The organism is Nonomuraea guangzhouensis (genome assembly GCF_019396345.1).
Classification (GTDB): Bacteria; Actinomycetota; Actinomycetes; order Streptosporangiales; family Streptosporangiaceae; genus Nonomuraea; species Nonomuraea guangzhouensis.
Window position 1 is genome coordinate 114,585 of record NZ_JAHKRM010000011.1, and the last position, 113,585, is coordinate 228,169.

The 113,585-nt window shown below is 69.7% G+C and carries 109 protein-coding genes (2 of these 109 cut by a window edge); 53 read left to right on the forward strand and 56 right to left on the reverse strand.

Annotated features, from left to right (window positions below; translation table 11 throughout):
- The 6 genes from KME78_RS23715 to KME78_RS23740 form a co-directional block, all read left to right on the forward strand.
- Positions 1-326 carry the 3' portion of a (2Fe-2S)-binding protein gene (locus KME78_RS23715; RefSeq protein WP_219531342.1) on the forward strand. Its footprint begins 157 nt before the window's first position, so the window shows 326 of its 483 coding nt (coding positions 158-483); its start codon lies off the left edge, out of view; its stop codon occupies positions 324-326.
- Positions 323-2,638, forward strand: a complete 2,316-nt coding sequence (locus KME78_RS23720) for a xanthine dehydrogenase family protein molybdopterin-binding subunit (protein WP_219531343.1) — start codon at positions 323-325, stop codon at positions 2,636-2,638. Before KME78_RS23715 ends, KME78_RS23720 begins: the two co-directional genes overlap by 4 nt.
- The gene (locus KME78_RS23725; RefSeq protein ID WP_219531634.1) at positions 2,635-3,489 is read left to right on the forward strand and encodes an FAD binding domain-containing protein; all 855 of its coding nucleotides are present in this window, start codon (positions 2,635-2,637) and stop codon (positions 3,487-3,489) included. The genes KME78_RS23720 and KME78_RS23725 overlap by 4 nt, the downstream gene beginning before the upstream one ends.
- Before the next feature lie 91 nt (positions 3,490-3,580).
- Positions 3,581-4,276, forward strand: coding sequence for an SRPBCC family protein (locus KME78_RS23730; RefSeq protein WP_219531344.1), 696 nt, complete (start codon positions 3,581-3,583; stop codon positions 4,274-4,276).
- A gap of 85 nt (positions 4,277-4,361) precedes the next feature.
- The gene (locus KME78_RS23735) at positions 4,362-6,995 is read left to right on the forward strand and encodes a bifunctional glycosyltransferase/CDP-glycerol:glycerophosphate glycerophosphotransferase (RefSeq protein WP_219531345.1); all 2,634 of its coding nucleotides are present in this window, start codon (positions 4,362-4,364) and stop codon (positions 6,993-6,995) included.
- Positions 6,992-8,056: a glycosyltransferase gene (locus tag KME78_RS23740; protein ID WP_219531346.1), complete on the forward strand. Its 1,065-nt coding sequence runs from the start codon at positions 6,992-6,994 to the stop codon at positions 8,054-8,056. The genes KME78_RS23735 and KME78_RS23740 overlap by 4 nt, the downstream gene beginning before the upstream one ends.
- Position 8,057: 1 nt before the next feature.
- Here the strand turns inward: KME78_RS23740 and KME78_RS23745 are convergent, their stop codons facing one another.
- From KME78_RS23745 to KME78_RS23755, 3 genes are all read right to left on the reverse strand, one after another.
- Entirely contained in the window at positions 8,058-9,044 is a 987-nt protein-coding gene (locus KME78_RS23745; RefSeq protein WP_246651738.1) for a sulfotransferase family protein, read from the reverse strand.
- An 80-nt stretch (positions 9,045-9,124) separates the two neighbouring features.
- The gene (locus tag KME78_RS23750; protein WP_219531348.1) at positions 9,125-9,982 is read right to left on the reverse strand and encodes a CDP-alcohol phosphatidyltransferase family protein; all 858 of its coding nucleotides are present in this window, start codon (positions 9,980-9,982) and stop codon (positions 9,125-9,127) included.
- A gap of 49 nt (positions 9,983-10,031) precedes the next feature.
- Complete coding sequence (locus tag KME78_RS23755) at positions 10,032-11,480, reverse strand: glycosyltransferase family 2 protein (protein WP_219531349.1); 1,449 nt, start codon at positions 11,478-11,480, stop codon at positions 10,032-10,034.
- A 154-nt stretch (positions 11,481-11,634) separates the two neighbouring features.
- Between KME78_RS23755 and KME78_RS23760 the strand changes: the two genes are divergently transcribed.
- Together KME78_RS23760 and pseI are read left to right on the forward strand one after the other, a co-directional pair.
- Positions 11,635-12,138 (forward strand): GNAT family N-acetyltransferase, encoded by a 504-nt coding sequence (locus KME78_RS23760; RefSeq protein WP_219531350.1) that lies wholly within the window; start codon positions 11,635-11,637, stop codon positions 12,136-12,138.
- A complete protein-coding gene (gene pseI, locus KME78_RS23765; RefSeq protein WP_214633898.1) occupies positions 12,135-13,178 on the forward strand; it encodes a pseudaminic acid synthase in 1,044 nt (347 codons plus the stop codon). The genes KME78_RS23760 and pseI overlap by 4 nt, the downstream gene beginning before the upstream one ends.
- A gap of 27 nt (positions 13,179-13,205) precedes the next feature.
- Here pseI and KME78_RS23770 read toward each other — a convergent pair whose 3' ends face one another.
- Entirely contained in the window at positions 13,206-14,258 is a 1,053-nt protein-coding gene (locus tag KME78_RS23770) for a PseG/SpsG family protein (RefSeq protein ID WP_219531351.1), read from the reverse strand.
- Positions 14,255-14,983 carry a cytidylyltransferase domain-containing protein gene (locus KME78_RS23775; RefSeq protein WP_308127105.1) on the reverse strand — a complete coding sequence of 243 codons (729 nt, stop codon included), beginning with the start codon at positions 14,981-14,983 and terminating at the stop codon, positions 14,255-14,257. Before KME78_RS23775 ends, KME78_RS23770 begins: the two co-directional genes overlap by 4 nt.
- 89 nt (positions 14,984-15,072) lie before the next feature.
- Between KME78_RS23775 and pseB the strand changes: the two genes are divergently transcribed.
- Together pseB and KME78_RS23785 are read left to right on the forward strand one after the other, a co-directional pair.
- Entirely contained in the window at positions 15,073-16,056 is a 984-nt protein-coding gene (pseB, locus tag KME78_RS23780) for a UDP-N-acetylglucosamine 4,6-dehydratase (inverting) (RefSeq protein ID WP_308127106.1), read from the forward strand.
- Positions 16,056-17,180: a DegT/DnrJ/EryC1/StrS family aminotransferase gene (locus tag KME78_RS23785; protein WP_219531354.1), complete on the forward strand. Its 1,125-nt coding sequence runs from the start codon at positions 16,056-16,058 to the stop codon at positions 17,178-17,180. Before pseB ends, KME78_RS23785 begins: the two co-directional genes overlap by 1 nt.
- A gap of 28 nt (positions 17,181-17,208) precedes the next feature.
- On the opposite strand, the gene KME78_RS23790 is transcribed toward KME78_RS23785, so the two are convergent.
- Genes KME78_RS23790 through KME78_RS64540 form a run of 3 tightly spaced genes read right to left on the reverse strand, consistent with a single transcriptional unit; the run spans position 17,209 to position 21,345 of the window.
- Positions 17,209-19,095 (reverse strand): glycosyltransferase family 2 protein, encoded by a 1,887-nt coding sequence (locus KME78_RS23790; RefSeq protein ID WP_219531355.1) that lies wholly within the window; start codon positions 19,093-19,095, stop codon positions 17,209-17,211.
- Positions 19,096-19,123: 28 nt separating this feature from the next.
- Positions 19,124-20,929: a class I SAM-dependent methyltransferase gene (locus KME78_RS23795; RefSeq protein ID WP_219531356.1), complete on the reverse strand. Its 1,806-nt coding sequence runs from the start codon at positions 20,927-20,929 to the stop codon at positions 19,124-19,126.
- Positions 20,926-21,345, reverse strand: a complete 420-nt coding sequence (locus KME78_RS64540; RefSeq protein WP_246651740.1) for a hypothetical protein — start codon at positions 21,343-21,345, stop codon at positions 20,926-20,928. Before KME78_RS64540 ends, KME78_RS23795 begins: the two co-directional genes overlap by 4 nt.
- A gap of 578 nt (positions 21,346-21,923) precedes the next feature.
- Between KME78_RS64540 and KME78_RS23805 the strand changes: the two genes are divergently transcribed.
- From KME78_RS23805 to KME78_RS23855, 11 genes are all read left to right on the forward strand, one after another.
- Positions 21,924-22,169, forward strand: coding sequence for an acyl carrier protein (locus KME78_RS23805; RefSeq protein ID WP_219531357.1), 246 nt, complete (start codon positions 21,924-21,926; stop codon positions 22,167-22,169).
- Positions 22,150-22,902, forward strand: coding sequence for an SDR family NAD(P)-dependent oxidoreductase (locus KME78_RS23810; RefSeq protein ID WP_219531358.1), 753 nt, complete (start codon positions 22,150-22,152; stop codon positions 22,900-22,902). Before KME78_RS23805 ends, KME78_RS23810 begins: the two co-directional genes overlap by 20 nt.
- 354 nt (positions 22,903-23,256) lie before the next feature.
- A complete protein-coding gene (locus KME78_RS23815) occupies positions 23,257-24,516 on the forward strand; it encodes an AMP-binding protein (protein WP_308127107.1) in 1,260 nt (419 codons plus the stop codon).
- Positions 24,513-25,544 carry a LuxE/PaaK family acyltransferase gene (locus KME78_RS23820; protein ID WP_246651742.1) on the forward strand — a complete coding sequence of 344 codons (1,032 nt, stop codon included), beginning with the start codon at positions 24,513-24,515 and terminating at the stop codon, positions 25,542-25,544. The genes KME78_RS23815 and KME78_RS23820 overlap by 4 nt, the downstream gene beginning before the upstream one ends.
- 68 nt (positions 25,545-25,612) lie before the next feature.
- Positions 25,613-26,791 carry an acyl-CoA reductase gene (locus KME78_RS23825; protein WP_308127108.1) on the forward strand — a complete coding sequence of 393 codons (1,179 nt, stop codon included), beginning with the start codon at positions 25,613-25,615 and terminating at the stop codon, positions 26,789-26,791.
- Between the two features lie 55 nt (positions 26,792-26,846).
- Entirely contained in the window at positions 26,847-29,096 is a 2,250-nt protein-coding gene (locus KME78_RS23830; RefSeq protein WP_219531361.1) for a hypothetical protein, read from the forward strand.
- Positions 29,097-29,170: 74 nt separating this feature from the next.
- Positions 29,171-30,346 (forward strand): glycosyltransferase, encoded by a 1,176-nt coding sequence (locus KME78_RS23835; RefSeq protein ID WP_219531362.1) that lies wholly within the window; start codon positions 29,171-29,173, stop codon positions 30,344-30,346.
- Between the two features lie 5 nt (positions 30,347-30,351).
- Positions 30,352-31,047 (forward strand): class I SAM-dependent methyltransferase, encoded by a 696-nt coding sequence (locus KME78_RS23840; RefSeq protein ID WP_219531363.1) that lies wholly within the window; start codon positions 30,352-30,354, stop codon positions 31,045-31,047.
- 8 nt (positions 31,048-31,055) lie between these two features.
- Positions 31,056-31,718 carry a class I SAM-dependent methyltransferase gene (locus KME78_RS23845; protein WP_219531364.1) on the forward strand — a complete coding sequence of 221 codons (663 nt, stop codon included), beginning with the start codon at positions 31,056-31,058 and terminating at the stop codon, positions 31,716-31,718.
- A gap of 10 nt (positions 31,719-31,728) precedes the next feature.
- The gene (locus tag KME78_RS23850; RefSeq protein ID WP_219531365.1) at positions 31,729-32,421 is read left to right on the forward strand and encodes a polysaccharide deacetylase family protein; all 693 of its coding nucleotides are present in this window, start codon (positions 31,729-31,731) and stop codon (positions 32,419-32,421) included.
- Positions 32,422-32,440: 19 nt separating this feature from the next.
- A complete protein-coding gene (locus KME78_RS23855; protein WP_219531366.1) occupies positions 32,441-33,889 on the forward strand; it encodes a hypothetical protein in 1,449 nt (482 codons plus the stop codon).
- On the opposite strand, the gene KME78_RS23860 is transcribed toward KME78_RS23855, so the two are convergent.
- On the reverse strand, positions 33,886-34,236 hold the full coding sequence (locus tag KME78_RS23860) for a winged helix-turn-helix transcriptional regulator (protein ID WP_219531367.1): 351 nt from the start codon (positions 34,234-34,236) through the stop codon (positions 33,886-33,888). The genes KME78_RS23855 and KME78_RS23860 overlap by 4 nt on opposite strands.
- Positions 34,237-34,584: 348 nt before the next feature.
- Here KME78_RS23860 and KME78_RS23865 point away from each other — a divergent pair, with 348 nt between their 5' ends.
- Positions 34,585-35,763 (forward strand): Cmx/CmrA family chloramphenicol efflux MFS transporter, encoded by a 1,179-nt coding sequence (locus tag KME78_RS23865; protein ID WP_219531368.1) that lies wholly within the window; start codon positions 34,585-34,587, stop codon positions 35,761-35,763.
- Positions 35,764-35,775: 12 nt separating this feature from the next.
- Here KME78_RS23865 and KME78_RS23870 read toward each other — a convergent pair whose 3' ends face one another.
- Together KME78_RS23870 and KME78_RS23875 are read right to left on the reverse strand one after the other, a co-directional pair.
- A complete protein-coding gene (locus KME78_RS23870; RefSeq protein WP_219531369.1) occupies positions 35,776-37,086 on the reverse strand; it encodes an FtsX-like permease family protein in 1,311 nt (436 codons plus the stop codon).
- A complete protein-coding gene (locus tag KME78_RS23875; protein WP_219531370.1) occupies positions 37,083-37,808 on the reverse strand; it encodes an ABC transporter ATP-binding protein in 726 nt (241 codons plus the stop codon). Before KME78_RS23875 ends, KME78_RS23870 begins: the two co-directional genes overlap by 4 nt.
- A 136-nt stretch (positions 37,809-37,944) precedes the next feature.
- On the opposite strand from KME78_RS23875, the gene KME78_RS23880 reads away from it, so the two are divergent.
- Together KME78_RS23880 and KME78_RS23885 are read left to right on the forward strand one after the other, a co-directional pair.
- On the forward strand, positions 37,945-38,457 hold the full coding sequence (locus KME78_RS23880; RefSeq protein ID WP_308127109.1) for a hypothetical protein: 513 nt from the start codon (positions 37,945-37,947) through the stop codon (positions 38,455-38,457).
- Positions 38,458-38,781: 324 nt separating this feature from the next.
- Positions 38,782-40,095: a cytochrome P450 gene (locus tag KME78_RS23885; protein ID WP_219531371.1), complete on the forward strand. Its 1,314-nt coding sequence runs from the start codon at positions 38,782-38,784 to the stop codon at positions 40,093-40,095.
- Positions 40,096-40,155: 60 nt separating this feature from the next.
- Here the strand turns inward: KME78_RS23885 and KME78_RS23890 are convergent, their stop codons facing one another.
- Both KME78_RS23890 and KME78_RS23895 read right to left on the reverse strand, forming a co-directional pair.
- Positions 40,156-41,100 (reverse strand): hypothetical protein, encoded by a 945-nt coding sequence (locus tag KME78_RS23890; RefSeq protein WP_219531372.1) that lies wholly within the window; start codon positions 41,098-41,100, stop codon positions 40,156-40,158.
- A gap of 42 nt (positions 41,101-41,142) precedes the next feature.
- Positions 41,143-41,583, reverse strand: coding sequence for a hypothetical protein (locus KME78_RS23895; RefSeq protein ID WP_219531373.1), 441 nt, complete (start codon positions 41,581-41,583; stop codon positions 41,143-41,145).
- A 176-nt stretch (positions 41,584-41,759) separates the two neighbouring features.
- Here KME78_RS23895 and KME78_RS23900 point away from each other — a divergent pair, with 176 nt between their 5' ends.
- Both KME78_RS23900 and KME78_RS23905 read left to right on the forward strand, forming a co-directional pair.
- Positions 41,760-43,001, forward strand: a complete 1,242-nt coding sequence (locus tag KME78_RS23900) for a sensor histidine kinase (protein WP_219531374.1) — start codon at positions 41,760-41,762, stop codon at positions 42,999-43,001.
- Positions 42,986-43,633: a response regulator transcription factor gene (locus KME78_RS23905; RefSeq protein ID WP_219531375.1), complete on the forward strand. Its 648-nt coding sequence runs from the start codon at positions 42,986-42,988 to the stop codon at positions 43,631-43,633. Before KME78_RS23900 ends, KME78_RS23905 begins: the two co-directional genes overlap by 16 nt.
- A 23-nt stretch (positions 43,634-43,656) precedes the next feature.
- Here KME78_RS23905 and KME78_RS64545 read toward each other — a convergent pair whose 3' ends face one another.
- The 3 genes from KME78_RS64545 to KME78_RS23920 are packed head-to-tail and all read right to left on the reverse strand — an operon-like array spanning position 43,657 to position 46,664.
- Complete coding sequence (locus KME78_RS64545; RefSeq protein ID WP_246651747.1) at positions 43,657-45,114, reverse strand: ASCH domain-containing protein; 1,458 nt, start codon at positions 45,112-45,114, stop codon at positions 43,657-43,659.
- Between the two features lie 18 nt (positions 45,115-45,132).
- Entirely contained in the window at positions 45,133-45,705 is a 573-nt protein-coding gene (locus KME78_RS23915; RefSeq protein WP_219531376.1) for an AAA family ATPase, read from the reverse strand.
- Positions 45,702-46,664 carry a hypothetical protein gene (locus KME78_RS23920; RefSeq protein ID WP_219531377.1) on the reverse strand — a complete coding sequence of 321 codons (963 nt, stop codon included), beginning with the start codon at positions 46,662-46,664 and terminating at the stop codon, positions 45,702-45,704. Before KME78_RS23920 ends, KME78_RS23915 begins: the two co-directional genes overlap by 4 nt.
- 99 nt (positions 46,665-46,763) lie before the next feature.
- On the opposite strand from KME78_RS23920, the gene KME78_RS23925 reads away from it, so the two are divergent.
- Together KME78_RS23925 and KME78_RS23930 are read left to right on the forward strand one after the other, a co-directional pair.
- Entirely contained in the window at positions 46,764-46,913 is a 150-nt protein-coding gene (locus KME78_RS23925) for a hypothetical protein (protein WP_219531378.1), read from the forward strand.
- Between the two features lie 135 nt (positions 46,914-47,048).
- On the forward strand, positions 47,049-51,164 hold the full coding sequence (locus KME78_RS23930; protein ID WP_219531379.1) for a WD40 repeat domain-containing protein: 4,116 nt from the start codon (positions 47,049-47,051) through the stop codon (positions 51,162-51,164).
- Between the two features lie 4 nt (positions 51,165-51,168).
- On the opposite strand, the gene guaA is transcribed toward KME78_RS23930, so the two are convergent.
- Positions 51,169-52,716: a glutamine-hydrolyzing GMP synthase gene (gene guaA, locus KME78_RS23935; protein ID WP_219531380.1), complete on the reverse strand. Its 1,548-nt coding sequence runs from the start codon at positions 52,714-52,716 to the stop codon at positions 51,169-51,171.
- Positions 52,717-52,770: 54 nt separating this feature from the next.
- Positions 52,771-54,264, reverse strand: coding sequence for a DUF885 family protein (locus KME78_RS23940; RefSeq protein WP_219531381.1), 1,494 nt, complete (start codon positions 54,262-54,264; stop codon positions 52,771-52,773).
- A gap of 75 nt (positions 54,265-54,339) precedes the next feature.
- Between KME78_RS23940 and KME78_RS23945 the strand changes: the two genes are divergently transcribed.
- Complete coding sequence (locus KME78_RS23945; protein WP_246651754.1) at positions 54,340-55,080, forward strand: N-acetyltransferase; 741 nt, start codon at positions 54,340-54,342, stop codon at positions 55,078-55,080.
- Here the strand turns inward: KME78_RS23945 and KME78_RS23950 are convergent.
- Together KME78_RS23950 and KME78_RS23955 are read right to left on the reverse strand one after the other, a co-directional pair.
- Positions 55,077-55,835: an MBL fold metallo-hydrolase gene (locus KME78_RS23950; RefSeq protein WP_219531382.1), complete on the reverse strand. Its 759-nt coding sequence runs from the start codon at positions 55,833-55,835 to the stop codon at positions 55,077-55,079. The genes KME78_RS23945 and KME78_RS23950 overlap by 4 nt on opposite strands.
- A gap of 45 nt (positions 55,836-55,880) precedes the next feature.
- Positions 55,881-56,330 (reverse strand): MarR family winged helix-turn-helix transcriptional regulator, encoded by a 450-nt coding sequence (locus KME78_RS23955; RefSeq protein ID WP_219531383.1) that lies wholly within the window; start codon positions 56,328-56,330, stop codon positions 55,881-55,883.
- Between the two features lie 54 nt (positions 56,331-56,384).
- Here KME78_RS23955 and KME78_RS23960 point away from each other — a divergent pair, with 54 nt between their 5' ends.
- Positions 56,385-56,729, forward strand: coding sequence for a VOC family protein (locus KME78_RS23960; RefSeq protein ID WP_219531384.1), 345 nt, complete (start codon positions 56,385-56,387; stop codon positions 56,727-56,729).
- Complete coding sequence (locus KME78_RS23965; RefSeq protein WP_219531385.1) at positions 56,726-57,931, forward strand: MFS transporter; 1,206 nt, start codon at positions 56,726-56,728, stop codon at positions 57,929-57,931. The genes KME78_RS23960 and KME78_RS23965 overlap by 4 nt, the downstream gene beginning before the upstream one ends.
- Here the strand turns inward: KME78_RS23965 and KME78_RS23970 are convergent.
- Together KME78_RS23970 and KME78_RS23975 are read right to left on the reverse strand one after the other, a co-directional pair.
- Complete coding sequence (locus KME78_RS23970) at positions 57,909-58,490, reverse strand: TetR/AcrR family transcriptional regulator (RefSeq protein ID WP_219531386.1); 582 nt, start codon at positions 58,488-58,490, stop codon at positions 57,909-57,911. The genes KME78_RS23965 and KME78_RS23970 overlap by 23 nt on opposite strands.
- 15 nt (positions 58,491-58,505) lie before the next feature.
- Positions 58,506-60,011, reverse strand: a complete 1,506-nt coding sequence (locus KME78_RS23975) for a succinic semialdehyde dehydrogenase (RefSeq protein WP_219531387.1) — start codon at positions 60,009-60,011, stop codon at positions 58,506-58,508.
- 74 nt (positions 60,012-60,085) lie between these two features.
- On the opposite strand from KME78_RS23975, the gene KME78_RS23980 reads away from it, so the two are divergent.
- Entirely contained in the window at positions 60,086-62,326 is a 2,241-nt protein-coding gene (locus KME78_RS23980; protein ID WP_219531388.1) for a WD40 repeat domain-containing serine/threonine protein kinase, read from the forward strand.
- Positions 62,327-62,364: 38 nt separating this feature from the next.
- Entirely contained in the window at positions 62,365-64,317 is a 1,953-nt protein-coding gene (locus tag KME78_RS23985) for a beta-propeller domain-containing protein (protein WP_219531389.1), read from the forward strand.
- A 50-nt stretch (positions 64,318-64,367) separates the two neighbouring features.
- Here KME78_RS23985 and KME78_RS23990 read toward each other — a convergent pair whose 3' ends face one another.
- The 3 genes from KME78_RS23990 to KME78_RS24000 form a co-directional block, all read right to left on the reverse strand.
- A complete protein-coding gene (locus KME78_RS23990) occupies positions 64,368-64,865 on the reverse strand; it encodes a mycothiol transferase (RefSeq protein ID WP_219531390.1) in 498 nt (165 codons plus the stop codon).
- On the reverse strand, positions 64,862-66,592 hold the full coding sequence (locus tag KME78_RS23995) for a glycerol-3-phosphate dehydrogenase/oxidase (RefSeq protein WP_219531391.1): 1,731 nt from the start codon (positions 66,590-66,592) through the stop codon (positions 64,862-64,864). The genes KME78_RS23990 and KME78_RS23995 overlap by 4 nt, the downstream gene beginning before the upstream one ends.
- Before the next feature lie 123 nt (positions 66,593-66,715).
- The gene (locus KME78_RS24000; protein ID WP_219531392.1) at positions 66,716-67,486 is read right to left on the reverse strand and encodes a DeoR/GlpR family DNA-binding transcription regulator; all 771 of its coding nucleotides are present in this window, start codon (positions 67,484-67,486) and stop codon (positions 66,716-66,718) included.
- Between the two features lie 128 nt (positions 67,487-67,614).
- Here KME78_RS24000 and KME78_RS24005 point away from each other — a divergent pair, with 128 nt between their 5' ends.
- From KME78_RS24005 to KME78_RS24020, 4 genes are read left to right on the forward strand one after another with little or no spacing between them, the layout of a single operon-like run.
- A complete protein-coding gene (locus KME78_RS24005; protein ID WP_219531393.1) occupies positions 67,615-68,487 on the forward strand; it encodes an SIS domain-containing protein in 873 nt (290 codons plus the stop codon).
- On the forward strand, positions 68,484-69,617 hold the full coding sequence (gene nagA / locus KME78_RS24010) for an N-acetylglucosamine-6-phosphate deacetylase (RefSeq protein WP_219531394.1): 1,134 nt from the start codon (positions 68,484-68,486) through the stop codon (positions 69,615-69,617). Before KME78_RS24005 ends, nagA begins: the two co-directional genes overlap by 4 nt.
- Complete coding sequence (locus KME78_RS24015) at positions 69,617-70,534, forward strand: 1-phosphofructokinase family hexose kinase (RefSeq protein WP_219531396.1); 918 nt, start codon at positions 69,617-69,619, stop codon at positions 70,532-70,534. Before nagA ends, KME78_RS24015 begins: the two co-directional genes overlap by 1 nt.
- A 21-nt stretch (positions 70,535-70,555) precedes the next feature.
- Positions 70,556-71,380, forward strand: coding sequence for a class II fructose-bisphosphate aldolase (locus tag KME78_RS24020; protein ID WP_219531397.1), 825 nt, complete (start codon positions 70,556-70,558; stop codon positions 71,378-71,380).
- Here the strand turns inward: KME78_RS24020 and KME78_RS24025 are convergent.
- Positions 71,370-71,807 (reverse strand): GNAT family N-acetyltransferase, encoded by a 438-nt coding sequence (locus tag KME78_RS24025; protein WP_219531399.1) that lies wholly within the window; start codon positions 71,805-71,807, stop codon positions 71,370-71,372. The genes KME78_RS24020 and KME78_RS24025 overlap by 11 nt on opposite strands.
- A 90-nt stretch (positions 71,808-71,897) precedes the next feature.
- Between KME78_RS24025 and KME78_RS24030 the strand changes: the two genes are divergently transcribed.
- Positions 71,898-72,467 (forward strand): dihydrofolate reductase family protein, encoded by a 570-nt coding sequence (locus tag KME78_RS24030; protein WP_219531400.1) that lies wholly within the window; start codon positions 71,898-71,900, stop codon positions 72,465-72,467.
- Here KME78_RS24030 and KME78_RS24035 read toward each other — a convergent pair.
- The gene (locus KME78_RS24035) at positions 72,464-72,889 is read right to left on the reverse strand and encodes a nuclear transport factor 2 family protein (protein ID WP_219531401.1); all 426 of its coding nucleotides are present in this window, start codon (positions 72,887-72,889) and stop codon (positions 72,464-72,466) included. The two genes, KME78_RS24030 and KME78_RS24035, sit on opposite strands and share 4 nt — an antisense overlap.
- Before the next feature lie 96 nt (positions 72,890-72,985).
- Here KME78_RS24035 and KME78_RS24040 point away from each other — a divergent pair, with 96 nt between their 5' ends.
- Positions 72,986-73,717: a TetR/AcrR family transcriptional regulator gene (locus KME78_RS24040; protein WP_219531403.1), complete on the forward strand. Its 732-nt coding sequence runs from the start codon at positions 72,986-72,988 to the stop codon at positions 73,715-73,717.
- Between the two features lie 10 nt (positions 73,718-73,727).
- Here KME78_RS24040 and KME78_RS24045 read toward each other — a convergent pair whose 3' ends face one another.
- The 7 genes from KME78_RS24045 to KME78_RS24075 form a co-directional block, all read right to left on the reverse strand.
- Positions 73,728-74,408 (reverse strand): SDR family oxidoreductase, encoded by a 681-nt coding sequence (locus KME78_RS24045; protein WP_308127110.1) that lies wholly within the window; start codon positions 74,406-74,408, stop codon positions 73,728-73,730.
- Between the two features lie 60 nt (positions 74,409-74,468).
- Positions 74,469-74,846: a hypothetical protein gene (locus tag KME78_RS24050; protein ID WP_219531405.1), complete on the reverse strand. Its 378-nt coding sequence runs from the start codon at positions 74,844-74,846 to the stop codon at positions 74,469-74,471.
- Positions 74,843-75,283 carry an acyl-CoA thioesterase gene (locus KME78_RS24055; RefSeq protein WP_246651756.1) on the reverse strand — a complete coding sequence of 147 codons (441 nt, stop codon included), beginning with the start codon at positions 75,281-75,283 and terminating at the stop codon, positions 74,843-74,845. The genes KME78_RS24050 and KME78_RS24055 overlap by 4 nt, the downstream gene beginning before the upstream one ends.
- 3 nt (positions 75,284-75,286) lie before the next feature.
- Complete coding sequence (locus KME78_RS24060) at positions 75,287-75,913, reverse strand: TetR/AcrR family transcriptional regulator (RefSeq protein ID WP_219531406.1); 627 nt, start codon at positions 75,911-75,913, stop codon at positions 75,287-75,289.
- Between the two features lie 95 nt (positions 75,914-76,008).
- Positions 76,009-76,839 (reverse strand): class I SAM-dependent methyltransferase, encoded by an 831-nt coding sequence (locus KME78_RS24065; protein WP_219531407.1) that lies wholly within the window; start codon positions 76,837-76,839, stop codon positions 76,009-76,011.
- A gap of 193 nt (positions 76,840-77,032) precedes the next feature.
- Entirely contained in the window at positions 77,033-77,818 is a 786-nt protein-coding gene (locus KME78_RS24070; protein WP_219531409.1) for a hypothetical protein, read from the reverse strand.
- A gap of 23 nt (positions 77,819-77,841) precedes the next feature.
- Positions 77,842-78,363 (reverse strand): SigE family RNA polymerase sigma factor, encoded by a 522-nt coding sequence (locus KME78_RS24075; protein WP_308127111.1) that lies wholly within the window; start codon positions 78,361-78,363, stop codon positions 77,842-77,844.
- 120 nt (positions 78,364-78,483) lie between these two features.
- On the opposite strand from KME78_RS24075, the gene KME78_RS24080 reads away from it, so the two are divergent.
- Positions 78,484-79,461, forward strand: a complete 978-nt coding sequence (locus tag KME78_RS24080; protein ID WP_219531411.1) for a DUF2332 domain-containing protein — start codon at positions 78,484-78,486, stop codon at positions 79,459-79,461.
- A 111-nt stretch (positions 79,462-79,572) separates the two neighbouring features.
- Complete coding sequence (locus KME78_RS24085; protein WP_219531413.1) at positions 79,573-80,850, forward strand: S1 family peptidase; 1,278 nt, start codon at positions 79,573-79,575, stop codon at positions 80,848-80,850.
- 59 nt (positions 80,851-80,909) lie between these two features.
- On the opposite strand, the gene KME78_RS24090 is transcribed toward KME78_RS24085, so the two are convergent.
- Positions 80,910-82,346, reverse strand: coding sequence for a serine hydrolase (locus KME78_RS24090; protein ID WP_219531414.1), 1,437 nt, complete (start codon positions 82,344-82,346; stop codon positions 80,910-80,912).
- A 499-nt stretch (positions 82,347-82,845) separates the two neighbouring features.
- On the opposite strand from KME78_RS24090, the gene KME78_RS24095 reads away from it, so the two are divergent.
- Positions 82,846-83,070, forward strand: a complete 225-nt coding sequence (locus KME78_RS24095) for a hypothetical protein (RefSeq protein WP_219531416.1) — start codon at positions 82,846-82,848, stop codon at positions 83,068-83,070.
- A gap of 51 nt (positions 83,071-83,121) precedes the next feature.
- Here the strand turns inward: KME78_RS24095 and KME78_RS24100 are convergent, their stop codons facing one another.
- Positions 83,122-83,940, reverse strand: a complete 819-nt coding sequence (locus KME78_RS24100; protein ID WP_219531417.1) for a class I SAM-dependent methyltransferase — start codon at positions 83,938-83,940, stop codon at positions 83,122-83,124.
- A gap of 84 nt (positions 83,941-84,024) precedes the next feature.
- On the opposite strand from KME78_RS24100, the gene KME78_RS24105 reads away from it, so the two are divergent.
- The 3 genes from KME78_RS24105 (at position 84,025) to KME78_RS24115 (ending at position 85,976) form a co-directional block, all read left to right on the forward strand.
- Entirely contained in the window at positions 84,025-84,630 is a 606-nt protein-coding gene (locus KME78_RS24105) for a TetR/AcrR family transcriptional regulator (RefSeq protein ID WP_219531419.1), read from the forward strand.
- 108 nt (positions 84,631-84,738) lie between these two features.
- A complete protein-coding gene (locus tag KME78_RS24110; RefSeq protein ID WP_308127112.1) occupies positions 84,739-85,299 on the forward strand; it encodes an RNA polymerase sigma factor in 561 nt (186 codons plus the stop codon).
- Positions 85,296-85,976: a hypothetical protein gene (locus tag KME78_RS24115; RefSeq protein ID WP_219531420.1), complete on the forward strand. Its 681-nt coding sequence runs from the start codon at positions 85,296-85,298 to the stop codon at positions 85,974-85,976. The genes KME78_RS24110 and KME78_RS24115 overlap by 4 nt, the downstream gene beginning before the upstream one ends.
- A gap of 61 nt (positions 85,977-86,037) precedes the next feature.
- Here KME78_RS24115 and KME78_RS24120 read toward each other — a convergent pair whose 3' ends face one another.
- Positions 86,038-86,604, reverse strand: coding sequence for an LUD domain-containing protein (locus tag KME78_RS24120; protein WP_308127113.1), 567 nt, complete (start codon positions 86,602-86,604; stop codon positions 86,038-86,040).
- 209 nt (positions 86,605-86,813) lie between these two features.
- Between KME78_RS24120 and sigJ (KME78_RS24125) the strand changes: the two genes are divergently transcribed.
- The gene (gene sigJ, locus KME78_RS24125) at positions 86,814-87,743 is read left to right on the forward strand and encodes an RNA polymerase sigma factor SigJ (RefSeq protein ID WP_219531423.1); all 930 of its coding nucleotides are present in this window, start codon (positions 86,814-86,816) and stop codon (positions 87,741-87,743) included.
- A gap of 64 nt (positions 87,744-87,807) precedes the next feature.
- Here the strand turns inward: sigJ (KME78_RS24125) and KME78_RS24130 are convergent, their stop codons facing one another.
- Positions 87,808-88,365, reverse strand: a complete 558-nt coding sequence (locus KME78_RS24130; protein WP_219531424.1) for an AAA family ATPase — start codon at positions 88,363-88,365, stop codon at positions 87,808-87,810.
- Positions 88,366-88,791: 426 nt separating this feature from the next.
- Between KME78_RS24130 and KME78_RS24135 the strand changes: the two genes are divergently transcribed.
- Entirely contained in the window at positions 88,792-89,337 is a 546-nt protein-coding gene (locus KME78_RS24135; RefSeq protein ID WP_308127114.1) for an RNA polymerase sigma factor, read from the forward strand.
- The gene (locus tag KME78_RS24140; protein ID WP_219531427.1) at positions 89,334-90,260 is read left to right on the forward strand and encodes a hypothetical protein; all 927 of its coding nucleotides are present in this window, start codon (positions 89,334-89,336) and stop codon (positions 90,258-90,260) included. Before KME78_RS24135 ends, KME78_RS24140 begins: the two co-directional genes overlap by 4 nt.
- 488 nt (positions 90,261-90,748) lie before the next feature.
- Here KME78_RS24140 and KME78_RS24145 read toward each other — a convergent pair whose 3' ends face one another.
- Together KME78_RS24145 and guaB are read right to left on the reverse strand one after the other, a co-directional pair.
- Entirely contained in the window at positions 90,749-91,870 is a 1,122-nt protein-coding gene (locus KME78_RS24145) for a GuaB3 family IMP dehydrogenase-related protein (RefSeq protein ID WP_246651757.1), read from the reverse strand.
- 3 nt (positions 91,871-91,873) lie between these two features.
- Positions 91,874-93,355, reverse strand: coding sequence for an IMP dehydrogenase (guaB, locus tag KME78_RS24150; protein ID WP_219531429.1), 1,482 nt, complete (start codon positions 93,353-93,355; stop codon positions 91,874-91,876).
- Positions 93,356-93,768: 413 nt separating this feature from the next.
- On the opposite strand from guaB, the gene KME78_RS24155 reads away from it, so the two are divergent.
- Both KME78_RS24155 and KME78_RS24160 read left to right on the forward strand, forming a co-directional pair.
- Positions 93,769-94,803 carry a helix-turn-helix transcriptional regulator gene (locus KME78_RS24155; RefSeq protein WP_219531430.1) on the forward strand — a complete coding sequence of 345 codons (1,035 nt, stop codon included), beginning with the start codon at positions 93,769-93,771 and terminating at the stop codon, positions 94,801-94,803.
- Positions 94,804-94,842: 39 nt separating this feature from the next.
- Entirely contained in the window at positions 94,843-95,220 is a 378-nt protein-coding gene (locus KME78_RS24160) for a DUF5319 domain-containing protein (protein ID WP_214633227.1), read from the forward strand.
- Here the strand turns inward: KME78_RS24160 and KME78_RS24165 are convergent.
- The 4 genes from KME78_RS24165 to groES all read right to left on the reverse strand — a co-directional run bounded on the left by KME78_RS24165 (position 95,181) and on the right by groES (position 98,553).
- Positions 95,181-95,333, reverse strand: coding sequence for a hypothetical protein (locus tag KME78_RS24165; RefSeq protein ID WP_219531431.1), 153 nt, complete (start codon positions 95,331-95,333; stop codon positions 95,181-95,183). The genes KME78_RS24160 and KME78_RS24165 overlap by 40 nt on opposite strands.
- Positions 95,330-95,965: a sigma-70 family RNA polymerase sigma factor gene (locus KME78_RS24170; protein ID WP_246651813.1), complete on the reverse strand. Its 636-nt coding sequence runs from the start codon at positions 95,963-95,965 to the stop codon at positions 95,330-95,332. Before KME78_RS24170 ends, KME78_RS24165 begins: the two co-directional genes overlap by 4 nt.
- A 572-nt stretch (positions 95,966-96,537) precedes the next feature.
- On the reverse strand, positions 96,538-98,157 hold the full coding sequence (groL, locus tag KME78_RS24175) for a chaperonin GroEL (protein WP_219531433.1): 1,620 nt from the start codon (positions 98,155-98,157) through the stop codon (positions 96,538-96,540).
- Between the two features lie 84 nt (positions 98,158-98,241).
- Positions 98,242-98,553 (reverse strand): co-chaperone GroES, encoded by a 312-nt coding sequence (gene groES, locus KME78_RS24180; RefSeq protein WP_184958020.1) that lies wholly within the window; start codon positions 98,551-98,553, stop codon positions 98,242-98,244.
- Between the two features lie 592 nt (positions 98,554-99,145).
- Between groES and KME78_RS64550 the strand changes: the two genes are divergently transcribed.
- Both KME78_RS64550 and KME78_RS24195 read left to right on the forward strand, forming a co-directional pair.
- Entirely contained in the window at positions 99,146-100,855 is a 1,710-nt protein-coding gene (locus tag KME78_RS64550; protein ID WP_308127115.1) for a THUMP-like domain-containing protein, read from the forward strand.
- 178 nt (positions 100,856-101,033) lie between these two features.
- Positions 101,034-102,992 (forward strand): coiled-coil domain-containing protein, encoded by a 1,959-nt coding sequence (locus KME78_RS24195; RefSeq protein WP_219531434.1) that lies wholly within the window; start codon positions 101,034-101,036, stop codon positions 102,990-102,992.
- 153 nt (positions 102,993-103,145) lie between these two features.
- On the opposite strand, the gene sigJ (KME78_RS24200) is transcribed toward KME78_RS24195, so the two are convergent.
- Positions 103,146-104,069: an RNA polymerase sigma factor SigJ gene (sigJ, locus tag KME78_RS24200; RefSeq protein ID WP_219531435.1), complete on the reverse strand. Its 924-nt coding sequence runs from the start codon at positions 104,067-104,069 to the stop codon at positions 103,146-103,148.
- Positions 104,070-104,138: 69 nt separating this feature from the next.
- Between sigJ (KME78_RS24200) and KME78_RS24205 the strand changes: the two genes are divergently transcribed.
- Positions 104,139-105,047: an NAD-dependent epimerase/dehydratase family protein gene (locus tag KME78_RS24205; protein WP_219531436.1), complete on the forward strand. Its 909-nt coding sequence runs from the start codon at positions 104,139-104,141 to the stop codon at positions 105,045-105,047.
- On the opposite strand, the gene KME78_RS24210 is transcribed toward KME78_RS24205, so the two are convergent.
- The 11 genes from KME78_RS24210 to KME78_RS24260 form a co-directional block, all read right to left on the reverse strand.
- Positions 105,029-105,664, reverse strand: a complete 636-nt coding sequence (locus KME78_RS24210; protein ID WP_219531437.1) for a hypothetical protein — start codon at positions 105,662-105,664, stop codon at positions 105,029-105,031. The genes KME78_RS24205 and KME78_RS24210 overlap by 19 nt on opposite strands.
- A gap of 248 nt (positions 105,665-105,912) precedes the next feature.
- Positions 105,913-106,944, reverse strand: coding sequence for a tRNA (adenosine(37)-N6)-threonylcarbamoyltransferase complex transferase subunit TsaD (tsaD, locus tag KME78_RS24215; RefSeq protein ID WP_219531439.1), 1,032 nt, complete (start codon positions 106,942-106,944; stop codon positions 105,913-105,915).
- A complete protein-coding gene (rimI, locus tag KME78_RS24220) occupies positions 106,937-107,404 on the reverse strand; it encodes a ribosomal protein S18-alanine N-acetyltransferase (RefSeq protein ID WP_246651762.1) in 468 nt (155 codons plus the stop codon). Before rimI ends, tsaD begins: the two co-directional genes overlap by 8 nt.
- Positions 107,401-108,045 (reverse strand): tRNA (adenosine(37)-N6)-threonylcarbamoyltransferase complex dimerization subunit type 1 TsaB, encoded by a 645-nt coding sequence (gene tsaB / locus KME78_RS24225; RefSeq protein WP_219531441.1) that lies wholly within the window; start codon positions 108,043-108,045, stop codon positions 107,401-107,403. The genes rimI and tsaB overlap by 4 nt, the downstream gene beginning before the upstream one ends.
- 27 nt (positions 108,046-108,072) lie before the next feature.
- On the reverse strand, positions 108,073-109,002 hold the full coding sequence (locus KME78_RS24230; protein WP_219531443.1) for a phosphotransferase family protein: 930 nt from the start codon (positions 109,000-109,002) through the stop codon (positions 108,073-108,075).
- Positions 108,999-109,535, reverse strand: a complete 537-nt coding sequence (locus KME78_RS24235; RefSeq protein ID WP_219531445.1) for a class F sortase — start codon at positions 109,533-109,535, stop codon at positions 108,999-109,001. The genes KME78_RS24230 and KME78_RS24235 overlap by 4 nt, the downstream gene beginning before the upstream one ends.
- 3 nt (positions 109,536-109,538) lie before the next feature.
- Positions 109,539-110,231, reverse strand: coding sequence for a hypothetical protein (locus KME78_RS24240; protein WP_219531446.1), 693 nt, complete (start codon positions 110,229-110,231; stop codon positions 109,539-109,541).
- Between the two features lie 137 nt (positions 110,232-110,368).
- Complete coding sequence (gene tsaE / locus KME78_RS24245; protein WP_308127116.1) at positions 110,369-110,833, reverse strand: tRNA (adenosine(37)-N6)-threonylcarbamoyltransferase complex ATPase subunit type 1 TsaE; 465 nt, start codon at positions 110,831-110,833, stop codon at positions 110,369-110,371.
- Positions 110,833-111,882, reverse strand: a complete 1,050-nt coding sequence (locus KME78_RS24250) for an alpha/beta fold hydrolase (protein ID WP_219531448.1) — start codon at positions 111,880-111,882, stop codon at positions 110,833-110,835. Before KME78_RS24250 ends, tsaE begins: the two co-directional genes overlap by 1 nt.
- Positions 111,879-113,009 carry an alanine racemase gene (gene alr / locus KME78_RS24255; protein ID WP_219531662.1) on the reverse strand — a complete coding sequence of 377 codons (1,131 nt, stop codon included), beginning with the start codon at positions 113,007-113,009 and terminating at the stop codon, positions 111,879-111,881. Before alr ends, KME78_RS24250 begins: the two co-directional genes overlap by 4 nt.
- An 85-nt stretch (positions 113,010-113,094) precedes the next feature.
- A protein-coding gene (locus tag KME78_RS24260) for an NAD(P)H-hydrate dehydratase (RefSeq protein WP_219531449.1) crosses the window boundary here: on the reverse strand, positions 113,095-113,585 show its 3' end. It continues 970 nt past the right edge of the window; the window shows 491 of its 1,461 coding nt (coding positions 971-1,461); its start codon lies off the right edge, out of view; it ends in the stop codon at positions 113,095-113,097.

Sequence of the window (113,585 nt, forward strand, 5' to 3'; positions counted from 1 at the left end):
ACGGCAAGAGCGTCAAGAGCTGTTCGGTGCTCGCCGTGCAGGCTGACGGCTGCGACATCGTCACCATCGAGGGCCTGGGCGCCAACGGGTCGATGCACCCGATGCAGCAGGCCTTCCACGAGGAACACGCCCTGCAGTGCGGCTACTGCACGCCCGGCATGGTCATGGCCGCGATCGACCTGCTCAGGGAGAATCCGGACCCGTCGGAGGACGCCATCAGAGAGGGCCTGGAAGGCAACCTCTGCCGGTGCACCGGCTACTGCAACATCGTCCGCGCCGTACGGCGGGGCGCGCAGGAGATGACCCAGGCGGTGAAGACGCCATGACCGAGGTCGGGAAGGCGAGGAAGCGCAAGGAGGACGCGCGGCTCCTGACCGGGCGCACCCAGTGGACCGACAACCTGCGGCAGCCGGGGATGCTGCACGTCGTGTTCCTGCGCAGCCCGATGGCGCACGCGCGGATCACTGGCGTCGACGTCTCGGCGGCGCGGGGCCTGCCGGGTGTCGTGGCAGCGTTCAGCGGCCAGGACTTCGCCGCCGAACAGGGCAGCCTGCCGTGCGCCTGGCCGGTGAGCGAGGACATCGTGATCCCCGACCACCCGCCGATGGCCGTGTCGGAGGTGCGTTACGTGGGCGAGGCCGTCGCCTGCGTGGTCGCCACCGATCGCTACCTGGCCGCGGACGCGCTGGAGGCGATCGAGGTCGACTACGAGCCGCTGCCGGCCGTACTCGACATGAACGAGGCGCTCGCCCCGGACAGCCCCAAGGTGCACGAGGCGGGCAACCAGGCGTTCACCGTGAAGATCACCTCAGGTGACCTCGAGGCGGCCTTCAGGGACGCGCCGGTGGTCATCGACCGGACCTACATCCAGCAACGGCTGATCCCGAGCGCGATGGAGCCGCGGTCGGTGCTCGCGACCACCGACGGCGACTCCTTCACGCTCTGGTCGGCCACGCAGATCCCGCACGTGCTGCGCGTCATGCTGGCCGTGGTGACCGGCATCCCCGAGCACAAGATCCGGGTGATCGCGCCCGACGTCGGCGGCGGGTTCGGCTCCAAGCTGCAGGTCACCGCCGAAGAGGTGCTGTGCCTGCTGCTCACCAAGCGGCTGGGCAAGCCGGTCAAGTGGACGGAGTCCCGCTCCGAGGGCAACCTGACCGTGCACCACGGCCGCGACCAGATCCAGCACCTCAGGCTGGCGGCCGAGGCCGACGGGCGGATCCGCGGGCTCCAGGTGGAGCTGCTCGCCGACATGGGCGCCTACCTGATGCTGGTCACGCCGGGCGTGCCGCTGCTCGGCGCGTCGATGTTCAACGGCATCTACAAGATGGACGCCTACGAGTTCGGCTGCACGGGTGTCTTCACCACGAAGATGCCGACCGACGCCTACCGCGGCGCGGGCCGCCCCGAGGCGACGTACGGCATCGAGCGGATGATGGACGAGCTGGCCGCCGAGCTTCGCGTGGACCCGCTGGAGGTACGGCGGCGCAACTGGATCAAGCACGAGGAGTTCCCGTACACCACCATCTCCGGGCTGACCTACGACTCGGGCAACTACGAGGCGGCGACGGACAAGGCGATGGCGCTGTTCGGCTACGACAAGCTGCGCGCCGAACAGGCCGACCGGCGTGACCGGGGCGACCCGGTCCAGCTCGGGATCGGCGTCAGCACGTTCACCGAGATGTGCGGGCTGGCCCCGTCCAGGATGCTCGGCGCGGCCAACTACGGCGCGGGCGGCTGGGAGCACGGTTCGGTGCGCATGCTGCCGACCGGCAAGGTCGAGGTCATCACCGGCAGCTCCCCGCACGGCCAGGGACACGTGACGGCGTGGAGCCAGATCACCTCCGACGCGCTCGGCGTGCCGTTCGAGGACATCACGGTGCTGCACGGCGACACGGCGATCTCGCACAAGGGCATGGACACCTACGGCTCGCGTTCGCTGACCGTCGGCGGCATCGCCGTGCTCAAGGCGTGCGACAAGGTCAAGGACAAGGCCAGGAAGCTCGCCTCGCACATGCTCGAATGCTCGCCCGACGACCTGGAGTTCGCCGAGGGCGTGTTCAAGGTGAAGGGCACCGACTCCCAGAAGACCATCCAGGAGCTGGCCTACGCCGCGTTCACCGCGCACGACCTGCCCGAGGGCGTCGAGGCGCGGCTCGACTCCGACGCCACCTTCGACCCGGAGAACTACTCCTTCCCGCACGGCACCCACCTGTGCGCGGTGGAGGTGGACACCGAGACCGGCATGGCGAAGATCCGCTCGTACGTGGCGGTCGACGACGTGGGCAAGGTGGTCAACCCGCTGATCGTCGAGGGCCAGATCCACGGCGGCATCGCGCAGGGCATCGCCCAGGCCCTGTACGAGGAGGCCGTCTACGACGCGGAGGGCAACCTGCTCACCACCACGATGGCCGACTACCTGCTGCCGACGGCGATGGACCTGCCGGACTTCGTCACCGACAGGACCGAGACCCCGGCCACCAGCAATCCGCTGGGCGCCAAGGGCGTCGGCGAGGCCGGCACGATCGCCTCGACCCCGGCCGTCGTCAACGCCATCGTCGACGCGCTGCGACCACGGGGCATCAACGACATCCAGATGCCATGTACACCCGAGCGGATCTGGAGGGCGCTGCGATGATCCCGGCCCAGTTCGACTACGTCCGCGCCGGCTCGCTCGGCGAGGCCGTCCAGGAGCTCGCCGCCGACGAGGACGCCAAGGTCCTCGCCGGCGGGCAGTCGCTCCTCCCGCTGCTCCGGCTCCGGCTGGCCTACCCGTCGAAGCTGGTCGACGTGAGCCGCCTGCCCGAGCTGACGGGCGTGCACGACCGTGGCGACCACGTCTTCATCGGCGCGATGGCCACGCACGACGAGGTGATGCATTCCGGGGTGGTCAACGCGGACTGCCCGCTCGTCGCGCTGGCCACCAAGACGGTCGCCGATCCCGCGGTACGGCACCGCGGTACGTTCGGCGGCTCGCTGGCGCACTGCGACCCGGCGGGCGACCTGCCCGCGGTGGTCCTGGCGCTGGAGGGCGTCTTCGTCGCCGGGTCGGGCGAGGGCGAGCGGGAGATACCCGCCGCCGAGTTCTTCGTCGACTACTGGGAGTCGTCGCTGCGGCCGGGAGAGATCCTGGTCGGGGTGCGGATCCCGAAGCTCGGCGCTGGCTGGGGCTATCACTACGAGAAGTTCCACCGGACCGCGCAGTCGTGGGCCATCGTCGGGGTGGCCGCGGCGGTCAAGCGTTCCAACGGAACGATCGAGGAGGCGAGGATCGGCCTGACCAACATGGGCCCGACGCCCGTGCGGGCCCACGCGGTCGAGACCGCCCTGCGAGGGATGCAGCTGGGCGATCAGGTACGGCAGGCGTGCGAGGAGGCGGCGGCCGACACCTCGCCGCCCTCCGACCTGCACGCCCAGCCTGACTATCGCCGGCATCTGGCCAAGGTGCTGACCCATCGCGCGATTCTGAACGCCGCCAAATCCCCCTGACCGGTTCGAGGGGGCACCTCTTCCGGGGTGCCCCCTCTCAGACGTAATGTCGCAATCAGACGGGGCGCAATGACGGGAGAGGAGCGGATCGATGGCGATGCGGTTCGAGCACGAGTTCAGCGTTCCGGTGCCGGTCGAGCAGGCGTGGGCCGTGCTGCTCGACGTCGAACGGGTCGCCCCGTGCCTGCCGGGAGCCTCGCTCGACATCTTCGAGGGCGATGAGTTCACCGGCCGGATGAAGGTCAAGGTCGGTCCGATCACCGTGACCTACCGCGGCTCGGCCAGGTTCGAGAACGTGGACAAGGACGCTCACACGCTCACCCTCCAGGCGTCGGGCAAGGAGGCCCGCGGCTCCGGCACGGCCTCGGCGACCGTCAAGGCCACGCTGACGCCCGGCGAGGGGTCCACCACGGTCTCCGTCGAGACGTCGTTCAACGTGACCGGCCGGCCCGCCCAGTTCGGGCGCGGGGTCATGGCCGAGGTCGGCGCGAAGCTCATCGACAGGTTCGCGGTCAACCTCGCGCAGCTGCTGGCCGAGCCCGCCCACGAGGCGCCCGCCGCAGCCGAGGAGCCCCAGGAGGACGGGCCGCGGCTGAGCGCGGTGCCGAGCCCTGAGGAGGATGTCCGGCCCGCCGGGACGCTGCGTACGTCGCTCACGCCGGACGAGGAGGCGCTCGACCTGCTGGAGATCGCCGGGACGCCGCTGCTGAAGCGCGTGGCGCCCGTCGTCGGGGCGCTCGCGGCGCTGCTGCTCATCGGCTGGTTGATCAGACGCCTCATGCGCTGATTCAGCAAAAACACCATCAAGTCCGGACACTTCACCCGGAGCTGGGGCAGATTCCCGACAGATGTCTCATTTCGGGGGAGATGGCATGCCGGACTGCACCGTTGTCGTCATCACCTACAACGACGCGGCCCGCCTGCCCAGGGCTGTGCGCTCCGTGCTCGGCCAGTCGTTGCGCGATCTCGAAGTGATCATCGCCGACGACGCGAGCACCGACGCCACGGCCCGGGTGGCGGGCGAGCTCGCGCGGACCGATCCACGCGTCCACTACCTGCGCAGGCAGACCAACAGCGGCGGCTGCGGCGCGCCGCGCAACGACGGTCTCGACGCGGCGGCGGCGCCGTACGTGATGTTCCTCGACAGCGACGACGAACTGCCCAGGCACGCCTGCAAGAGCCTGCTGAGCGAGATCGAGCGGACCGGCGCCGACTTCGTGGCCGGGCAGATCTCGCGGCTGTACGAGAGGAGCGGGCGGCTGGCGCCCTACTACCCGTCGCTGTTCGCCAGGCGGCGGGTCGTGGCGGGCATCCGCGAGGAGCCGGAGCTGTTCCTCGACTCCTTCAGCACCAACAAGCTCTACAACGTGCGGTTCCTGCGCGAGAACGGGCTGCGCTTCCCGGAGGACATCCACTACGAGGACCACGTCTTCGCCGCCGGGCTGTACGCCGTGTCGCGCCGGTTCGCGATCGTGCCCTGGGTGGTCTACCACTGGCACCGCGCGCCCGACGACAGCTCCATCTCGCTCAACATCAAGGAGCTGGACAACGTACGGCACCGCGTGTTGGCGGCCCGGATGAGCGACGACGTGCTGCGGGCCCACGACGCCGGCGACCTGGTGCCCGCCCGGCAGCAGCGCTTCCTGCGGCAGGACCTGCGCGTCTACCTCAACCCGCTGCCCAGGCGCGATCGGGCGTGGGTCACGGAGTTCGCCTCGATCGTCCGGCAGTATCTGGAGGAGGTGCCGACCGAGGCGTTCGAGCTGATCGAGCCGATGGCCCGGGTCTGCTGCCGGCTCATCCTCGACGACCGGGTCGACGACCTGATGATGGCCGCCCGGTCCCTGTCCTACCCGTGCGCCGCCCCACGGGTCGCGGTACGGCACGCCGGCCGTACGTACTGGGGCACGACGGTCACGCCCGGCATGGACATCACCCGGCTACGCATGGCCGAACTCCCCTACACGGCGGCCCGGCTCCGCCACGAGGTGACCGAGATAGCCGCCGACGGCGAGCGGATCCGAATGGTCGTGCATACCTTCGACCCTTTTGGGATGCTGCCCAGCGCATGGGCGGCCTTCCTCCAGCTCGGCGGCGAACGCGTCCCCATCAAGCCCGTTCCGTCCGGTGACGGCGGGTACGTGAGTGAGATCACCTTCACGCCCGCGGACTCGTGCGATCCACGCATCGGCTTCACCAGGATCTCCGACGGCCGCGTCACGACCGACCGGCTGATGGCCCCGCCCACCATGGAGCCGATCGCGCTGCGCGGGCGCACGGTCACCGCCGAGGGCAACGCCGCGTACCTGCGCGTGCGCGCGCCATCGGTCACCTCGCTGCGCCAGCGGATCAAGCGCCGGTTGATGCGGCGGCTCAGCACGCCGGCGATGAAGCTGCGCTTCTACAAGGCGGTGATCCGCCTGCTCCCGCCACGCCGTAATCTGGCCCTGTTCGAGGCCGACGTCGGCAAGGGCTACACCGGCAGCCCGCGCGCCATCTACGAGGAGCTGCGGCGGCGGAACCTGCCGATCGACGTCGTCTGGTCCGTGGCCAGGGACCGGGCGCACTTCCCCGGCGATGCCCGGCTCGTCCGCCGCGGCGGCTGGCACTACGTATGGCTGCTGGCCCGCGCGGGCATCTGGGTCGACAGCCACGGCTTCCCGCTCAACTACCCGAAACCGCCCGGGACCCGTTATCTCCAGACCTGGCATGGCCAGGGCATCAAGTCGGTCGGCTTCGACGCGCCCGACCTGCGCGCCGACTTCGACCGGCCGCGCGACGAGTGGCGCGCCGCCGTCGCCCGCTGGGACGCGCTCATCTCGCCGAGCGCCGAGTTCTCGCGGATCTTCCTGCCGTCCAACGGCTACCGGGGCTGGGTCCTCAGGTACGGCACGCCGCGCTGCGACGCGCTCGTGCGCCGGGAGACCAGGCACGACGTCATGGCGCAACTGGAGATACCGCCCGGCACGAAGATCCTGCTGTACGCGCCCACCTATCGCGACCACGCCAAGAACAGCGGCCGGTCGGTCCGGGCGGACCTGGAGCTGATGGCCGAGGAGCTGTCCGGCGAGTGGGTGCTGATCCTGCGGACGCACCCGGTGGAACGTTTCACCACCCCCCAGCACCTCAGGCACTTCGTCCGGCCCGCCGGGTCGTACCCGGAGATCAACGACCTGATCCTGGCCTCGGACGCGCTGCTCACGGACTACTCATCGGTGATGTGCGACTACGCGCTGACCGGCAAGCCCATGGTGTTCCTGATCGACGACTGGGACGAGTATCGGCTGACCGAGCGCGGCGTCTACCACGACCTGCCCGCCATCGCCCCCGGGCCGTGCGTCACCACGACCGAGGAGGTGGTGGCGGCGTTGCGGGAGCTGCCGGCCGTACACGCGGCCTATGCCGAGCGGTACGCGGCCTTCCACCGGTTGTGGTGCGCCGACGAGCGAGGGGACGCCGCCGCGCGCGTCGTGGACGCCTTCTTCGGGCACCGGGAGGCGTCATGACCGTGGTCTTCGCGTGCATGGACGCCGACACGCTGGGCGGCATCCAGCAGGTGACGCACACGCTGGCGCAGGGGCTGGCCGGACGCGGCTACGACGTGCACGTGGTCGGGCTGCACCGGGCGGCGGCGCCGTTCCGCTACGTCGAGGCGCCGCGCTACCGGCACCACGTGATCAGCCCGGAGCCCGTGGGGCCGCAGAGCCCGCGGGCCCGCCGGCGGGCCGACGAACGGCTGGCGGCCCTGCTCGGCCCGATGCAGGCCGGTTTCGCGGTGCTGACCTCGCCGGGGGTGGTGACCCGGCTGACGTCCCTGCTGCCCCGCTCGCTGCGTCCCGTTGGGCAGTATCACGGCTCGTACGAGCACGCCCGCGGCTGCTGGCACCTCGGCTCGATCACCCGGCACTACCCCAAGCTCGACCAGGCGATCTTCCTCAGCGAGGACGACGCCTGGCGCTTCTCCGAGGACGCGCTCCTGCCCAACACCTGGACCCTGCCGAACCCGCTGGCGCGCTGGCCGCTGGAGGTGTCCGGGCTGGACACGTGCAGGGTGCTGGGAGTGGGGCGGCTGGAGGGGATCAAACGGTTCGACCGGCTCATCAGCGCGTTCGCCAGGGCCGCGCCGTCGCCGCCGTGGGAGCTGCACCTGATCGGCGACGGCGCCGAGCTGGAGCGGCTGCGCGCGCACGCCGTACGCGAAGGCGTCGGGGACCGGGTGGTGTTCAGAGGCCGGGTGCCCGCCGCCGACATGCCGGGCGAGTACCTGAAGGCGGCGATCGTGGGGATGACCAGCGAGCACGAGGGGCTGCCCGTCGTGCTGCTGGAGTCGGCGGCGCACGGGGTGCCCGCCGTGGCGTTCGACGTGTCGGGCGGGGTGCGGTCGGCCGGGCCGGTGCTCGTCCCGGCCGGTGACGTGGCCGCGTTCGCCGTGGAGCTGGCCCGGCTGATGGGCTCGGTGCGGGAGCGGCGGCGCCTGGGCGCCGCCGCTCGGGCACGGGCCGGCGCCTTCCGGCTCGACCACGTCCTGGACCGCTGGGAATCCCTGTTCGCCCACCTGGCCAGGTGAGCTACCCCGCGCGCTGGGCCAGCTCGGGCGATTCGTTGCGCGGCTGCGGCACGCCGGCGAGCACCTGCTGCTTCGAGGTGAGCAGCGCGGCGACCGGGCTCGGCTCGCGCAGCCGGTTGATGCGGTCGCGCATCGCCTTGCGCATCCGGCTGGCGCGGCGCTTCTGCATCGTCTTCTGGAGGGACGCCACGTGCTCCTTGGCCGCCGCCGGCGCGCCGGTGAGCTCGTAGCCGTTGGCCTGGAGCCGGGCGCCGAGCGCCTGCTCGCACAGCGCGATCTCCCAGCTGTCCAGCCGGTTGGTCCAGCTGCCCACCCTGCTGCGGGTGACCTCGCCGTGCGTGTTGCGGTGCCAGACCTTGTGCGGCGGGACCGCCACCTGGGCCGCCTCGCGCGGCGAGACCATCATCGGGTCGAAGTCCTCGTCGAGGAAGTGGCAGAGCTTCTTCATCTCGGTCGCCGGGTCGTCGGTGAGGTCCTCGTAGCGCAGCTCGTAGTAGGAGTCCTCGGGCATCGTCCGCCGCAGCTTGTTGCCCGCGTCGATGGCCTCGGCCCAGGTGGAGATCCCGTGGAAGGAGTCCAGGTTGTACCAGGGCATCTCCTTCAGCGACGAGACGCAGTCGCGGCCGTCCCTGATCAGGTGGATGAACTGGGCGTCGGGGAAGAGCCTGAGCAGCATGTCGACCTGCTTGACGTAGCTCGGCCGCTTGTCGCCCCAGCGGGGCTTGTCGAAGCGGTCGGCGTACATGCGGAAGGTGGTGCCGATCACCGAGCCGAGCGACCCGGGCCCCTCGACGACCTGCCGGACGTAGTCGTCCTTGGCGAGCTTGAGCTCGTGGAACTTGGTGCTGCGGTCGCTGGAGATCCACTGCGCGAGCGCGCGGCGGCGCTCCTCGACGCGCAGGTCGCCGTACGTCCGGCGCCGATGGTAGGCCGGCACCAGGAACCTGGTCTCCGGTGCCACCGCGATCCGCGGGTGCGAGTGGAGCATGAGCTGCAGCATCGTGGTGCCGGAGCGTGGACATCCGACAACGAAGATGGGCCGGTCTGACATGAAAAACCCCCGAAAACTTAGACGAGAACGTGCTCTCGGCTCCCCTTGGAGGGGGCGCGGTGCTTGCGTGTGAAGAGCCACATCCGGCGGACGAGGACGACCTCGTTGGCCAGCAGCAGGACGCTGGCGACCGCGGAGATCGGAATCAGCGCCACGGTGCCCAGGAGCGGCGCGACCACGAACACAGCGGCGTGGAACTCGATGCCGCTGATCAGGTGAGTACGGATCCGGCGGCGGGCCATGGCCTTGTTGATCCGCCGTGAGAGACGACGTCTCCGGCTGAGCGGCGGCCTCTGGCGTGGCACCCACACCTCGACCTCGTCGTCCTCCGCCCGGCCCGCGCCGTCCGCCTCCGCCTCTGTCTCCGCTTCAGCCTCGGCTTCGGCTTCGGCTTCGGCCCGGACCGTCTCGCGGACCCGCCTCATCTGTGGCGCGTTGACATACCTGAACAGGTCGACCACCGCCAGCGCCGCGCCCATGACGACGTATCCGACGTCGCCGGTGATCGCGTACTGTCCGTAGGCGAGCCCGGTGGCGCAGAACACCACCCTGATCCGGTCACCGAGGTAGTCGAGCCACAGGCCGAAGGGCGTCCCCGAGCCCTTGAGCCGCGCGATCTTGCCGTCCAGGCAGTCCACCATGAAGCTCAGGTAGAACATGACCGCCCCCGCGGTCAGCTGGTCCATCGCGAAAAACGTGGCGGACACCATGCCGAGGACCAGCGACAGGACCGTGAGCTGGTTGGGCGTCAACCGCGTGCGGTTGGCCACCAGCAGAGCGGCCCGGCAGGCGACCGGGTCCACGAAGTACACGGTCCACCAGGAGTCTCTCCGCTTGCGTGTCGAGTAGACGTCATCGAGCGAATAGGTCCTCATGGCTTCCAAGCATGGCGACGCGCTGTCGTGTTCCAATTACTCTCTGGAACTACTGGGTGATGTCCATGCCGGTTCTTGACCATCCTGGCACCGACAGCCGCCAGACCTTCTGCGCCTCCCCTTCGCGCCCTTCGCGGAAGCAGCCCCTCAGCGCCAGGCCGCACAGTTCCACCCGGGCATGCAGCCGCCAGCTCGGGCCGCCCTTTTCGAGCAGCGCCGGGTCGATCGCCACCTGGACGCCCCGCTCGCCCGTACGCTCCACGTCCAGCATCACCCGGCGCTCGCCGTCGGTCAGCCACATGTCGACCCGGGTCGGCTGCTGCGGCACCCGGTGGATGTACGCCTCGCCGCGGACCTCGAAGCGGTCCTCCACCCAGTCGCACCCGTCGATCGTGGCCACCAGCTTGAGCTCTTCGCTCGCCTCGAAGACCGCGTCGGGGATGTCGAGGGTCCGGTCGCGGAAGTAGGGGTAGTCGCCGTACCAGCCGACCTCGCGCGGCAGGATCGGGGTGCCGTCGACCGAGTCGCGCCTGAACCTGCGCACCTCCCGCAGCTCCTTGACCAGGCCGCGGCTCAGCAGGTGGAGTTCGAGCCTGCGCAGCGACGCCACCGAGCCGAGCGCGACGGGGCTCATCCCGGCCATCCACCGCTCGGAGAGTTCGAGCAGCGGCCCGATCTCGTCGTCCTGGCAGTACTCCAGCGCCTGGAACAGGAACAGGAGGTCCTTCTCCAGCACCAGGCCGTCGAAGGCGTCGATGAGCTGGGGCGCCTTCTCCGCGAGGAAGGCCCGGACGGCCCGGATGGCGGTCAGCCGTTCGGCCAGGTTCGGCAGCTCCGCCCGCCGCTGCGTGATGGAGCTCTCCCCCTCCTCGCGCTTGCGCCAGTGGTAGACGATGTCGGGCAGCACGTCTACGCCCGTCGCCAGCACGTGCGCCCGCATGCTGAGCGGCACGTCCTCGTAGATCCCCGCCGGGAACTCCAGCCCGTGCTCGTGCCAGAAGTCCTTCCGGTAGACCTTGTTCCACACCGTGCGGTCCCTGATCAGGACCTGCCGGTCCAGGATGTGCGCGCGCGGCGCGTGCCGCCTGAACACCTTCTCGTGCAGCGACGACACGGCCAGCTCGCCCTCCGTCATGCGCAGCACCCCGCCGCACGCGAAGTCCGAGCCGCTCTCCCGCAACGACGCGACCAGCAGCTCGTACGCATTGGACGGCACGACGTCGTCGCCGTCGGCGAAGGCCAGATAGGTGCCGCGGGCCCGGCGGATCCCCGCGTTGCGCGCCGGGCCAGGGCCCTGGTTCGGCTGGTCGAACAGGACGAAGCGGGGATCGCGCTGCACGAACTCCCGCGCCACCCGCACGCTTCCGTCCTCGGAGCCGTCGTCGACCAGGAGGACCTCGATGTCCTCCAGCGTCTGCGCCGCCAGGGACTCCAGGCATTCGGCGAGGTACGGCTCCACGTTGTAGATCGGGACGACGACGCTGAGCATGGGCGTCATACCGAGAAGCTCCCTTGGGTCGGGGTTGGGTCGAGGGCAGCATGCCTGGGTCATCACCCCGGCAGGACCTTCGCTACCGCCCCCTGATCAGCTCTTTGCCGGACCGATCCGCTACGTTGTGCAGTCAGTCGAGCGCGCTGAGTAGGGAGACGCCGTGCTGAGAGCCGTACACGACCATGAGCTGCCCGCCATCCGCCGATGGCGCAACCACCCGAAGGTGCGGGCGGCCAGCTTCACCACCCACCTCATCGCCGAGGACGAGCACGCCCGGTGGTGGGCCTCGGTAAAGGACGACCCGGCCACCAGTGTGCTGATCTACGTGCACGACGGGACCGCCGCGGGGGTGGTGACGTTCTCCGGCCTCGACCCCGCCGCACGCAGCGGCGACTGGGGTTTCTACCTCGATCTGGCGGGGCTGGAGCGGTCGGGCGCGCTGCTGCCGGCCTGGATCGGGCTGGAGCGGTCGGCCATCGACCACGCGTTCGGCCCGCTGGGGCTGAGCACGCTGCGCGGCGAGGTGCTGGCCGGCAACGAGGCGGCCAGGGGGCTGCACCGGCGCTTCGGCTTCGCCGAGGTCGCCGTCCACCAGCGCGACATCGACGGCGTCCGCCGGGACGTCGTCACCGTGGAACTCACCAGGAAGGACGTCAGCGCATGATCTCCATCGCCGGGCGCGCGATCGGGGCGGACCAGCCACCCTTCGTCATCGCCGAGATGTCGGGCAACCACAACGGCCGCCTCGAACAGGCGCTCGCCATCGTCGACGCGGTGGCCGACAGCGGCGCCCACGCGCTGAAGCTGCAGACCTACCGCCCCGACACGATCACCGTCGACGCCGACGGCCCCGCCTTCCGCCTGGCCGACGAACACGAGCTGTGGGGCGGCGAACGCCTCTACCAGCTCTACGAGCGGGCCCACACGCCGTGGGAGTGGCACGAGCCGATCTTCGCCAAGGCTCGCCGGCGGGGGCTCATCCCGTTCTCCTCGCCCTTCGACCCCACGGCCGTCGAGCTGCTGGAGAGCCTGGACGCCCCGGCCTACAAGATCGCCTCGTCGGAGATCGTGGACCTCCCCCTGATCAGGCTCGCCGCCGCCACGGGGAAACCGCTGATCCTCTCCACCGGGATGGCGTCGATCGGCGAGATCCACGCCGCCGTGGCGGCCGCCCGTGACGCGGGCTGCGCCCAGCTCGCCGTGCTGACCTGCACCGCGACCTACCCCGCCGCGCCCACCGAGAGCAACCTGCGCTCCCTGCCGCTGCTCGCCGGGCTCACCGGCGCGGTCGTCGGCATCTCCGACCACACGCCCGGACTCGGCGCCGCGCTGGCGGCGGTCGCGCTCGGCGCGTGCCTGATCGAGAAGCACGTCACCGTGGACCGGGGCGACGGGGGTGTCGACTCGGCGTTCTCACTGGAGCCCACCGAGCTCGCGGCGCTCGTGGTGGAGAGCGAGCGGGCCTGGCAGTCGCTGGGCAGCGCGGTCATCGGGCCGCGGGCCTCCGAGAGCGAGGGGCTGCGGTTCCGGCGGTCGCTGTATGTCGTACGGGATGTGCGGGCGGGCGAGCCGGTGACGGAGCAGAACGTCCGCTCCATCCGGCCGGCCGGCGGGCTGCCTCCGGCGGCGGCGGCGCAGGTGATGGGCCGCCGCTTCGCCAGGGACGCCACGGTCGGCACGCCGCTGACCTGGGACCTGGTCTGACCCGTACTTCACAGTTACAGGAGGGCTTCACAGGAGGGCGAGGAGCGCGTCGGCGACGCGTTCCCTGCCCCGGCCGTCGATCAGCTTGGCGCCGCGCCTGCCGTACGCGTCGCGGGCCGCGGGGTCGGCGAGCAGGCGGGCGAGGACGGCGACGGCCGCCGCGTCCGGGGCCGGGCCCAGACCCGCCGCGATGCCGCCGCCGACCAGCGCCTCGTAGCCGATCAGCTGGTTGTCGGCGACCCAGCTCAGCGCGGTCGGCACGCCCAGGTGGAGCAGTTCCCAGACGGCCGAGCCCGCCGCGGTGACCACCAGGTTGGCCTCGGCCATCAGGCCGGGCAGCCGGTCTGTCGGCGGGATGACCGTGACGGGCCCGTCCACCTCGAACGGCACCGGGCTGACCACGGTCGCCCGGAACGGCAGCCCGGTGGCGCACAGCGCCCCGGCCCAGGCCGGCGCCACACCGGCGCTGTCGGTGCCGCCGAAGAAGCACAGCACCAGCGGCCCCTCCGAGCGGGCCGGGCGGCGTCGGGCGGTCCCCCGCATCAGCAGGACGCTGTCCCGCAGCAACGCGTAACGCGCCCCGGCCAGCCGGGCACCCCGATGACCGGCTGGTCCCTCGCCCCGGAGACCGGCGGGCCTCTCGCCCTGGGGACCGCCCTCGGCCGGACGCTCCCGGGGCGGCTGGAAGGGGCGCAGTTCGGCGCCGAGGTTCTGGTCGAGGTAGAGGTCCGCCTCCTGGCCCAGCGGGTCGCCGTCGATGATCGCCAGCACGGCCGTGCCCGCCGCCCGCAGCGCCGCGCCCGTACCGGCGGCCAGCACGTACGAGTCCAGCACCACCGCGTCCAGCCCGAACACCCGCACCAGCTCGACCAGCGCCGCCGGCTCGCCAGGCGCGGCGCACAGCGGGAACCCGCGCTGCCGCAACTGCGAGGCCGCCCACTCGGACCCCGCCACCTCCCCCAGGAACAGCACCTCGGCCCCCCGCCCGCACAGCTCCTCGGCCAGCGCGACGCAGCGCATCAGATGACCGACCCCGCTCGCCACGCCCGCGTCGCAACGGAACCCCACCCGGTGCGTCACGCCTCCTGCAACGCCTTCTGCGCCACGTGCGCGTTGAGCTCGCACACCTCGGGCCGGTCCCGCAGCCAGCCGACCAGCGACCGGACCGGCACGCACCTGTCGCCCAGCTCGGCGACGACGCGCGAGATGAGCCGCCAGTCGTCCTCCGTGTCGAGCGTGACCCGCAGGTCGGCCGCCGCCGGCGTGTAGGCGAGGCCGAGCAGCCGCGACTCGCCCGGATGCGAGTAGATATAGGACGTGACGTGCGTACGGTGATACGCGGTGGCCGCCAGATCGGCCCGTCTCAGCGCGGCCAGCCCCGCGATCTCCACGTCGAGCCCGCGCGGCAGCGTGCCCGCCAAGCTCGTGCTCAGATAGTCGAGGCCGGGCACCGCGCGGAAGACCAGCGCGGCCTCGCGGATCACCACCGGATCGAGCAACGGGCAGTCCGCCGTGAACCGCATGACGGCATCGCCCGGATGACCCCGCAGCACCTGCGTGAACCGGGTGAGCACGTCGTCGACCGGCCCCCGGTGCCAGAACACGCCGAGCCTGCGGCACTCCGCCACCACCAGGTCGTCGGCCGCCTCCGTGGTGGTCGCCACCACGAGATCGTCGATCGCGGCCGCCTCGCGTACCGCGCGGACCACCCAGCCCAGCACGGAGCGGCCGCCGAGCTCGCGCAGGACCTTGCCCGGCAGGCGCGTCGAGCCCATGCGCGCCTGAATGATTCCGACAATCCTCACCCGAAGCCCCATTCCCCTATGTGACCGTGTGTGATTTAACGATCGCGCTATGCTACCGGGCAGCTCGGATGTCTACGGCGGGGGGCCGCGTGAGCATTCTCAGTGGATCGTCGATTCTGATCACCGGAGGCACGGGGTCCTTCGGCAAGGCTTTCGTCCGTCACGCGCTGGACCACCTCGACGTGCGCCGGCTGGTGATCTTCTCGCGCGACGAGCTCAAGCAGTACGAGGCGCGTCACCTGTTCGACGACGACCCGCGGCTGCGCTGGTTCATCGGCGACGTGCGCGACAGGGGCCGCCTGACCAGGGCCATGCACCGCATCGACTACGTGGTGCACGCGGCGGCGCTGAAGCAGGTCGACACGGCCGAGTACAACCCGTTCGAATACGTCGTGACCAACGTCTCCGGCTCCCAGAACGTCGTGGAGGCCGCCATCGACTGCGGCGTGCGCAAGGTCGTCGCGCTCTCCACCGACAAGGCGTCCAGCCCGATCAACCTGTACGGCGCGACGAAGCTGGTCGCCGACAAGCTGTTCGTCTCGGCCAACCACTACGCCGCCAGCCACGTGACCCGCTTCGCCGTGGTGCGCTACGGCAACGTGGTGGGCAGCAGGGGCTCGGTGGTGCCGTTCTTCCTGCGGCTGGCCGAGGAGGGCGGCAGCGTGCCGATCACCGACAAGCGGATGACCCGGTTCTGGATCACGCTCGACCAGGCCGTCCGGTTCGTGGTCGACTCCTTCGACCTGATGCAGGGCGGCGAGCTGTACGTGCCGCGCATCCCCAGCATGCGCCTGCCCGACCTGGCCCAGGCGCTGGCGCCACGGTGCCCGGTCTACGAGATCGGCATCCGGCCCGGCGAGAAGCTGCACGAGGAGATGATCGGCCCCGACGACGGCCGCCGCACACTGCGCCTGAGCGACCGCTACGTCGTGCAGCCGACGATCGCCACCTGGGGCTACGTGCCCCCGCAGGGCGGCGAGCTGCTGCCGGAGGGCTTCGCCTACCGCTCCGACACCAATGACCGCTGGCTGTCGGTCGACGACCTGCGCGCCATGGCGGCGGTCGGCGTCTGATGCTGCCCTACGGACGGCAGTCGATCGCCGACGCCGATGTCGAGGCCGTGACCGAGGTGCTGCGCGGCGAGTGGCTGACGACCGGGCCCACGGTCGGCTCGTTCGAGGCCGAGCTGGCCCGCTGGACGGGCGGCGTGCCGTGCCTGACGGTCACGTCGGGCACGGCGGCCCTGCACGTCGCGTACGTGGCGGCCGGGGTCGGGCCGGGGGACGAGGTGATCACCTCGCCGCTGACGTTCGTGGCGACGGCCGCCACCGCCGCCATGCGCGGCGCCCGGGTGGTCTTCGCCGACGTGCAACCCGACACGGGCAACCTCGATCCCGCGTCGGTCGAGTCGCTGGCGGGCGACGGCACCAAGGCGATCACCGCGGTCGACTACGCGGGCCATCCCGCCGACTACGACGAGCTGCGCGTGATCGCCGACCGGACCGGCGCCCTGCTGATCGGCGACGCCGCCCACTCCATCGGCGCGTGCTACAAGGACCGGCCGATCGGGGAGCCGGCCGACCTCACCACGTTCTCGTTCTTCCCGACCAAGACCGTGACCACCGCCGAGGGCGGCGCCGTCGCCATACGCGACCGCGACCGCTACGCCCGCGCCGCCCGGTTCCGCAACCACGGCCTGGTCCGCGACCCGGCCGAGCAGCGCGACCCCGACCACGGCGGCTGGCACCAGGAGGTCCACGACTTCGGCCTCAACTACCGGCTGCCCGACGTGCTCTGCGCGCTCGGCATCAGCCAGTTGCGGCGGCTCGACCACTTCCGCGCGCGCCGAGCCGACCTGGTCGCCCGCTACAACGCGCTGCTCGGCGACCTGCCGGGGCTGACGCTGCCCGCCCGGCGGCCCTACACCTCCCCGAGCTGGCATCTCTATCCGGTCAGGATCCGTGACGGGCGGCGGCGGGAGGTGTACGACCGCATGCGGGCCGAGGGCATCGGGGTGCAGGTCAACTACATCCCGGCTTACTGGCATCCGGTCTTCGCGGACCTCGGCTATCGGCGCGGGATCTGCCCCGAGGCCGAGGCTTATTACGCCGAGCAGCTCTCGCTGCCGCTCTTCCCCGACCTCACCGACCACCAGCAGGACGAGGTCGTCGAGCGGCTGCGCGCCATCCTGGAGTGATGGCGCGCTGCTGTATGGGCTCGCCGGCTCAGCGTTCGGCGAGCATGAGGTTGCCGTCGTCGCCCCGGTCGACCAGGAAGCGCCGCTCGGCGACCGTTACGATCGGCCGCGCCTGGGTACGCGCCAGCGGCCGGATCATCCGGCCCTGGTCGATGACGAAGTCCCAGCGCGACTCGTGGCCGACGACCTCGTCGATGTCCACCAGCGGCACCCGGGCCCGGAAGTCGTGCCCGGCCAGCGTGACGGGGAAGTACATCTCCTCGCCGTCGCTCCTGCGCACCAGCCGCAGCACCGGGTCGCCGTCGCCCGGGTCGGCGAGCTGGCCGGAGAAGACCAGGTCGTCACCGTCGACCCGGCACTCGCCGATCAGCGCCTGGGCCCGGCGCAACCGCAGCCCCCAGGCCCCGCCGCCGCCGCGTACCGGCACCAACCACACACCCGCCGTACGCCTCGGCGCCGGCACCAGCGGCGGCAGCCAGCGCGGCCCCGCGACTTTCGCCTCCAGCGTCAGCCGGTGAGCGCGCAGCCGCACCTTCAGGTTCCAGTGCCCACGGCGGGCGAGCCGGGGGCCCGTCAGAGCCGCCGGGTCGAACGCGAACTCGAAGGAGAAGCCGTGCTCGGGCACCGCACCGCCCTCTTCCTGCTCGACGTTCGCCCAGGTCGACGAGACGGGCTGGTCGGACAGCGGGATGACGTCGCCGGTCCTGCGCTCCTCCAGCCACACCTGCACGCTCGTCTTACGCAGGTCCGACGCGTCGAACCGGTCCACGCTCACGCGGCCCGTACCTCTGAGCCGGCCGTCGCGCCACTCCAGCTCGAGCAGCCGGGCCGACAGGCTGAGCTCGGCCGACACCTCCGACAGGTGTCTGGGCATGGCCGGGTGCCGGCCGTGCCAGCGCTTGCGCAGCAGTCCCGCGAGGCTGATGCGCGGCTGCAGGAGGCCCTCGCGGTCCTGCTCGAAGACGCGCGCCAGCTCGTCCAGGCGGCGCCCGTGGAGCAGGTGCGCCTGGAGCCGCTGCGCGAACGGGATGCTCTGCCAGGCCTCCGGCGCGACGCCGTCGAGATAGCGGACGATCAGATCGACGAGGTCGGGAGCGGCCGCGTCGCCCATCTCGGCCATGGCCGCGACCGCCACGGTCATGTCGATGTCGAGCGTGTCGCGGTCGAAGTGCGGCCTGAGCGCGGGCGCGCGGTCGTCCAGCAGCGCGGCCGTCTGCAGCACCGACAGCAGGCGGTCACGCAGGTTGGCCGGCTCCAGGCAGCGCTGGGTGATCGAGGTGCCCTCCTCGTCGCGCTGCCGCCAGTGATAGACGATGCCCTTGATCACGTCGACCGACGAGGCGCCCACGTGCGCGGCCATGGCGACCGGCTGGTCCTCGTACATGCGCTCGGGGAAGGTCAGGCCGAGGGCGTCCCAGAAGTCGCGCCGGTAGACCTTGTTCCACAGCATGCGGTCGCGGATCAGCAGCGGGTGGCGGGTGATGTGGGTGCGCTTGAGCTGCTCGGCGAACGCCCGCTTGTGCGCCCAGGAGGGTACGAGCAGATTGCGGTAGATCCGCATGACGTTGCCGCAGGCCAGGTCGGAGCCGGTGGCCTCCAGGGAGGAGACCAGCCGCTGGAACGCGCGGGGCGGCACCATGTCGTCGCCGTCGACGAAGGCGAGGTAGCGGCCCGTCGCTCGCCGTACGCCGATGTTGCGGGCCCGCCCGACCCCCTGGTTGGCCTGCCGGATGAGACTGATCCGCTCGTCGGTCACCATCCGGGCCTCGACCACGGCGGCGCTCGCGTCGGTGCTGCCGTCGTCCACGCAGATCATCTCAAGGTCCTGGAGCTTCTGCGCGGCCAGCGAATCCAGGCAGGAACCGATGTACTTCTCGACGTTGTAGAACGGGACGATCACCGAAAGAACCGGCACAAGAACTCCTCTTCGTCAGCCGGATTCGTCAGCCGGACAGGAGGCGCAGGACCCTGCGGGCGACCTTGCGCGGGCGAGCCAGGCGGCGTGAGAGCCGGTAGCCGAGCGTCCTGCGGTAGGCGGCTGACTTCCGCTGGCTCTTTCTCAGCCGGCCCCTGGCCCGCAGCAGCTCGCGTTCGCGGTAGGTGAGCTTGGTCTCCAGACGGGACACCCTGGCCAGCGCGGCGGTCAGCTGGTCCGCCAGCCGGTCTCGCGCGCCGAGCAGGTCACGGTACGTCGGGGCGGCCTCGCTCAGCTCGGCCGGCTGCCCCAGCTCGGCGTCGAGCTTGCGGGCCAGGTCGAGGTCGGCCTGGTCACACGGCCGGCCCGCCATGCCGCAGAGCGTCAGCGCCAGTTGCTCAGCCTGCCGCGGCCACGGCCACGGATGGTGGTGACCGGCGGCCAGCAGCCGGACCGCGAACCGCCACATCACCCGGCACAGCACCACCCGGTCGGCGGGCCGATCGGGCGGCCCGGGCACGGGGTGGATCGCGGCGAACCTCTCGCCGTCCCAGACCAGGTTGTCGGCCGCGGCGTCGCCGCCCGTCTCGACCCAGCCGCCGAGCGCGGCGAGCAGGTCGCGGACGGCCCGCACGTCCTCCCGCGCGCACGCCTCGACCAGGACCTCCTCCACGACCCGGCCCCCGGGGATGGCCCGCTCCACGCCGTCGGGCAACTGGCGGGTGGCGCTCCGGGTGACCTCGTGTACGGCGTGCCCCTCCTCGACGAGCCCGAGCGGCAAACTCACCACGCCGATCGCGGCCGGAGAGCCGGTCGCGATCGGGTCGCTGGACTCGGACGGGGCGGTGGTCGCGGTCGGGGGTCGGGTTGCGATTGCCACCCATACCGGGGCGAGTTGTTCGCCGAGGCCGTGTCTGAACACCAGCCGGGTCAGCCGCAGCGGGTCGGCCACCAGCATCCTGTCGCCGCCACGGGCGCTCAGCGGAACCGTGAGCGCGTCGGGCAGGTCGCGCCCGAGCAGTTCGCGGGCGAGCAGCGCGCGCGGCGCCGCACGGCCGGGATAGGCGGCGTAACACCTCTCCGGGACCAGCCCGGCCGCCGCCAGCTCCTCGTCGAGTGCGCCGGACCCGTCGGGATAGCCCTGGTCGAAGCCGTGCGGCTCCCAGTGCTCGTCGGCTCCCGCCCTGTCGGCGGGCCGGGCCTCGACGAACCGGTCGATGCCCAGGTCATTGCTGACACTAAGGACAAACCGCCCGCCCGGCGCGACGCGCGCGGCGAGCATGCCCAGCGACTCACGCCAGGGCGGCGCGACCTCCTCGGCCGAGTGCGTACGCCGCAGCCCGTCGAGCGCCAGAACCAGGTCGTACGTCTCCTCTTCGGGCAACGCCGACAGACGGCCGCAATGCACCGCCATACCGGCATGGCGCTCGGCGAGGGCACACGCGTCGGGATAGGAACGCAGCAGCACGGCCACCGACGAGGCCCGCGCCACCACCTCGTCCACCAGACCGCGCGGATGCGGCCCGACCAGCAGCACCCTGGCCCGCTCACCACCCCAGGCCCGCTCCCCGGCCCTGGCACCCTCCTCAACCCTGGCCCACTCGTCGCGCCTGGCCCGCTCCTCGGCCCGAGCCCATTCGTGGCACCTCTTCCCCTCTTCGGCGCCGGTCTCCCCGTCGGCACCGGCCACCTTGTCCGTCTCGACGGGGAGCAGGCGCCTGACCAGTTCGAGGGCCACGCCCCGCCAGTCCGTGACGCCGGACGTATGGGATGAGTCTGACCACAGCAGCATCTCGCCGCCGATCAGCCGGACGTTCTCGGGTGCCTCGTTCATGCGCATCGCGCCCGCTTCCAGCCGAACATTCGCCGTAGCTCCTCCGGTGTCGCCTGATACTCGAATCCCAGCTCCTGCCGCGCCGCCTCCCTGGCCGCCTCGGGATCGACGCGCTCGCCGTGCAACTCGGGCCAGAGCCGCATCCGGCGGGCGGTGCCGCCGTACTCGGGCCGTTCGTCCTCGAACTGCATCGGATCCCCGTACACGGCGACCTCGCAGCCCACGGACGCGCCGTAGAACAGCGCGCTGCCGAGCCGGTTGGAGGCCACCCTGCGATGCCGCCGCAGCGCGGCGAGCTGGCCGGGCAGGAAGTCCCGCCCCTTGCCGTCCCACCGCGAACCACGCTCGCCATGGCAGATGACCCGGAAACCCGCCGACCGATAAGCACGCCGGATGTCCGGATTAGCGAATTCCAACCAGTAAAGACAGATTGTCACCGGCCCTGTCTCCACTTCGGCGATTTCGGCGGCGAGTCGGGCATGATCCCCCATGACCGAATGCTTTTCCCAGCCGTGGAAGGGGTACCAGATCGTACCCTCCCTTTCGGGAGCTGCGGCCGTTCGGGGCTCCATATCAAGCAGGTAGATCCATGGCGCGCCGATGACATAGTGGCCTCGGCGGCCCATGGACCAGCCACGGCGTCTGAGCACGTCGGACCAGACGAAACGGGGATATCCGGGGCTGCACCAGTGGTCGTTGGGCGGGAATCCGTGGAGATAGTTCCAGCCGTGCTGCAAGAAACCCTGTATTCGCCGGGGAGTGTCTTCCGCCACTTCACAGTATCGGCCGAGTATGCGGGAGTGCCCGTACCAGTGATTGGATTCGTCCATCATTCCCTCTGTAGCGGTTGACGCGCGCCATGCGACATTCCCAGCCCGGCACAGCGGGCACTCGCCGTTATACGGTTCCATTACTCACGAGGGGGGCTTGGTTTCTGTTGACGGACGATCATGGCTACACTGAGTCGTTGTCCGGCGACAGAAAGTGAGCAGACATGAGCCAGCTCGACCGCCTGCGCGGCGTCTTCCGCGCCTCGCTGAGCCTGCCGGTCGACACGGACGTCGACGGGCTCCACTACCGCGCGATCCCGCAGTGGGACTCGCTGGCCCACATGGCCCTCGTCGCCGCGATGGAGGACGAGTTCACCATCATGATCGACACGGACGAGATGATCGACATGAGCTCGTTCGCCAAGGCCGCCGAGCTGCTGGAGAAGCACGGTGCCGACGCCGTCACCTGACCTCCGCGTCGCGCTCGTCACCGGCTCCACGCTGGGCATCGGCCGGGCCGTCGCCGTCCGGCTGGCCCGGACCGGCCACGTGGTCGTCGTCCATGGGCGCGACCGGGAGCGAGCCGCCAAGGCGGCGGCCGAGGTGGCCGCCGAGACCGGCGGCCGCACCGACACGGTCCACGGCGACGTGGCCGACCCCGCCGCGGTGTCGGCCATGCTGCGGGAGATCCACCGGCGGCACGGGCGGCTCGACGCCCTGGTGATCAACGCGGGCGGGCACGCGGCCGGCCTGCTCGGCATGATGCACAGCGACGTGGTGAGCAGGCTCTTCCACGTCAACGCGATGGGCGCCACCCACACCCTGCAGGCCGCGGTCAAGCTGCTGCGCAGGGGCACCGACCCGGCCGTGGTCCTGGTCTCCTCGGTCATGGGCCGCAAGGGAGCGCCCGGCCAGGCCGTCTACTCCGCCACCAAGGCCGCCGTGCTCGGCCTCACCCTGGCCGCCGCCAAGGAGCTGGGGCCCCAGGGCATCCGGGTCAACGCGGTGGCACCCGGTTACATCCAGACCGACATGCTCTCCACGCTCGACGACCGGGCACGCGCCGACACCATCGCCGCGACCCCACTCGGCCGCCTGGGCACCGCCGGCGACGTGGCCGCCGCGGCCGCCTTCCTGCTCTCCGCCGACGCCTGCTTCATCACCGGCCAGGTCATCGGGGTGGACGGCGGGCTGGTGCTGTAAGCCTCCGACACGATGGACGGGCGGTCTTCCATGAACGCTTCACTTCACCCCACCGACGGTTCCCCACCACACACCAACGCCGGGACCGCGGGCGACGGGCGAGCTCCCATGCCCCCTTCCCCACACCCCGGCGTGCACACTGACGGCGGGGCGGTGGGGTCACTGTCCCGTTCCCTGCAACCCGACGCGCCTCACACCGCGGACGCCACCGACGGCAGGGCTGTGGGGTCAAGCGCGCCTCACATCGCGGACGCCACCGATGGTGGGATCGGGGGCTCTGCGCGGCAGGAGGTACGACCCACGGAGTGCTTTCCGCACCCGGACGCGCGGATGGTCGTCGCCGGGGAGCCAGGCGTGGTCACCGGCGACGAGCTGACCGCCCGGATCGGGAGCGCCATGAAGTCCCTCGCCGCCCTACCACCCGGCCCGGTGTTCTGCGGCATGCGCAACGACCTGCCGTCCGTACTCCGCTACCTCGCGGCGTTGCGGGTGGGCCGGCCCATCGCGCTGCTGGACCCCGACCTGCCGCCCGGCACGCTGGCCGAGCTTGCCGCCAGGTTCAAGCCCGCCGCCCTGCTCGGGTTCACGCGGGCCGCCGACGGTCTGCGGCGCACCCGGGGCGGCACCCCCGAGCCCCACCCGGACCTTGCCGTCCTGCTCGCCACCTCGGGTTCCACCGGCAACCCCAAGCTCGTACGACTGTCACGGTCCGCCGTGCCGGCCAACGCCCAGGCCATCGCCACCGCCCTGGCCATCGACCCCGGCGAGACTGCGCCCACCAGCCTCCCGCTCTACTACAGCTACGGCCTGTCGGTGCTCAACAGCCATCTCGCCGCGGGCGCCACCGTGGTGCTGACCGACGCGGGCCTGCTCGAACGGTCCTTCTGGACCATGCTCGACGAGCACCGGTGCACCTCGCTCGCCGCGGTCCCCTACCAGTACGAGATGCTGCGCAAGCTCCGCTTCGACCCGGCCGAACACCCCGCGCTCACCACCCTCACCCAGGCGGGCGGGCGGCTGCGCCCCGAGCTGGTCACCGAGTTCGCCGCCAAGGCCAAGCGATTCTTCGTCATGTACGGCCAGACGGAGGCGACCGCCCGCATCGCCGTGCTCCCCCACGACCGCCTGGCCACCAAACCGGGCTCCGCCGGCCTGGCGGTCCCCGGCGGCCGCCTGACCATCGACGACGGCCAGGTCGTCTACCACGGCCCCAACGTGATGATGGGCTACGCCGAAACAGCCGACGACCTGGCCAGGGGCGACGACCTGGGCGGCGTGCTGGCTACGGGCGACCTCGGCCACCTCGACGACGAGGGCTTCCTCTACATCACCGGCCGGATGAAGCGCATCGCCAAGGTCTTCGGCGTACGCGTCAACCTCGACGACATCGAACACCTGCTCCGCGACCGCGGCCCCATCGCGGCCACGAGCGGCGACGACCGCATCACGGTCTGGGCCGAGGGCCTCGACACCGACGGCTGCACCACGCTCGCCCGGCGGCTGGGGTCCGAGCTGCGGCTCCACTGGAGCGGGTTCGACGTGCGCGGCGTCGACCGGCTGCCACTGCTCGGCACGGGAAAGATCGACTACAGCGCGCTGGAGGCCCGTACATGAGTGTCTTCACCTTGGCCCAAGGCGCGAAGGAGGCGGTGCTGCTGCCTGAGCTGGTCGCGCTGACCGAGCGGCATCGGCGGGCGTGCCTGCCGTACCGGAGGATTCTCGACGCGATCGGGGCGGTGGGGCCGTACGAGCGGGTGGCGGATCTGCCGTGGTTGCCGGTGCGGCTGTTCAAGACGCACGAGTTGCGCAGTGTGCCGGAGAGTGCGGTGTTCAGGGTGCTCACCTCCAGCGGGACGACCGGGCAGCGGCCCAGCCGCGTCTACCTCGACCGCGAGGCGGCGGCCGCGCAGCCGCGCATGCTGGCGGCGACGCTCCGGGCGGTGCTGGGCGGGCGGCGGCTGCCGATGCTGATCGTCGACAGCCGGTCGGTGGTACGCGATCCCACGCTGAGCGCTCGCGGCGCGGGCGTGCTCGGCATGATGAACTTCGGCAGGGACCACACGTTCGTCCTCGACGAGGGTGGCGGGCTGGATGCCGAGGCGGTCAAGGGCTTCCTCGCGCGGCATGGTGGTGCGCCTTATCTGATCTTCGGGTTCACGTTCATGGCGTGGTCGCACCTGCGTGAGCTGGGGCTTGATCTGTCCCAGGGGGTGCTGATCCACTCCGGGGGCTGGAAGCGGCTGGCCGAGCAGGCCGTCGACCACGCCACGTTCCGCGAGCGGCTGGGCGAGGAGTGCGGGCTGCGGCGGATCCACGACTTCTACGGGATGGTCGAGCAGATCGGCACCGTGTTCCTGGAGGGGCCGGATGGGGGCGGGCTTTACTGCCCCGATTTCGCCGATGTCGTGATCCGTGACCCGGAGACGTGGCAGGAGGCGCCTGTCGGGGTGCCGGGGCTGATCGAGGTGGTCAGCACACTGCCCACCTCCTATCCGGGGCACGTCCTTCTGACGGAGGACCTCGGCGTGGTGCACGGCGTGGACGACGGGGTGTGGCCGGGCAAACGGTTCTCGGTGCTCGGGCGGCTGCCGAGGGCAGAGGCACGCGGCTGCAGCGACACGGCGGCACGGACGGCGGCGTGATGGACGAGCGGGCTGGTCCGGCTGCCGGGGACGCGTCGGTCGGGGTTCGGTTTCCCGAGGGGCCGGATGTGTCCGTTGAAACGTTGGTCGGGCAGGTGTGCGAGGGTGAGCCGCTCGCGGTGGGAGATGAGCGGATTCGCGGGTTTCTCGTCGGGTTCGGGAGGCGGTTGCTCAGTCCTGAGCTGGCACGGCGCCACCCGGAGCTGGCCTCCCTCGGCTTTTTCCTGCGGCCCAGCGAGCTCGCGCGGATCCTGGACGGGCCGCGTGGCGGTCACCTGCGGGCGCCGCGCGGCCTGGTGTTCCACGTCCCGCCTGCGAACGTCGACACCGTCTTCGTCTACTCCTGGGCGCTGTCGGCGTTGATGGGCAACCGCAACGTCGTACGCCTGTCGCCCCGCGCGGGCGCCGTGGCCGCGACGATCACGCGGACGCTACAGGAATCGCTGGCCGACGCCGACCCGGTGGTGGCCGCCACGCAGCGCATCGTCACGTACGACCGTTCCGACGCCGTGACCGCGGCCCTGTCGGCGGCCTGCGATCTGCGGGTCATCTGGGGCGGCGACGCCGCGGTCGACGAGATCCGCCGCCATCCGCTCGCCCCGCACGCGCGTGACCTGACCTTTCCCGATCGGACGTCGTTCGCGGTGCTCCGGGCGGCGGCCTGGCTGTCGGCGTCGGCCGCCACCCGGGGCGCGGTCGCCGACGGGTTCGCCAACGACACCTACTGGTTCGACCAGGCGGCGTGCTCGTCCCCTCGCACGGTCTACTGGGTCGGCTCGGCTGCCGACTGCGACGCGGCGCGCGACGGCTTCACCGCCTGCCTGGCGCGGGCGGTGGCTCAGCGGGGGTGGTCCGTGGACGCCGCGATGGCGGTCGAGAAGCGGGTGGCCACGTACGGGCTGGCCGCCGATGGCCAGGCCAGTGCCATCGACTTCCACGGCAACGCGCTGGCCAACGTCACGCTGGCGGGTCCCGAGGCGGCGCCGCGGCGGTGGCTGGGCACGGGGACGTTCGCGCATGCCCGGATCGAGGGGCTCGGGGAGTTGGCCCGGCTGGTGGAGCGGCGGGATCAGACGATGACGCACTTCGGGTTCGTCCCGGCCGAGCTGGAGTTGCTGGCGGGGGCGCTGGGCGGGCGGGGGGTCGATCGGATGGTGCCGATCGGGAGCGCGCTGAGCTTTCACCGGGTTTGGGATGGCGTGGAGCTGACCACGGAGTTCACCCGCCTGGTGACAGTTATCGCATGACGAGCACGGACCGCCGCCGCCTGGTCGGGCACGGCGGCCAGGGGGACGGGGTGGGATGACGATCACGGCGGTTACGAGCGTGGTCACGTCGCCTGTGTCGGGGCGGCGGAGGTGGTCCGGCTGGGTACCGGTGGCGCTGGTGGGCCTGGTGGCCGTGCTGGCGCTGGTCTGGAACGGGGTTTCCGTTCGGGATCTGGTGGCTTTCGGGGCTTATGTCGGTGTCGGGGTGCTGGTTCCCGGGACGCTGCTGTGGCGGGCGCTGGGACGGGCCGGGGGTTCGCTCGCGGAGGAGCTGGCGGCGGGCTTGGCGCTCGGCTACGCGGTGGAAGTGCTGGCCTACCTCCCGGCGCGCGCGGCGGGGGTGCCGCAACTGGTGCTCGCCTGGCCGGTTACGATGATCGCCCTGTTCACAGCCGTACCGCGGCTGCGACGGCACTGGCGGCCGGGTGGGTCGGCTCGCGAGCGCAAGCCCTCAGAGAGTGAGCGGATGCCCCTGTGGTGTGCGTGGGCCGTCGCGGCGGTCATCTGCTATCTCCTCGTCTGGAGTGCCCGGTCGTTCTACGCCGGCCATGGCCTGACCTGGCCGGGCAACGCGACACCGTACGTCGACATGCACTACCACCTCGCCCTGCTCGGCGAGCTCAAGCACCATATGCCCCCGACGCTCCCGACGGTCCTGGGCGAGCCGCTGACCTACCACTGGTACGTCTACGCCGAGATGGCCGCCACCAGCTGGGTCACCGGGATCGAGCCGCAGACGCTGCTGTACCGGCTGTCGATGCTGCCGATGATGGTGGCGATGGTCGTGCTGGTGGCCGTGCTCGCCAGGCGGGTGACCGGGCAGTGGTGGGCAGGCGTGGCGGCGGTCGTGGTGACGTACTTCGCCGTCTGCCCGGAGCTCTACTGGGGAGCGGGCAATCTGTTCACGTCGCGGACGCTGTTCACGGTGTGGACCAGTCCGACGCAGACGTTCGGCGCGTTGCTCTGTGTCCCTGTGGTGCTGCTGCTCGTCGGCTACCTGCGCGGGGAGCGCACCGGGGTCGGCGGGTGGGCACTGGTCGCGGTGCTGCTGGGCGCGCTGACCGGGGCGAAGGCGACGTTCCTGCCGCTGTTGCTGAGTGGGCTGGTGCTCGTCCTGGTCGTCAGGCGGTGGTCTCGGCCCGCTCTCGTGGGAATCGTGATCACGGTGCCGGCTCTGGCGTTCGCGCAGTTCGTCGTCTTCGGAGGCCAGCGGCAGGGGTTGGTGCTCGAGCCGTTCGCGAGCATGCGGCGGGTGTGGGGGGCGGTGACATACCTCGGTGGTGAGCCGCTCGCCGAGGCGCCTGTGTGGCCCATTGCCGGGCTGACAGTGATTCATCTGGCGTGCCTGGCGTGCGTGTGGGCGGGGCTGCTGGGGGTGGTCGCCAGGCGGGCGGTGCGGCTGGACCCGGGGGTGCTGCTGTTGCTCGGGATCGGGGCGGCGGGTGTCGCGGCCGTCGTGCTGCTGGGCCATCCGGCGCTCAGCCAGGAATACTTCCTGGAGGGGGCTCGGCCGTACCTGGCGATCGCGTCCGTGGCCGGGATGGCGGCCCTCAGCCGGGAGCGGGGATTCGCCGCCGCCACGTGGTGGGTGGCGCTGGGGGCCGGGCTGGTTGTGGGGGTTCAGGCGCTGCTCGGGCCGGACGTGCCGGTCCAGGGGCTGCTCCCCCTCGCGCTGCCGTACCTCGTGCTGGGAATGGTGGCGGTGGTGGTGGCGGCGGCGGTCGCGCTGCGGCGCGGACCTGTGGCGCTCGCGGTGGTCGCGCTGCTCACCGGCTATGCGCTGCCGGCCACCGCGAACAAGGGGATCGGGCCGTCGAGCGGCATCGGAGCGTCTTCTAGCGGCGGGGTCCCGCCCACGCGGGTGCTGCCGCAGGGCGGGATGGAGGCCGCGCGTTGGCTGCGTGACCACTCGGCGCCGGGCGACGTCGTGGCGACCGACGGGCACTGCCGGCCCATCGCAGGGAAGAAGAGATGCGACAGCCGCCACTTCTGGGTGTCCGGCTACAGCGAGCGCCGGGTGCTGGTGGAGAGCTGGGCGTACGCCCAGAGCACGCTGTCGCGGAGCCAGCCGTTCGGCACGTCGTTCCTGGCCGTGCCGTTCGTGGACCAGGCGCGGCTGGCGGCGAACGACGAGGTGTTCCGGCAGCCGTCGGCGGAGAACATCGCGCGGCTCGTCCATGAATATGGCGTCAAATGGGCGTTCGCGGAGAATGGCACGGCCCTTGATGGGTTCGCGAAACTGCGTTTCCGCAGCGGGCAGTGTTCCGTATATCTGCTTGAGTAAAAAACTGTCCTACCCGAGGAATGGTGCGGAGAAACAGCCCGCGCATCAATGGACGGCCCCAGCAGCATTCCCGTATGGACACGCGTTCCGCCATAGCAGTTCTCGACGGACCGGTCACCCTGGCGACTGTGGACATCGTCGTTCCGGTGCTCAACGAGCAGCGGGCCCTGCCCGGCTGTATCAGGACGCTCCACGCGTTCCTCGACGATTCCTTCCCGCTGCCGTGGCGCATCACGATCGTCGACAACGGCAGCATCGACGGCACCTGGCGGGTCGCCAGGGGGCTGTCCCGCGAGTTCCCGCAGGTGTACGCCCGCAGGCTGGAGACCAGGGGCCGAGGTGCGGCGTTGAAGGCCGCCTGGCGCGACAGCCCGGCCGACATCGTCGCGTACATGGACGTCGACCTGTCGACCGGGCTCGGCGCGCTGTTCCCGATGGTGGCCTCGCTGGCCAGCGGCCATTCCGAGCTCGCGATCGGCACCCGGCTTGCCCGCGGCGCGCGCACCCGCCGGTCGCTGCGGCGGGAGCTGGTCTCGCGCGGCTACAACGCCCTGCTCCGGTACGGGTTCGGCGCCGGCTTCAGCGACGCCCAGTGCGGCTTCAAGGCCGCCAGAACGGACGTGATCAGGCCGTTCATGGACCGCGTCGAGGATGACGGCTGGTTCTTCGACACCGAACTGCTCCTGCTGGCCGAGCACAACGGCCTGCGCGTACACGAGGTGCCCGTGGACTGGGTCGAAGACCTGGACTCGCGCGTCCGCATCGTCAGGACGGCGGTCGAGGACCTCCGGGGGCTGGCCAGGGTGGCGCGGTCGATGTCCACCGGCACGGCCGCGCTCAAGGTGGCGAAGGAGACCGAACTCACACCCACGCACCCGGACGCGGTCGTCGCCCGCCCGCCGGCCAGGTTCGCGTCGTTCGCCGTGCTCGGTGTGGCCTCGGCGGTCCTCTACGCGCTGCTCTATCTCTTGTCGCGCGAACTCTGGTCGCCCGCCGCGGCCAACCTCGCCGCGCTGACGCTCACCGGCTTCGCGAACGCCGAGGCCCGCCGCTGGACGGTCAACCTGCTCGGCGGTCACCGCACGACCCCGCACGCCCGGGCCGCGCTGGTCTTCCTGACCGACTACGCCATCACCACCATGGCGCTGCACGGCCTGCCGCCGGGCGAGCGCCTGTCCGAGGTGGCCACCGTCGCCGGCACGTACTGCCTGCTCACCCTGCTGCGCTTCTGGTGGGTCCCCAAGAGATGACAGAGATGCGAACACAAGAGATCCGCCGCATGACCGCGCTCGAAGACGGCCACTGGTGGTACCGGGAGCGCCGGGCCGTCCTCCGCGCCGAGCTGCGCCGCCTGCGGCCGGGCCGGGCGCTCGACATCGGCGCGGGCGGTGGGGGCAACACCCGGGTGCTGGTCGAGGAGGGCTGGGACGCGACCGCGGCCGACTGCTCCGGGTTGGCGGTGGAGGTGGCCAGGGATCGGGGGCTGCGGGCCGTACAGGCTGACGCGCGTGACCTGCCGATCGAGTCCGGGAGCGTGGATCTGGTGACCGCCCTCGATGTGCTGGAGCACATCGAGGAGGACTATCTGGCCACCGAGCAGATCGCCAGGGTGCTGCGGCCGGGCGGGCGGGCGCTGATCGCGGTCCCCTGCGACATGTCGCTGTGGTCCGCCCACGACGAGGCCGTCGGCCACGTGCGCCGCTACTGCCGCGATTCGCTGACCGGCGTGGTCGAGAAGGCGGGCCTGCGGGTCGAGCGGCTGTGGAGTTGGAACGTGCTCCTTCGCCCGCTGGTCGCCCGGCATCGACGCTCGTCCATGGGCAGTGACCTGGAGCGGGTGCCCCCGCTGATCAACGCGGCACTGAGCGCGGTCGTCATGCTGGAGAGGCGTCTTCCGGTCCGTTCGCTCAGGGGTGTGACGCTGTTCCTGTGCGCCCGGCGCGAGAGTTAGGAGACCCGGTGCCGCTCGACCGGAGCGTGCTGCTCGACGACGCGTGGCGGCTGTACGCGGACGCGCCCCGGGCCCTGCGGCTCAAGCAGCGGCTGCGGGTGCTGGCCTGCCCGTTCGAGGTGACGATCGGGTTCGTGCCGGAGGGGGCGAGCGTGCTCGACATCGGGTGCGGCTCAGGACTGACGCTCGGCCTCATGGCGGCGCGCGGGAAGCGCGTCCGGGGGCATGGCTTCGACCCGTGCCCGGTCGCGATCGGGCTGGCCGGGCGGATGGCCGTCCGGCTCCGCGACAGCGGCTCGACGCTCCGCTTCGAGCACCGCGACGCCCGCTCGCCGTGGCCGGACCGTTCCTACGACGTGGTCCACATGCAGGACGTCATCCACCACGTGCCGATCCCGGCGCAGCGGGTGGTGTTCGACCGGGCCTGCGCGGCGGTACGGCCCGGCGGCCTGCTCGTCTACAAGGACATGAGCGCGCGGCCCCTGTGGCGCAACGCCGCCTGCCGGATCCACGATCTGATCATCGCCCGCGAGTGGATCCAGCCGGTGCCGATCACCACGATCGAGAACTGGGCCGCGGAGAACCGGCTCGCCCTGGAGGTGTCCCGTACGGCGCACCGCGTCATATATGGGAACGATCTAAGAGTCTTCCGCAGGCGTCTTTGGCCATAGGCTAGCGCTTGTGGTGATTCACGGCTTACTGGCGGCGTCATTGGCGATGACCGCGCTCCCCGCGACCGGCGTTACCGGCGTTCAGGCATCGGCGGAGGTCAATTGCAGCCAGGTCAAATGCCTGGCCCTGACCTTCGACGACGGCCCGAGCGTCTACACGCCGAAGCTGCTCGACCTGTTCAAGAAGGAACGCGTCAAAGCCACCTTCTTCCTGGTGGGCGAGCAGGTGGAGAAATATCCGAGCATCGTCAGGCGGGAAGCCGCCGAGGGCCACGCCATCGGCAACCACACCTATTCACACCCGTCGCTGCCCACACTGCTCGACAACGAGATCCTCGACGAGATCCACACCACCCAGGAGCTCATCCAGAAGCAGACGGGCAAGCTGCCGACGATGTTCCGGCCACCGTACGGAGCCACCGACGACCGGGTGCTGGGCCTGGCGGGCTCGCAGGACATGTCACAGGTGTTATGGACGGGTACAACGCTCGACTGGAAGCTGCGTAATGTAGAGAAGATCAAGGCGGCCGTGTTCAGGCTGGCCAAGCGCGACGGCGTGATCCTCATGCACGACGTGGTGCCGCAGACCGTACAAGCCATGCCGGCGATCATCAAGGAGCTCAAGAAACACGGCTACCACCTCGTCACGGTGCCGACGCTGTTGCGCGGCAAGGGGATGGAGGCCGGGGTGAGCTACCCCTAGACCGCCTGGATCGGGAGCCATGCAGATCGAAATCGCCAAGCGTCGGCGATGGGTGCCGCTCGGGACGTTCGTCGCCATTCAGGCCGTTCTCGCCTGCTGGTGGGCGGCCTTCTATCCCGGCCTGTTCAGCCGCGATTCGGTCCTCTATCTGAGTCACACCATCGTCGGCCCGTGGGTGGGCGACCACTCGGTCCTCTACGACTCGCTGCTGTGGCTCAGCTTCAGGACCACCGGTGACCTCGGCACCGTCACGTTCCTGCAGACCACGGCCATGGCGGCCGCGCTCACGTACCTGACGGAATCGCTCAAGGCGCTCGGCGCGCCGCGCAGGACGACGACGGTGGTGGCGGTGGCGCTGCCGCTGATCCCCACCGCCGGGGCGTTCACGGTCACGCTCTGGAAGGACGTGCCGTTCACGATCTGCGCGGTCGCGATCGCGGCCGCCTGCGCGGCGATGGCCGCCGACCGTACCGTCACCAACCGCAGGCTGCTCGGGCTGGGCCTGCTGATGACCGCGCTCGGGCTGTTCCGGGCGAACGGCTTCCTCGTGGTGGGCGTCGCCATCGTCGTGCTGCTCGTGGTCGTCTCGGTCATGCGAGTACGGCTGGCGCTGGTCGGCACGGCGGCGGCGGCCATCCCGCTGCTGCTCAGCAACCTGGTCTTCCCCCAGCTCGGCATCGCGGCCCCGTCGAAGACGTACGTCTACCACACGGCCTTCGGCGACATCGCCGTCGCCTACCGGGACCATCCCGAGCTGTTCACCGAGCAGGACAAGACGCTTCTGTCAGCCGTCGCGCCGCTGAACAGGTGGACCTTGGGCGGCACCTGCTACACGATCAACCCGTTGATCTGGCGGGGTGACTTCAACTGGCCGCAGGCCGACGCGCACGCCACCGAACTGCTCGACCTCTGGAAACGCCTGCTGGTCGAACGGCCGGCGATGGTGGTCGACGCCAGGCTGTGCCGGGGCGCGATCGCCTGGAAGGTGGCCGGGGACGACACTGCTCCCGGCGGGCGGACCTACCGGTTCTCGCTGCGCCCGAACGCCGACACCTACGTGGGCCCCGGCAAGGTGCCCGATTTCCAGGGCCGGTGGGTCTACTCGCTCAGGCCGATGTCGCAGGGCCTCTACCAGGCGGCGAGCTCATGGCTGACCACCGCTGAGGAACCCCAGTACGACTGGGTGCTGTGGCGGGGGGCGCTCTGGTGCTACCTGTCCTACCTGGCCGTGGCCGTGGGCGCGCTGGCGCTGCGCAACCGCTATGTGATCGCCGTGGCGGCGCCGGTGGCCGGGCAGCAGCTCGCCATCCTGGCCAACATCTCCGCCCAGGACTTCCGCTACATGGCCTCGCCGATCCTCATCAGCGTCCTGCTGGTGCCGCTGCTCGTCGCCTCCGTCGTACGGCTCGTCCGCGGCCTGCCCCCGCGGAATCCGGTGCCGGCCGAGCGCGAGGAGGCGGCCGTCTAACTCGCGGCCGCGTGGCGGGCGTCGTAGCTCTCGCGGGACTTCGTCACGGACTCCCCGTGCCTGACCGACCAGTCGGTGAGGGTCAGCAGCGCCTCGTGGAGCTCCAGCGCCATCGGCGTGGCCGCGTACTCGACCTTGGGCGGGACCGTGGCGTAGACCGTACGCTGGAGCAGGCCGTCACGTTCCAGGCCGCGCAGCGTCATGGTGAGCATCCGGCGGCTGCCCTCGACGAGCCGCTCCAACTCGGTGAACCTGATCGGCCCATCAGACGCTGCCACCAGAATCTCGATCGCCCACTTGCCGGCGATGCGGTCGAGGAGCTCGCGCGGCGGTACAACGTCCTTCATAGGACCTTGATGGTCACACATCATGCCAACTGTTACAAGACATCACCTATGGGGCTTTTTCAGTGTTGTATGGTGTGGCGTATGTCCAGTCCTGAGGCGTCAAGACACTAGCCACCTGTCCTTCGGTGGCTTCCTGTGGTGGCACGCGGCAACGCCCGCGCCTTTCGTCACCCTCGCCGGACTGATTCTGGCCAGCCGGACCTGGCCTCATTTCACCTTTTCACGCGGTAGCGCGCGCATTCGTACGACCTGATCGGGGTGCGCGGCGCGCTGCTCGCGATGCCTTTGGCCTTTCAACGCGGTCTTTTCAACGCGGTCTTTTCAACACGGTCGTGGAGTTATCTGCTCATGCCCATCGCCATCTACATCCTCGGACTGGCGGTATTCGCCCAGGGAACGTCCGAGTTCATGCTCTCCGGGCTGGTCCCGGACATCGCCAATGAACTGAATGTGTCCATCCCCGCCGCCGGCGCGCTGACGTCCGCGTTCGCCGCCGGAATGATCGTCGGAGCGCCGCTGATGGCGGTGCTCAGTCTGCGCTGGCCACGTAGGCGGGCGCTGCTCGTCTTCCTGGTCGCGTTCATGCTCGTGCACGTCGCCGGTGCGCTCACCACCAGCTTCTCGGTGCTCCTGGTGACCCGGGTGCTCGGAGCGCTGGCCAACGCCGGTTTCCTCGCCGTGGGGCTGGCGACGGCGGCCGGCATGGTCCCGCCGAACGCCAAGGGGCGGGCCACCTCCATCCTGCTGGGCGGCATCACGCTCGCGTGCGTGGCCGGGGTCCCCGCCGGTGCCGTGCTCGGTCAGGCGTTCGGCTGGCGGGCGGCGTTCTGGGCCGTGGCCCTGATCTCCCTGCCGGCCGTCGTCGCCGTGGTGCGCTCGGTGCCGGCGGTCGGCGACCCGGACGGGACCCGTCCCGGCGCGCGGCGCGAACTGCGGGCACTGCGCGACCCGCGACTGCTGGTCGTACTGGTGCTGGCCGCGCTGGTGAACGCCGCCACGTTCTGCACCTTCACGTACCTGACACCGCTGGTCACCAACGTGAGCGGCTTCTCCGAGGGCTGGGTGCCGGCGCTGCTGGCGTTGTTCGGGCTCGGGTCGTTCGCCGGCGTGACCATCGGCGGCCGCCTGTCCGACACGCGGCCGATGCGGGTCCTCATTCTGGGCGGGATCGCCCTGCTCGCCGGGTGGGTGCTGTTCACGTTCACAGCTGGCAGCCCGGTCGCCACGTTCCTGCTCGTCTTCGTCCAGGGCACCCTCTCGTTCGCCGTCGGCTCGACGCTGATCGCCCAGGTTCTGTACGCGGCGACCCAGGCACCCTCGCTCGGCGGCTCCTTCGCCACGGCGGCCCTCAACGTGGGCGCGGCCGCCGGCCCAGCCATCGGCGGCGCCACCATCGCCGCCGGGCTCGGCTACCGATCGCCGCTGTGGGTCAGCGCCTTGCTGGTGGCGGCGGCGTTCGGCATGGCGGGCGTCGCCCAGGCCGTACGGCGGGTACGGACCGCATCGCACGAGGAGATCCCGGGATAAACCAGCCATCTGTCAGGAGACCAGCGGTCCGTTCCGTGCCTTCCTCGTCGAGACCAGCCCGGCGATCAGGCCGCTCACGGCGCAGACCACCACGAGCCCCAGGTACTCCGGCAACGAGTAGGCGAACCACAGCTCGCCCGTGACCGCCTTGCCCATGGCAGTGAGTGAGGCGGCGGCGATTCCCGTCCCGAGCAGCGCCCCCGCGCACGTGACGATCAGGGACTCCCAGCCCACCGCCCGGGCGAGCTGCCCCGGCTGCGCGCCCGCCGACCGCAGCAGCCGGAACTCCTCCGCCCGCTCCGCCATCGACATGGCGGTCGCGTTCAGCACCGAGATCACCGTGTACGCCACCGCCGACCCCACCAGCACGGGCGCGACCCACGCCGCCGGTCCGACCCGCGTCACGCCTGCCGCCGCGTCGGAGGTCGCCACGGCGAACAGGAAGGTGCACGCGAGCGCCACCGTCAGCATCACCGGAGACGCCACCGCCATCGCCCGGCGCGGCTGCGTGATCAACGAGGACCTCGCCAGCATCCCCGCGCCCGGGTCGAGCAACGCCACCGGACCCCCGAGCGTCCAGCCCATCGCCCGGAGCAGCAGCGGGCCCAGCGCCGACGCCCCCACGCAGAGCGCCATCGTCGCCCCCATCCCGGTCGGGAACGTACCTGAGGCCTTCACCTGCGGCACCAGCCACAACAGCACGGCTCCGCCGGCCAGCGCCACCACCCCGGTAACCGCCCGAGGCCACGGCATGAGGCGCTGCTGCGCCGCGCTCTCCCGCAGCACTTCGAGTGGCCCCGCACGCACCGCCTTGCGCGCCGCGACCCGCGCGGCCGACAGCGTCACCACCAGCCCGACCACCAGCGCCAGCACGAACGGCCCCGGCGTGACCTCGACCGGGACACCCCGGGGCGCGAACCCGACCACGCGCAGCAACGCGGCGAGCGCCTCGGCGTACGGCACGGCCAGCGCGCAGCCCGCCGCGCCCGCCAGCACGGCCACCACGAGCGCCTCCGCCCCGACCAGCCGGCGCACCTGCCGCGGCGTCATCCCGACCGACCGCAACAGACCCCAGGTCCTGCGCTGGCGCAGCACGTGCAGGCTCAGAGTCCCCGAGACCACGAAGATCGACGTGAATCCCGACACCAGCGCGGACAGGACCAGCAGCCCCATGATCCCGTTCAGCTCGTCGTCCGCACCCGCGCCGACGACCAGCAGGCCGCTGCCGCTCACGAACATCACCGCCATGACCACGGCCACGAACGAGCCGACGAAACCCGTCACGTTGGTCCGCACGTTGTTCCAGGCGAGCATGAGTGTCATCGACGCCCGCCCAGACGCATGCTGATCTGGTCGGCCGACGGCTTCTCCAGGACGTCCACGATCTGCCCATCGGTCAAGAACAGCACGGTGTCCGCCCAGGCCGCGGCCTCGGCGTCATGCGTGACCATCACCACCGTCTGCCCGAACTCGTCGACCGCCTCCCGCAGCAGCGCCAGCACCTCGTGCCCGGTACCGCGATCGAGCGCACCTGTCGGCTCGTCGGCGAAGAGCACCTCCGGCCGGCCGAGCAGCGCGCGGGCGATCGCCACCCGCTGCTGCTGTCCACCGGAAAGCTGCGGCGGCCGATGCTTCTCCCGCCCGGCCAGGCCGACCCGGTGCAGCAGCTCACGCACGCGTGCCGGGTCGGGCCGCCGCCTGGCCAGCCTGCTCGGCAAGATCACGTTCTGCCAGGCCGTCAAGGACGGGACCAGGTTGAACGCCTGAAAGATGACCCCGATCCCATCCCGGCGGAGCACGGCCAGCTCTTTCTCCCGCAGGCGGGTGATGTCCCGCCCGGCGATGCGAACGGCACCCGACTGCGGCCGGTCCAGCCCTGACGCGCACTGCAGCAACGTGCTCTTCCCCGAACCTGACGGGCCCATGATCGCGGTGAAACTGCCGCGCGGAAACCCGACACTGACCTGGCGAAGCGCGGCCACTTCCACGGCGCCGCTGCCATATGTCTTGGTCACTCCGTCAAGAAGGACCGCGTGATCACTCATGATCTTCAGCCTGTCGGTGCCGCTGCCGTGCTTCATCGGGTATCGCCCCGGCCCACCCCTGAACCACCCCTGAGACCATCGTGCTGCCGGGTTGCGGCTCTGGCCGTCTTCCACGCGGGGCTGCCATAGTCGCTAGGTGGATCATCGTTCCAACACCTGGGTTCAGCGTCGGTTACGGTCGCTGTTCTGGCTGGAGTTGCTCAACATCCCCCTGCAGGCGGTGCTCTGGTTCGGCCTGGTGGGGTTTCCGGTGACGGCGGGAAACAGCGTGGGTTTCGCGTTGTTCGCGCTCCTCTTGGTGGAGGGGGCCGGGTATTGGTCCGCCAAACTCCGCCAGATCGCCACGCGGAACAAGTCCCTCCCAGGAGCTGGAGCCTTCGTGATCGCCCGCACGGGTAACGTTGCCGTGCTGGCCGCTGGATTGCTGTTCATCGTCTGGGCGGTGGTGACCGATCCAGGGGCGGGAAGCTGGCCGGGTCTGGGGTTCGGTCTGTTCGCGGTGCTGGAGCAGGTGAATTACTTCCATGTCCAGCTCATGTACGACACCGCGGCGGATCTCCGCTATCTGCGCTCGCGTGGCTTGCGCCGTGCCCATCTGGCCCGCGATCTCGCAGTCCAGGCCCGCCAGACATCGTTGCCACCCTCGTGACGCCGGCCTCGGGTCCAGCAGATGAACCAGCTCGGGCTGGTGTCTAGGCAACCGATGACGACGCCCTATCTTGTTCAGGCGGCGATCCGACTGCGTCGACGGCGCCCACGGAGATGATCGTGATGTCGTCTTCCTTCACCACCGCCCCGCTCTGAGATGATGAAGCCGCAGCTCTCAGCCAACGACGGTGCAAGTCAAGAAGCCCAGCGGTTCACCGGTCTCGAGTACGAGCAGGCGCTCGAACTCACTGATGATCACGGGGTGGCCGTACTCATGTGGCCTCAACAGCAAGATCACGAAGTGTCACTGCCTAGGAGGCAGCGTATGCCCACGAAGCCGTCCCTGCCCGAGGTGGTCGCGGCGCTGTTACGCCGAGACCCGGTCGTGCTGTGTACCCGGCTGGCGCTCACACACGAAGGAGTTGCCCGGCTGCCAATCCCGGGGCGCCGGAAGTTCTGGGTGGTGAGCGATCCCGAGTGCCTGCATCGAATTCTGGTCACCGACGCGACACAGTTCGACAAGGGCGGGCCCATCTATCGGATCATCGCCGATGCCCTGGGCGAGGATGGCCTGTTCACGGTGAACGATGAGGCGACCTGGCGCCTGCTGCGCCAGATCATGAATCCCGCCTTTCGCCGAGCCGAACTGCGCACCGTAATGGAGTTGACGGCCGATGCTTGGCGGAGCCGCATGGACGCATGGGATCTGCGCGGTCCGATAGAGCTCTTCAGCGAGCTGAAGCTGCTGAGTGTCGAGGTGTTGATGCGGCATGCGCTGGGGAGCGCAGTCGACACGGCCGAGCTCACGAAGCTCGCCCTGCCGGTCTTCGACGGCATGGCGGGGCGAATCTTCCTCCCGCGTTGGGCACCCGGGGCGAGCGGCTATCGAAAGGCCATCGCGGCGCTGGACGGCAGAGTCAGGTCAATCATCTCCGCGCGCCGGGATCAGGGCACCGAGGCCGGTGACCTGCTTGGGCAGCTGATGACCGCCACCGATCCGCAGACCGGTCACCGCCTGAGCGACCGGCAGGTACGAGACCAGGTCTTCACGCTGTTGATGGCGGGATTCGACTCCACGGCAACCGTGCTGTCGTGGGCGTGCGTGCTTATGGCCGAGCGAGGGGATCAGTTGGACCGGCTACGGACCGAGGTGGCCAATGTCTGCGCGGACCGCACCCCTACGCTGGAGGACCTTCCGCGGCTCGTCACCGCGCAGGCTCTGCTGCAGGAGTCGCTGCGCCTGCATCCCGCGTTCCCCATGTTCTTCCGCAACGTCAAGGCAGAGACTCAACTGGGTAAGCACCGGCTCGCTGTGGGCGACCAGATCATCATCGCCCCCTATGCGACGCACCGCGATCCAGCCCGATGGCCGGGCCCGGCGGGCTTCGACTCCGGCCGATTCGCCGACAGGCTCGACCACGAGCAACGGGCCGCTTATCTGCCGTTCGGCGAGGGAAAGCGGAAATGTATCGGTGAGGACATGGCCACCATGACCGGGCTTCTCATCCTGGCTATGTTGGCGCAGCGGTTTACCGCCTTTCGCCGCCCGGACGGCCATAGCGGCCAGGCGGCCCGATACGCGATGACCCGTCCATCGAGGGACAACGCCCGCTTGATCCTCACGCCGATCGATGAGTAGGCCGACCTGGCTAGTAGCGGGCGAGTTCGACGACCGGGGGTGAGCGGGAGAAAGCCCAGATCAGAGCGTACACGCGGGCTTTGCAGCGGGACAGCTCACCAGCGAGGCGGCCGAAATCGGATGCAGTGTGCCGAGTGCGGCGATGAGCTCCGCCTCGGGCACGGCTTCACCCTCGATTTGCACGAGGGCCCGCGCATGCCTGGCGACGACCAGAATTTCGCCGTCGGGGTCCCTCCTGACCCATCGATCGCCGCCGAGTGATCGGCAGGGATTGCTCTCATAGCCCCACGAGCCGGTCGGGTACGGATCGACGCAGGCGGCCTCGGGTGTGGCGACCGTACCCGGACGGATGAACAACCGGACCCGCGAACCGGACCCGCGGCCGTACTCGAGGAAGACCACAGGGCTGCCGTCCTCCCCTTCACCCGGTGACACCTCGGTCGCGTACAGGGACAAACCCATCGGCGCCCGCGGGGCGAGCAAGGGAACGCCCGCCACCTCGAAGGCCCGCACCTCCTGCCAACGCCTATAGGGCTCCTGAATGGCGCCCGAGGCCACCAGCACACTGGCCAGCAATCCGGAGATCGTGATCCGGACCCACCAAGCCCCGCTCTCGCCCACCCACCAGGCCGCCGCGACGAAGCCGACCACCGCCGCGAGCACGTACACGCCGGTCGTCAGCCGCTCATCGAACCCGAAGAGCCGGTGATCGGGCACCAAGCGCATCAAGACAGTGTCCAAGATCACGGTTGCGACGCCCCCGACGACCGCGACGCCACCCCAGCGCGGCATCCGTAACAGGCGTGCCAGCACAGCGCCCACCACGAAAGGGATGACTAGGATCACCAGGTTGTTGAAAACCGTCCCCAGCTCGCGCTCCTGAGCGATCGAGTCCAGGTCGACGGCGGCGGCGGCAATGCCGACCACCAGACCGACTAACGCCCCCTTTGTCCTCACCATCACCATTATCCGATCTTCGAGGCGATGAGATGCGATGTTGCGCAAACTGGGAATTTGACCAGGTAGTTGGGAGAGTGGCCCCGGTGGTCAGCGCGCCTTGGGGAAGGCGGCGCGCAGTTCGGATCGGTTGACGATGAACGCGGCTGGTACGAGAGCAAGAGCACCTGCGACCTGCAACGCCACGAACCACAGCGGCAGGGCACCGGGAATGCCGTCGATGGCGATGATCGCGATCGGCACGATGACCGAGATGATGCGCACGCGTACGTAAGCCCATCGCGCTCCCCGTGAGGCGAGGACGGCCAGCCAGTACGTCACCACGGCGCTCGCGAACATCCCACCGGTTCGCCCCCACATGAACGAAGTCACCTCACGGCCCGTGACCGAGAGGATGACGATCACGATGAGGACGGCGACGCTGAACGCGCCATAGACCGCGACGAATCTCTTCACCTTGCCGAAGGCCTGTTGGGTGTGCGGGTGGTTGACGTAGCCGGCCTCGGCGGTGGTGCGGTCAGGAGTTTCCATGATGGCTTCTTCCTCGTCTTGTCTGGAGTGGTGTCGACGTTAGGAAGCGCGACAGGTGGTGCGGTATGCGGCTGGACGTACAGGTGGGTGGGGCTAGACCCACTTCACCGCCGATCTGGCGGGGACACGGCTCTGTGCGGTGCACAGTGAAAGCACCGAAGTGAGAAGGAAGAGTCATGCAAAAGTGGGTGGCGAGTGTCGCCGTGGGGTTCGTCCGCGCGTGCGTCGTGGTGGTCGTCAGCATGCTGGTCCCGGCGGTGTGGGCCGCTGCCGCAGGGCTGTGGATCTGGTGGTGGGGCGGGAACCCGTGGTCGGGGATTGCGCCGTTCTTGTGGGCATGTATCGGCACGTTCGCCCTGGCCCGCCCGGCGTGCCGGATGGCCCGTTCCCTCGTCGCGAAGTGGACGGGCACCGTCATTCCCGCCGCATACCGGCAGCCCGGTCCGATCACACAGATGTCGACCGGCTACTGGTGGAACGGCCACTCCTACGAGCGCACCAGCCGCGACGCCCGCCTAGATCAGCAATGGCGAACCCGGTGGCGCGATCCCGCCATCTGGCGTGACCTGCGATTCACCGCGATCGCACCGATCACCGCGGGCGTGGTCGCCGCCGTCCCGCCGGCCGGAGCCGCGGCAGCGGTCTTCGGGCTGTTCCAGTCGTCGCCCATCGTCTGCGTCGCCGGCGTGGTCGTGGCCGTCGCCAGTGCCCCGTACGCCTGGCGGGCCCTCGAGCCGGTAGCCGTCCGCTTCCTGCGTCCGTCGCCCGCGATGACGCTGGCCGACCGGGTGGATGAGCTGACGGCCCAGCGCGCCGACACCACGATCGCGCAGGCCGCCGAGATCCGCCGGATCGAGCGGGACCTGCACGACGGAGCGCAGGCCCGTCTGGTCGCGCTCGGGCTCTCTCTGGCGACCGCGGAGAAACTGATGGAAACCGACCCCGACCAGGCCAAGGCGCTGATGCGGGAAGCACGAGCGGGCGCCACCACGTCACTGACCGAGCTCCGCGAACTGGTCAAGGGCATCAACCCGCCAGTGCTGACCGAGCGAGGGCTCATCGATGCCGTTCGCGCTCTCGCCCTGGACAGTCCGCTCGAAACGACGGTCAGCGCCGACGTTCAGCCCCGGCTGGAGCCGCCGATCGAGTCCGCCCTGTACTTCGCGGTCGCCGAACTGCTGACCAACGCGGTCAAACACGCCCATGCCACCCGAGCGCGCATCTCCATCGCCCGGGACGACACCGGCATCGTCGTCGAGGTCGAGGACAACGGCCGGGGCGGAGCCGGCGTACGAGCCGGCGGTGGACTCGACGGGCTGCACCGCCGCCTCGCGGTCTTCGACGGCACCCTGGAGATCACCAGCCCGGCAGGCGGTCCGACCCGCGCGAGAATGGTGGTGCCATGCGCATCGTTGTAGCCGAAGACCTCTACCTCCTGCGCGACGGGATGGTCCGCCTCCTCCAGGCGTACGGACACCAGGTGGTGGCGACCGCGACCACCGGACCCGAGACGCTCGACGCACTGCTGAGGTGGCGGCCGGACGTGTCCATCGTCGACGTCCGCATGCCGCCGACCCAGTCGGACGAGGGCCTGCGGGCCGCGCTCGCCGCCCGCGGCGAGGTGCCCGGACTGCCGATCCTGATTCTTTCTCAGCACGTCGAGCAGCTGTACGCCCGCGAGCTCCTGGCCGACGGCTCCGGTGGCATCGGCTACTTCCTCAAGGACAGCGTGTTCGACGCCGACCAGTTCATCGACGCCCTGGAACGCGTCGCCAGTGGCGGGACCGCCATGGACCCGGCCGTCATCGCCAAACTGCTGTCCAGCGGCTCCTCGAACCGGCGACTCGGGCAACTCACCGAACGCGAACACTCCGTGCTCAGCCTCATGGCGGAAGGACTGTCCAATCAGGCCATCGGCCAGCGGCTCTTCCTCAGTGAGAGCGCCATCAGCAAGTACACCACCTCCCTGTTCGGCAAACTCGGCATCACCGATGACGACAACAACAACCGCCGCGTGCTCGCCGTCCTCACCTATCTGAACCAGCCCTGACACGAGAGGGTGGTCGGCAGGTGTCAGGGGTTCGCGGGTGGGTCGAGAAGTTCGATCTCGATGGCCAGGACCCCGAGAGCTTCTTTCTCAGGGCCATAGATACGGCGGATGTTGGCGAGTTGCTGGTCACGGGGGCTGTCGGGATTGACGTTGGCGGGGCCTTCGGTGTCGAGCATCTCCTCGAACGAGGCGTAGCGGGCGACGCGTTTGACGCGGGTGAGGGCGTCGTCGCGGCCACAGACAAAGCGGATGTGGTCGCCGGCCCTCAGGGTGCGGAGGTTGGGGTACTGGACGCGGACCTCGATTGTTTTGCGGCCAGTGGCGACCAGGTCGAAGTATCGGCGGTAAAGATTCATCTCGCGGGCTCGCACGCCCGCCGTCGGTGCGGGCCTCGTGGTCATGATCCGGTCCAGCTCCTGAGTGGTGTAGCTGCGGTAGAAGTGCTTGGGGTCGGCCAGCATCTTGCCGACCAGCCAGACCATGGCATCGACGTAGGAGTCGACATCACCGGCCCACGCGGTGACGTCCAGCATCCAGGGATGGATGCCAGGAGGCGGCGGAACTTTCCCATCGCGGATCAACGATTTGGACAGCTTCGCGCCAGTGTCGGTGAGCACCATCGGGGTGAAGATGCGGGGCGGCGGAGCCAGGCCGGGCAGCTGGGCGAAGGCCTCGTCAACCAATTGACAGCCGTAGGCCCAGTCGCCGCCCTTGACCATCACCGACAAGGTGACGTTGTCGCGAGCGGCCAGCCTCTCTTTGATCAAGTTGCGATAGAGGGTGGCCAGGTCCAGGTAGGCGCTGGTGTCGGCGGTGACAGCGATCCCGTATTCGCCGTGGTCGGTGCACACCGCGGCGAAGTCGGCACCGCCCGACCCGGTGCGCAGCAACCGGGTACGCTCGGCGCGCTTCTCAGCCCACCCGCACTGCGGGCATGGCAGCCGCAGGTGGACTTGGCCGTGAGAGGGGGCCAGTGGCCAGCGGATCTGGTCCAGGCGGCCGAGGGTGGCGAGGAATTCGTGCCGGAAGGCGGGGTCGGTTTGCTGGCTGGTGTAGGTCTCGATCTCGTAGTCGACGCCGGTCGCATCGGCCAGGGAGTCGAACATGCCCCGGTAGTACTTGTCGATCAGGTCGGTGACGCCGTCGGCGCCCAGGGCGTGAGCATAGGTCTGCTGGTAGGCGTGGTGCGTTTCCGGGTCGAGGATCACCTCGTAGGGCGCGTTGTCCAGCGCCCCGAAGCGGACGACGGTGTCGACGCCGAAGGCCCGTTTGGTGGCTTTGGCGAGCAGGAACGCCGCCGTCTGCACCAGCGAGGTGCCCAGGTGCGGGGCGCCATTGATCTGGGTGCCGACACAGAACGCGACCCGGTCGGGGTTGGTGGCCTGCAGGCGGGGCCGGACCATGTCGACGCTGCGCAGCATCGCGTTGGCCAGCACGTTGTTCGGACTGATGATCCCCACGGAGTCGGTACGACCGTTCATCACGTCACACCCTTCCGGTCAGGCGGTGGGCACGGGGAGCTGGGCGAGGATGAAGTCCACACGGCGGCCGGGCTCGTCGGCGGGGACGAATATCGGTCGGTAGCCGGCGTCGTAGTAGCCCTGGATGATGAGTTCGTGAACGCGGCGGATCTCCCGCTCCTTGGCCCACACCAGGTCGTCCTCGGAGTCGAAATCGTCCAGCGGGTCCAGGACGAACACCGCGTCGTAGCGGTAGATGCGGGTGGCCTCCTCAAGCTCGGGATAGGGACCGAGGCCGAAGAAGGCGTCCCAGCCGTACCCGTCGGGGATGGCGCGGTTGTAGAAGTGCAGCCCGGCCTTGTGGTCGCAGAACTCGGCAACGAACGCCGCGAGGACGTCGCGGGAGTAGGCGCGCCGGTCACCGACCTGCAGGTGACGGCCCAGGCGCTCGCGGTGCTGGCGATAGATCTCCCGGGCTGGTTCTCCTTCGGTGCAGGGGATGTCTCGTTTCTGTATCTCGGCGATCACCGCTTCCTTGCCTGCCGACGGGCCGCCGGTGACGACGTAACGGCGGGGTGGTGTGCGGGGATTGAGAAGCTGGTCGAGACTCATGCTGATTGTCCTTGCTCGTGGTCGGGACGGGCGTGGGCTGGTGCCGCGCGGCCGGTCAATGCTCGCCGCCAGGCGGCGACCAGGTCAGGGCCACCGTCGACGGCGGCCATGCGGGCAGTGAAGTCGGCCAGGCCCTGCTCAGGTTCGGCCAGCTCGGTCAGCAGTAGGTCCTGGCTGGGGGTGAGGCAGGGCGTCCATCCGGCAGAAGCGGCCAGGTGTTCGGGGCCGAGTTCGGCGGCCGCGTGCAGTAATACCGCGCCATAGGCAGCCCGGTAAGCCTTGGCGGCGTGAAGGACAAGGGCATGTCGCCACAGTGCGCGGTCGGCGGCGGCATCCTGGTCATGCTCGGCGGCATCCATACTGACCAGCCGCGCGACCGTCAACAGCTGGGCACGCAGCAGGTAGACCGCCCCCCACAGGATGGCTAGGGCCTGCTGGTGTTCGGCGGCCTCCCACGCGAACACGTCCGCCGGCAGCATCATGGGTCCGGAGGCCGCGTGCAGTGCGGGTGGTTCGGCGTGCCGGGTGGTGAAGTCCTCGCTGTCCTTGCGCAACTGCCAGGCCAGCAGTTCCAGCAGCTTCGGCTCGATCCGCTTGCGGAAATGGTGCACCTCATACCCGGCGGCGCGGGCGGCTGCCGTCCGCCGAAGAGTCAGCGTTGCCCCCGAGGTGGACGCTTCGGCACCGAACAGCAGCCGAGCAGCCTCGGCGAGCTCGGCATTCTCCAGCCGGTCCAGCTGCTCGCGCAGCAGAGCGTCCAGCGCCCGCGCCCGGCTGTCAGCCACGTTGGGCTGGAGCGAGCGGGCCTTGACTCCCCGCAACTCCAGCAGGTGTGGTCCGCATTTCTCCAGCCGGACGGGCAGCCCAGCGCGCACCAGCACCCGGAACTCTCCGGCCAGGACAGCGACGGAGGCGGTGGGTGCTGGGGCCCCCGCCGTCGTTCCAGATCTGGTCATCATGGGTCTAGCATCCCAGACATGCCCAGAAAAAGCCCAGTGCTACGCCCAGAAAAAGCCCAGCGTTCTGGTCCGACGGTCTTCTGATCACCGGAGTTGTTAATGTTCCAGAGCTTCGAGGACAACCCGGTGCACACGGACATCACCGCATTGCACGCGGAGTTTCCCGACGTGCGCTGGCACTCCTTCAGAGACTGGGCGAAGACCGTCGACTGGGAGTGGGCGCTGGCACAGAAGCCCAGCTGGGGCTGAACCTGCGAGACGCCGGAACTCCGACGACGCAGCAGCTCCGAACCGATCCTGGCCAGAGAGCTGCACGCCGTGTTACAACGCGATGTGTCCCCCGATGAGGTTGACCGGCTCCGGTCCGGCCTGAGAGCCAGACTGGTGCGCGGCATACGTAAGGCCGCCCCACCCGCTGTCCTCGCGTTGCTCTGCGCGGGCGCCTTCGCCGGTTTCGGGGAAGGGCACCTGCCCCTGCCGGGCGCGGGGCTCGATGTGCTGACGAACGTGGGCGCCAACACCCTGACCGATGTCATCCTGCGGACGATCGATCGAGTACGTGACAATCCCGCGGCCTTTGAAGAGATGCTGGCCGAGCAGCTTGAAGCGCGACTCGCGGTCGGTGACGAGCGGCTGAGCGGCGAGATCGCGGAAGTACTGAAGAAGATCGATGCGGGAGGGGTGGTCCTGGAAACGATGCGCAGCCAGGGGGCGGAGCTGCGCGAAGACATCGAGTACGCCCTGCGCTTGGTCACCTCGCACTACCACGAGCTGGACTTCATCCTCACGTCCATAGTGAGAGACCTCGATCAGCTGAGTGAGGAGCAGGCACGCCAGGGCTCGCTGCTCCGCCTCGGGGCGGAGAGTTCCCAGCAGCAGCTGGCAGAGCTGGCACTGATCCGCGAGCAGGTGACCGAGATCGCGCGTTCCCGGCCTGGCTCACCCGGTGGTAAGCATCCCAGAGTCCGGTGGCGCGGGGGTTGCCCGTACCGCGGACTGCAGCCGTTCCGGCAGAGCGACGCGGACGTTTTCTACGGGCGCGAGCAGCGCACCGCCGAACTGATAGCCGCGGTGCGCGCCAAGGCCGGCGGTTCGGGGCTGCTGCTCGTGACGGGAGTTTCGGGCGCGGGCAAGTCCTCCTTGCTGCGTGCCGGGCTGATGGCTGCCTTGTCCCATGGCAACCCGCCCGGGGCCGACAAGTGGCGGCAGGAATTCATCACCCCCACGCGGGATCCACTCACCGAGCTCGCGACGGTCCTGGCCACCCCGGTCGGACTCGACGTTCCGACACTCCGTGACCGGCTGGCCCAACGGCCCGAGGAAGCGGCGTCGGCGGCACGGCAAGCCGTACTGGCCGATGCCTCTCGGGGGCACGCTGACCGGCGTGGCGAGCGGCGGATGGTGCTGATCGTCGACCAGTTCGAAGAGCTGTTCACACTCGGTGAAGAGTCGGCGGAGGAAGAGCGCGAGGCATTCGTCGCCGCGTTGGATGCCATGACGCGAGGGCCCGCGGTGGTGATCGTCGCGGTCCGCGGCGACTTCGTGGATCGGATGGCCGCGTACCCGCCCCTCGCTTCCGCTTTGGCGGACGGGCTGTTCGTGGTCGGGCCGATGACCGGGGCTGAGTTGCGTCGCGCGATAACCGGTCCCGCCGCTGCCGCGGGGCTGGAGACAGAAGAAGGCCTCGTCACCACCATCCTGGGAGATCTTCGTACGTCCGGCACGGGTGAGTACGATGCCGGCGCGCTGCCGCTGCTTTCGGAGGCTCTCCGGCGCACGTACGAGGTCTCGCCGAGGCGGATGAGCATACGTGCCTATGATCGGGTGGGCGGGGTCGCGAACGCGGTGAGGGAGAGTGCCGAGGAGGTTTACACGAGCCTCACGGAGCCGCAGAAAGTGATTGCCCGCGCTCTCTTTCTCCGCATGGTCTCTGTGTCGGGGCCCGAATCGGCTACGCGGCGTCCGTTGCCGAAGACCGACACGTACGCCGCAGCACCGGATGATCCCGCCTCCGTCGACCTTGTGCTGCAACGGTTCATGGACAAGCGGCTGATGACCGTGAGCGGGGACGTACGCGAGTCGTCGGCCGATCCGAAACCCCAGGCCGAGCCCCATCTGGTGGAGATCTCCCACGATGTGCTGCTCACCGCGTGGCCCAGGCTCAAGCAGTGGATCGAACCGCACCTCGCGGCCAAGGTCCTCATCGACCAGCTCGACAAGGACGCCGCCGACTGGGCACAGCACGGCGACAGGGCATTCCTGTATCGCGGCGCCAAATTGGCGGCATTGCTCGACCTTCGGACACAATGGCAGCAGGATCCGCAAGGCTTGCCGGCGCCGGCTCCGGCCGGCGAGGACTTCCTGCGGGCCGGCATCAAGGAATCCGAGCTGTCCGGCCGCATACGCAGGCTGGTCATCGGCGGCCTGTCGGCGTTGCTGGTGATGGCCCTGGTCGCGACCTCGCTGGCCGTGTGGCAGGGGCGGCAGGCGGAGCTCCAGCGCCAGATGGCGCTCGTCCGGCTGCTGGTCGCGGATGCCGCGAACAATCAACTCCAGGATCCAGCCACCGGTCGTCTCCTCGTGGCCGCCGCCGCGAGACTGCGCGGCCTCCTGCCCGCGCAGAGCCGGGAAGAGCTCTCCGAGGTGGACGGCGGCCTCTATCAGGCATTGGTGTACGCGGGGATGGCTTCGCTCAAGGGCCACAACGGGGCTGTGCTGTCAGTGGCGTTCAACCATGACGGTACGCGTCTGGCCACGGGCAGCGATGACAACACGGTACGCCTCTGGGACACGACTGGCGCGGCCGTCACCGAGTTCAAAGATGAGGCATGGGTTACGTCGGTCGCGTTCAACCACAACGGCACCCAGCTGGCCACTGGAAGCAACGTCGGCGTGACCCGGGTTTGGGACACGAACACCAGGAAGATCGTCACCGTACACAAAGGAACCTGCACATGCGACACCCCGGTCACCTACAGCGGTGACGGCAGACGACTGGCCGACGGCACCGCACTCCTGGACGCTTCCACAGGCTCTGTCATCGCCGAGCATCCCATCGCCGGTTCGGTGGCGTTCAATCATGACGGCACCTTTTTGGCCATCGGTTTCGCCGGGGCCCTGACGGTGTGGCACACCCTCACCCACAAGTACACCAATATCCCACTTGATCCGGCCTCCGGGGTCATCAAGGTGGCTTTCAGCCGCGACGGTACGCGGCTGGCCACCGGCTATGAGCATGGCGGAGCCGCCATCTGGGACACCAGCGCCGGTTCCCCGAAAGGCAGACCTCTCGTCTCGCTCAAGGGCATCGGGCGCGGTGTCACCTCCGTGGCTTTCAGTCCCGATGGAACGCGCTTGGTCACCGGGCACTACGACGACATCGCGCGGATCTGGAACGCCGGAACAGGCGCGCTTCTGGCGGAGCTCAAAGGACACAGCGACGCCGTCTTCTCGGTGGCCTTCAATCACGACGGAACGCGCGTGGCCACCGGTGGAGGCGATGAAACCGCGCGCATTTGGGATGCGACCACCGGCACGCCCATCGCTGAGCTGCCGCAAGGCATCATCGCGTTGAGCCGCGACGGCGGCCGTCTGGCCACCGAGGACTCCGTCTGGGATACCGCCGCGGGCCAGGCTGTCGCCACGTTGAAGAGCGGGCTGGTGGAAGCGGCTGCCTTCGGCCACGACGGCACTCTGTTGGCCACTGCGGCCGATGGGACCGTCCGTGTTCGGAACCCGGCGACCGGCGTGACCGTCACCCAGCTCCCGGGCTTCAGAGGTCACATAGGTGCGCTGGCCCTTGATGCCAAAGGCGCTCGTCTGGCGATCGGCGGTCCAGACAGTGTGGTACATCTCCGGGATCTCGCCACGGGCAAGTCCGCAGAGTTGATGGGCCATGCCAAACCGGTGAACTCGCTGGACTTCACCCGTGACGGCACCTACCTGGCCACGGGAAGTGAGGACGGCACGGCCCGAGTCTGGAACGTCGCCACGGGTGTGTCCGTGACCACCCTCAAAAGCGACGCCGAGAGTGTGATGTCGGTCGCGTTCAACCCTGACGGCACTCGCTTGGCCACCGGCAGTTTCGACGGCACGGTCCGCATCTGGGACGTTGCCACCGGCCTGGTCGTCACAGAGCTGAAAGGTCAGTCACAATATCTGTCCGCTGTCGCTTTCAACGCCAATGGCACCCGTCTGGCCACCGGAAGTTCCGACGGCACGGCCAGAGTGTGGGAACTCGGCACGGGAAAGTACGTGGAATTCCGCATCCACTCCTTGGGAAACCTCGCCATCCTCGTGGCTTTCAGCAAAGATGGCACTCATTTGGTGGCCGCTGCCAACAAGGGCCGCACTTGGGATACGCCCTTCGCGGCGACGGATCTCATGCGTGAACTATGCTCCCGCATGATCGTCACATCGCTGTCCGCGAAACTACGGGACAAGTACGGCTTGGGTGCCGAGCTCGAGCATCCCTGTGACCGTCCGACGACGGCAAGGTGATGCGCTACTCCCACTCGATGGTGCCCGGCGGCTTGCTCGTGATGTCCACCACGACCCGGTTGACGTCACGCACCTCGTTCGTAATCCGGGTGGAGATCCGCGACAGCACGTCATAAGGCACCCGCGCCCAGTCCGCCGTCATCGCGTCCTCGGACGTCACCGGCCGCAAAACCACCGGATGCCCATAAGTCCGCCCATCGCCCTGCACGCCCACCGACCGGACATCGGCCAGCAGCACCACCGGACACTGCCAGATCTCCCGGTCGAGGCCGGCCCGAGACAGCTCCTCACGCGCGATCGCGTCCGCCTCCCGCAGCAGATCCAGCCGCTCACGCGTGACCTCACCGACAATGCGGATCCCCAAACCAGGACCCGGGAACGGCTGACGCCACACCATCGCCGCCGGCAACCCCAGCTCCTCGCCCGCCCGCCGCACCTCGTCCTTGAACAGCGTCCGCAACGGCTCCACGAGCTTGAACTGCAGATCCTCAGGCAGGCCGCCGACATTGTGGTGCGACTTGATGTTGGCGGTGCCCGTGCCGCCGCCGGACTCCACCACGTCGGGGTAGAGCGTGCCCTGGACCAGGAAGTCGACGGGGCCGTCGGCCATGATCGCGCGCTGCTCGTCCTCGAAGACCCGGATGAACTCGCGGCCGATGATCTTGCGCTTGTCCTCCGGGTCGCTGACGCCGTCGAGCGCCTTGAGGAAGCGGTCGGCGGCGTCGACGACGCGGAGCTTGACGCCCGTGGCGCGGACGAAGTCGCGTTCGACCTGCTCGGCCTCGCCCTTGCGCAGCAGGCCGTGGTCGACGAACACGCAGGTCAGCCGGTCACCGATGGCCCGCTGGACCATCGCGGCGGCCACCGCCGAGTCGACGCCGCCGGACAGCGCGCAGATCGCGCGGCCGTCGCCGACCTGCTGGCGGACCGCCTCGACGGCGTCTTCGACGATGTTGAGCATGGTCCAGGTGGGACGGCAGCCCGCCGCGTCGAGGAAGTGCTTGAGCACCGCCTGGCCGTGCTCGGAGTGGAGCACCTCGGGGTGGAACTGCACACCGTAGAACCCGCGCCCGGCGTCCTCGAAGGCGGCGACGGGGGTCTGAAGGGTCGAGGCGGTCACCGTGAAGCCGTCGGGGGCGGCGGCCACGCTGTCGCCGTGGGACATCCAGACCTTCTGCGCGGTGGGCAGCCCGGCGAAGATCACGCCCTCGCTGAGCACGTCGAGGTCGGTGCCGCCGTACTCGGCGACGCCCGTCTGGGCGACCTCGCCGCCCAGCGCCTGGGCCATGGCCTGGAAGCCGTAGCAGATGCCGAACGTCGGCACGCCCGTCGAGAACAGCCCCTGGGGCACGGCGGGCGCGCCCTCGGCGTAGACCGAGGAGGGCCCGCCGGACAGGATGATCGCCTTGGGCTTCTTGGCCAGCATCTCCTCGACCGGCATCGTCGAGGGGACGATCTCGGAGAAGACATGGCACTCACGCACCCGCCTGGCGATCAGCTGCGCGTACTGCGCGCCGAAGTCGACGACGAGCACTGTGTCGAACTCAGACACCGAGAGGACCCCCCAAAGGCGAATGCGGTGCTCCAAGTGTATCGGGGGGTGAACCTAGAGGATGCTGCCTATCAGCCCCAACGGCGGCGAGCCCAGATCGAACAGGGCCTTGTGGAAGCGCTGCAGTGTGAAGCCGGCGCCCCACTCCTTGCGCGCCTGCTCGCGTAGGTCGAGGATGAGCAGCTTGCCCCAGGTGTAGCGGCCATAGGTGGGGTCGAACGTGGCCCGCCTCGCCTCCGACAGCGCGGCCGGTCCGGACAGGTTCGTGTCGGACTCGAAGCGCCGGGCACCGTCCTCGACCGTCATCTGGCCGGTGTGCACGCCGATGGCGCAGGCCAGCCGGGTGACGCGGATCAGCGCCTCCACCCAGACGCCGATCTCGAAGCGCGGGTCCTGGGCCTCGAACCCCTCCTCGACACACAGCTCCTCGGCGTAGTGCGCCCAGCCCTCGACGAACGCCATCGACTGCAGCAGCCGCCGGACGTCCGAGCCGGCCCGGCGCAGGGCGCGGCCGTGCGAGAAGTGCCCGGGGGCGACCTCGTGCACGTTGATCGCAGGCAGGGTGGTGTCGCTGAAGACCTCCAGCCACTCCTCGATGTCCCGCGCGGGCCAGGAGGGGTCGGGCGGGGTGATGTGGTAGTAGGAGGGACCTTCCGGCTCGCCGGGAGAGTTCCACGACATCATCGCCATCGCCCAGCGGCGCGACGGGGGCGCCAGGCCGACCAGGCACTCGCCGTCGTGGTAGGGCACCAGATCCTTCTCGCGGGTGAACGCGATGGCCTTCTCGGTGCCGATCCTGGCCGCCTCGATGACACCGTCGGCGTCGGGGTGCTGCTTGACCAGCTCGCGTACGACGTCGAGCGGTGGCTCGCCCGGCCGCCCCAGCTTGGCGCAGGACTCGGTGAGCAGCGCCATGAGCCGGTCGCGCTCGGCGTCGGCGCGCTCGGCCAGCCATCCGAGATCGACGGGGAGCCCCTCGGTGGCGCCCATCAGCTGGGCCAGCGCCTCGCCGCCGAGCGACGCGTCGGGGTCGCCGACCGCCGCCGCCCGCTCGACGTGCGCGACCAGCAGGCCGTGCGCGTCGAGCGCGGCCTGGTCCGTGACACCGGCACCCAGGCCCTGGGCGGCCGTGACCAGCGACCGCGCGACGGGCGCGCTGACCCGGTCGAGCGCGGCGATCGCGTTCGCCACCGCCTCCGGCCAGAGCGCCAGGTGCGCGGCCTTGGCGGCCTCGCGCTCGGCCTCCGGCGCGTAGTCGCGGTCGTAGCAGGCCAGGTCGAGGTTCGACAGGTGGGGCAGCGGGTTGCTCCGATGCAGCTCCAGCTCGCCGAACTGGGTGCGCAGGCCGTCCTCGAAGATCCGGAGATGCGCCGAGTCGTACGGGTCGGCCGGTGCGGCGCCTTCGCCAAGCCGCGCCAGCCCGGCCCGTACGCCTTCCGGCGACAGGTCCTGGATCCTGCCGTCGTACTCGTGCCTGCCGCCCGCCTCGCGCGCTTCGGCCATGTTCAGGTCTGTGATGGCACGGAGCCTGGGGTCGAGTTCCGTCATGTCGCCGACGCTAGCGCACGCCTTTGATCTTGAGGAGTCCAGCGAGAGATCATCAGAGATGTGACAATGATCCGCATGTCCCTCCGGATCACCACGCTCGCCGAGCGTCCCGAGTTCGCGCCCGCTTTATGGGAGATGGACAGCTCGTGGCGCGTCTTCATGCTCCAAGACCCGATCGCCGACCTGTTCTACCCGGTCGCCGCGACGGACTACGCCGAATACGTGCTGGTGGCCGATGACGACGCCGAACCCGGCCGGATAGTGGCCAGAGCCTGCATGATCCCCTTCGCGACCAGGGGCGCCGAGCTGCCCGACGACGGCTGGGACGGGGTGATCCGCCACGGCTGGCTGGCCGTCAAGCGGGACCGCCCCCTGGACGCCGTCTCCGCGCTGGAGATCACCGTCAGGACCGACCTGCTGGGCTCGGGGCTGTCACCGCTGATGCTGGCCGCGATGCGCGACCAGGCCGCGCGGCTGGGGTTCCGCGAGCTCGTGGCCCCGGTCCGGCCGAACCAGAAGCACCTCGAACCACACACGCCCATGACGGAGTACGCCTTCAGGTCCCGGGACGACGGCCTGCCGCATGACGCCTGGCTACGCGTGCACGTGCGGGCGGGCGCGACGATCGTCAAGGTCGCGCCGCGCTCGATGGTCATCCCGGGCACGCTCGCCGAGTGGCGCGGGTGGACCGGCCTGCCGTTCGACCGGTCCGGCCCGGTCGAGGTCCCGGGCGCCCTCAACCCCGTGCACTGCGACGTGGCGCACAACCACGCCATCTACGTCGAGCCGAACGTCTGGGTCAGCCATCCGCTCTAAGAGAGCGTCACCCGTTCGCCCGGCTCCAGCAGGTGTACGCGGTCGCCGAGCCCGGCGAGTGACTTGACCAGCGTGTCCCGGCCCTGCGTGAAATGGCCCCAATGCTCGAAGTGCAGCGGCACCACGTGACGGGCGCCCAGGATCTCGGCCGCCTCGGCCACGTCGTCGCTGGTCAACGTCAGGTACGCGTCACCTACCAGCGGCGTACGCGCCCCTCCGGCGAACAGCACCGCCACGTCCACCGCCCCCACGCGCCCCGCGATGTCCCTGACCACGTCCAGCGAGGCGTTGTCCCCGCTCACGTACACAGTCGGCAGCCCCTCGCCGCTCAGCACGAACCCGGTCACCTCACCCACCAGGTGCTCGCTCCCGTCGGGCCCGTGCTGCGCGGGCACGCCGGTCACCCGCAGCGCGCCGCCACCAGGCCGGGCGAGATCGGTGTGCGTCCAGTTCGGCAGCGCCCGGACCGGCTCGCCGATCCGCTCGGCCGCCGACCCCGTCGACAGCACCACCGGCGCCGAGGACAGGAAGGCGCGGCCGGCCTTGTCGAGATTGTCGGGATGCTGGTCGTGTGAGAGCAGCACGGCGTCCACGGTCCCGGCGTCGCCCGGCCCGAACGCCGGTCCGGCCGTTTTGACCAGCGCCCGGTTCCCGATCGGGTAGTCACCCGGCGGGTCGAACGTGGGGTCGGTCAGCAGCCGCACCCCACCGATCTCCAGAACCGCGGTCGGGCCGCCCACGTAACGAATCTCCATGGAGATCACGACATTCGCGCCGGACGCGATATTCCGGGGTAGTGGTCATATCCCAACGATCGCAGCGGCCGCGCAGGCGGCGAGGTCCTCGCGTAGCCGACGCTGCTGCTCCTGGGACAACGGTGAGAACAGCTGCCGTTCGATGGCGCGCACGGCGACACTGGCCTCGCGCAGCGTCGACTGTCCAGCTCGGGTGAGCTCGGTGGGCAGGGCCCGCCCAGAAGCGGCGTGATCAGGCCTGGTGAGCAGGCCCCGCTCTTGGAGCCGGCGAAGTACGAGGTTCATCGACTGGCGGGTGACGAAGGCGCGGCGGGCGAGTTCGGAGTTGGACAGTCCCGGATGCCGTCCGAGCAGTTCGAGGCATGCGTATTGGGCAACGGTGAGACCCAGTGGACGCAGCACCTCATCCATCGCGGTGTGCAGTGAGGCTTGCACCTGCTTGAGGACGTAGCCCACCGACTGGTCAAGGTCGCCTACGGTCTCTTCTTGCTCCATGTCAGCATTCTGACATACCCTCCTATGTCAGCAGACTGACATAGGAGGAAGCTCATGAGTGGACAGGTCACGTACTTCGAGCTGCCGAGCACCAACATCGAAGCAACCCAGCGGTTCTGGGGCTCGCTGTTCGGTTGGACGTTCTACGAGGGCAACTTCCCGGGCTACTCGATGATCCAGGGGCCCGACCCCATGGGCGGAGCGCCGCACGACGATTCGTCACGACACCCGCGCATCTTCTTCGCCGTCGACGACATCACCGCCGCCGTTGCCCGGGTCCGCGAACTCGGCGGCACGGCAGAAGATCCGGTCAGCATCCCCTCTGGTGCCTACGCCCACTGCACAGATGATCAGGGCGTGGAGTTCAGCCTGTCCGAACAGGCCGGAGACCAGGATTGAATCGCATCGAGATCGGCGAGCCAGAACCCAAGGGATCCGAACCTCTCGTGAGAGGGTTGCTGCCGCTGGCGCTGGCAACCTTCGCGGTCGGCACCGACGCGTTCGTGATGGCCGGTCTCCTGCCGGCCATCGCCGCCGACCTTGAGGTAGGCATGCCGGCCGCCGGTCAGCTGGTGACAGTGTTCGCACTGACGCTCGCTGTCGCCGCGCCGATTCTGAGTTGGCTGCTGAGCCCACTGGATCGTCGCAAGGTTTTGCAGCTGGCCCTGATCGTGTTCGTCATCGGCAACGTCTTCACGGCACTCAGCCCGAGCTATCCGATCGCGCTGTCAGCCCGGATTCTCACAGCGGCCGGGGCGGCCACCATCACCGCCACCGCGTCGAGTGCGGCTGTCGCGATTACGCCTCCCGAACGCCGGGGGCGTGCCATGGCGGTGGTCATCGGTGGATTGACGCTGTCCACCGCGCTAGGCATGCCGCTGGGCAACTTGATCGGCGGCATCGACTGGCGCCTCACACTCTGGGCGGTCGCTGCCCTTGGCGTCATTGCCGTGATCGGCATCTCGGTAGCGCTGCCCAAGGTCGTGCTGCCGGCGACAAGCCTTATGGCCCGCCTGGCTCCGCTGCGCCAGCCCAAGGTGCTCTCCCTTTTGGTCGTGACGTTGCTGGTGATGGCCGGACATTACGCCGTCTACACCTACATCGCAGCAGTGACGGCCGGCGCCACGACCGGATCGTTTCCCCAGGCCCTCACCATGATTCTGTTCGTCTGGGGTGTCGGAGTCCTGGTTGGCAACGTCTTCGCCGGCCATCTCGTGGACAAGCGTCCGGTACGCGGGGTCGCAGTCGGAGCACTCGCCGGCGGCACCGTGCTGCTCGCGATCAGCCCACTCACGGTTGGCAACCTGGCCATTGCGAGCGTCTGGGCCGCCATCTGGGGCGCCACCGACGGAATGGCCTCGGTGGTGCAGCAACACCGGCTGGTGACCTTCGCACCCGCCTCATCACCAATGCTCCTTGGTCTCAACTCGTCCGCGATCTACCTCGGTGTAGCGATCGGTGGCGGACTTGGCGGTCTGGCCCAGGAGTGGCTGTCGGTCACCTTGCTCGGCGTTCCCGCCGCAGTCCTGGCACTGCTCGCCACCACCATCACCGTCGTGGAGGGGAGGGTCGGCCCGCTCACGCGCGCAGGCCGTCGATGATCCGCCGCACGGACCGGTGGCAGAGCGCGCGGAAGCCGGCCTCGTCCATCGCGACGCGCCCGCTCAGGTACTGCTGGACCAGCCCCTGCGCACACGACGTGACGGCCAGCGCCACCTCCAGCGGGTCGTCGCGACGCAGCACGCCGGTACGCATCCCCTCCTCGACGAACTCGACGACCACGGTGAACGGCGGCCCCTGCCCTTCGCGGAAGTCCTCGGGGAAGCGCCGAGCCTGCGCCCAGGCGTCCGACATCAGGAACGAGTACAGGTGCGGCCGGCCGAGCGCGAAGTCGAGGAAGCCGTCGAGCAGGACGTCGATCCGCTCCTCCAGCGTGCCGGACCGCGGCAGTCGCGCCCATTCGGCGGCCAGTTCGCGACCGCTGGCGGTGGCGATGGCCCGCAGCAGCGCCTCGCGGTTCGGGTAGTGGCGGTAGATCGCCATCGCGGTGACGCCGACGGCCTCGCCGACCCGACGCATGCTCACCGCCTCGGCGCCCTGCTCGACGAGGATCCGCTGCGCGACGTCCGCGATGCGGGCGGCCGTTCCCTGCTCCTTCACGTATACAACGTATACCTACTTCAGGCGCAGCCTCTTCATCGTCTTCAGGGTGGTGACCAGGACGTTCGCCCATTTGTCGTACGTCATCGCGAGAGGCGGCTCGAAGCCCAGCCACGTGGCCTGCGCGGCGACGGTCTGCGCCTCGGTGTAGCGGAGCAGACCCTCGGCGCCGTGCCTGCGGCCCAGCCCGGACGCCTTCATGCCGCCCATCGGCGCGTCATAGGAGGCGTACGCCGAGCCGTACCCCTCGTTGATGTTGACCGTGCCCGCCTTGATCCTGGTGGCGAGCGCGCGACCGCGCGTCAGGTCGGAGGTCCAGACGGAGGCGTTGAGCCCGTAGATGGTGTCGTTGGCCAGCGTGACCGCCTCGTCGTCCGAGGAGAAGCGGTAGAGGCCGACCACCGGCCCGAACGTCTCATTGCGGCAGAGCCGCATGTCCTCGGTGATCCCGGTGAGCACGGTCGGCTCGTAGAACAGCGGGCCGAGGTCGGGCCTGGCCTTGCCGCCGGTCAGCACCGTGGCGCCGTGGGCCACGGCGTCGTCCACGTGCGCGCTGACCGCGTCCAGCTGGCGCTGGGAGGTCAGCGAGCCCATCTGGACCGACCAGTCGTGGCCCGCGCCCAGCTTCAGTCCGGCCGTCTGCTCGGCGAAGCGCGCCGCGAAGGCGTCGAACACGGCGGTGTGCACGTACAGGCGCTCGATCGACAGGCAGAGCTGGCCCGCGTTGGTGAAGCAGGCGCGGATCGCGCCCTGGACGGCGAGGTCCAGGTCGGCGTCGTCGAGCACCACCATCGGGTTCTTGCCGCCGAGCTCCAGCGAGCAGCCGATGAGCCGCTTGGCGGCCTCCTCGGCGATCTTCCTGCCGCCCCGGGTGGAGCCGGTGAAGGCCACGTAGTCGGCGCCGTCGAGCAGCGCGTCGCCGACCTCGGCGGGCTCGCCGAGCACGACCTGCCAGACCTCGCGCGGCAGCCCCAGCTCGGCCAGCAGGTCGATGGTCCACAGCGTCGACAGTGCGGTCTGGGTGTCGGGCTTGTGCACGATGGCGTTGCCCGCGAGCAGCGCGGGCACGGCGTCGGTGACGCCCAGGGAGAGCGGGTAGTTCCACGGTGTGATCAGCGCGACCACGCCCTTGGGCTGGCGCAGCTCCGTCACCCGGGTGGCGACGGGGAAGATGCCGGCCCGCCGGCGCGGGGCGAGCAGGCGGGGGGCGCGCCGGGCGAAGTAGAGGCCGCAGCCCGCCACGTCCAGCACCTCTTCGAAGGCGTGCTTGCGGGCCTTGCCGGTCTCGTTCTGGACGATGTCGAGGATCTCGTCCCTGCGGTCCAGGATCGCGTCGTGCAGAAGCAGGAACGGCCGCGCCCGCTCCGCGATCGGCCGCGCGGCCCACTCCGCCTGCGCCGACCTGGCCTTCTCATATGCCGCACGTACGTCATCCGCCCCGGAAACGGGCAGTTGAGCGAGCGGTTCGCCGGTGAACGGTGCGGTGATCTCGATGGTCTTGCCGCTGGACGTCACGTGCATAGGAAGCAGGGTATTCCGGATCGCTACTGGCGGGTAGTTTTTGCCAATCCGTGGCATGGGGACAGAATCCTTTCATGCCAACCTTCGCGCCACTCAGACCGGGAGACCCCGAGAGGCTGGGAGGTCTGCCCCTCCTGGGCCGGCTGGGCGAAGGCGGCCAGGGCGTCGTCTACCTGGCCAGAGACCCCGCGGGCACGCACGTGGCCGTCAAGTGGCTGCGCCCTGATCAGGCCGGCGACCAGGTGAGCGTGGACCGGTTCCTGCGCGAGGTCCAGGTCGCTCAGCAGGTCGCGCCGTTCTGTACCGCCGCGGTGCTCGGCACGGGCATCGAGCAGGACCGCCCGTACATCGTCAGCGAGTTCATCGAAGGCTCCTCCCTCCAGAAGGTCGTCCAGGAGGAGGGCCCGCGCACCGGCACGTCCCTGCACCGCCTGGCCATCGGCACGGCGACCGCGCTGGCCGCGATCCACCAGGCCGGGATCGTGCACCGTGACTTCAAACCGGCCAACGTGATCATCGGGGCCGACGGGCCGCGGGTGATCGACTTCGGCATCGCCAGGGCGCTCAACGCCACCTCGACGATCAGCAGCATGCCGGTGGGCACGCCTTCGTACATGCCGCCCGAGCAGGTGATGGGCCACACCGTCGGGCCGGCCGCCGACCTGTTCTCGTGGGGCAGCACGATGGTGTTCGCCGCCTCGGGCCGCTCGCCGTTCGGCAGCGACACGATGCCCGCGGTGATCAACCGGGTGCTCAACCACCAGCCGGACCTCGGCGTGCTGCAGGGGCCGCTGCTCGACGTGGTGGCCGCGTGCCTGGCCAAGGATCCGGCGCAGCGGCCGACGGCCGAACAGGTGATCATGCGCCTGCTGCAGCACCCGGTGCCCAACTCCGGCATGCTCGCCCAGGCAGCGGCGGCGGCCGCCCCGGCGGAGCCCTGGCGCCCGCAGCACAGCCAGCCGCCTATGACCGGTCAGCCCACCATGGGGCCGCCTTCCTTGGGCGGCCATCACAGCCAGCCCTCCATGCCCGGCGGGCCTTCCTCGATGCCCGGCGGGCCGCATTCGGCGCCTGGCCACCACGGACCGCCGTCCATGTCCGGTCACCACGGCCAGCCCCCGATGGGCGGCGGGCCGCCTTCGATGCCTGGCCACCACGGACCGCCCCCTGGGGGTGGATACCCGCACACGACCGACCACCGCGCGACGCGCCCGGGCTCCCACGACCCCCGCTACGGCCCGAAGAAGAGCCGGGCCCCCATCGTCATCGGCGTGACCGTGACCGTCGCACTGCTCGTCCTCGCCGGTGTCGCCGTGATCATCGGCCAGACCAAGCCCCCGGCCACCGCCTCACGCTACGACCGCGCGGCGGCCTCGGCGTCCGCCAGGAAACCCAGCGCCACACCGACGGGCGTACCTCGGACGGGCACGAAGAGGCAACTGCCGGGCGGCTCCATCTCGGTGTACGAGAACGCGGCCGACCCGAGCACGCTGACCTCGTACGAGGTCTACAACAAGAAGGCCGACGACTGGATCGACTACGCCCGCAACTCCCTGCGCGGCACGTTCACCAAGTACTCCCGCAACTGGGAGTCGCTGGTCTCCCCCGACGGCCGCTCCCTGGCCGGCCGCGGCCGTAACTACACCTCCGACAACTACGACTCGGTGATCATCACCGACCGGAAGACGGGCGACAAGACGTCGATCAAGACCGTGCGCAAGCCGCTGATCAGCAGCATCCGCGCCTGGTCGAAAGACGGCTCGAAGATCCTGCTCAACATCGAGAAGGAGACCGGCAAGAACTGGCTCTACCTCGGCTTCGTCATCGTGGACGTGGAAGCGGAGGACGCCAAGGTGGTCACCGTGGCCGACACCTCGGTCCGTAAGACCGCCTACGGCTGGGACGGCGACGAGGAGGGCGTGGTCAACATGTCCCCTGGGCAGGGGCTGCGCTTCTTCGACAGCACGGGCAAGGCCACCCGTACCCTGGCGAACATCGGCACGCTGGCCTCGGGCACGCAGGACATCTTCTCCCCTTCCGGCAAAGTCTTCGTCACCAACTGCCCCAAGGGCGGCGACGGCGACCACTGCGTCTGGGACGCGCGGACCGGCGACCGGATCCGCCGGTACACCTCCGACTGCGACAAGGTTCTCGGCTGGTACGACGAGACCCACGTCTACTGCTGGGAGCAGGACAATTCCGTCAGGGACGAGATCCAGGTGGTGGACTTCAAGGGCAAACTGGTCCGCAAACTGCTCGACATCCCCGAGAACCTTGACTTCAGTCCTGTCTTCACCGTCAATCCCGGTGGATGATCCTGAACCACCCGGCCCGGAGATCCGTCAATGAGGGCATGAAGACGCTGATCCGTACCGTCGTGGCCGGCGCGGCCCTCGCTACGGCCATCTCCGCCTGCACCTCCGCTCCGGAAGGCACGGCGCCCACGAAGCAGCGCCTGCCGGCCATCCGCCTGGTCTCCTACAACGGCTGCGACGACATGCTCGCCGGGCTACGCGAGCACGCGGCCGGCAACGTCAGCCAGTGGGGCTTCGGCGGGGCGATGCCCATGTTCATGACCCGTGAGAAGTCGGCGTCCGCCGACGCCGCCCCGGAGCACTCCACAACCAACACCCACGAGGCGGGTGTGGACGAGCCCGACCTGGTCAAGACCGACGGCAACCGGGTCATCACGGTCACGGGCGGCACGCTGCGGATCATCGACACGGCCACCAGGAAGGTCACCGGGTCACTCAAGCTCACCAAGGCGAACGAGCCCGCCTACGCCCCCGCCGACCTGCTCGTCTCGGGCGATCGCGCGCTGGTGCTCTTCCGAGGGGGCGACATCATGTACAAGGGGTTCGCGCCTGTCGGCCAGACCAGATACCTGCTCGTGGACCTGGCCGGTGCGGAGCCCAAGCTGCTCGGCACGATCAAGCCGCAGGGCACGTACGTGGACGCCAGGATGGTCGGCTCGACCGTCAGGCTCGTCACCCGCAGCCAGCCCGACATCACCTTCCCGCAGCCGAAGGAGAACGCCTCCGAGGCCGAGATGAAGAAGGCGAACGAGGCGGCGGTACGCCAGGCGCCGCTCACCGCCTGGCTGCCCAAGATCGAGATCACCGACGCGGCCGGGACCGTCACCAAGAAGGCGGTCGACTGCGCGCGGGTCAGCCACCCGGCCGACTACACCGGCACCTCGCTGCTGACCGTGCACACCATCGACCTGGCCCAGGGGCTCACGGACGCGGGCACCGACCCGATCAGCCTCGCGGCCGACGGCGACACGGTCTACGGCACCGGTCAGAGCCTCTACGTGACCAGCAACCCGCGCTGGTGGTGGCCGGTCCCGATGGCGGCCGTCGAGGACACGCCCCAGGCCCCCGCCACCGAGCCCGACCCGGCCGAGCCCAGCCCCTCGGCCAAGGTCACCCTCAGCCCCGAGCCCACCCCGACCGCCCCGCCCGAGGAGACCGAGGTACACCGGTTCGACATCAGCAAGGCGGGCCCGCCCTCCTACGTGGCCTCCGGCAAGGTGCCGGGACGGCTGCTGAACCAGTACTCGCTGTCGGAGTACGAGGGCAACCTGCGCGTCGCCACCACGCTCAACTCCGCGGACCAGAAGACCAGCGCCAGCAGCGTCTACGTGCTCAAGGCCGACACGCTGGACAAGGTGGGCGAAGTAGGCGGTCTGGGCGAGGGTGAGCGCATCTACTCGGTCAGGTTCATCGGCCCGGTCGGCTACTGCGTCACGTTCAAGCAGGTCGACCCGCTCTACACGCTCGACCTGCGCGACCCGGCCGCCCCCAAGGTGACCGGCGAGCTGAAGATCACCGGCTACTCCGCGTACCTGCACCCCGGCAACGACGGCCGGCTGATCGGCATCGGTCAGGAGGCCAGCGACAAGGGCCGGACGCTCGGCACGCAGATCTCACTCTTCGACGTCAGCAACCCGGCGAGCCCGCGGCGGCTGTCGCAGATGTTCCAGAAGGACTCGGGCTCCGAGGCCGAGTGGGACCCGCACGCGTTCCTGTACTGGCCCAAGACCGGCCTGTCCGTGGTCCCGCTGAACACCTACTCGGAGAAGAACGAGGAGATCGGCGCCATGGTCCTGAAGATCGACGACACCGCGGTGACGAAGCTCGGCATGATCAAGCATCCGGTCCAGAAGCAGAAGGACGCCACGTACCAGCCGAGCATCCAGCGCGCGATGGTCATCGGCGACTCGATCTGGACCGTCTCCACGGACGGCGTCCAGGTCAACGACATGAACACGCTGGCCGAACAGGCCTACATCCCGCTCCACTGAGCCAGTCCTCCCGCGGAGGGGGCGCCGGCCACCCCGGCCGGCGCCCCGGATCACTCGCCGGTCGCGCCGTCGGCCAGTTCGCGGGCGATGTCGAGGTGCCCGGCGTGCCTGGCGTACTCCTGCAGCACGTGGAACATGGTCCAGGCGAGCGTCGGCGGCGTTCTGGGCGGCTGGAAGCGCCCGATCGTCGAGGCCAGGTCGGCCAGATCACCCGCCTCGGCCACGACGCGCCTGGACCGTTCGCACTGCGCCAGGAAGAACGCCCTCACCTCGTCATACGGCTCGGTGGCCGACCAGCGCCCATCGGGGCCGTCGTCGCCGTAGGGGTCGTCGATCTCCTGACCCGCGAAGTCCCAGCAGAACCAGCGCCGCTCCATGTAGGCGAGATGCTTGAGCAGCGCCACCGGCGTCCACCCGGAGGGCACCCGGCTGACCTCAGGATCCGGCAGCCCGTCGAGCTTGCGCAGGATGACGTCGCGGTAGTAGTCGAGGTAGCCCGCGAGCAGCTCCCGCGGATCCGCGAGGTCCTTGGACGGCTCGTCCATCATTGCTCCGGCGTCGCGACGGGCACGATCTCGGGGGCGCCGAGCCGGATCGCGTCGGCCTCCTGGTCGGTGTCCTGCTCCTGGGACAGGCGTTCGGCCTCGACCCGCTTGGTGAAGTACTCGACCTCGCGCTTGACCTGCTCGCCGTCCCAGCCGAGCGGCTCGGCGAGCAGTTCGGCGGCCTCACGGGCGCTGCCCAGGCCGCGGTGGAAGGTCTCGATCGAGATGTGCGTACGCCTGCTCAGCACGTCGTTGAGATGCCGGGCGCCCTCGTGGGTGGCCGCGTAGACGATCTCCGCGCGCAGGTAGTCGTCGGCCCCGCCGAGCGGCCGGGCCAGCGACCTGTCGCGGTCGATCAGTTCCAGGACCTCGTCGACGAGCGAGCCGTAGCGCTGGAGCAGGTGCTCGATGCGGGCCACGTGCAGGCCCGAGGTCTCGGCGAGCCGGTGCCGGGCGTTCCAGCGGGCCTGATAGCCCTCGGCGCCCACGAGCGGGATGCGGTCCGTGCACGACCTCGGGACGCGCTGGTCGAGCCCGTGGGCGACGGCATCGACGGCATCCTTCGCCATAACCCGATAAGTCGTATATTTTCCGCCGGCGATCATCACCAGGCCGGGGACCGGATGCGCCACCACGTGCTCGCGCGACAGCTTCGACGTCTCCTCCGACTCCCCCGACAGCAGCGGGCGCAGCCCCGCGTAGACCCCCTCGACGTCGTCACGCGTCAGCGGCACGGACAGCACGGCGTTCACGTGGTCGAGCAGGTAGTCGATGTCGACCCGCGACGCCACGGGATGCGCCTTGTCCAGCCGCCACTCGGTGTCGGTGGTGCCGATGATCCAGTGCCGCCCCCACGGAATCACGAAAAGAACCGATTTTTCGGTGCGAAGGATGATCCCGGTGAGCGAGTGGATCCGGTCCCGCGGCACCAGCAGGTGGATCCCCTTCGACGCCCGTACGTGGATCTGGCCCCGGCCGCCGACCAGCTCCTGGATGTCGTCGGTCCACACGCCGGTGGCGTTGACCACCTGCCGGGCGCGTACCTCCAGCTCGGCACCGGTCTCCAGGTCGCGCACGCGTACCCCGGTGACCCGCTCCCCCTCCCGCAGGAACCCCACGACCTGCGCCCGCGGCGCCACGTGCGCGCCGTAGGTGGCGGCCGTCCGCAGCATCGTCATCACGTAGCGCGCGTCATCGACCTGCGCGTCCCAGTACTGCACCGCGCCGGTGAACGCGGCCCGCTTCAACGCCGGCGCCAGCCGCAACGCCCTGCTCCTGGACAGGTGCCGATGCCCCGGCACCCCGCGCGCCAGCCCCGAGGCGAACCCCAGCGCGTCGTACAGGGCCACCCCCGCCCCCACATACGGCCGCTCCCACCCGAAGTGGGTCATCGGAAACAGGAACGGCACCGGCCGCACCAGATGCGGCGCGAGCCGCTGCAACAGCAGTGCCCGCTCCTGGAGCGCCTCCCTGACCAGATCGAAGTTGAGCTGCTCCAGGTAACGCAGGCCGCCGTGGATCAGCTTGGAGGAGCGCGACGACGTTCCGGAAGCGAAGTCGCGCGCCTCCACCAGGCCCACGTCGAGCCCTCGGGTGACGGCGTCGAGCGCGACCCCCGCGCCGACCACGCCGCCGCCGACCACGACCACGTCGAGCTCCTGCGACGCCATCCGATCCAGCGCCGCGGTCCGCTCTCCAGGCCCAAGCCGGGCGATTCCCCTTCCCGCCATGACCCTCCTCTTACCCGCCGCAGCCCGTCGTGCGACAAACCGCTCTCTCTTCTTGTACGGCACGCATGGGTTACCCGCCACCCGGCGACAGTGGCAGGGGACGGAGACCGAGGCGGGACCCGATCAGGCGCGGATGACCTTCACGCCCGCGTCCGTCAGCTCATTGGCGAGGCTGTCGGAGAGCTGTGCGTCGGTGACGAGGGTGTCGATCTGGTTGGTGGGACAGATGCGGGAGAACGCCCGCTTGCCGATCTTCGAGGAGTCGGCCACCACCACGACCTGCGAGGCGCGGCTGATGAGCAGGTAGTTGACGCTCGCCTCCCCCTCGTGGTGGGCCGAGGCGCCCAGCTCCACGTCGAGCGCGTCCACGCCGAGGAAGGCCACGTCGAGTGTCACCTGTTCGAGCACGCCCGAGGCCAGCGGCCCGATGAGCTCGTAGGACTGCGGCCGGGCCACCCCGCCCGTGACCACGATCTTGACGTGCTGCCGGACGGTGAGCTCGGAGGCGATGTTCAGGGCGTTGGTGACGATGGTGAAGCCCGTCTCCAGCGCCGGGCTGGTCGCCAGCGTGCGGGCCAGCTCGGAGGTCGTGGTGCCGCCGTTGAGCCCGATCACGGCGCCCGGCGAGACCAGCTCGGCCGCGGCGGCGGCGATGCGGTGCTTCTCGTCGGCGTGCCGCGCCGTCTTGTAGCGCAGCGGGAGGTCGTAGCTGACGCTCTGGGCGACCGCGCCGCCCCGCGTGCGCATGAGCATCTGTTGCTGGGCGAGCTGGTCGAAATCACGGCGGATCGTGGCGGTGGAGACATCGAGCGACTGGGCGGCCTCCTCGACGGAGAGCCGTCCTTCCTGCGCGAGCAGCTCGAGAATCGCGTTCCAACGATCGTATCGGGACACGATGCCTCCCCTTTGAGATCCGTCGGGTGCAAGCGTGGCACAACCTGGCAGGTCAGGCTACCAGTGCACATTTCTGCTCTGTTCTGATATAAAAAAAGCAGAAACAATCAATCCCGGGGAGGCAAGTGGTGACCACCCACACCGAGGCCGAGATCGGCTCCCAGCCCGAGTGCTGGCGCCGCGCCGTCGACAACGTGCCCGCCGACGCGCTGCCCCGCCCCGGAGAGCGGGTGGCCGTGGTCGGCTGCGGGACGTCGTGGTTCATCGCGATGGCCTACGCCACGCTGCGGGAGCAGGCGGGGCAGGGCGAGACCGACGCGTTCGCCGCCTCTGAGGCCCCGGCCGGACGCGCGTACGACCGCGTGCTGGCCCTGACGCGTTCCGGCACCACGACGGAGGTGCTCGAGCTCCTGCGTAGGACCGGCGCCAGGACCACGGCCATCACCGCCGACCCAAACACACCGGTCATGACGGCCGCCGACGACGTCATCGTGCTCGACTACGCCGACGAGCAGTCGGTCGTGCAGACCCGGTTCGCCACCACCCAGCTCGCCATGCTCCGCGCCAGCCTCGGCGAGGACCTCACCCAGGCGATCGACGACGCCGAGCAGGCAGTGTCGGCCGCGCTCCCCGACGAGCTCGTCGGCGCCGAGCAGTTCAGCTTCCTCGGCACCGGCTGGTCGGTGGGCCTGGCCCAGGAGGCCGCGCTGAAGATGCGCGAGGCGTCACGGTCGTGGACCGAGGCCTACCCGGCGATGGAATACCGGCACGGCCCGATCAGCATCGCCGGCCCCGGCCGCGTCACCTGGATGCTCGGCACCGCCCCCGAGGGCCTGCGCGAGCAGGTCGTGGAGACCGGCGGCACGTTCTTCCAGACCGATCTCGACCCGATGGCCGAGCTGATCAGGGCGCAGCGGGTCGCGGTCGCCAGGGCGTTCGCGCGTGGCCTCGACCCGGACGAGCCCTTGCACCTCACCCGATCTGTGATTCTTTCTTCATGAGCCTTACTCTTGCCGACGCCCGCATCGTGACCGCCGAGGGAGTTCACGACGGGTGGTTGACCATCGAAGACGGCCGCATCACGCATGTCGGGCACGGAGCCGCGCCCCGCGCGGGCCACAGCCTGGGCGGGCGGCACGTGGTGCCCGGCTTCGTCGACATACACAACCATGGCGGAGCCGGCGGCTCGTTCCCGACCGGCGAGCATGACGGCGCGCGTGAGGCGGTGGCGCTGCACGAACGCCACGGCACCACGACGATGGTGGCCAGTCTGGTGACCGGCGCGCCGGACGACCTGGCCCGCGCCACGGCGTCGCTGGCCGAGCTCTGCGACGACGGCCTGCTGGCCGGCATCCACTTCGAAGGCCCGTACATCTCCCGGGCCCGTTGCGGTGCCCACAACCCTGAGCTGCTGCGCGATCCGTCACCGCAGGAGTTCGCCGGGCTGCTCGCGGCCGGACGCGAGCATGTCCGGATGCTGACCATCGCTCCGGAGCTGCCCGGCGCCCTGGACACGATCCGCGCGGCCGCCGCCGAGGGCGTGATCGCCGCGCTCGGCCACAGCGACGCCACCTACGAGCAGACGCTGGCGGGCATCGAGGCCGGTGCGACCGTGGCCACGCACCTCTACAACGCGCTGCCGCCGCTCGGCCACCGCACCCCGGGCCCCGTCGCCGCGCTGCTGGAGGACGAGCGGATCACGATCGAGCTCATCAACGACGGCGTGCACGTGCACCCGGCCATGCTGCGGCTGGCCTACGAGGTGGCCGGGCCCGCGAGGACCGCGCTGATCACGGACGCGATGGCCGCCGCCGGCATGGGCGACGGTACGTACGTGCTGGGCTCCATGGACGTGATCGTCGCCGACGGGGTGGCCCGGCTGGCCGAGGGCGGCTCGATCGCGGGCAGCACGCTCACCATGGACGTGGCCTTCCGCCGCACCGTCCAGGAGGTGGGCCTGACGCTGCCGGAGGCGGTGCAGCTCACCTCCATGACGCCCGCCCGCGTGCTGGGCGTCGACGGCACCACCGGCTCGATCGCCGTGGGCAAGGCGGCCGATCTGGTGGTCCTGTCCGACGAGCTGGAGGTCGCGGGCGTGATGAAGCGCGGGGCCTGGATCGTGGAGCCCTGATGATCCTCACCGTGACGCTCAACGCCGCCCTCGACGTCACCTATGAGGTGCCCGGCGTCGACTGGGACGGGGTCAACCGGGTCGCCACCGTGCACCGGCGGGCCGGCGGCAAGGGCGTCAACGTGGCCCGCGTCCTGGCCGCGCTCGGCCAGGACGTGCTGGTCACCGGCCTGGCGGGCGGCCCGACCGGCCAGGCCGTCGAGGCCGACCTCCAGCGGGCCGGCCTGCCGCACGCCTTCGTGGGGATCGCGGCCGACTCGCGCACCACGCTGGTCGTCGCGGACTCCCCGCGAGCTGCTTCCCCGAGAACAGCGCTGTTCAACGAGCCGGGGCCCGAGGTCACGGCGGCCGAGTTCGGGCGCATGACCGGCCGTTTCACCGACCTGATGGCCACTGCGGAGGCCGTCGTCATCTCCGGCAGCCTGCCCAGGGGCGTGCCGCTCGACGCGTACGCGACGCTGGCCGCCATCGCCGCCGAGCACGGCGTGCCCGCCATCGTGGACGCCGACGGCGAACCGTTGCGGCACGCGCCCGGCGGCCGTCCCTCGATCGTCAAGCCGAACGCCGAGGAGCTCGCGCGGGCCGTGCCGGAAGGCGGTCCCGAGGAGGGCGCGCAGGCGTTGCGCGGTCGCGGGGCCGAGTCGGTGGTCGTGTCGATGGGCGCCGAAGGGCTACTGGCTGTCACGCCCGAGGGGGTCTTCCGGGCGCGCATGCCGTACAAGGTGGAAGGCAACCCGACCGGCGCCGGTGACTCGCTGGTCGCGGGGCTGGCGCTGGGGCTCGTGGAGCGGTCCCCGTGGCCCGAACGGCTCACCAGGGCGGCGGCGCTGGGAGCCGCGGCGGTCGCGGCGCCCGTGGCGGGCGACTTCGACCGCGACGTCTACGCCGACATCCACCCACGCATCGTCATCGTCTGAGGAACCGTCCAAGGAGTCGTCATGCCCCTCGCCCGAATCGGCGACATCGTCCGCGAATCACCCGCGGGGGTGGGCGCGTTCAATGTGATCCAGCTGGAGCACGCCACCGCCATCGTCGCGGGCGCCGAGGCCCTGGGCCTGCCGGTGGTCCTGCAGATCAGCGAGAACTGCGTCCGCTACCACGGCGCCCTGGCACCCATCGCGCTCGCCTGCCTGGCGGTCGCCAGGGGCGCCGCGGTGCCGGTGGCGGTGCATCTTGACCACGCCACCGGCCGCGCGCTGGTCGAGGAGGCGGTGGAGCTGGGGGTCGGCTCGGTGATGTTCGACGCGTCGGCGCTGCCCGACGAGGAGAACGTGGCCGCCACCGCCGACGTGGCCGCCTGGTGCCACGAGCGCGGCGTGTGGGTGGAGGCCGAGCTGGGCGAGGTGGGCGGCAAGGACGGCGTGCACGCGCCCGGCGCGCGGACCAAGCCGCACGAGGCGGTGGACTACGTGGCGCGCACCGGCGTCGACGCGCTGGCCGTCGCCGTGGGCACCTCGCACGCGATGACCACCAAGGACGCCGTGCTCGACCTGGCCCTCATCACCGAGTTGCGCGCCGTCGTGCCGGTCCCGCTGGTGCTGCACGGCTCGTCGGGGGTGCCCGACGACATCCTCCGCGAGGCCGTACGGCATGGCATGAAGAAGATCAACATCGCTACGCACCTGAACAAGGCGTTCACCGGCGCGGTGCGCGACTACCTCGCCGGGGACGCGAAGGTGGTCGACTCGCGCAAGTATCTGCGGGCGGGCCGCGACGCGGTGGCCCGCGAGGTGACCCACCTGCTGGGCGTCCTCACGGGCTGAGCTGTTTGCGCATCTCCACGATGAACCGGCCGTCGCGTTCCTTGCGGCCGATCACGACGTAGCCGAGCGACTCGTACAGGGCGATGTTCCTGGCCATTTTGACGTTGGTGTAGAGGCGCAGGGCGGGCAGGCCGAGCCGCCGCGCCTCCTGCTCGGCATAGGCCAGCAGGCTCCGGCCGATGCCCTTGCCGTGCAGGCCGGGGCGTACCGCCACGTTGTCGATGTAGAGCACCCCGTCCTCGGGGATCAGCACGATGAGCCCGTCGAGGTCGTCTCCGGTCACGTGCACCCGGCCCTCGGCGATGAGCGCGGCGTAGTCGGCCTCCATGGGCTTGGGCCGCGCGCCGATGACGGCCACCCACGGCTGGTAGGCCGCCTGTACGAGCTCCTCGACCGCGTCCCTGTCGGTCTCTTTCGCGATCCTCATGCGTTCTATGGTCGCAGCCTTGACACCACTCTAGGCGTAGTACTACGGTGAAATCACTTCAGTCTAAGTACTACATATGGAGTTAATCGGATGCGAAAGCTCACCTACTACGTGGCGATCTCCATCGACGGTTACATCGCCGGCCCGAACGGCGAGTTCGACTTCTATCCCGTGGCCGACGACCTGGCCGCGTACTGGAACGAGGAGGTCCCCGAGACCGTCCCCACCCACATCAGGAAGCAGCTCGGCTTCGACGCCCCCAACAAGCGCTTCGACACCGTGCTCATGGGCCGGGGCACCTACCAGCCGGGTCTCGACGTCGGCATGACCAGCCCCTATGCGCACCTGCGTCAGTACGTCTTCTCCACCACGATCCCGGAGATCCCCGACCCGGCCGTGGAGCTCGTCTCCGGCGACCCCCTCGCGCTGGTCCGCCGCCTGAAGGAAGAGGAGGGTGACCTCGGCATCTGGCTGTGCGGCGGCGGCAAGCTGGCGGGCACGCTGCTGCCGGAGATCGACGAGCTGATCGTCAAGGCCTACCCGGTGGTGGCAGGGTCGGGCATCGCCGCCTTCGACGGCGAGTTCCGCCCGACCCTGTTCAACCTGACCGCGACGCGCACGTTCGGCAACGGCACGGTCCTCATGACGTACGCGCGCTAGGAGTTGATCGCGCTCAGCAGCTCCTCGCGGTAATCGTCCATACTCTGGGGGTTCCCGTAGTCCCGGGAGTGGACGATCAGGCCGTCCCGCACCTGGACGACCATGATGTAGGACATGACGACGGACCGCCCCGAGGCGACGAGAGAGCCGTGGATGTCGAACTCCACGATGACCACCTCGGGGTCAGCGGTCTCGTGGATCAGCGCGTTGTCCGTCCGCTCCCAGCGCAGCACGCCGGCGGCGGCCTCGAACCTGGCCCGCAGCTCCTCCCGTCCCTGCGAGCGCCGGGGGACGCCGGCCGGGGCGAACGGTATCTCGATCACGACATCGGGGGCGTACAGGTCGGCCAGCCCCCCGTCCACGGAGGCCCGCAGGAACTGCTCGACGACCTCGCGGGTGGTCGGATGTGTGGGTACGGTCATGCGAACTCCCAGGTTCGGTAGAATCGGAACGGTTAACCCGCTTAGACGCTACGGAACGAGCGTTCCGCTTGTCAATCCGGGCACATGGGAGGTCACATGACGATCGCCGCACGCGCGGACGCCCGGCACAACCGCGCCCGCGTGCTGGAGGCCGCCCAGGAGGCGTTCGCGGCGGAGGGCCTGTCCGTGCCGCTCGACGCGATCGCCCGGCGCGCGGGCGTCGGCGCGGGCACCGTCTACCGGCACTTCCCCAGCAAGGAGGCCCTGTTCGGGGCGGTGGTCCAGGACCGGATCGAACGCCTGGCCGACGAGCTCACCGCCCTGCTGGCCACCACCGAAGCGGCGACCGGAGCGGCCTTCTTCACCGCCTTCTCCTCGACCGTCGAGCAGGCCGGACTCAACAAGGCGCTCTGCGAGTCCTTCGTCTCCACCCCCAAGGCCGAGGTGGCGCCGGAGGCACGGCGGCGCTACGGCCTCGCCCTCGCCGCCCTGCTCGACCAGGCCCACCGAGCCGGCGCCGTACGGCCGGATGCCCAGATGGCGGATGTCATGGCACTCATGGCGGGCTGCATCGCGATGGAGACCCACAGCACCGCCCCTGGCAGGGCCACCACCCTCGTCCTGGATGGCCTCCGCACCGGACGTTCACCGCTGCCCACCGTAACGAAACCTGTCACGAAACCCGGCTACCGTAACGAAACCCGCGAGGAGCAACCCTGCTGTGAGGAGTGCGGCACCGTCATCCCCACCTCCCGCACCGGCCGCCCGCCCCGCTTCTGCGGCGGCGCCTGCCGGCAGAAGGCCCACCGCCGCCGAGCCACCACCTGACCTCGGCGGCTCACCAGGCCAGCGCCCTGCCGTCGCGGAAGAACCCCCCGGTCGGCCCGCCGTCCGGCAGATCCACCGCCCACAGCACGCTGCGTGCCCCCTCGCCGACCGGCCGCCCGCCGGGCCCGCCCATGTCGGTGGCCACCCACCCGGGACAGACGGCGTTCACCAGGATCCGATCGGCGCGCAGCTCCGCGGCCAGCATCTTGGTCAGCGCGTTGAGCGCGGTCTTCGACACGGTGTACGCCGGCGTGCCGCCGCCCATGACTGCCAGCGACCCGGCCTCGCTGGAGACGTTCACCACCCGGCCATGGCCACCGGCCCGCAACAACGGCAGTAACGCCAACGTCACCCGCCACGCCCCCAGCAGGTTCGTCTCCAGCGCCTCCCGCACGACGTCGAGATCGGCGTTCTCGGCCCGCTGCCAGGTGTCGTAGTGGATGGCGGCATTGTTGACCAGCACATCCAGCCGGTCGTACGCCAGCCCCTCGACCAACCGGCGCACCGACTCCGGATCAGCGACATCCAGCTGCCGCGGCACCACGGTCCCCCGCAGGCCGCGCGCCGCCTTCTCGGCGTTTCCCAGATCCCTGGCGGTCAGGACGACGGTGTCGCCCGCCCGCGCGAGCCGGCGGGCGACCTCCAGCCCAATGCCCCGATTGGCCCCGGTGACCAGGCAAACTCGATTCACGCACGGAGCTTATCGACGCCCCGTGATCACCGTGGGCGGGTGAAGAAGTCGGTGACCGAGTCAGGAATCTGGAGTCCCGACCGGGGAGAGGCTCGCCGTCCACAGGTCTTCGGCGGAGGTTCGGATCGAGGTCGAGGTCAGCACGCCGCGGCCTCGGTAGGCGCGCATGATGCGCACGTGTGCGGCCAGCCGTACGAACCCCCGCAACGCGGCCTCATCCCGCCAGACCGACACCGACCCGCAGCGGCGGTCCTTCACGTCGACCCACAGCCACAGCCCGATCGCCCCGTCCAACTCCGGCCACACCTGGGCCAGCCGCCAGCCGGCGAAGGCCGCGCGCGGCAGGTCGATCCGATGGTTCACCCGGAAGTCGGTACGGCTGACCAGCACCGGATCGTCGCCACGCGGCTCCGGACCGGCGATCCAACGGGACCTCAACTGGCCACCGCCTCTCTGAGCAGGAGCCCCGCCGCCTGGCGGGTCTCGGGGCTGAACGGGGTCGGGCGGAAGGTCGCCCGATCGAGGTTGACGTTCACGCGGTGCCCTTCGGCGTGCACCACGGACTCGTCGGGCGACAGCACCCGGAAGCCGTACACCCCGCTCGTACGACCCAGCCGCTCCATCCAGAAGTGCACAACAGGCTCGCACGCGCCCACGATCGGCGCATGGTAAGTGATCTTGAATTCCCGTACGGCCATGAACACGTCCTGGAACGCCGACACCGCCGGGTCGAAGTTCCAGCCCAGCTCGGCCCAGTAGACGGAGATGGCACGTTCGACCAGCAGGGCGTAGCGGGAGTTGTGCAGCAGGCCCATGGCGTCGAGGTCGTCGAAGTGCACCTGGACAGGCAGGCGGCAGCCTTGCGCGAGGGTCAACGGTCAGTCCTCCGGGAGCAGCGAGGGGTCGGTGGCGTGCGCGCGCAGCCGTTGCAGGACCGCGCGGCGGGCGTAGGTGAAGGCGGTGTCGTGGTCCAGCAGCCGGGCATGGGTGACGGACGCCTCACCGAGCGCCTCGATCTCGTACGCGAGCTGCGCGGGGTCGACGCCGGTCAGCTCGCCCAGCTCGATCGCCTTTTCCGCCTGGGTCCGGAGCACGGCGAGCCAGTCGGCCATGGCCTTGGCCACCTGGGCCCGCACGCGCCCCGGCCGGTCGTCGAACTCGACCTGGGCGACGAAGAAGAAGCACCCACCGGGCAGCACCCCGTCGGCGTAGAACCGCAGCCGGCTCTGGTGCAGGGCGTACAGCCGCCGCAACCCCGCAGGGTGCTGAAAGGCGGGGGTGACCACGTGCTCGACCCACTGGCGGCGGGCCCATTCGATGGTGTCGAGCTGGAGTTGCTCCTTGTCACGCCAGTGAGCGAAAAATCCTGACTTACTGACACCTGCGGCCTCGGCCAGCCGCCCGAGGGTCAGCCCGCCGAGCCCGTCAACCGAGGCCAGGGACACGGCGTGCGTCAGGATCGCCTCCCGGCTGCGCTGCCCGCGAGCCTTCCTTCCATCTTCCACGGCCATGACTCTAGCAGAAATAAGACCGACCGGTCGTTAATATCACGCGTGAGACGGCGGCGGCCGTCCCGCGCCCCTCCCGTGCAAGCGTTGGGTCAAACGGCGCTGGTTCGCGCCGCAGCGACCGCCAGCGTGGTGTACGTCATCGTGAACTCGCCCCCGATCGCGTCGATGGCGGTCCCGACGCCTGCCAGCACCTCGGCCAGCTTGTCCGCCGGCAGCCGGGTGAGGCCACCGGTCGTGGGCAGCAGATCCAGCCATTCATCGCGGGTGTAGGACTGCTCCCAATCGAATCGCCACTGCTCCGGGTCGCCGAACCCGCTGTCCGCCTCTCGGATTCCGTCGGAGAACTTGGTCATCATCGCCTGGTAGATGTCCGTGGCCTGCCCCGGCGGCTGGCCGTTGAACGGCGAGTCGGGCACCACCCGCCGGTAGGCCGTGACGAAGGCTTCCGCGACAGCGGGGGGAGGGGCGAAGGCATGCGCGAACACCGCCAGCAGGCCACCGGGCCGCAGCACCTGGGCCGCCTTGACCACGCCCGCGACCGGATCCACCCAGTGCCAGGCCTGACCCGCGATGACCGCGTCGAACGATCGGCCGGCCGGATCCCATGCCTCGAACGTCGCCACCTCGACCTCGACCCCGCTGCGCCGCGCGAACTCGGCCATCCGCGCGTCTGGATCGACGCCCAGCACCGTGCAGCCAGCCGCCTGGAACTGCCTGGCTTCGATGCCGGTGCCGCAACCGACGTCGAGGACGTCGGGACCAGGGCTGGCGGCGACGATCCGCTCCACCAGGGCGTCGGGATAGCGGGGGCGCGCTCGGTCGTAGCGTTCGACGTCCGACCCGAACGACTCCGCGATCTGCCGGGCCTTATGAGGCTCATTCTCGGATGGCTGCGATTGCTCCTGCGACATAATGGGCATGCGCCCACATTAGTGGGCATGTGCCCACTCAGCAATCGGGTAGCCATTCGCGGTAAGCGTAAGGAGGGACGTGTGTGCCGACCGGGGCACACATCCGCGACGCGCGCCGGCAACCGTTCGACGCGTGATCCCTGGACCGGAGCCATATCCGCTCCGGCCCAGGGACACGGTTGAGGGGTGCTGGATCGGTAGGTCAGGTCGGCTTGTTGATCGGCTTGCCGGGCTGCTTGTCGGTCGGCAGCGGCTCCACCTGGTCGGCGGGCGGGGCCGTGACCGTCACCGGGGTGCCGAAGTCGTTGAAGTCCATGACGAGCCGGTTACCGGTGTCGCCGAAGACGAACTCCAGACGCCGGACCCGTCCCTGGTCGTCCACGTCCACGGATCCTGTAAGGCCCTTCGCGTCGCCCAGCGAGAACGTGAACCGCCGGCCCGTCCAACCCTGGCCGGAGGCGGAGCCGCTCTCCCGGATGTCAGTCGCCGAACGGAGCCGCCGCAGAGCCGCCTGGGGGTCCAGCGGAGCAAGCTTGACCAGGCCGACGACCGCCGGCGCGTTCTTCAACTCCTCGTCCGGGCGCGGAGAGACCATCCACTTCGCCTCGCCCGGCTCCCGGTTGTACATCAGGTCGCCGACGAACCGGGTTTCGCCCCCGTCGCCGACCCTTGTGATCACGCCTACCCGCTGGACGGGGTCAAAAGCGCCATCCCACGTCTTGGGGCCGCTGGTGCTGTGCAATCGGTAGCTCTCCTGGCCGGTGTTCTCGACGGCGGCGGCCACCTGAGCCTCCGCCGAAGACTGATTCGGCGGCAGCACCAGCACGAACGCCCCCAGCACGGCTGCGACGCCCAGCGAGGCGATCGGGACCAGAACCCGAGCCAGCCTGCGCTTCGGCAGCGTAGGCGGGGTCGGCATGAGGTCGATGCCCGCGGGCCGGTCCTCGGTGGCTTTGACGAGCAGGGCGCGGAGTTCTTTCTCGTTCATGGACGGCTCCTCGTGTTGGTGTCTCACCGGATCCCACTCCCCTCCGCCTCGTTTCGGTTGACCACCGTGGCGGGCGAGATCAGCCGCCGCATCGCCTGCAGACCGCGATGCGTATGGGTTTTGACCGTGCCCGCCGAGCAGCCCATCAGATCGGCGACCTCCGCTTCGGGCAGGTCCGCGAAGAACCGCAGCACCAGAGCGGTCCGCTGCCTGACCGGCAGCTTCGCCAGTGCCTTCCGAACGTCTTCCGCCACCGCCCGGGCCTCCCCCAGGTCCGCGGAACTTGGCAGGTCGGGCAGTTCGGCGCGGGGGATCTCACGGCGCCACCGGGCCCGCCACCATGATCGATAGGTGTTGACCAGGATCCGGCGCAGGTACGCGTCGGGCTCACTACGGGTGTCCAGCCGATGCCACACGCGGTACAACTTGCCGAGGCAGGACTGCACCAGATCCTCAGCCGTGTGCCAATCCCCGGTGAGCAGGACCGCCGTTCTCAGATGGTGGTCTCCCCGGTGCCGGACGAAGTCCACGAAATCCGCGTCCACCCGGTCTCCTCTCGTCGGTGAAAGCCACCCCTGACACTCCCTGAGCCCCATCCCAGGTTGACGAGAAACACATGGAATGTCCCGCTACGCCCTCCCGCAGGCCGGCGCTAGAGTCCGATCATGACGACCGCCGAACAGTACCGGCGCTTCGCGTCCATGGAGGCCCGTGGCAGATCGCCGCTGTACGAGCAACTCGCCCTCGGAGTGGCGGACGACCGCGACCTGATCGGGTTGCTGTCCGACCTTCCGCCGGACAGGCGGCAACCCAACCTGCTCCTCGCCGCCGCCCGGCACGTCAGCGGAACCCCAGCCGACTACCAGCAGTTCCGGCGGTCCGTCCTCGACAACCGCGACGCGGTCGTCGCGACGATGCTCACCCACCGCACCCAGACCAACGAACCGGCTCGGTGCGCCGCGCTGTATCCCCTGCTCGCCGCGCTTCCGCAGCCGCTGGCGCTGCTGGAGGTCGGCGCCTCGGCCGGCCTGTGCCTGCTGCCCGATCGCTACGGCTACGACTACGACGGCAGCCTGGCCGGGGCGGTGGGCAGCCCGTTGCGGCTCCGCTGCCACGTCGAGGGCGACCCGCACCCGCACCCGCGCTTCGCCGAGCCGGGGGTGGGGACGGTGACCGTGGCCTGGCGGGCCGGCATCGACCTCAATCCTCTCGACGTCACCGATCCAGCCGACGTCCGATGGCTGCGGACCCTGGTCTGGCCCGAACAACACGACCGGCTGGAGCGCCTGAACACCGCGATCGCCCTGGCACAAGCCGATCCACCCCGCATCGTGCCCGGAGACCTCAACGCGCGCCTCGGCGAGGTGGCCGCTCAGGCGCCCTCGTACGCCACTCTCGTCGTCTTCCACACCGCGGTGCTCTATTACGTACCGGACGCCGACCGGACCACGTTCGTGCGGCAGGTCGAACAGCTCGACGCCCACTGGATCTCCCAAGAAGGGCCGAGCGTCCTGCCGAGCATCGCCGCCCGCCTCCCCCAGCAACCACCGGCGCACACCACCACCAACATCCTCGCGCTCGATCAACAACCGGTCGCGTTCTCCGCACTGCACGGCGGCTGGCTCCGCTGGCTGACCACGTAGCTCGCGGCGCAAGGTCCGGGGGCACAGATCGTGCCGGTAATTGGACGAGGAAGGCATCGCTCTTCACATGCTCTGATAACTCCCGCAATTGCCAAACACGGGGGTTAACCAATGCAGAAGAACATCCGCTTACGCCTGACAGTCCTGGGGACCGCCTGTGCGCTGCTGCCCTTTCTGGGCACGGGGGCCGCCACAGCGCAGACCGCCATCGACGACCCGGGCCGTACGGTGCGGGCCACCGACGACCCGGGCGGCAAGACGCCGACCAGGGACGAGAGCGGCCCGCGCGGGGCGGTGCCCGGCGGGTTCGCCGACTGGAAGGCGCTGTTCACGGAGCAGACCCGGCTGAACGGGGTGGCCGACCGCATCACCGAGTCGGCCGAGAGCGCCGAAGGGTTCGGGGGAATCGTCGTCGCTCCGGAGAACCACGAGGTTCGCCTGTACTGGCGGGGCACGGTGCCGCCCGCCGTACAGACCACGATCGACCAGGGACGGCAGATGGCCCCGGTAGCCGTACTGCCGGCCGCCTACACCAACGCCCAGCTCCTGGAGGAGGCCGAGAGGTGGGCCGAGGCCGGCCAGGCGAGCGGCGCGGCGCCGCAGCCGGACGGCAGCGGCATCCGGCTTTCGGTCTCCGGGGAGGACACCGACCCGCAGCAGCTGCAGCGGCCCAGCGGCACCACCGCGCCCATCACCCTGGAAAGGGGAGAGCAGTTCAGTCCCGCCTACAGCAGGCAGGACGACGTGCCCAGCTACTACGCGGGCGGCCGGACCTGGAACCAGCAGTCGGGGGCGGGCTGCACCTCGGGCTTCGCGGTCCGCGACAAGTACGGCACGCCCGGGTTCCTCACCGCCGCTCACTGCGGCAACGTCTGGGACCAGTTCTACGATGGCGGCGGCATCAGCCCGGCGAACTACATGGGCCAGCTGTCCTGGCGCGTCAGCAAACGTGACGCCGCGATCGTGCTCGGCGACGCGACGGCCAACGTCTTCGACGGCAGCAACACCGCCTCCACCAGCAACAAGGTGGTGGCGCTGTGGAAGGCGCACGTCGGCAACTTCGTCTGCAACTCCGGGGCCACCTTGGGCGAGAACTGCCTCATCAAGGTGACCGAAACCGGCTGGAGCGGCACGTACACCAACGGCCAGTACGTCAAGCACATGGTCCGCGCCAAAAGCGTCGTAGGCGGCTGCGCCACCGCGGCCGGTGACAGCGGCGGCCCGGTCTACTCGTACACCAACTGGTTCGACGAGGTCGCGGCCCAGGGCATCACCTCGGCCCGCAGCAAGCCGGTGTACTGCGGCGGCGCCGACGGCGGCTCCGTGATCGTCTTCTCCCGCGTCTGGGACGTGGACCTGGAGTTCGGCGCCAAGCTACAGGTCTGGTAACGCACCAGCGGGACGGTCACGACGGCACCGGTTCGGTGCCGTCGTGACCGTCGGCATGATCAGTTCGCGTTGCGCCGGGCGTACCAGGTGGTCTCGTACCGGTCGATCGCCGAACCCAGCTTGGCCAGCTTCTCGGTGAAGGCGACCGGGTAGGTGCCGGGCTCGGTGGCCGGCCGGTTGGCGTCGACGTACTGGGTGCCGAGGTTGGTGATGGCCACGACGACGTAGTGGCGGCCCGCCTTGCCCGGCAGGGACTTCACGATCCCCGCGTCGGCTCCCGAGTTGCCGACCCATCCGGTCTTGTGCCCGAACGTGACCTGCGCCTGCTTGTTGCAGGGCCGGACGTCCTTGCCGAACTTGTTGCCCTCGACCGTCACCGTGCCGTCGGCGGCCACCCACCGCGAGTTCACCCGCTGCGGGATGCCCGCGGTCGGGTAGGCGCTGCCGCACCGGTTGGTGGTGGAGAGCATGTCGTTGAAGCCCTGCTCGTCGAGCAGCTTCTTGAAGACCTGGCGGGACGCGGCGCTCAGCACCTCGCCGGTGACGGGCTTGCCGTTGGGGGCGGTCCACGCCGTGCCAGGTACGCCGTTGACCAGCGCGAGCAGCTTGGCCGTGTCCAGCGAGCTCATCGTGACCGGGTTGGACCAGCGGCCGCCGTTGGCCGGGTTGGTGTTCTTCAGCTGCATGGTCTCCAGGCCCAGGTCCTGGAAGGTCTGGTTGAGCTCGTCCACCGCACCGCGGTCGTGCAGCAGCTTCACCAGCGCGCAGGTCCCGGCGTTGGAGGAGGAGGTGATCGAGGCGTCCATATAGGCGCCGATGGTGTTGCTCGTCGGCCCGCCGCACAGGCTACTGAGCGTGGTGGGCTGGTAGTCGTAGGTGTCGTCGAGCTTGATCTCACCCTTGTCCACCAGGCGCAGCACCCCGAAGGTGACCATCAGCTTCAGGACGGAGGCCGGATACGGGAGCATGAAGTCGATGGGCGCGTTCTCCCGGCCCGGCACGATGTCGATGGTGCCCTTGCCCTGGTTGGCGTACCATCCCGCGTCGTCCCACTGCCGATACCGCACCTGGTCGGTGTGGAAGTTCCGGTCCACCGGCACGGCGATCCCTTGCGGATACTGCGGGCTCATCAGGACCGTGCCGGACGACAGCGGCCGGCCCTGCCGGTCCAGTTCCAGTACGGTCACGTCGAGTTGCGGCTGCTGGACGATGGGCTTGGGGTCGGCTGCGGCGGCGAACAGCCGGGCGTAGTCAGCGGCCGTCTTCGCGTCCTTGTCGACCACACCGGCAAGCGCCCGAGCCTGCGGGGATGTCGGCGGCGCCAGGTCGAGGACCTGCTCGAAGCGCTGTTCGTTCATGGCGGCCTGCAGGAAGGCGGCCACCGCGCCCGTGTCGGCGGTGGCCTGGGCGGGCGGTGTCGCGACGCATAACAGCACAGCGGCGGCGGACAACGCGGCCCCGGCACGACGACTCGTTCTGGTGCGGAAGATGGGCAAGATTCGTGATCCTCTTCGGTAGATGTTCACGCTCCAGGGATTCAGGCCTGTCGGCCGGCCTGGGCATCGTCCGTAGAGGGCCCGCTGGTGGCGGACGGCGATCTCAACTCATCGCGCATGACGATTACACCCCTTCATCGAGGCCCCCTTCGATGCAGGTTCGTGACCTTAACACAGTCTGGATCTTGGTTTCAGGCTGTTCGCCCCTTTCGCCACTCAGGCAAGGCGTGGGAATACCTGATGGAATGTACGGCGGTGTGATCTTTCCTTAGGCGGAGGCGATGGTGCGGCGGAAGGTGGAGCTGGCCGGCCGGTACCGGCTGGAGGAGCCGCTGGGCCGGGGCGGGATGGGCGAGGTGTGGCGGGGGGTCGATCTGCGGCTCCGACGTCCGGTCGCCGTCAAGATCCTTCCGTTGACGATCGCGGCGGAACCGACCGGGGTGGCCAGATTCCGGCGAGAGGCCGAGGTCGCCGCCACGTTGAATCAATCCTCCTGGACGTGGCAACAGGCTCGCAGGCCACCACCGAGCCGTCGCCGGACGGAGGTTGGCTGGTACGCCAGCACGGGCCGTTGAAGCTCTGGGATGGCGTCGAGCGGGCGGTCTCGGCCTGGCAGGCGGCGGGCAGACCGCACCGGTCGGGCTTCGGCCTCACCGTCACCAGGCAGGGTCAGAAGGTGTGGCTCGGCAACCCTAACGGCCCCTCGTGGAACCTGCCCGCCTAGCGCTCCTTATTACGGCAGCCGCCTTCCGGGCTCGCGGGGGGGTGCCCCGCATCAGAAGCGGTAGCGCGCGACCACGGTGCCCAGCCTGGAAATGGACGTGCTGAGCGCCGCCAAGCGGGTCCACAGGCGCAGGGCCGGCGGATACCGGGCGATCTCCGGCTCACGAGTGAGCATGATCTCCTCAATGAGCGTCAGCTTGGGATTCCAGCGCACGGGGTCCAGACGGTCGAATCCCGGGGACTTGAAGAGGGGCTGCAGAAACCGGACGCTGGGGGCGAGTTTCGCGGCCCGGACCGTGAACTTGGTGTAGACGTTGAACGCGATCTCCCCGCTGTGGAGATGGTCGGTGAGCCGCCGCAGCAGGGCGATCATGTCGGCTTCGGCGAGGAACGCCATCAGCCCGTCGGCGACGATCACGGCGGGACGGTCTGTGGGGAGGCTCTCCAGCCAGGCCGGGTTGGTCAGGTCCGCGCCGATGGCGTGGACGTGCGGGCGGTCGGGGATGAGCCGTCGCCGGGCGGCGACGACGTCAGGGAAGTCGACGTCGTACCAGTCGACGGTGGGCGGCGGCTCGATGCGGAACGCCCGCGTGTCCAGCCCGGCGCCCAGGTCGATACCGATCGCGTCGGGGTGGCGGGCGATGAACCGCTGCGCGACCTCATCCAGTTTCTTGGCCCGCTGGGCGACTTCGAGGCAGGAAACCCTGGTCCAGCGGAGCTTGTCGTCGGTGTAGCCGGTCTTGCGGACGAGCTCGTCGGCCATCGTGTCCCCGAGCACCGGGGCCGGCAGGCGGCTGTCGAACGCCCGGCCGGTCAGAGTGATCCACAGGGTTTCCTCCACCGGGGTAAGAGCGGGAAGGGGAAGCGTCACGGGGTTTCCGTCCTTTCGATCCAATGACACCTGGACTAAAAGTAGTCCAGGTGTAACCATACTCCTGATATAGGCTCTCTGGGTATGGCGGACGAGACGAGACGCGAGCGCAAGAAACTCCAGACGAGGCAACTGCTGGTCGACACGGCGCTCAGGCTGTTCGCCGAACAGGGATACGAGCAGACCACCATCGCGCAGATCACCCAGGCGGCCGACGTGGCCAAGAAGACGTTCTTCAACCACTTCCCCACGAAGGAAGACGTGCTGTTCGCCGACACCGGCCAGTACGTCCAAGCGGCCGTCGAAGTGATCGGCGAACGAGCGCCGGAGGCACCCGTCTCCGACGTACTGCTCGAGATCTACGAACGAGTCTTCGCCCGGCGGCTGGCCGAGGAGCCAATCGCCGGGGCCGGCAAGCACCTCGACGACTCGGTCATGAAACTGCCCGCCGTGCAGGCCAAGGCCCTGCATGTGATGTTCGATCTCCAGCAGGCGATCGCCGACGCGCTCCTGAAGGCATACCCACGCGTGCTCGACCCGGTCACCGCGGCTGCCGCCGTCGGATCCCTGATGGGCGCCGCTCAAGCCGCCGGCACGGTCAGCCTCCGCGAGCGCCCCTCGATGGAGGAGTACCTGACCTCGATCCGGCGCGCGATCGACGTCGCCCTCCAGGGGCTGCGGTCGTTGTAGGGCCATTGATACGACCACCGCCGCACTTTGCTCCCATCTGTTCACTCTCATAACGCTTTTCCGGTTGCCGACCAAGAAGGGGTGTAGTCGACGAAGGGAGCACGGCCGGTGCGTCGCAGACAGGCGGACATCGCTACAGATCCGGAGGCTTTCGAAGCCTTCTACCGGCGCCACGTCGACGCGATCACGTCGTTCCTCGCCCGCCGGGTCGATGATCCGAACACGGTCGCCGACCTGGTGGCGGAGGTCTTTCTCGCGGTGCTCGACTCCGCCCATACGTACCGGCCCGGGCTCGGCAGCGAGATCGCGTGGCTGTACGGCGTCGCTCGCAACACCCTCTCGGCCGAGCGGCGGCGCGCGTTCAAGGAGACGAGACTGGCCGATCGCGTAGGCGGACGAAGGCCGCTCGACTCCGACGACGTCGCCGAGCTCGAAGAGCGGATCGACGCGGAGAGCGTGGCCAGGCGGGCCTTCAAGGCCATGGCCGGATTACCGGACGGTGATCGCGCGATGCTCGAACTGGTCGTCATCGACCAGCTCACGATCAGCGAGGCGGCCACCGCTCTGGGCATCCGGCAGGGGGCCGCCAGAGCCAGGCTGCACCGCGCTCGCCACACGCTCAGGAACGTGCCGGAGATCGCTCCCTTCGTCATGGAAGGAACACGATGAACTTCAAGGAGCACATGCTGATGGAACTCAAAGCCGAAATCGTGGCCCGGAACAAGGCCCGACGCCAGCTCGTCAGGCGACGCCTGCTCGCCGGAGGGGCGGTGGCCGCGATCGCGGCCTCGGCGGCCATCGCGGTGCCGCTCCTGACCGGGTCCGAGACCCCGGCCTACGCGGTCACCAAGAACACCGACGGCACGATCACCCTGAAGATCAACGAGTTCAGGAACCCGGACCAGGTTGAGAAGGACCTGGACAAACTCGGCGTGACCGCCGACGTCTCCTACCTCAAGCCCGGCACCCGGTGCGCCGACGGCCGCGGCGAAGGCGAAGGCGCCGCCTCCTTCTCCAAGGAGGAGCTCATGAGCAAGGATCCCGCGGTCAAGAAGAAGATCGAGGAAGCGATCGCGAACTCGCCGAACGGCAAGACGTTCAAGCTGGGCAAGGGCCAGGTACAGATCAATCCGCGGTACATCAAGCACGGGCAGACAGCCGTCATGCAGTTCACCGAGAACGCGGACCAGACCTCCGGCCCGGAGAAGCCCAGAGCCCTGTGGGAGTTCGGCGGCTACCTCGTCACCGGCCCGGTCAAGCCCTGCAAGGTCATCGCCGACCCGTCCTGGGACAAGATGCCCGACCCCAAGACGAACCCCGAGGCGTACCCGCCGCCCGGTAGCTGATCCTCGCCGGGCGGTGGGTACGGCAGACGGGGACGCCGTACCCACCGCCCGACGGGTGGTGTCAGAATCCGATGGCTTCGCGGAGCAGCAGGACGGTGCCGCGCCCGGGGTGGGGTTCCGCGTTGAGGACGAGAACGCGGTTGAGAGCACTGGGCACCCCGTAGGCCTCCATGGCGCGCTCGTTCTCCAGCGGGACGCAGTGGTCTTCGATGCGGCGCAGCGCGGTGCTCAGGTCAGGGACCACCTTCTGCGCTCCGACGATCCAGATCACGCGGCCCGCGGCGCCCGAGTAGCCGGCCAGCTGGCTTCCGCTGGCCGAGGCAGCCACAAGCGAGCCGGTCTCGGTGACCGCGGCGACGCTGCCCACAATGACGTCGGGGCAGGCGATCATCCGCCAGATCTCGGCCATTTGGGTGGCGCGGTCCATGGTCACGCTGCGTGCCTTGACGGAGTCGTATCGCCCGCTGCGGTTGATGTCCTCATCGATGCCGGACAGACGGAGGGTCTCGCTGGCCCCGGTGAACACGCTGGCGCCCTCGGGAATCAGGTCTTTGACGCGGGCACGCGCGGCGGCGGCGTCATCGAGGATTTCAACGGCGAAATTGTTCGCCCGCAACGCGGCGGCCACCCGCTCCAGGGTCCGCTCGGCCGCCGGGTCAGTGAACGATGTTGCTGGAGCCGAAGTCGTCATGGTGTCTCCTGGCTGGTGTGTTCGTCTCTTCGAGTACGACAAGACCGCCCCGCAGAATGTGAGGCGGGGCGCCGACCTCACATTCCGATGCGGTGTCTTGTCGAAGTGGTGAAGGCAGAAGAAGCCGAGGAGGGCCGGCGACACCCATGACCAACCCATCCAGGCCAGGGTCCGATCCAGCACTCAGCATGATCATCAGCGAGCAGCGGCAGCTGATCAATCTCGCCTACCGGCTGCTCGGCTCGCTGGCCGAGGCCGAGGATGTCGTCCAGGAGACCTACGCTCGCTGGTACGCCATGTCCAGCCAGCAGCGGGACGCCATCGCGTCCCCCGGCGCGTGGCTGACGACGGTCGCCAGCCGTATCTGCCTCAACTTGCTCAACTCGGCACGGGCCCGGCGAGAGACCTACGTGGGCGAATGGATCCCCGAGCCGCTGCCCGAGCACACGGAGTGGGCCAGCGGGCAGCCGGGCGGCGCGACCGCCGACCCGGCCGACCGGGTCACCCTGGATGAGTCGGTCAACCTGGCCTTCCTGGTCGTGCTCGAATCGATGACCCCGGCCGAGCGCGTCGCGTTCATCCTCCACGACGTCTTCCGCTACTCCTTCGCCGAAGTGGCCGAAATCGTCGGCCGTAGCCCGGCTGCCTGCCGCCAACTGGCCTCCTCGGCCCGCCGCCGCATCCACGCCTCGCAGGCTCCCGCGACTCCCGTCGCCCAGCAGGCCGGCGTCGTCCGGGCCTTCAAAACGGCGTGGGAGGCCAAGGACATCGATGCCCTGATCGGCCTGCTCGACCCCGACGCCACGGCGATCGCCGACGGCGGCGGCCTCGCCATCACCTTCCTGGACCCCATCGAAGGCGGCGAGCAGATCGCGCACGCCTGGCTCGAAATCGCCCACCGGAGGCCCGGCAACATGACGTACCTGGAACGTACGGTCAACGGCCGGCCCGGCCTGGTGGCCCAGCAAGACGGCGTCACTGTGACGGTGTTCGCGTTCGACATCGCGGGCGACCGGATCAAGCACATCTGGGTGGTACGCAACCCCACGAAACTCCGTCGCTGGACGACGGCCTGACGCGCGTCTCCACCTTCAAGCAGCGGGAACGAAGCTGGACGGTCTGCCACCACCAGGGCGTGCTTCAGAAGTCCGCGAGCTGGGAGATCAGGGCCTGGATCGTGGTCACTCGTTCGGGCAGTGGTCCGGCGGGGATGTCGATGAGCTGGTAGCCGAAGGCGCGGTAGGTCTGCTCGTGGAGGCGTTCGAACGTCAGCGAGTCTTCGAAGCTGATCCGGCGGGCCTCGGTCTGCTCGCAGAAGCCGAGATTGCGGATGAAGAACACGTGCCGGTCGTAGGTCTGTTCTCGGGTAATCCTTTCGATCTCGGTGGACAGGGCCGTGGAGATCGGGTGCCCGACGTAAGTGCTGAGAGCGTGGGTGCAAATAGGTGAACGGTCGAAGAACTGCACGACCGGAACGGCGGTGTTCGACCGCATTTGTCGCCGTCGCTGCAAGGCGACGATCTTGTCGATGAAGGACGGCCGGGTCCACGGCTCGGCGTCGCCGCACGCCTGCGCGTCCGCGATGACCGCCGTGGCGGCCTCCTCGATGGTCGCGTATCCAAGGGTCGCGAGGCACCGGAGGATCGCGGTCTTGCCGGCACCGGGGGTGCCGGTGAGGATGTAGCGCTTCGTCGTCATCTGGTCGCCTTTCTGATCGCGTAGTACCGGCGGTATGACCGGGTGCTGGAACCGTTGCTGAGGCAACAGAGCGGGCTGCCCCACCGAAGTGGTCGAACGGCAGGTGATCAAACGGATCCGGGCCGGGCTGCTCACCTGGGCTGTGCCCGTGGATTCCGCGATCGCCCGGGCGCACCGGCACGCGGTCGGGGTGCGCAAAAGAAGGGGCGAGGAAGGGGAAACCCGATGAAATCGACACCGGAATCGCCGGCCATGGACTCGGCCGCCCCCGGGACGGGTTGACCACGAAGATACCCGCGGCTGCCGAGCAAGACCAGAAACGCGCAAGATTCTTTGGCTTGGGGCGAAATGGTGAGCCCTCGTCCACCAATGAAGAGGGCGTTCGCATCCCCTATCGAGCGGAGCACGTCACGATGGGAACCGCCCGTGCCAGATGACACCGACAGGTTCGAAGCCGTCTACAAGACGACCTACGACCAGATCATCGCCTACGCCGGACGCCGCTGCGACTCCCCGCAGGACGCGGCCGACGTGGTCGCCGAGACCTTCACCATTGTCTGGCGCAAGATCGACGAATTACCCCCAGGCGCGGAGGCGAGGCTCTGGGTGTACGGAGTCGCGCGCAACGTACTGGCCGACCACCGCCGCAGCGCGCTTCGGCACCAGGCGCGCCACCGGGAACTCGACGCGGAGATGGCCGACCTCTATGGCGATCCCGCTGACCACAACGTCGAGCTGAACGCGATCGCCCAGGTGTTCAGAACACTCTCCGACGACGACCGCGAGCTCCTCTCGCTGGTCGCGTGGGAGGGCCTGGACCGCGAAGAGATCGCCACGATGCTGGGGCTTTCCCGCAATGCCGTACGCATCCGGCTGTACCGAGCCCGCAAACGCTTTTCCCGCGCACTCGACGAAGCCGATGTCCGATTCACGCCAGCCAGCGCCATTGTTCCTGCAGGGAGACCGCTATGAAGGACATTGATGAGATCAACGAGCTGCTGAGGCCGCTGGCCCGGATCGGGACGGACGAACCGGGCGGACGTGCCGGCGGCACCCGCGCACAGGCGTTGTTCACGGACATCATCGCCCAGGAGCGGCAGCCCACGCCGGTGGAGCCCCCGCGACGCCGGGGCGACCGGCACTGGGCTCGTCGCACGCTGCTCGGACTCGCCGCCTCCGTCGTCCTCGCGCTCGGCGTCGTCCTCGGACCGAGCCTGCTGGGACACGGCGGCGGTAGCGCGACCTCCTACGCCAACTCCGCGGTGGAGATCCAGAAAGAGGCGGACACCTATGTCGCCCGGATCAAGGATCCCTACGCGGATTATCAGAAATTCTCCGAGGCGTTCCGGGCTCTCGGCCTCAACGTCGAGCTCAGGGTGATTCCGGTCTCTCCGACCGCGGTGGGCAAAATCGTGCGCATGGGCGGGAACGCGGCCTCGATGGATGGTTTGGGGAGTAACGTGCCCTTCGGGGCCGGCAAAGAACCGACAGACTGCGATCTGGCCGACAGCGGTTGCTTCTTGACGGTGACCGTCCCCGCAACGCTCAAGGGGACGTCAGGGCTGATGCACTTCGAGCTGGGCCGGCCGGCCGAGCCCAACGAGTCCTACGCGAACGATTGGCTGCCGGCCACTCGTGCCGGAGAGCAACTGGCCGGAGCCAAGATGAGCGGCCGGACCGTCGGCGACGTGCTGGCCGAGGTGCGGAAGCGCGGCTTGACCGCCGACTTCGACCTCGTCACCGTCCATGACGGCGGGTACCAGGTCAAGCCGCTGGCGGCGGATCAGGTCGGCGCCGACTGGATCGTCTACAAAGTCGCGTCGGTGCGCGTCGGTGAGGTCCGTTTGCAGGTCACTCCCGAGCGCAATCCCGCCCTCGAATACAACCAGGACTGAGCAGGGTCGAGCGGCCCGCCAACCGGGGCCGCTCGACAACGCGGTTCTGGCCCGCGCTCTGGAAGAGCCATCAGCCGGGAATGGCCGCGGCGGGCGCGGACCGACGCCGGCTGGTCCCGCGCCGCGTGTCGGGGTATTTGAAGATCGTTAGATGTTGATCTCGATTGGTGGCCAACCGGCCGACCTCACCCGCGCCGCTGGCGCATATGCGGGACTGGTCAGGGTGGGCGGTGGGCGGCGAGGCTCGTTTCCAGGGTCCTGGACAAAGCCGCAAGCCAGGCCACCGGCCGCCCCTTGATCCGCGCCTCCCTGGGCAACGACGACGAAGCGCGCGGCGAAGCCGCGCCCCGAGAAGGGCGCCCGAGCGCAGCGAGGACCTTCAGGGGTCGGGCCCTCGGCCCGACTGGAAGCATCGTCTGCCCCCGAAGCGCGAAGCGCCCACCCGCGAAGCCCTTTAGAGAGCATCAGCAGATGGGCGCCAAAAAAAACTAACGCTGGGTAGGAGCGACAACCACCTCGACGCGCTGGAACTCCTTGATGTCCGAGTAGCCCGTCGAAGCCATCACCCGCTTCAACGCCCCCATCAGATTCATCGACCCATCGGCCACGCTGGACGGCCCGTGCAGGATCTGCTCCAAGCTGCCCACCTGGCCGAAAGCCACCCGCCGTCCGCGAGGCAGGTCCGGGTGGTGTGCTTCCGAGCCCCAGTGGAAGCCGTGGCCGGGCGCCTCCGTGGCGCGGGCGAGCGGGGAGCCGACCATGACCGCGTCGGCGCCACAGGCGATGGCCTTGGCGATGTCGCCCGAGGTGCCCATGCCGCCGTCGGCGATCACGTGGACGTAGCGTCCGCCCGACTCGTCCATGTAGTCGCGGCGGGCCGCGGCGACGTCGGAGATCGCCGTGGCCATCGGCACGGCCACGCCCAGCACGTTGCGGGTGGTGTGGGAGGCGCCGCCGCCGAAGCCCACCAGGACGCCCGCCGCACCGGTACGCATGAGGTGCAGGGCGGCCGTGTAGGTGGCGCAGCCGCCCACGATGACCGGCACGTCGAGCTCGTAGATGAACTGCTTGAGGTTCAGCGGCTCGGCACGGCCCGAGACGTGCTCGGCCGAGACCGTGGTGCCGCGGATGACGAAGATGTCGACACCCGCGTCGATGACGGCCTTGTGGTACTGCACCGTACGCTGCGGAGACAGGCGGACGGCCGTCGTGACGCCGGACTCCCGGATCTCCGAGATCCGCTGCCCGATCAGCTCTTCCTTGATCGGCGCCGCGTAGATCTCCTGCAGCCGCTTGGTCGCGGCCTCGGAGTCGAGCGAGGCGCACTCCTCCAGCAGCGACGACGGGTCGTCGTAGCGGGTCCAGAGGCCTTCGAGGTCGAGCGGCGCCAAGCCGCCGAGCCGGCCGATCTCGATCGCGGTGGCGGGCGAGACCACGCTGTCCATGGGAGCGACGACCACGGGCAGTTCGAACCGGTAGGCGTCGATCTGCCAGGCGATCGAGACCTCCTCCGGGTCACGAGTGCGCCGGGAGGGTACGAGGCCGATCTCGTCGAGCGCGTAGGCCCGGCGACCGGTCTTGCCCCGGCCGATCTCCACCTGCTGAGTCATGTCTTACCTTCTGTGATAGTTCGGGGCTTCCACGGTCATCTGAATGTCGTGGGGATGGCTCTCCGTGAGACCCGCCGCCGTGATCGGCATGAGCTCACAGTCGGTGTGCATCTGGCTGATCGTGCGGCAGCCCGCGTACCACATGCCCTGGCGCAGTCCGCCGATCAGCTGGTGGGCGACGGCCGCGACCGGGCCCCGGAAGGGGACCTGGCCTTCGATGCCTTCGGGGATGTACTTGTCGTCGCCGCCGATGTCGGCCTGGGCGTAGCGGTCCTTGCTGAAGGACATGCCGCCGCGCTCGCGGTTGCGGACCGCGCCGAGCGAGCCCATGCCGCGGTACGACTTGAACTGCTTGCCGTTGATGAAGATCAGCTCACCGGGCGACTCCTCGCAGCCGGCGAGCAGCGAGCCGAGCATGACCGTGTCGGCGCCGGCGGCGATGGCCTTGACGATGTCGCCGGAGTATTGAAGGCCGCCGTCCCCGATGACCGGCACACCGGCGGGCCCGCACGCCAGCGACGCCTCGTAGATGGCGGTGACCTGCGGCGCGCCCACCCCGGCCACGACGCGGGTGGTGCAGATGGAGCCGGGGCCCACACCGACCTTGACCGCGTCGACGCCCGCGTCGACGAGCATCTGGGCGCCCGCCCTCGTCGCGATGTTGCCGCCGATGACGTCGACCTTGCTGTTGGCCTTGACCTTGGCGATCATCTCGGCGAGGCCCTTGGAGTGGCCGTGCGCGACGTCGACCACGATCACGTCGACGCCCGCCTCGATCAACGCCTTGGCCCGCAGCTCCGCGTCGCCGCCGACGCCCACGGCGGCGCCGACCACCAGGCGGCCGTCGGCGTCCTTGGTGGCCAGTGGGTATTGCTCGCTCTTGGTGAAGTCTTTAACCGTGATCAGGCCGCGCAGCTTACCGTCGCGATCGACCAGGGGCAGCTTCTCGATCTTGTTGTGCCGGAGCAGCGCGAACGCGTCGTCACGCGACACCCCCACCGGGGCGGTGACCAGCGGCATCGGGGTCATGACCTCGCGCACGGGGCGCGCCTGGTCGGTCTCGAAGCGCATGTCGCGGTTGGTCACGATGCCGACGAGTACGCCGGAGACGTCCGTGACCGGCACCCCGGAGATCCGGTACGTCGCGCAGAGCCGCTCCACGTCGGCCAGCGTGTTGTCGGGCGTGCAGGTCACCGGGTTGGTGACCATCCCGGCCTCCGACCGTTTGACCAGGTCGACCTGCTGGGCCTGCTCTTCCGCCGACAGATTGCGGTGCAGGATGCCGATGCCGCCCTGGCGGGCCATCGCGACGGCCATGCGGGCCTCGGTGACGGTGTCCATCGCGGCGGAGACCAGCGGGATCGACAGTCTGATCCCGCGGGAGAGCCACGACCCGGTATCCGCGTCACCAGGTTGCAGATCTGAATAGCTCGGGACGAGCAACACGTCGTCGAAGGTCAGACCCGTTTCGGTGAACTTGGACATGCTGCGGCCCCTCCTGCCGATGCTGATGCAGGCAAGTCTAGGGCCTACGTGCAAAACGTCTTGAGGCCGGGAGCACGATGACCCCCACGGCCCGTCGTACCCCCGGCCGCCAAAAGTGCCGAGGGATGGGGCGGTCGGTGATCCGCCCCATCCTCCGGCCACCGGCATCCGGGCGGAAGCGCATAAAGCGCCACCGAACCCCCCTCCGCGTCCTGATGGCCCAGCGCTGCCAACTCAAGTGGATGCCGACGCTGGGTTAAGCCTGCGTTACTCATCGGCACACCGCAATGTGAAAACGTGCAATTGCACGAAGTTGCACATGTGACCTGGGAGTCCAACGCAAGGAGCGGACAAGGACGTATCGCCGAGTTATTCTCACGACACGCCCGTGTCCTCCCTACGGAGCCCCTTATATGCGCACCGAGTCCAACACCGTGTCTGATCCCCTCAAGGTCTCCGATCCCCTTGAGACACTGGGCCTCGACCCGGCTCAGACCGCGCTGTACACGGCGGTGCTGCGCCTGCACAGAACCACGCGTACCGAACTGGCCGAGGCCATGGACGGTCCCGTGGACAAGGTGAGCAGGCAGCTCGACGATCTGGTCAGGCTCGGCGTGATCGACGAGCAGTCGGGCGAGTACCTGGCCAGGCACCCAGCCGCCGCGCTCGGCCGGCTGATCGCCGAGCGCCTCGACCGGCTGGCCGAGGAGAGCAGGCGCATCGACTCCGCACTGGGCTCGATCCGGGGGCTGATCCGCGACTACGACGTGGGGCACGACTACCAGAACGGCGCGTTCCGGGTCGAGATGGTGAGCGGGGCCGACGTGCTCTACGAGAGCGTGGTGGGCATGGCGGTGCAGTCGCAGTCGCCGCCGATGCGGCTGCTCACCGCGATCCCCGACGAGCGCACCATGGCAGACTTTGTACGAAAATTTGCCGATCCTTGGATCGATGCACAACAGCGGAAACTCCTGAACGTACGGGCCGTCATCCCGGTCTCCACGCTGACCCTGCCCGGCGTACGCGACCAGCTGACCAGGCTGCTGGCGACCGGCGGAACGGTCCGAACGCTGGACCGGGTGCCGAGCTGGTTCATGACCGCCGGCTCCGACGCCGCCGGCCTGCCTGCTTTATGGGGCGGCAACCTGCCCGACCACGCGTACAACTTCTACTTGGTACGAACGCCGATCGTCGTCGGCATGCTCCGATCGCTGTTCGAGGAGCTGTGGGGCCGGGCCGTGCCCCTGCCCTGGGGCCGCCGGGGTGAGGGCGTGGTGCAGGTGCTGCGGCTCGCGGCGCAGGGCATGTGCGACGACTCGATCGCCCGCCAGCTCGGCGTCTCGGTGCGCACGGTACGGGCCAGGTTCGCCGACGCCATGGTTCAGCTCGGCGCGCAATCACGCTTTCACGCAGGTGTGGAGGCCGCGCGGCGTGGCTGGCTGAGCTAATAGCCACCGCGTCGGCCGCATCGGTCATATGGTGGGAAGGTGCTGGAAGACGTCCCCCGCGACCCGTTCGCGGACGACCCGAACGACCCTTCCTCAGCGATGGGCGAGCTCGACGACGCCGAACCGCTGACCGCGAGCGAGCGCGACGAGGCCATCACCGACCTCGCCGACGTCGAGGTCTTCCGCTCCTTGTTAGAGCAGCAGGGAGTGCTGGGACTCGTACTCGACTGCCCCGAATGCGGCGAGCAGCACTTCTTCGACTGGGAGCTGCTGCGCGGCAATCTGCGCCAGATGATCGACAAAGGCCAGCCCCAGATGCACGAGCCGGCCTTTCTCCCTGACCCGGCCGACTACGTGACCTGGGAGTACGCCAGAGGCTATGTCGACGGTGTCATCGACACCGAGGAGCGCCGCTGATCCACGTCGTCCAGCAGCACGGCGAGCAGCCGTGCGGCCGGATCGCGCGAATCAGGCAGCTCGCCGCGGGCCAGCACGTCGAGGAGCGCGTCAGTCTGCTCCTCCGGCGTCAAGCCGACTCCAGTTCGGCCATCTGCCGCAGCCTCGCCAGCGCTCGATGCTGAGCGACGCGGACCGCACCTGGTGACATACCGAGTACATTACCGGTCTCCTCCGCCGACAACCCAGACACCACCCGCAACAACAGCAACTCGCGCTGGTTGTCGGGCAGCTTGGCGAGCAGCCTGCGGGCGTACTCCACCTCGATGTAACGGACCACCGTCTCCTCGGGCCCCGGTCCATCGTCGGGCCCGTCCGGTAGATCCTGAGTCGGTACGGCCGAGCGGACCGAACTCCGCAACGCATCGGCCACCTTGTGCGAGGCGATACCGAAGACGAAGGAGGCGAAAGGCCGCCCCATGTCTCGGTATCGCGGCAGCGCGGACAGGACCGCGATGCACACCTCCTGGGCTACGTCATCGGCAATGTGATATTGCCCTGAAACCCTGCCCAGCCTGGCGCGGCAATAGCGCACCACCATCGGACGCAACTCGCCCAGCAGGGATTCGATCGCACTGCGATCCCCCTGCACGGCGAGGCTCGTCAGTTCCCTTAGGTCGGAGTCATCCGTCCGTGCCGGAAGTCTCGACGCGAGCCTTACCCCAATTTTGGCGTCGGCGACGCTTCCCTCGCTCACGATAGGCATGATGCCCGCACTGATCGGGCCTGTCGTCATCGCGAACGGCTACGGATTGGTCACATTGACGCGACGATAACGGGCAGTAATCAAACGACGACACTAAGCCTTTATTGCGGAAGAATATTTCATCCCATAACCCGAAATGTGCAGAAATTGCCAGGCGGCTAGACGTTTACGGCACACATCAGGTTTACCCGAATAAAGGAATTTTCCCACTTCATCATCGTTCGGCCACCTCTCCAGCGGCCTGCCGGGATTGAGCGTATGTCATATGCCATACCTGGATGTGGGAGTTGGGTCAACGTCTGTGGCCCATGGGAGTGGCCGAGAGTTCGCGATACGCGGCGCCTCAGCGGCCGAGGAAGTGCCGGGGCGGTAACCGGGCAAGAAGGGCTGGCCGTGGCCCACCATGCGCGCGTCACGGCGCTCAGCCGCCTCCACCGGAGGAGCGTGTCCCTGGACAGGCGCCGGCCCCGGGCGGCGGGTGGGGCCGGCCCATGCCTGCCGTAAAAGCGGCAAAAACCAGAACACGGCCCGCACCCAGAGAACAGGCGCGAACCGTGTAAAGGAGAAGCTGGTCAGTGACCGTGGCCGTGACCGTGGCCCCCACCGGCGGGAGCGGACTCCTCCTCCGGCTTGTCGACGACGAGCGCCTCGGTGGTGAGGAGCATGCCGGCGATGGACGCGGCGTTCTGCACGGCCGAGCGGGTGACCTTGACCGGGTCGATGACGCCCTGGCTGAGCAGGTCGCCGTACTCGCCCGTGGCGGCGTTGAGGCCGTTGCCCGCGGACAGCTCCGAGACCTTGTGGGTGACCACGTAGCCCTCGAGACCGGCGTTCTCGGCGATCCAGCGCGTCGGCTCGACCAGCGAGCGGCGGACGATGGCGACACCGGTCGCCTCGTCGCCCGTCAGGCCGAGGTCGTCGAGGTCCTTGGAGACGTGGATCAGCGCGGAGCCACCGCCGGAGACGATGCCCTCCTCGATCGCGGCGCGCGTAGCGGAGATCGCGTCCTCGAGCCGGTGCTTCTTCTCCTTGAGCTCCACCTCGGTGGCAGCGCCGACGCGCAGCACGCACACGCCGCCGGCCAGCTTGGCCAGGCGCTCCTGGAGCTTCTCGCGGTCCCAGTCGGAGTCGGACTGCTCGATGGCGAGCTTGATCTCCTTGACCCGGTCCTCGATCGCCTTCGCGTCGCCGGCGCCGTCGACGATGGTCGTGGCGTCCTTGGTGACGACGATGCGGCGAGCGGTGCCGAGCACCTCAAGGCCGACGTTCTCGAGCTTGAGACCGACTTCCTCGCTCACGACCTGGCCACCGGTGAGGATGGCGATGTCCTGCAGCATCGCCTTGCGGCGGTCGCCGAAGCCCGGGGCCTTGACGGCCACGGAGGTGAACGTGCCACGGATCTTGTTGGTGACCAGAACGGCCAGGGCCTCGCCCTCGACGTCCTCGGCGACCACGAGCAGCGCCTTCTTGGTCTGGGCGATCTGCTCGAGCAGCGGCAGGAAGTCCGCGATCGAGGAGATCTTGCCCTGGGTGAGCAGAATGTAGGCGTCTTCGAGGACGGCCTCCATGCGCTCGGGGTCGGTCACCATGTACGCCGACAGGTAGCCCTTGTCGAACTGGAGGCCCTCGGTGAACTCGAGCTCCATGCCCATGGCGTTGGACTCTTCGACGGTGAGAACACCGTCCTTGCCGACCTTGTCGAACGCCTCGGCGATCAGGTCGCCGATCTTGGCGTCCTGGGCGGAGATGGTCGCGACGTTCGCGATCTCCTTCTTGTCCTCGACCGGGCGCGCGCTGGCGAGCAGCTTGTCGCTGATCGCCTTGGCGGCCTTGTCGATGCCGCGCTTGAGCGACAGCGGCGAGGCGCCGGCCGCCACGTTGCGCAGACCCTCGCGGACCATCGCCTGGGCCAGGACGGTCGCGGTGGTGGTGCCGTCACCAGCGACGTCGTTGGTCTTGGTGGCGACTTCCTTGGCGAGCTGGGCGCCGAGGTTCTCGTAGCGCTCCTCCAGCTCGATCTCACGAGCGATGGTCACGCCGTCGTTCGTGATCGTCGGAGCACCGAACTTCTTGTCGATGACGACGTTGCGGCCACGGGGGCCGAGGGTTACCTTCACGGCGTCCGCGAGGGCGTTGACGCCGCGCTCAAGCGCGCGGCGGGCGTCCTCGTCGAACGCTAGGATCTTCGCCATGCTGAAAGTCCTCTCCTAGCGTCGAAAGCCCCGGCCGCACGCGCTCGAACGAGAAGCGCGCGCCCGGGGCCCGACGCATCCGGCTTACTTCTCGATGATCGCGAGAACGTCGCGGGCGGAGAGCACGAGGTACTCCTCGCCGCCGTACTTGACCTCGGTGCCGCCGTACTTGCTGTAGAGGACGATGTCGCCCTCGGCGACGTCAAGCGGAATGCGCTTGTCGCCGTCCTCATCCCAGTTGCCCGGGCCCACCGCGAGGACCTTGCCCTCTTGCGGCTTCTCCTTGGCGGTGTCAGGGATGACCAGGCCGGAAGCGGTCGTCTGCTCGGCCTCAAGCGGCTGAACCACAATGCGGTCGCCGAGCGGCTTAACGGGAACCTTGGTGGCGGTCGTCACGATCGGACCTCCCCTTCAGATTTGAATGATCTAGAAGAGGCGACCAGCGGGGCCTGCCGTCGCGGGTGTCAGACCTGCCTCGTCGCACGTTGGCACTCTCAAGGGGAGAGTGCCAACAGGAAACATATGCAAGAGGGGCTTGACAGTCAACACGAACGCGTCTGCTCAGAGCGATCAGGCCCAAGAGGTTGCCCAAGGTTGAGGGTAAATGGGGTGACACGTGCTCGTGGCGTACGGGGGATGCGTGAGTGCACACGAGTACCCGCTTTACGCGCACAGCGGACACATCACGCCGCCCGCCGCATCTGGCCAGGCAGACGCGCCGACTACCCGCCCAACCCGGACGGGCACACGCGTCAGGCCACCCGCCCAACCCGGTCGTTCCACCCACCCGCCACACGGACGGGCAGACCTGTCCCTGCCACCCGCCGTACCCGTCAAGGACCCGCCACGCCTCGGACGGGCGCATACGTCAGAGCGCCCACCACACCTACAGGCAGCCACTCGTCCCTTCACCGCCGCCTTCGTGCCTATGGGGTCGCGGACGGGCCGGGGCCTGGAGCGTGGCGGAGAGGCGCTAGCGTGGTGTGACGTGGATCTCGACGCCTTCACCGAGTTGCTCACCCCGCGCGGGCAGCGCGCTCTGGCTGAGGCCGTCGAGCTGGTGGGAGCCGACCCGGTGGCCGCGGCGACGAGACTGCGGAGGACCTACGACGCCGCGCTCACGTCGGCCGCGCTCACCCAGGCGGGACTACGCGACCGCGCCAGAGCCAAGTTCGGCATCGACGCGGCCAGCATGTACTTCACTCCACACGGCCTGGAGCAGGCCACCCGCGCCGAGGTCGGCACCCACCGCGCCCGCCGCCTGACCACACTCACCGACGGAACGCGGGCCGCATCCGGCGAAGTGCAGGGCGCAGCCAGGGAAACGCGGGTTACGGCCGGTGGAGCGCAAGGCTTGGCCAGTGGAACGCGGGTGGTGGACGTCTGCTGCGGGATCGGCGGCGACTTCATCGCGCTGGCCCGCGCCGGGTGCGTCGTGGACGCCGTGGACCTCGATCCGCTGACCGTCGCAGTCGCCCGGGCGAACGCAGAAGCGCTAGGGCTCGGGGATCGGGTCACCGTCCGGGTGGGTGACGCCGCGATGGTCTCGCCGGAGGGCTACGACTGGCTGTTCGCCGACCCCGCCCGCCGTACGAGCCGGGGCAGGACGTTCGACCCCATGGCCTACTCGCCGCCGTGGCCGGTCGTACTCGACCTGGTCGCCAGGGCCCCGCGGGCTTGCCTGAAGGTGGCTCCGGGGATCCCGTACGAGTTCATCCCGGCCGGCGCCGAAGCCGAGTGGGTGTCGTACAAGGGCGAGGTGAAGGAAGCATCCCTCTGGACGGGCTCCACCGCTACGACCAGCACCACAGAGGTCACCGACACCACGACCACGACCGGCGCCCCAGACACAACCAACACTCTCGAAACAGACGAAGCAACCACAAGCGGTGCCGCAGTTCCGATCGGCGCTGCGGACATGGCCGGCGCTACGGACACGGCCGACGCCACAGGGGTGCTCGGCGAGGGGGACACGATCGGCGATGCGGGTCCAAGCACCGCCGCAGACACAACCGGCGCTGTTGAGCGGCCGGGCGACGCGGTGCAACCGGCGACGCAGCCGGACGGCGCAGCGCCGCCAGCGACGCAGCCCGACGATGCGGCGCCACCGGCGAAGCTACCCAGCAGCGCAGTGCCACCAGCGACGCAGCCCAACGGCGCGGTGCGGCTGACGATGCAGCCCAACGGCGCAGCGCCACCGACGACGCAGCCCAACGGGGCGGTACCACCGACGGCACTGCCCGGTGGAGCGGTGCGGCGGGCGACGTTGTTGCCCGGTGGGGAAACACTCGTCGCCCGCGGGGTCGAGGCGCCGATCGGTCCCGTCGGGCGCTATGTGTACGAGCCCGACGGGGCCGCGATCCGTGCACACCTCGTCGGGGAGGTCGCCGAGATGGTCAATGGCCGCCTCCCCGACCCGATGATCGCCTACATCACGAGCGATGAGGCGTTCGACACCCCGTGGGCCGCGCGTTACTCGGTGGAAGAAGTGCTGCCGTTCTCGCTGAAGCGCCTCCGCGCCGCCCTTCGCGAGCGGCAAATCGGAAATGTCGTCATCAAGAAGCGGGCCTCGGCAGTCGACATCGAGCGGCTCAGAAATGACCTTCGGCTTTCTGGCGATAAATCAGCGGTAATCATCCTGACCCGCATCATGAATAAGCCTTCCGTCCTGATTTGCCAGGCCGCCCCACCTGCATAAATGACAAATCCGGGCGTTCCCGGGCCAATACCTATCTTTCACTTCGCCCCTGACTTACCTTGATCGAGAGGCTAAGGTGGGCACGCTGGCGGTTAGCCGCGCTCTCTTTCTTCCATCTGCAAACCGGACCTATCCCACCGCTGCGCGGCAGACCGTCGGCGAGCGAAGGAGCCTTTCGGTGGATCACTCCAACCACACCACCCTTCTACAGGCAGGCGGCGATTCCGCCATCTCCGAAAGGATGCGGGACCTGCTCGCGCGTGCTTCCCAGGATCACGTGTACGAGCAGCGCACCCAGGGCGCCGTCCTCGACGAGATCCGCCAGCGCCTCGAAGGTATGGAGTGGCTGCTGCGCGAGGTCCGCGAGCGGGAGCTTGGCGGGCTGAGCGGCACGCTCGAGACGGTGAGCGGGCGGCTTGACGACATCGCGGCCAAACCGCCGATGTGGGCCGAGGGCCTCGCCCAGCATGTGGAGGCGGTACGCGACCACGTTGACGCCGTCGGCGAGCAGGTGGGCACCGTTGACGCGCATGTGGAGTCGGTTCATCAGCGGGTGGCGCCGGTGTCGGAGCTGCCGGGGCTCTGGGCCGAGGTCGGCAGCGTCGGCGACAACGTGGACGAGGTGCTCAAGAAGCTGCAGTCGGTCCTCGACTGCACCGACGGCATCACCCAGCGGATGGGTGACCTGGGCACGAGGCTGGGCCAGCTCACCACGGGCATGGAGGCCGCCGCCAGCCGCTTCACCCGCATCGACAAGTCACTCGCCGAGCTGACCGCCCGCACCGACCGCATCGAAGGCGCGGTGCTGGAGCTGCCCGACGGCTTCGAAGGCAAGCTCGCCGCCACGGCCGAGCAACTCGACGGCAAGCTCGCCGCCACCGTCAACCAACTCGACGGCAGGCTCACCGCCACAACCGAGCAGCTCGACGACAAGCTCACCGCCACCGCTGCGCAACTCACCGCCGCCACCGACCAGCTCGACAGCAAGCTCACCGCCACCGCCAACCAACTCGGCGGCAAGCTCACCGCGGCGACGGACCGCCTCGGCGCCCAGGTGGACGGCACCGAGCAACGCCTCACCGGCCGCCTGGACGACACCGAGCAGCAGCTGGCCGATCTGGACCAGCGACTCGCCGGCCGCCTGGACAAGACCGAGCAGGCCCTGACCACGCGCATCGACAAGACCGAGCAGGCCGTGACCGCGCGTCTCGACAAGACCGAGCAAGGTCTCACCGCCCGTCTAGGCGAGTCCGTGCAGCGCCTGTCCGGCCGCTTCGACGAGACCGAGCAGCGCCTGGCCGGTCGCCTCGACGCCGTCGACGGCAAACTGCTCGACGCCCACAGCGGGCTAGGCGGCGTCGACCAGCACCTCAGCTCCGTCAACAGCCACCTGACCACGGTCAACAGCCACCTGTCCCGCCACGACGACCGGTTCGACGCGCTCGACGGCAGAGTCGACGGCCACTTCATCCGGCTCGACGAACGCCTGGCCGTCGCCGACCGGCACCTCACCGAGTCCGCCACCCGCAACGAGGGCCGCTTCAACCAACTCGACAACGGCCTGGAGTCACTCGACGAACGCCTGGGCGAGGTGGAGGAGCGCCTGACCACCCGCTTCGACAGCCTGGACAACCAGCTCACCGGCGTCAACGCCACCGTGACGGGCCTGAGCGAGAGGCTCACCGAGGTCGACCTCTCCGTAACCGGCCTGAACACCCATCTGGCCGGCGTCGACACCTCGATCAACGGCCTCGGCACCCAGCTCAACAGCGTGGAGACCAACCTGACCGGTCTGGCCGTACGCGCCGAACAGGCCGGCGAGCACCTCGAAGCCGTCGACGACCGCATCGAGGCCGTCAACCAGCGCATCGGCCAGCTGCCCGCGACGCTCAGCATCGGCGAGCGGGTGCGCGAGCTCCTCGACTCCCAGACCACCGACCAGGGCGAGCGCCTGGCCGCCGCCGCGTCCGCGCTCACGGAGCTGGTCGCGGCACGCCCCGACCGCTCCGAGCTCACCCAGACGGTCACCGACATCGTCGAGCCCGCCACGGGCGACCTCACCAAGCGCCTGGGCGCCCTGGAGGAGACCATGCTCGCCCTCGCCGAAGCCCTCCTGCGCCCCACAAGAAAAGACTGACCTCCCTGTACGGCACAGCCAAGGTCACCCGCACGCGCCGACCTGGGCGCGCGACCTTCCTGGCCGGTCGTGAACGCTCACGGGGTTCCCGCCGTGACGACGCGCATTCTGGGCCGTCGCCGGGGCAGGCCGACCCCCCGTCGCACCGGCCCCTCAGGACAAATGCGAGAGCTTGTCCGGGTTCACCAGCCCATACACCCCGCCCACCCGAATACCCGTCTCATCCGGCTCCACGGTAACCGCCACTCGAACCTCCCCACCGTCCAGCAGCAGGAACGTCGGAGACACCGCCGTCTCCACCCACCGGACGTCCAGCCCCGCGTACCGGGGAACGATTCCGGTGAGCACCCGCGCCACCCGGTCCGCCCCATAGATCGGGCGCAGCGACGCCCGCACCCGGCCACCCCCGTCGTTCCACATGATGACGTCCGGAGACAACACCGCCAGCAGGTCGGCGAGGCTGCCGCCCGCCATCGCGGCAACGAAGCGCTCGGCCACCTCACGCGCCACCTGAGGATCGGCCGGGTAACGTGGGCGACGGGCCTGGACGTGTTCGCGGGCCCGGCGGGCGAGTTGGCGAGCCGCCGCCGGTGTGCGGTCCAGGATGCGGGCGATCTCGGCATGCTCGAACCCGAACGCCTCCCGCAGCACGAACGCCGCCCGTTCCAGCGGTGACAGCGTCTCCAGCACGACCAGCAGGCCCGTGGTGACGTTCTCGGCGGCCGTCACCGGGTAGTCGGGGGTCACCAGCGGCTCGGGCAGCCACGGGCCGGGATAGTCCTCTCTTGCGGCACGCAGGCCGCGCAGCCGCTCCAGGGCCCGCCGGACGGCGATGCGGACGAGGTAGGCGCGCGGATTGTCCACGCGGACCAGGTCGACACCGGCCCAGCGCAGCCAGGTGTCCTGCACGACGTCCTCGGCGTCGGCCACGCTGCCGAGCATGTCGTAGGCCAGGGTGAACAGCAGGTTCCGATGCTCCCAGAACACCGCCTCAGCATCGGCCACGATCCCCTCCAGCTCCCCCAGGCGGTTTCGGCCCACCGTAACGGGCAGGTAGGTCACCTCCCCGCTCGCCATGTCACATCGAACGCCCCGCCACGCATCTGTTGCGTGAGAACACCACCACCACACGACAAGGAAGCAGGTATGAAGGTACTTCTGGCAGGAGCCACCGGCACCGTCGGCACCGAGCTGATCCCCCAGCTGATCTCCGCCGGCCACTCCGTGCTCGGCCTCACCCGTACCGAGCGCGGTGCCGCCAAGCTGGCGGAGGCGGGCGTGACCGGCCTGGTCGCGGACATGATGGACCGAGACGCCCTGCTCGCCGCGGTGAAGGGTCATCAGGCCGACGCGGTGATGCACCAGGCGACGGCGATCACCGGCGTGCCGCTGTTCCACCGCGCGCTGTATCCGACCGGCGCGCTGCGCGAGCGGGGCACGGCCAACCTGATCGCGGCCGCCGAGGAGGTCGGCGCGCGCCGCTTCGTCACGCAGTCGTTCTTCCTCGGGTACGGCTACCGCGACCACGGCCCGGAACCGGTGACCGAGGACCGGCCGTTCGCCGAACCCGCCAGGGGCCCGTTCGGCGTGCACATGAGGACGATTCGCGCCAACGAGGAGCAGGTGTTCAACACACCGGGCATCGAGGGCATCGCCCTGCGCTACGGCCTGTTCTACGGCCCCGAGGTGACCACGCGGAAGATGATGGCCATGGCGAGGCGGCGGATGCTGCCGGAGGTGCACCCAGCCAGCGTCATCTCGCTCGTGCACATCCACGACGCCGCTTCGGCCGCCGTCGCCGCGCTCGACCGGGGTCGGCCCGGTCAGGCGTACAACGTCGCTGATGACGAGCCGGTGGCGTTCGACGAATACGTCCGGGCGCTGGCCCGGGCGGCGAAGGCCCCCGCGCCGCCGCGGGTGCCCGGCTGGTTGCTGACGCCGGTGCCGTACATGCGGGCCTTCATGACGGGCGTTCGCATCCGGATATCCAGCGAACGCGCGAAACGGGAGCTCGGCTGGGCGCCCGCCTACCCCTCCTATCGCGACGGCCTGTGAGCCGCCACAGGCGCGGTGGGCCGGGCGTGGCGGCGCCGCCAGTACGCGACGGTGAGCGCTGCCAGCAGCGGGCCCCACAGCAGCAGCGGCGCGTAGGCGGCGACGGCCAGCAGGCCCTGCCAGTCGTGGAACTCCAGAGGGAAGTCCGCGGCCAGCGGCCGGCCATGGATGTCGCGGCCGGCTGAGGTGGTGACCGCCGCCATCGTCCACAGCCAGGTGAGGGCGACCGCGCCGAGCCCGGCGGGGACACAGGCGACCAGCACCGGAACCCGCTTCCCGCGCAGGCCCGGGATCCAGCGCGGGAACACCTCGCCCCACGCGGAGATCAGCCCGATGGCGGTGAACGCGACCAGCTCGGAGAAGATCGACAGCAGCACCACGTACAGCTCCATCGGCAGCCAGGACGGGATGTCCCCGGCGCCCTGCTCGCCGTGGCCGATCGGCAGGTGCAAGGTGACCGCCGCGATCCGCCAGAGGCTGGCCGGCAGCACGGTGAACGGGATGGCGTAGGCCGCGATCCGCGCCCAGCGGGGCACTCCGGGCACAGGGGCATGGGCGGCCGTCCAGGCGGCGCGTAGCCGCCCGGTGGTGGGCGGCATTTCGGTGAGGGTGGTCATCCGCGGTCCTTCGGGCCTGCGGGCATGGCTTGCCCGACCTGCTCCGAAGATCGCAGCCGCCTCAGGGCAGGCTCATCGCCCGCCGGAGGGAACCGCCTCCCCCGCACGGGGGAACGGCCCCCGACACACCCGTCACGCGCCCCAAAACCGGCCGCACCCCATCACACACCCGAAGACCGGCCGCACTCCGTCACACGCCCGAAGACCTGCCGCACTCCCTCGCACGCACCGACGACCGGTGCGACGGCTCACACGTGCACGGTCGTGATCGGCATCGACGAGTCAGCCGGGATGTCCAGCGCCGACGGGGTGACCCCCGCCGCGACCAGGTCCGACCCCAGCGCCGCGACCATGGCGCCGTTGTCGGTGCACAGCCCGGGCCGCGGCACCCGCAACCGTACGCCCGCCGCGTCGCACCGCTCCTGGGCCAGAGCGCGCAGCCGGGAGTTGGCCGCGACACCCCCGCCGATCAGCAGGTCGCGCACCTCGTACTTCCGGCAGGCCTGCAGCGCCTTGCGCGTCAGCACGTCGACCACGGCCTCCTGGAAGGAAGCCGCCACGTCGGGCACGTGGATGGACTCGCCGGCCGTCTCGCGGGCCTCCACCCAGCGCGCCACGGCGGTCTTCAGCCCGGAGAAGGAGAAGTCGAGCGTGCCGTCGTCGATCTTGCCGCGCGGGAAGGCGACGGCCGTGCCCGAGCCGGAGGTGGCCGCCTTGTCGATGTGCGGGCCGCCGGGGAACGGCAGGCCGAGCACCCGCGCCACCTTGTCGAACGCCTCACCGGCCGCGTCGTCCACGGTGGAGCCGAGCGAGATCACGTCTTCGGCGACGTCGGGCACGAGCAGCAGCGACGAGTGGCCGCCCGACACCAGCATGGCGATGCACGGTTTGGGCAGCGGGCCGTGTTCGAGCTGGTCGACGGCGACGTGGGCGGCCAGGTGGTTGACGCCGTAGAGGGGTACGCCGAGGCCGAGCGCGTAGGACTTGGCCGCGGCTACGCCGACGAGCAGCGCCCCGGCCAGCCCCGGACCCGCGGTGACGGCGATCGCGTCGATGTCCGCGAACTTCAGCCCGGCCTGTGCCAGCGCGGCCTCCACCGTCGGCGTCATCGCCTCCAGGTGGGCCCGCGAGGCGACCTCGGGCACCACGCCGCCGAACCTGGCGTGCTCTTCCATGCTGGAGGCGATCGTGTTGGCCAGCAGCGTGTGGCCCCTGACGATGCCGATGCCGGTCTCGTCGCAGGACGTCTCGATGCCCAGGACTAGGGGTGCGTCAGCCATCCAGCTTCCTTCTCATCATGATCGCGTCGGTGCCGTCGTCGTAGTAGCGGCGGCGCCGGCCGATCACCTCGAACTCGAAGTGTTCGTAGACCCCCCGCGCCTGCGGGTTGTCGGCGCGCACCTCGAGGAAGATCTCCCGCGCCGCGCGCCGGCCGGCCTCGGCCAGCAGCTCCGTCAGCAGCGCGCCGCCGATCCCGGTGCCCTGATGCGGGTGGTCGACCGCGATGGTCTGAACGTCGGCCTGGTCGGCCGCGGCGGCCAGCCCGGCGTAGCCGACGATCTCCTCGCCGACGATGGCCACCACGTAGTGCCTGGTCCGGGGCTGGTCGGCCAGCTCGCCGCGGAGCATGCCCTCGCTCCACGCGTCCATCGGGAACGTGTTGCGCTCGATCCCCATGACCGCCGGCAGGTCGGCCTCGGTCATCTGCCGGAGCTTCACGTCCGCCTGCCGGGGCTTCATGCCGTCACCCTCTTGGGCGCGCCGGGCACCACCGCGTCGGGTCGCCGCAGGTAGATCGGGCGCGGCGGGCCGAGCTCCACCCCCGCCGCGATGCGCTCGGCCGCCAGGGCGGCCAGGAACCCGGCGTAGGGGTACGGCGGAGCGTCGGATCGCCCCAGGAGGTCGGGGTAGAGCCCGGCCCCGGCACCGGCCACGGGCAGGCCGTCCACCGGCACGTCGGCGGGCCGGTCGACGAACGGCCCGTCGAGCCTGGTGCGCGCGTCGGAGTAGCGGGCCCAGAACACCTCCTTGCGCCGCGCGTCGGTGGCGACCAGGAACGGTTCGGTGAACCCGCTGCCGTAGGCGACGGCGTCGAGGGTGCAGATGCCGTACGCGGGAACGCCCAGCGTGGTGGCGAGCCCCTGCGCGGTCATCAGCCCCACGCGCAGCCCCGTGTAGGGGCCGGGACCGCTGCCCGCTACGACGGCGGTGACGTCGGACAGGACGGCACCCGCCTCGCGCAGCACGGTTTCGACGGTGGGGACGAGCAGCTCGCCGTGTCGCCGGGCGTCGATCGTCGTCGACTCGGCGAGCACTCGCTGCCCGTCATGGAGGGCGGCCGTGACGGCGGGCGTCGCGGTATCAAAGGCCAGGACCAGCACGACTGTTTAGCCTACCTGCCTGGCGGGTCACGCCCAGCCGGTGCGCAGTTTCAGCCAGTCGAGCGCCACGACGCCCTGCGCCCGCTGGAACGCCCTGACCGTGGGCAGGCCGGGCGGCGGCGGCCGGCGACCCTGCCGTGCGAAGTATCCCGCGAACGCGGCGATCACCGCGGTGGCGGCGGGATCGGGGTCGGGGAACAGCTCCTGCGGCGGCGGTCCGCCCTGCATGGCGACCGACGGCAGCATGCCCAGGAAATCGAACCAGCTCGCGCCGACGCAGGCCCACGGCCAGTCGACCACGTAGACGCGGTCCTCGGTGAGCAGCAGGTTGTCGGCCCGCAGATCGGCGTGGAGCAGCGTGTCACCGGCGGCGGCCTCGCCCCAGCCGGACTCCAGCTCGGCCAGCGCGCCGAGGTGGCGCATCGCCCAGGGGTCGAGACCGGTGGTGTCCTCGTCGAGCAGCGAGCGCCAGCCGCGGAAGGCCTGCCCGAACAGCTCCGCGACCGGCGGCGCCTCGATCGGCGGGGGCGTGAGCGCGGCGGACATGCGCCGTACGGCCTCCATCACCCGGTCGAGCTCGTCGCGGCGCCAGGGCAGCTCGGGGTGGCGGCCCTCGATGTCCTCGAAGACCAGCACCACCCAGCCCTCGACCTCGACGTCGTACTGGAGCCGCGGCGCGGGCACGGACTCGGGCAGGGCGCCGGCGATCTTGGCCTCGGCCTGGTAGAGGCGGACGCTGTCGGGGTTCGGCTCCGGGCCGACGGCTTTGACGAAGGCGCGCCGGCCGTTCGCGGCGCGGAGCCGGACCGCCGCCGCGGGCGAGAACCCGCCCTGCTGCGTCACGGCCTCGGTCACGGGAGCGCCGAGGAACTCCTCGACGGCCGCGCGGGCGGCCGGGTGCACCTCCGGCCAGGGAACCCGCGCTCCCGAGGCAGGCGGATTGGTCTCATTACTCACGCTCGGGAAGCGTAGACGATGATGTTGTCGAGGTATTCGCCCTTGGCGTAGTCGAACTTGCCGCCACAGGTCACCAGCTTGAGGCCGTCCCCACCGTAGACGCGATCGGCCGGGAAGTGCTCCTTCGCCACCTGCTCGATCGAGTCGACCTTGTACTTGACGACCTTGCCGTCACTCCGCTCGACCTTGACGATCTCGCCCTTGCGTACCTGCCTGAGCTTGTAGAACACCGCCGGAGCCGTCTTGGTGTCGACGTGGCCGATGATGACCGAGGCGCCCTTGTCGCCGGGCACCGCGCTGCCGGTGTACCAGCCGGCCATCTTGGGCTTCTCGTACGGCGGCAGCTCGACCTCGCCGTCCTTGCTCAGGCCGAGCTTCATCAGCGGCGCCTCGACCTCGATCGACGGGATGTCGATGCTCTGGGGCACGACGGAGCCGGTCGTCTTGGTGGTGTTCTGGTACGACTTGCCGAACGCGACCAGCAACAGCCCGGTGACGGCTCCCGCGAGGACCACGCGTCCAGGTCGGGCCATCGGCTAACCCCGGATGCGGCGCTTGATCAGCAGCCCGGCGGCCGCCAGCACGGCCGCGCCGACCAGCACGCCGCCGACCGGCATCCCCGAATCCTCGTCGATGTCCTTGCCGAAGGTGCCGCCACCGCCCGCCCGAGGTGCCTTGGTGGGCTTGGTGTCGTCGTCCGCGGTGTCCGCGGTCGCCTTGGCGACCTGCAGGGTGGCCTTGCCGGTGTCGTTGGTGCCGTCGCACTTGACCTCGACCAGGTAGGAGCCGCGCTTGATCGTGCTCGACACCTGGGCCTCGCCGCGTACCCACGGGTTCGCGGCCGTGACACGGCCGGTCGGCGTGGGCGTGGCCGTGGCGGCGGCCGGCGCGGTGGTCAGCGGCACGCCGCTGAGGAACGCCTTGGACTCGGCGGTGCCCGTGTGCGCGGGGCCGCCGTTGGGGACCGGGCAGTTCGCTAAGATCCACACCTTGGAGTTCTCACCCGCGGTGACCTTCGCGGGGCTCAACTGCACGAGGATGGGCTTCCTGCTGGCGGTCGGGGTGGCGCCGAGCGTGGGGGTGGTGCTGACCGAGGCTGATGGCGTGGCGGTCGGTGTGGTCTGGGCGGAGGCTGTGCAGCCGACCGCGCCGATCATGACGATGGCTCCCGCGTACGCGACTCGCCTGACCCTGAGCACCGCCGCACCCCACTCCGCGCCGTCCTTCACCAAGCATCCACCAAAAAAGTGGACGCCGCCCCTCCTGATACCCAGATTTTCTGGGCGAACCCTTACCAATGATCATGATTTCTATCGATGGTGAGGTAGATCAAGGGTGACAGCTTTGCCGGAAGACAGGGCGGATTTTACTTTTCCGCAGGTTCGGACGGCGTGTCGGCCCAGCGGGCGCCGACGCCGCGCAGCGTCACGACGCGGGCGTCGTCTCCGCTCTCGCGGTCGATGTGGATCTCCAGCCGGTCGTCGGACAGCCCTTCGACCAGTCCCTCGCCCCACTCCACGACCGTCACCGACTCGTCGAGCGAGGCGTCGAGGTCGAGGTCGTCGACCTCCAGGTCACCGCCCAGCCGGTAGGCGTCGGCGTGGACGAGGGGCGGGCCCTGCCGCAGCGACGGGTGCACCCTGGCGATCACGAACGTGGGCGAGGTGATCGGGCCGCGTACCTTGAGCCCTTCGGCGATGCCCTGCACGAGCGTGGTCTTGCCCGCGCCGAGGGGGCCGGACAGGATGATCAGGTCGCCGGGGCGCAGCAGGTCGGCCAGGCGGGCGCCGTAGGAACGCATGTCCTCGGCGGTCGGGAGTCTCTGCGCCACTACAGCTCCACTCGCTTGATCAGGTCGCGCAGCGCGTCGTTGACCTCGCCGGGGCGCTCCAGCTGGATCAGGTGCGAAGTGTCCGGCACCTCGGTGAGCTGGGCCTTGGGCAGCGCGGCGGCGATCGCCTTGCTGTGCTCGGGCGGCGTCAGCCAGTCCTTGTCACCGACCAGGATCGCGGTCGGCACCGGGTCGAGGACGTGCAGGGCGGCCAGCTTGTCGTGGTTCATCAGTGCCGGGTAGAAGTCGGCGAACACCTCGGTCGGCGTCGCCCTGATCATCGTCTCGGCGAAGTCGACCAGGGTGGGGCTGACGTTCTTGGAGTCGCCGAAGCCCATGAGACGGGTCATCAGGAACGCGATGTCGCTGCCCGCGTGGCGGGTCTTGTCGACGAACGAGCCCCGCTTGCCCAGCATCGAGATCGTCGGTGGGGCGATCTTGTGCACGACCTTGGACAGCAGCGCGGGCAGGCCCAGGGTGAGCTCGGCCAGCTTGCCCGCCGAGGTGGCGATGAGCGACACCGCGCGGATCTTGTCACCGAACAGCTCGGGGTGGCGGTCGGCGAGCGCCATGATCGTCATGCCGCCCATGGAGTGGCCGACCAGCACGCACGGCCCGGGTACGAAACGGTCGATCACCTCGGCCAGATCGTCGCCCAGCCGGTCGATCGTGCTGTCCTCGGCGCTCGCGCGCTGGGAGCGGCCGTGGGAGCGCTGGTCCCACAGCACCATGCGGTAGCTGTCGCGCAGGTCACGGCGCTGGTAGTGCCACGACTCCAGGCTCAGGCAGTAGCCGTGGCAGAACACGATGGTCAGCGGCGCGTCCTCGGGCCCGTCGAGCTCGACGTGCAGGGCCGTGCTGTCGGAGGTGATGAGCGTGCGGTCCCGGCCGCGCAGCTCACCGAACCGCTCGCTGGCCTCGGCGTCGGGGCGCAGCCTCATGCGGCCCACCGCGTAGCGTTTGGCCAGTGCCGCGGCGGCCACACCGGCCGAAGCGGCACCGACGATCGCGCCGGCGATCCCGACCTTCCGCCGTGTTGTCGTCGTCATGTCCCTGATCCCCTATACACCCGCGGCACCCGCGAACCGATCCTGGTCACGATCTCATGCGTAATCGTGCCGAGGTTATCCGCCCACTCCTGAGCGGTCGGCTCACCCCTCCCGCCTGGCCCGAACAGGATGACCTCGTCCCCCGCGGCCAGCGGGTCGTCGCCCATGTCGATCATGAACTGGTCCATGCACACCCGGCCGGCTATCGCCCTGCGGCGACCGCCCGCCAGCACCTCCGCCCGCCCCGTCGCGTGCCTGAGGATCCCGTCGGCGTACCCGAGCGGCACCAGCCCAAGCGTGGTCTCGGAACTCGTGACATAAAGGTGTCCGTAGGACACTCCCGAGCTCTCCGGCACCCGCTTGGCCAGCGCGATCCGCGCCACCAGCGTCATGGCCGGCCGCAGCCCGAAGTCGCCCAGCTCGGGGACCGGGCTCAGCCCGTACATGGCGATGCCGGGCCGGACCATGTCGTAGTGGGTGCGCGGCAGCGTCAGGATCGCGGCGGAGTTGGCCAGGTGCCTGATGACGTGGGACCCGGCCGCGCCGGCCTGCTCGGCCTGCTTGAGCGCGGCCTCGAACGCGTCGATCTGCCGGTCGATCGAGCCGTGCCCCGGCACGTCCGCGCAGGCGAAGTGCGACCACAGGCCGACGATCTCGATGACGCCCTCGGCCTGGAGGGCGAGCGCCCTGGCCAGCAGCCCCGGCCAGGCGGCGAGCGGCGCGCCGCCCCTGCTCATGCCGGTGTCGGCCTCAAGGTGCGTCCGGGCGGTCCGCCCGGTGCGCCGCGCGGCTGCGGCGATCTCGTCGAGCAGCGCCTCGTCGGCCGCCGACAGCTCGATCTCGGCTTCGAGCGCCTCGTCGAGCGGCTCTCCCGGGGTGATGATCCAGGACAGCACCGGCGCGGTGATGCCACCGGCCCGCAGCGCGAGCGCCTCACGGATGTAGGCGGTGCCGAGCCTGCTCGCGCCGCCCTGCAGCACGGCCTCGGAGGTCGGGACGAGCCCGTGCCCGTAGGCGTCGGCCTTGACGGCCCCCAGCACTTCGGCGCCGCCCGCGCGCTCCTTGAGCAGCGCCACGTTGTGCCTGATCGCGGCCAGATCGACCCGCGCCTCCGCGGGCGTCGCCATCGGGGATGTCATCCCTCCAGTCTGGCAGCTCACTCGCGTGGTCGAGCGCGATTCGGCCTCTTGGGGGTGCCGACCGCCTTCCGGCTCACCTGGGAGAACGCGACGCGCCCCGCAGCATGCGGATCGCCGCCGGAACCGCCTCGGCCACGTCGGCGGCGGTCAGCGGGGCGTCGTCGGCCGCGATCCGGCCCGCCAGCCCGTGCAGGTAGGCGCCGCACGAACCCGCGTCGAAGCAGTCGAGCCCCTGCGCCAGCAGCGCGCCGGCCACGCCGGAGAGCACGTCGCCCGTGCCGCCGGTGGCCAGCCACGCGGTGCCGGTCCCGTTGACGCGTACCGGCAGGTCCCGCGTGGCCACGACCGTGGTCGAGCCCTTGAGCAGCACGGTCACGCCCAGCTCGGCCGCCGCCCGGCGGGCGTGTTCAAGCCGCCCCGCCTCGATCGCCGCCCGGTCGGCCCCCAGCAGCCGCGACAGCTCCCCCGCGTGCGGCGTGATCAGAACCGGCGCGGTACGGCGGAGCAGCGCCCTGTCCCCGGCGACCAGGGTCAGCGCGTCGGCGTCGATCAGGACGGGCACGT

Excerpts from the sequence above, each read along its gene's own strand:
- KME78_RS23720 (WP_219531343.1), top strand. The coding sequence starts at position 323 with ATGACCGAGGTCGGGAAGGCGAGGAAGCGCAAGGAGGACGCGCGGCTC.
- KME78_RS23725 (WP_219531634.1), top strand. The coding sequence starts at position 2,635 with ATGATCCCGGCCCAGTTCGACTACGTCCGCGCCGGCTCGCTCGGCGAG.
- KME78_RS23730 (WP_219531344.1), top strand. The coding sequence starts at position 3,581 with ATGGCGATGCGGTTCGAGCACGAGTTCAGCGTTCCGGTGCCGGTCGAG.
- KME78_RS23735 (WP_219531345.1), top strand. The coding sequence starts at position 4,362 with ATGCCGGACTGCACCGTTGTCGTCATCACCTACAACGACGCGGCCCGC.
- KME78_RS23740 (WP_219531346.1), top strand. The coding sequence starts at position 6,992 with ATGACCGTGGTCTTCGCGTGCATGGACGCCGACACGCTGGGCGGCATC.
- KME78_RS23745 (WP_246651738.1), bottom strand. The coding sequence starts at position 9,044 with ATGCTCCACTCGCACCCGCGGATCGCGGTGGCACCGGAGACCAGGTTC.
- KME78_RS23750 (WP_219531348.1), bottom strand. The coding sequence starts at position 9,982 with ATGAGGACCTATTCGCTCGATGACGTCTACTCGACACGCAAGCGGAGA.
- KME78_RS23755 (WP_219531349.1), bottom strand. The coding sequence starts at position 11,480 with ATGACGCCCATGCTCAGCGTCGTCGTCCCGATCTACAACGTGGAGCCG.
- pseI (WP_214633898.1), top strand. The coding sequence starts at position 12,135 with ATGATCTCCATCGCCGGGCGCGCGATCGGGGCGGACCAGCCACCCTTC.
- KME78_RS23785 (WP_219531354.1), top strand. The coding sequence starts at position 16,056 with ATGCTGCCCTACGGACGGCAGTCGATCGCCGACGCCGATGTCGAGGCC.
- KME78_RS23795 (WP_219531356.1), bottom strand. The coding sequence starts at position 20,929 with ATGAACGAGGCACCCGAGAACGTCCGGCTGATCGGCGGCGAGATGCTG.
- KME78_RS23805 (WP_219531357.1), top strand. The coding sequence starts at position 21,924 with ATGAGCCAGCTCGACCGCCTGCGCGGCGTCTTCCGCGCCTCGCTGAGC.
- KME78_RS23820 (WP_246651742.1), top strand. The coding sequence starts at position 24,513 with ATGAGTGTCTTCACCTTGGCCCAAGGCGCGAAGGAGGCGGTGCTGCTG.
- KME78_RS23830 (WP_219531361.1), top strand. The coding sequence starts at position 26,847 with ATGACGATCACGGCGGTTACGAGCGTGGTCACGTCGCCTGTGTCGGGG.
- KME78_RS23835 (WP_219531362.1), top strand. The coding sequence starts at position 29,171 with ATGGACACGCGTTCCGCCATAGCAGTTCTCGACGGACCGGTCACCCTG.
- KME78_RS23840 (WP_219531363.1), top strand. The coding sequence starts at position 30,352 with ATGCGAACACAAGAGATCCGCCGCATGACCGCGCTCGAAGACGGCCAC.
- KME78_RS23855 (WP_219531366.1), top strand. The coding sequence starts at position 32,441 with ATGCAGATCGAAATCGCCAAGCGTCGGCGATGGGTGCCGCTCGGGACG.
- KME78_RS23860 (WP_219531367.1), bottom strand. The coding sequence starts at position 34,236 with ATGAAGGACGTTGTACCGCCGCGCGAGCTCCTCGACCGCATCGCCGGC.
- KME78_RS23865 (WP_219531368.1), top strand. The coding sequence starts at position 34,585 with ATGCCCATCGCCATCTACATCCTCGGACTGGCGGTATTCGCCCAGGGA.
- KME78_RS23870 (WP_219531369.1), bottom strand. The coding sequence starts at position 37,086 with ATGACACTCATGCTCGCCTGGAACAACGTGCGGACCAACGTGACGGGT.
- KME78_RS23875 (WP_219531370.1), bottom strand. The coding sequence starts at position 37,808 with ATGAGTGATCACGCGGTCCTTCTTGACGGAGTGACCAAGACATATGGC.
- KME78_RS23885 (WP_219531371.1), top strand. The coding sequence starts at position 38,782 with ATGCCCACGAAGCCGTCCCTGCCCGAGGTGGTCGCGGCGCTGTTACGC.
- KME78_RS23895 (WP_219531373.1), bottom strand. The coding sequence starts at position 41,583 with ATGGAAACTCCTGACCGCACCACCGCCGAGGCCGGCTACGTCAACCAC.
- KME78_RS23900 (WP_219531374.1), top strand. The coding sequence starts at position 41,760 with ATGCAAAAGTGGGTGGCGAGTGTCGCCGTGGGGTTCGTCCGCGCGTGC.
- KME78_RS23905 (WP_219531375.1), top strand. The coding sequence starts at position 42,986 with ATGCGCATCGTTGTAGCCGAAGACCTCTACCTCCTGCGCGACGGGATG.
- KME78_RS64545 (WP_246651747.1), bottom strand. The coding sequence starts at position 45,114 with ATGAACGGTCGTACCGACTCCGTGGGGATCATCAGTCCGAACAACGTG.
- KME78_RS23915 (WP_219531376.1), bottom strand. The coding sequence starts at position 45,705 with ATGAGTCTCGACCAGCTTCTCAATCCCCGCACACCACCCCGCCGTTAC.
- KME78_RS23920 (WP_219531377.1), bottom strand. The coding sequence starts at position 46,664 with ATGATGACCAGATCTGGAACGACGGCGGGGGCCCCAGCACCCACCGCC.
- KME78_RS23925 (WP_219531378.1), top strand. The coding sequence starts at position 46,764 with ATGTTCCAGAGCTTCGAGGACAACCCGGTGCACACGGACATCACCGCA.
- KME78_RS23940 (WP_219531381.1), bottom strand. The coding sequence starts at position 54,264 with ATGACGGAACTCGACCCCAGGCTCCGTGCCATCACAGACCTGAACATG.
- KME78_RS23945 (WP_246651754.1), top strand. The coding sequence starts at position 54,340 with ATGTCCCTCCGGATCACCACGCTCGCCGAGCGTCCCGAGTTCGCGCCC.
- KME78_RS23950 (WP_219531382.1), bottom strand. The coding sequence starts at position 55,835 with ATGGAGATTCGTTACGTGGGCGGCCCGACCGCGGTTCTGGAGATCGGT.
- KME78_RS23955 (WP_219531383.1), bottom strand. The coding sequence starts at position 56,330 with ATGGAGCAAGAAGAGACCGTAGGCGACCTTGACCAGTCGGTGGGCTAC.
- KME78_RS23960 (WP_219531384.1), top strand. The coding sequence starts at position 56,385 with ATGAGTGGACAGGTCACGTACTTCGAGCTGCCGAGCACCAACATCGAA.
- KME78_RS23975 (WP_219531387.1), bottom strand. The coding sequence starts at position 60,011 with ATGCACGTGACGTCCAGCGGCAAGACCATCGAGATCACCGCACCGTTC.
- KME78_RS23980 (WP_219531388.1), top strand. The coding sequence starts at position 60,086 with ATGCCAACCTTCGCGCCACTCAGACCGGGAGACCCCGAGAGGCTGGGA.
- KME78_RS23985 (WP_219531389.1), top strand. The coding sequence starts at position 62,365 with ATGAAGACGCTGATCCGTACCGTCGTGGCCGGCGCGGCCCTCGCTACG.
- KME78_RS23990 (WP_219531390.1), bottom strand. The coding sequence starts at position 64,865 with ATGATGGACGAGCCGTCCAAGGACCTCGCGGATCCGCGGGAGCTGCTC.
- KME78_RS23995 (WP_219531391.1), bottom strand. The coding sequence starts at position 66,592 with ATGGCGGGAAGGGGAATCGCCCGGCTTGGGCCTGGAGAGCGGACCGCG.
- nagA (WP_219531394.1), top strand. The coding sequence starts at position 68,484 with ATGAGCCTTACTCTTGCCGACGCCCGCATCGTGACCGCCGAGGGAGTT.
- KME78_RS24015 (WP_219531396.1), top strand. The coding sequence starts at position 69,617 with ATGATCCTCACCGTGACGCTCAACGCCGCCCTCGACGTCACCTATGAG.
- KME78_RS24020 (WP_219531397.1), top strand. The coding sequence starts at position 70,556 with ATGCCCCTCGCCCGAATCGGCGACATCGTCCGCGAATCACCCGCGGGG.
- KME78_RS24025 (WP_219531399.1), bottom strand. The coding sequence starts at position 71,807 with ATGAGGATCGCGAAAGAGACCGACAGGGACGCGGTCGAGGAGCTCGTA.
- KME78_RS24030 (WP_219531400.1), top strand. The coding sequence starts at position 71,898 with ATGCGAAAGCTCACCTACTACGTGGCGATCTCCATCGACGGTTACATC.
- KME78_RS24035 (WP_219531401.1), bottom strand. The coding sequence starts at position 72,889 with ATGACCGTACCCACACATCCGACCACCCGCGAGGTCGTCGAGCAGTTC.
- KME78_RS24040 (WP_219531403.1), top strand. The coding sequence starts at position 72,986 with ATGACGATCGCCGCACGCGCGGACGCCCGGCACAACCGCGCCCGCGTG.
- KME78_RS24065 (WP_219531407.1), bottom strand. The coding sequence starts at position 76,839 with ATGCCCATTATGTCGCAGGAGCAATCGCAGCCATCCGAGAATGAGCCT.
- KME78_RS24070 (WP_219531409.1), bottom strand. The coding sequence starts at position 77,818 with ATGAACGAGAAAGAACTCCGCGCCCTGCTCGTCAAAGCCACCGAGGAC.
- KME78_RS24080 (WP_219531411.1), top strand. The coding sequence starts at position 78,484 with ATGACGACCGCCGAACAGTACCGGCGCTTCGCGTCCATGGAGGCCCGT.
- KME78_RS24085 (WP_219531413.1), top strand. The coding sequence starts at position 79,573 with ATGCAGAAGAACATCCGCTTACGCCTGACAGTCCTGGGGACCGCCTGT.
- KME78_RS24105 (WP_219531419.1), top strand. The coding sequence starts at position 84,025 with ATGGCGGACGAGACGAGACGCGAGCGCAAGAAACTCCAGACGAGGCAA.
- KME78_RS24115 (WP_219531420.1), top strand. The coding sequence starts at position 85,296 with ATGAACTTCAAGGAGCACATGCTGATGGAACTCAAAGCCGAAATCGTG.
- sigJ (WP_219531423.1), top strand. The coding sequence starts at position 86,814 with ATGACCAACCCATCCAGGCCAGGGTCCGATCCAGCACTCAGCATGATC.
- KME78_RS24130 (WP_219531424.1), bottom strand. The coding sequence starts at position 88,365 with ATGACGACGAAGCGCTACATCCTCACCGGCACCCCCGGTGCCGGCAAG.
- KME78_RS24140 (WP_219531427.1), top strand. The coding sequence starts at position 89,334 with ATGAAGGACATTGATGAGATCAACGAGCTGCTGAGGCCGCTGGCCCGG.
- KME78_RS24145 (WP_246651757.1), bottom strand. The coding sequence starts at position 91,870 with ATGACTCAGCAGGTGGAGATCGGCCGGGGCAAGACCGGTCGCCGGGCC.
- guaB (WP_219531429.1), bottom strand. The coding sequence starts at position 93,355 with ATGTCCAAGTTCACCGAAACGGGTCTGACCTTCGACGACGTGTTGCTC.
- KME78_RS24155 (WP_219531430.1), top strand. The coding sequence starts at position 93,769 with ATGCGCACCGAGTCCAACACCGTGTCTGATCCCCTCAAGGTCTCCGAT.
- KME78_RS24170 (WP_246651813.1), bottom strand. The coding sequence starts at position 95,965 with ATGCCTATCGTGAGCGAGGGAAGCGTCGCCGACGCCAAAATTGGGGTA.
- groL (WP_219531433.1), bottom strand. The coding sequence starts at position 98,157 with ATGGCGAAGATCCTAGCGTTCGACGAGGACGCCCGCCGCGCGCTTGAG.
- sigJ (WP_219531435.1), bottom strand. The coding sequence starts at position 104,069 with ATGGCGAGCGGGGAGGTGACCTACCTGCCCGTTACGGTGGGCCGAAAC.
- KME78_RS24205 (WP_219531436.1), top strand. The coding sequence starts at position 104,139 with ATGAAGGTACTTCTGGCAGGAGCCACCGGCACCGTCGGCACCGAGCTG.
- KME78_RS24210 (WP_219531437.1), bottom strand. The coding sequence starts at position 105,664 with ATGACCACCCTCACCGAAATGCCGCCCACCACCGGGCGGCTACGCGCC.
- tsaD (WP_219531439.1), bottom strand. The coding sequence starts at position 106,944 with ATGGCTGACGCACCCCTAGTCCTGGGCATCGAGACGTCCTGCGACGAG.
- rimI (WP_246651762.1), bottom strand. The coding sequence starts at position 107,404 with ATGAAGCCCCGGCAGGCGGACGTGAAGCTCCGGCAGATGACCGAGGCC.
- KME78_RS24235 (WP_219531445.1), bottom strand. The coding sequence starts at position 109,535 with ATGGCCCGACCTGGACGCGTGGTCCTCGCGGGAGCCGTCACCGGGCTG.
- KME78_RS24250 (WP_219531448.1), bottom strand. The coding sequence starts at position 111,882 with ATGACGACGACAACACGGCGGAAGGTCGGGATCGCCGGCGCGATCGTC.
- alr (WP_219531662.1), bottom strand. The coding sequence starts at position 113,009 with ATGGCGACGCCCGCGGAGGCGCGGGTCGATCTGGCCGCGATCAGGCAC.